Origin of the sequence: Bacillus sp. TH50 (assembly GCF_016650565.1) — a bacterium.
Lineage (GTDB): Bacteria > Bacillota > Bacilli > Bacillales > Bacillaceae_G > Bacillus_A > Bacillus_A mycoides.
In genome coordinates this window covers 57672-173014 of sequence record NZ_JAEKFM010000007.1, presented here as the reverse complement: position 1 = coordinate 173014, position 115343 = coordinate 57672, and the positions used below count along the sequence as shown (strand labels likewise).

General features: G+C 34.4%; 96 protein-coding genes, 4 pseudogenes, 4 riboswitches and 1 other annotated feature (2 of these 105 cut by a window edge). Of the genes and pseudogenes, 30 read left to right on the top strand and 70 right to left on the bottom strand.

Translation table 11 applies throughout. From position 1 onward, the window contains the following. Nucleotides 1-1559, top strand: the 3' portion of a protein-coding gene (locus JFU23_RS17985) for a tetratricopeptide repeat protein (RefSeq protein WP_201032405.1). The gene continues 1225 nt to the left of window position 1, outside the view; the window shows 1559 of its 2784 coding nt (coding positions 1226-2784); the start codon falls outside the window, past its left edge; the stop codon is at nt 1557-1559. Nucleotides 1560-1602: 43 nt separating this feature from the next. On the opposite strand, the gene lepB is transcribed toward JFU23_RS17985, so the two are convergent. The 3 genes from lepB to JFU23_RS17970 form a co-directional block, all read right to left on the bottom strand. Next, on the bottom strand, nt 1603-2139 hold the full coding sequence (lepB, locus tag JFU23_RS17980) for a signal peptidase I (protein WP_137059867.1): 537 nt from the start codon (nt 2137-2139) through the stop codon (nt 1603-1605). A gap of 287 nt (nt 2140-2426) precedes the next feature. Next, entirely contained in the window at nt 2427-3107 is a 681-nt protein-coding gene (locus JFU23_RS17975) for a lysoplasmalogenase (RefSeq protein WP_002029577.1), read from the bottom strand. A gap of 123 nt (nt 3108-3230) precedes the next feature. Further along, nucleotides 3231-4181, bottom strand: a complete 951-nt coding sequence (locus tag JFU23_RS17970) for a DMT family transporter (RefSeq protein ID WP_085308936.1) — start codon at nt 4179-4181, stop codon at nt 3231-3233. A 426-nt stretch (nt 4182-4607) separates the two neighbouring features. Here JFU23_RS17970 and JFU23_RS17965 point away from each other — a divergent pair, with 426 nt between their 5' ends. Next, nucleotides 4608-6533 carry a heavy metal translocating P-type ATPase gene (locus JFU23_RS17965; RefSeq protein ID WP_201032404.1) on the top strand — a complete coding sequence of 642 codons (1926 nt, stop codon included), beginning with the start codon at nt 4608-4610 and terminating at the stop codon, nt 6531-6533. Between the two features lie 184 nt (nt 6534-6717). Here the strand turns inward: JFU23_RS17965 and JFU23_RS17960 are convergent, their stop codons facing one another. The 3 genes from JFU23_RS17960 to JFU23_RS17950 are packed head-to-tail and all read right to left on the bottom strand — an operon-like array spanning nt 6718 to nt 8626. Next, entirely contained in the window at nt 6718-7587 is an 870-nt protein-coding gene (locus JFU23_RS17960; RefSeq protein ID WP_113770747.1) for a YihY/virulence factor BrkB family protein, read from the bottom strand. A gap of 5 nt (nt 7588-7592) precedes the next feature. Then, nucleotides 7593-8108: a DUF4075 domain-containing protein gene (locus JFU23_RS17955; protein ID WP_201032403.1), complete on the bottom strand. Its 516-nt coding sequence runs from the start codon at nt 8106-8108 to the stop codon at nt 7593-7595. A gap of 53 nt (nt 8109-8161) precedes the next feature. Next, the gene (locus JFU23_RS17950) at nt 8162-8626 is read right to left on the bottom strand and encodes a low molecular weight protein-tyrosine-phosphatase (RefSeq protein ID WP_085308933.1); all 465 of its coding nucleotides are present in this window, start codon (nt 8624-8626) and stop codon (nt 8162-8164) included. 175 nt (nt 8627-8801) lie between these two features. On the opposite strand from JFU23_RS17950, the gene JFU23_RS17945 reads away from it, so the two are divergent. Together JFU23_RS17945 and JFU23_RS17940 are read left to right on the top strand one after the other, a co-directional pair. Next, entirely contained in the window at nt 8802-9026 is a 225-nt protein-coding gene (locus tag JFU23_RS17945; protein WP_002010236.1) for a DUF1128 domain-containing protein, read from the top strand. A gap of 192 nt (nt 9027-9218) precedes the next feature. After that, on the top strand, nt 9219-11885 hold the full coding sequence (locus JFU23_RS17940; RefSeq protein ID WP_201032402.1) for a cation-translocating P-type ATPase: 2667 nt from the start codon (nt 9219-9221) through the stop codon (nt 11883-11885). A 138-nt stretch (nt 11886-12023) separates the two neighbouring features. Here JFU23_RS17940 and JFU23_RS17935 read toward each other — a convergent pair whose 3' ends face one another. From JFU23_RS17935 to JFU23_RS17905, 7 genes are all read right to left on the bottom strand, one after another. Then, nucleotides 12024-13106, bottom strand: coding sequence for a toxic anion resistance protein (locus JFU23_RS17935; RefSeq protein WP_201032401.1), 1083 nt, complete (start codon nt 13104-13106; stop codon nt 12024-12026). Nucleotides 13107-13124: 18 nt separating this feature from the next. After that, entirely contained in the window at nt 13125-14756 is a 1632-nt protein-coding gene (locus JFU23_RS17930) for a YceG family protein (protein ID WP_201032400.1), read from the bottom strand. A 110-nt stretch (nt 14757-14866) separates the two neighbouring features. Beyond that, nucleotides 14867-15658, bottom strand: coding sequence for a TerC family protein (locus JFU23_RS17925; RefSeq protein WP_002139507.1), 792 nt, complete (start codon nt 15656-15658; stop codon nt 14867-14869). Nucleotides 15659-15731: 73 nt separating this feature from the next. Then, nucleotides 15732-16310, bottom strand: coding sequence for a TerD family protein (locus tag JFU23_RS17920; RefSeq protein ID WP_002010227.1), 579 nt, complete (start codon nt 16308-16310; stop codon nt 15732-15734). Nucleotides 16311-16390: 80 nt separating this feature from the next. After that, nucleotides 16391-16975 carry a TerD family protein gene (locus tag JFU23_RS17915; protein ID WP_002124998.1) on the bottom strand — a complete coding sequence of 195 codons (585 nt, stop codon included), beginning with the start codon at nt 16973-16975 and terminating at the stop codon, nt 16391-16393. 23 nt (nt 16976-16998) lie between these two features. Beyond that, on the bottom strand, nt 16999-17595 hold the full coding sequence (locus JFU23_RS17910; RefSeq protein ID WP_002029589.1) for a TerD family protein: 597 nt from the start codon (nt 17593-17595) through the stop codon (nt 16999-17001). Nucleotides 17596-17723: 128 nt separating this feature from the next. Further along, nucleotides 17724-18602 (bottom strand): ROK family protein, encoded by an 879-nt coding sequence (locus JFU23_RS17905; RefSeq protein WP_201032399.1) that lies wholly within the window; start codon nt 18600-18602, stop codon nt 17724-17726. 207 nt (nt 18603-18809) lie between these two features. Between JFU23_RS17905 and JFU23_RS17900 the strand changes: the two genes are divergently transcribed. Further along, nucleotides 18810-19796 (top strand): LPXTG cell wall anchor domain-containing protein, encoded by a 987-nt coding sequence (locus JFU23_RS17900; RefSeq protein ID WP_201032398.1) that lies wholly within the window; start codon nt 18810-18812, stop codon nt 19794-19796. A gap of 116 nt (nt 19797-19912) precedes the next feature. On the opposite strand, the gene proS is transcribed toward JFU23_RS17900, so the two are convergent. Both proS and JFU23_RS17890 read right to left on the bottom strand, forming a co-directional pair. Next, nucleotides 19913-21343, bottom strand: a complete 1431-nt coding sequence (gene proS, locus JFU23_RS17895; RefSeq protein WP_201032397.1) for a proline--tRNA ligase — start codon at nt 21341-21343, stop codon at nt 19913-19915. Nucleotides 21344-21388: 45 nt separating this feature from the next. Next, nucleotides 21389-21596, bottom strand: a binding site (T-box leader). A gap of 93 nt (nt 21597-21689) precedes the next feature. Continuing rightward, the gene (locus JFU23_RS17890) at nt 21690-21983 is read right to left on the bottom strand and encodes a YesK-like family protein (RefSeq protein ID WP_002124993.1); all 294 of its coding nucleotides are present in this window, start codon (nt 21981-21983) and stop codon (nt 21690-21692) included. A 154-nt stretch (nt 21984-22137) separates the two neighbouring features. Between JFU23_RS17890 and JFU23_RS17885 the strand changes: the two genes are divergently transcribed. Together JFU23_RS17885 and JFU23_RS17880 are read left to right on the top strand one after the other, a co-directional pair. Further along, entirely contained in the window at nt 22138-23451 is a 1314-nt protein-coding gene (locus tag JFU23_RS17885; protein ID WP_201032396.1) for an alkaline phosphatase family protein, read from the top strand. Nucleotides 23452-23559: 108 nt separating this feature from the next. Further along, the gene (locus JFU23_RS17880; RefSeq protein WP_078204724.1) at nt 23560-24843 is read left to right on the top strand and encodes an MFS transporter; all 1284 of its coding nucleotides are present in this window, start codon (nt 23560-23562) and stop codon (nt 24841-24843) included. A gap of 75 nt (nt 24844-24918) precedes the next feature. Here the strand turns inward: JFU23_RS17880 and JFU23_RS17875 are convergent, their stop codons facing one another. The 7 genes and pseudogenes from JFU23_RS17875 to JFU23_RS17845 all read right to left on the bottom strand — a co-directional run bounded on the left by JFU23_RS17875 (nt 24919) and on the right by JFU23_RS17845 (nt 28505). Continuing rightward, entirely contained in the window at nt 24919-25170 is a 252-nt protein-coding gene (locus JFU23_RS17875; RefSeq protein WP_033715363.1) for a helix-turn-helix transcriptional regulator, read from the bottom strand. Nucleotides 25171-25241: 71 nt separating this feature from the next. Continuing rightward, complete coding sequence (locus JFU23_RS17870) at nt 25242-26459, bottom strand: MFS transporter (protein WP_201032395.1); 1218 nt, start codon at nt 26457-26459, stop codon at nt 25242-25244. Between the two features lie 66 nt (nt 26460-26525). Next, nucleotides 26526-27107 (bottom strand): TetR/AcrR family transcriptional regulator, encoded by a 582-nt coding sequence (locus JFU23_RS17865; RefSeq protein WP_002124986.1) that lies wholly within the window; start codon nt 27105-27107, stop codon nt 26526-26528. Nucleotides 27108-27187: 80 nt separating this feature from the next. Beyond that, a pseudogene (locus JFU23_RS17860) lies at nt 27188-27271 on the bottom strand (histidine kinase); the annotation flags it as partial. Between the two features lie 129 nt (nt 27272-27400). Next, nucleotides 27401-27649, bottom strand: a complete 249-nt coding sequence (locus JFU23_RS17855; RefSeq protein ID WP_201032394.1) for a hypothetical protein — start codon at nt 27647-27649, stop codon at nt 27401-27403. Between the two features lie 13 nt (nt 27650-27662). Then, the gene (locus tag JFU23_RS17850; protein WP_002063639.1) at nt 27663-27977 is read right to left on the bottom strand and encodes a thioredoxin family protein; all 315 of its coding nucleotides are present in this window, start codon (nt 27975-27977) and stop codon (nt 27663-27665) included. 165 nt (nt 27978-28142) lie between these two features. Next, nucleotides 28143-28505 carry a DnaJ family domain-containing protein gene (locus JFU23_RS17845; protein ID WP_075311927.1) on the bottom strand — a complete coding sequence of 121 codons (363 nt, stop codon included), beginning with the start codon at nt 28503-28505 and terminating at the stop codon, nt 28143-28145. A gap of 372 nt (nt 28506-28877) precedes the next feature. On the opposite strand from JFU23_RS17845, the gene JFU23_RS17840 reads away from it, so the two are divergent. Further along, nucleotides 28878-30902 carry a glycosyl hydrolase family 18 protein gene (locus JFU23_RS17840; protein WP_201032393.1) on the top strand — a complete coding sequence of 675 codons (2025 nt, stop codon included), beginning with the start codon at nt 28878-28880 and terminating at the stop codon, nt 30900-30902. A 434-nt stretch (nt 30903-31336) separates the two neighbouring features. Here the strand turns inward: JFU23_RS17840 and JFU23_RS17835 are convergent, their stop codons facing one another. The 7 genes from JFU23_RS17835 to JFU23_RS17805 form a co-directional block, all read right to left on the bottom strand. Next, nucleotides 31337-32869 (bottom strand): ABC-F family ATP-binding cassette domain-containing protein, encoded by a 1533-nt coding sequence (locus tag JFU23_RS17835; protein WP_201032392.1) that lies wholly within the window; start codon nt 32867-32869, stop codon nt 31337-31339. 445 nt (nt 32870-33314) lie between these two features. Continuing rightward, nucleotides 33315-34064 (bottom strand): ABC transporter ATP-binding protein, encoded by a 750-nt coding sequence (locus JFU23_RS17830; protein WP_002139487.1) that lies wholly within the window; start codon nt 34062-34064, stop codon nt 33315-33317. Continuing rightward, a complete protein-coding gene (locus JFU23_RS17825) occupies nt 34061-35059 on the bottom strand; it encodes an ABC transporter substrate-binding protein (RefSeq protein WP_201032391.1) in 999 nt (332 codons plus the stop codon). The genes JFU23_RS17830 and JFU23_RS17825 overlap by 4 nt, the downstream gene beginning before the upstream one ends. After that, nucleotides 35056-35829 carry an ABC transporter permease gene (locus JFU23_RS17820; RefSeq protein WP_201032390.1) on the bottom strand — a complete coding sequence of 258 codons (774 nt, stop codon included), beginning with the start codon at nt 35827-35829 and terminating at the stop codon, nt 35056-35058. Before JFU23_RS17820 ends, JFU23_RS17825 begins: the two co-directional genes overlap by 4 nt. Further along, nucleotides 35801-36121, bottom strand: a complete 321-nt coding sequence (locus JFU23_RS17815; protein WP_000082898.1) for an MTH1187 family thiamine-binding protein — start codon at nt 36119-36121, stop codon at nt 35801-35803. Before JFU23_RS17815 ends, JFU23_RS17820 begins: the two co-directional genes overlap by 29 nt. Before the next feature lie 101 nt (nt 36122-36222). After that, a riboswitch (TPP riboswitch) is annotated at nt 36223-36324 on the bottom strand. A 51-nt stretch (nt 36325-36375) separates the two neighbouring features. Continuing rightward, nucleotides 36376-39957: a non-ribosomal peptide synthetase family protein gene (locus JFU23_RS17810; RefSeq protein ID WP_201032389.1), complete on the bottom strand. Its 3582-nt coding sequence runs from the start codon at nt 39955-39957 to the stop codon at nt 36376-36378. Between the two features lie 141 nt (nt 39958-40098). Continuing rightward, a complete protein-coding gene (locus JFU23_RS17805) occupies nt 40099-41841 on the bottom strand; it encodes a methyl-accepting chemotaxis protein (RefSeq protein WP_061676165.1) in 1743 nt (580 codons plus the stop codon). A 140-nt stretch (nt 41842-41981) separates the two neighbouring features. Beyond that, nucleotides 41982-42066: riboswitch (cyclic di-GMP riboswitch) on the bottom strand. 282 nt (nt 42067-42348) lie between these two features. On the opposite strand from JFU23_RS17805, the gene JFU23_RS17800 reads away from it, so the two are divergent. Further along, complete coding sequence (locus JFU23_RS17800; RefSeq protein ID WP_002029556.1) at nt 42349-43662, top strand: anaerobic C4-dicarboxylate transporter family protein; 1314 nt, start codon at nt 42349-42351, stop codon at nt 43660-43662. Between the two features lie 117 nt (nt 43663-43779). Here the strand turns inward: JFU23_RS17800 and thiE are convergent, their stop codons facing one another. Both thiE and thiM read right to left on the bottom strand, forming a co-directional pair. Next, nucleotides 43780-44439 carry a thiamine phosphate synthase gene (gene thiE / locus JFU23_RS17795; RefSeq protein ID WP_201032388.1) on the bottom strand — a complete coding sequence of 220 codons (660 nt, stop codon included), beginning with the start codon at nt 44437-44439 and terminating at the stop codon, nt 43780-43782. 13 nt (nt 44440-44452) lie between these two features. After that, on the bottom strand, nt 44453-45262 hold the full coding sequence (gene thiM / locus JFU23_RS17790; protein ID WP_002140242.1) for a hydroxyethylthiazole kinase: 810 nt from the start codon (nt 45260-45262) through the stop codon (nt 44453-44455). 72 nt (nt 45263-45334) lie between these two features. Next, nucleotides 45335-45444, bottom strand: a riboswitch (TPP riboswitch). Between the two features lie 228 nt (nt 45445-45672). Between thiM and JFU23_RS17785 the strand changes: the two are divergent. Further along, nucleotides 45673-45990: pseudogene (locus JFU23_RS17785) on the top strand (toprim domain-containing protein); the annotation flags it as partial. A 350-nt stretch (nt 45991-46340) separates the two neighbouring features. On the opposite strand, the gene JFU23_RS17780 reads toward JFU23_RS17785, so the two are convergent. Continuing rightward, nucleotides 46341-50024: a restriction endonuclease gene (locus JFU23_RS17780; RefSeq protein WP_201062871.1), complete on the bottom strand. Its 3684-nt coding sequence runs from the start codon at nt 50022-50024 to the stop codon at nt 46341-46343. A 520-nt stretch (nt 50025-50544) separates the two neighbouring features. Here JFU23_RS17780 and JFU23_RS17775 point away from each other — a divergent pair. Next, nucleotides 50545-51183: a hypothetical protein gene (locus JFU23_RS17775; RefSeq protein WP_201032386.1), complete on the top strand. Its 639-nt coding sequence runs from the start codon at nt 50545-50547 to the stop codon at nt 51181-51183. Between the two features lie 36 nt (nt 51184-51219). Beyond that, complete coding sequence (locus tag JFU23_RS17770; RefSeq protein ID WP_128856041.1) at nt 51220-51537, top strand: hypothetical protein; 318 nt, start codon at nt 51220-51222, stop codon at nt 51535-51537. A 244-nt stretch (nt 51538-51781) separates the two neighbouring features. Here the strand turns inward: JFU23_RS17770 and topB are convergent, their stop codons facing one another. Next, nucleotides 51782-53971 carry a DNA topoisomerase III gene (gene topB / locus JFU23_RS17765; protein WP_201032385.1) on the bottom strand — a complete coding sequence of 730 codons (2190 nt, stop codon included), beginning with the start codon at nt 53969-53971 and terminating at the stop codon, nt 51782-51784. 78 nt (nt 53972-54049) lie between these two features. Continuing rightward, nucleotides 54050-54304: a transposase gene (locus JFU23_RS17760; protein WP_128856043.1), complete on the bottom strand. Its 255-nt coding sequence runs from the start codon at nt 54302-54304 to the stop codon at nt 54050-54052. Between the two features lie 133 nt (nt 54305-54437). On the opposite strand from JFU23_RS17760, the gene JFU23_RS17755 reads away from it, so the two are divergent. Further along, nucleotides 54438-54668: a helix-turn-helix domain-containing protein gene (locus tag JFU23_RS17755; RefSeq protein WP_128856044.1), complete on the top strand. Its 231-nt coding sequence runs from the start codon at nt 54438-54440 to the stop codon at nt 54666-54668. A 407-nt stretch (nt 54669-55075) separates the two neighbouring features. Here JFU23_RS17755 and JFU23_RS17750 read toward each other — a convergent pair whose 3' ends face one another. The 7 genes from JFU23_RS17750 to JFU23_RS17720 form a co-directional block, all read right to left on the bottom strand. Then, complete coding sequence (locus JFU23_RS17750; RefSeq protein WP_201032384.1) at nt 55076-56119, bottom strand: retron St85 family RNA-directed DNA polymerase; 1044 nt, start codon at nt 56117-56119, stop codon at nt 55076-55078. A gap of 298 nt (nt 56120-56417) precedes the next feature. Further along, nucleotides 56418-56720, bottom strand: coding sequence for a hypothetical protein (locus JFU23_RS17745; RefSeq protein WP_128856046.1), 303 nt, complete (start codon nt 56718-56720; stop codon nt 56418-56420). Further along, nucleotides 56721-57590 (bottom strand): phosphoribosyltransferase, encoded by an 870-nt coding sequence (locus tag JFU23_RS17740; RefSeq protein WP_128856047.1) that lies wholly within the window; start codon nt 57588-57590, stop codon nt 56721-56723. A gap of 378 nt (nt 57591-57968) precedes the next feature. Next, nucleotides 57969-58649 (bottom strand): hypothetical protein, encoded by a 681-nt coding sequence (locus tag JFU23_RS17735; protein WP_242483523.1) that lies wholly within the window; start codon nt 58647-58649, stop codon nt 57969-57971. Continuing rightward, nucleotides 58636-60273: a site-specific integrase gene (locus tag JFU23_RS17730; protein ID WP_242483522.1), complete on the bottom strand. Its 1638-nt coding sequence runs from the start codon at nt 60271-60273 to the stop codon at nt 58636-58638. Before JFU23_RS17730 ends, JFU23_RS17735 begins: the two co-directional genes overlap by 14 nt. After that, on the bottom strand, nt 60263-62206 hold the full coding sequence (locus JFU23_RS17725) for a helix-turn-helix domain-containing protein (protein WP_201032383.1): 1944 nt from the start codon (nt 62204-62206) through the stop codon (nt 60263-60265). Before JFU23_RS17725 ends, JFU23_RS17730 begins: the two co-directional genes overlap by 11 nt. Then, nucleotides 62190-63437: a tyrosine-type recombinase/integrase gene (locus tag JFU23_RS17720; protein WP_201032382.1), complete on the bottom strand. Its 1248-nt coding sequence runs from the start codon at nt 63435-63437 to the stop codon at nt 62190-62192. Before JFU23_RS17720 ends, JFU23_RS17725 begins: the two co-directional genes overlap by 17 nt. Nucleotides 63438-63576: 139 nt before the next feature. Here JFU23_RS17720 and JFU23_RS17715 point away from each other — a divergent pair. Next, nucleotides 63577-65451 (top strand): annotated as a pseudogene (locus JFU23_RS17715) (DNA topoisomerase III); the annotation flags it as partial. Nucleotides 65452-65489: 38 nt separating this feature from the next. Here the strand turns inward: JFU23_RS17715 and JFU23_RS17710 are convergent. The 4 genes from JFU23_RS17710 to JFU23_RS17695 all read right to left on the bottom strand — a co-directional run bounded on the left by JFU23_RS17710 (nt 65490) and on the right by JFU23_RS17695 (nt 72921). Next, the gene (locus tag JFU23_RS17710; RefSeq protein WP_085308903.1) at nt 65490-68315 is read right to left on the bottom strand and encodes a YhgE/Pip domain-containing protein; all 2826 of its coding nucleotides are present in this window, start codon (nt 68313-68315) and stop codon (nt 65490-65492) included. Between the two features lie 305 nt (nt 68316-68620). Next, nucleotides 68621-69412: an endonuclease/exonuclease/phosphatase family protein gene (locus tag JFU23_RS17705; RefSeq protein WP_085308901.1), complete on the bottom strand. Its 792-nt coding sequence runs from the start codon at nt 69410-69412 to the stop codon at nt 68621-68623. A 4-nt stretch (nt 69413-69416) separates the two neighbouring features. After that, the gene (locus JFU23_RS17700; RefSeq protein ID WP_002016687.1) at nt 69417-71054 is read right to left on the bottom strand and encodes a PTS transporter subunit IIBC; all 1638 of its coding nucleotides are present in this window, start codon (nt 71052-71054) and stop codon (nt 69417-69419) included. A 202-nt stretch (nt 71055-71256) separates the two neighbouring features. After that, nucleotides 71257-72921 carry a glycoside hydrolase family 13 protein gene (locus JFU23_RS17695; protein WP_201032381.1) on the bottom strand — a complete coding sequence of 555 codons (1665 nt, stop codon included), beginning with the start codon at nt 72919-72921 and terminating at the stop codon, nt 71257-71259. Between the two features lie 371 nt (nt 72922-73292). Here JFU23_RS17695 and JFU23_RS17690 point away from each other — a divergent pair, with 371 nt between their 5' ends. After that, complete coding sequence (locus JFU23_RS17690; RefSeq protein ID WP_201032380.1) at nt 73293-74627, top strand: FAD-binding oxidoreductase; 1335 nt, start codon at nt 73293-73295, stop codon at nt 74625-74627. A gap of 122 nt (nt 74628-74749) precedes the next feature. Here the strand turns inward: JFU23_RS17690 and JFU23_RS17685 are convergent, their stop codons facing one another. The 7 genes from JFU23_RS17685 to argR all read right to left on the bottom strand — a co-directional run bounded on the left by JFU23_RS17685 (nt 74750) and on the right by argR (nt 81977). Then, nucleotides 74750-75433 carry an ABC transporter permease gene (locus JFU23_RS17685; RefSeq protein ID WP_201032379.1) on the bottom strand — a complete coding sequence of 228 codons (684 nt, stop codon included), beginning with the start codon at nt 75431-75433 and terminating at the stop codon, nt 74750-74752. Between the two features lie 157 nt (nt 75434-75590). Next, a complete protein-coding gene (locus JFU23_RS17680; protein ID WP_001081909.1) occupies nt 75591-76280 on the bottom strand; it encodes a Crp/Fnr family transcriptional regulator in 690 nt (229 codons plus the stop codon). Between the two features lie 201 nt (nt 76281-76481). Then, nucleotides 76482-77444 carry a carbamate kinase gene (gene arcC / locus JFU23_RS17675; protein ID WP_002139469.1) on the bottom strand — a complete coding sequence of 321 codons (963 nt, stop codon included), beginning with the start codon at nt 77442-77444 and terminating at the stop codon, nt 76482-76484. A 37-nt stretch (nt 77445-77481) separates the two neighbouring features. Further along, nucleotides 77482-78897 (bottom strand): arginine-ornithine antiporter, encoded by a 1416-nt coding sequence (arcD, locus tag JFU23_RS17670; protein WP_137057420.1) that lies wholly within the window; start codon nt 78895-78897, stop codon nt 77482-77484. Nucleotides 78898-78996: 99 nt separating this feature from the next. Continuing rightward, a complete protein-coding gene (argF, locus tag JFU23_RS17665; protein ID WP_000930304.1) occupies nt 78997-79995 on the bottom strand; it encodes an ornithine carbamoyltransferase in 999 nt (332 codons plus the stop codon). A gap of 30 nt (nt 79996-80025) precedes the next feature. Beyond that, entirely contained in the window at nt 80026-81258 is a 1233-nt protein-coding gene (gene arcA, locus JFU23_RS17660) for an arginine deiminase (protein ID WP_002139467.1), read from the bottom strand. Nucleotides 81259-81527: 269 nt separating this feature from the next. After that, nucleotides 81528-81977 (bottom strand): arginine repressor, encoded by a 450-nt coding sequence (gene argR, locus JFU23_RS17655; RefSeq protein ID WP_000711835.1) that lies wholly within the window; start codon nt 81975-81977, stop codon nt 81528-81530. Nucleotides 81978-82190: 213 nt separating this feature from the next. On the opposite strand from argR, the gene JFU23_RS17650 reads away from it, so the two are divergent. Continuing rightward, a complete protein-coding gene (locus tag JFU23_RS17650; protein WP_002170592.1) occupies nt 82191-82487 on the top strand; it encodes a transposase in 297 nt (98 codons plus the stop codon). 8 nt (nt 82488-82495) lie between these two features. Then, nucleotides 82496-83377 (top strand): IS3 family transposase, encoded by an 882-nt coding sequence (locus tag JFU23_RS17645; RefSeq protein WP_201031428.1) that lies wholly within the window; start codon nt 82496-82498, stop codon nt 83375-83377. 57 nt (nt 83378-83434) lie between these two features. Here the strand turns inward: JFU23_RS17645 and JFU23_RS17640 are convergent, their stop codons facing one another. Both JFU23_RS17640 and JFU23_RS31345 read right to left on the bottom strand, forming a co-directional pair. Further along, nucleotides 83435-84361: a methyl-accepting chemotaxis protein gene (locus JFU23_RS17640; RefSeq protein ID WP_429705361.1), complete on the bottom strand. Its 927-nt coding sequence runs from the start codon at nt 84359-84361 to the stop codon at nt 83435-83437. Between the two features lie 15 nt (nt 84362-84376). Continuing rightward, nucleotides 84377-84562 (bottom strand): annotated as a pseudogene (locus JFU23_RS31345) (HAMP domain-containing protein); the annotation flags it as partial. Nucleotides 84563-84937: 375 nt separating this feature from the next. Here JFU23_RS31345 and JFU23_RS17635 point away from each other — a divergent pair. From JFU23_RS17635 to JFU23_RS17625, 3 genes are all read left to right on the top strand, one after another. Beyond that, nucleotides 84938-85660: an amino acid ABC transporter ATP-binding protein gene (locus tag JFU23_RS17635; RefSeq protein WP_002029539.1), complete on the top strand. Its 723-nt coding sequence runs from the start codon at nt 84938-84940 to the stop codon at nt 85658-85660. A 121-nt stretch (nt 85661-85781) separates the two neighbouring features. Further along, nucleotides 85782-86576, top strand: coding sequence for an ABC transporter substrate-binding protein (locus tag JFU23_RS17630; RefSeq protein ID WP_002016697.1), 795 nt, complete (start codon nt 85782-85784; stop codon nt 86574-86576). A gap of 93 nt (nt 86577-86669) precedes the next feature. Continuing rightward, a complete protein-coding gene (locus JFU23_RS17625) occupies nt 86670-87362 on the top strand; it encodes an amino acid ABC transporter permease (RefSeq protein ID WP_002113621.1) in 693 nt (230 codons plus the stop codon). A gap of 50 nt (nt 87363-87412) precedes the next feature. On the opposite strand, the gene desB is transcribed toward JFU23_RS17625, so the two are convergent. Then, nucleotides 87413-88498 carry a Delta(10) desaturase DesB gene (desB, locus tag JFU23_RS17620; RefSeq protein ID WP_002091268.1) on the bottom strand — a complete coding sequence of 362 codons (1086 nt, stop codon included), beginning with the start codon at nt 88496-88498 and terminating at the stop codon, nt 87413-87415. 578 nt (nt 88499-89076) lie between these two features. On the opposite strand from desB, the gene JFU23_RS17615 reads away from it, so the two are divergent. Then, nucleotides 89077-90603, top strand: a complete 1527-nt coding sequence (locus JFU23_RS17615) for an FAD-dependent oxidoreductase (RefSeq protein WP_201032378.1) — start codon at nt 89077-89079, stop codon at nt 90601-90603. 129 nt (nt 90604-90732) lie between these two features. Then, nucleotides 90733-92034 carry an MFS transporter gene (locus JFU23_RS17610; RefSeq protein WP_201032377.1) on the top strand — a complete coding sequence of 434 codons (1302 nt, stop codon included), beginning with the start codon at nt 90733-90735 and terminating at the stop codon, nt 92032-92034. Nucleotides 92035-92168: 134 nt separating this feature from the next. On the opposite strand, the gene JFU23_RS17605 is transcribed toward JFU23_RS17610, so the two are convergent. Together JFU23_RS17605 and JFU23_RS17600 are read right to left on the bottom strand one after the other, a co-directional pair. Next, complete coding sequence (locus JFU23_RS17605) at nt 92169-92951, bottom strand: nucleotidyltransferase domain-containing protein (protein ID WP_201032376.1); 783 nt, start codon at nt 92949-92951, stop codon at nt 92169-92171. A gap of 113 nt (nt 92952-93064) precedes the next feature. Then, on the bottom strand, nt 93065-94174 hold the full coding sequence (locus tag JFU23_RS17600; RefSeq protein WP_002186823.1) for a PRK06851 family protein: 1110 nt from the start codon (nt 94172-94174) through the stop codon (nt 93065-93067). A 149-nt stretch (nt 94175-94323) separates the two neighbouring features. Continuing rightward, nucleotides 94324-94436, top strand: a riboswitch (SAM riboswitch). An 85-nt stretch (nt 94437-94521) separates the two neighbouring features. Here JFU23_RS17600 and JFU23_RS17595 point away from each other — a divergent pair. Beyond that, nucleotides 94522-95154, top strand: coding sequence for a cyclase family protein (locus JFU23_RS17595; protein WP_002091277.1), 633 nt, complete (start codon nt 94522-94524; stop codon nt 95152-95154). A 25-nt stretch (nt 95155-95179) separates the two neighbouring features. On the opposite strand, the gene JFU23_RS17590 is transcribed toward JFU23_RS17595, so the two are convergent. The 7 genes from JFU23_RS17590 to JFU23_RS17560 form a co-directional block, all read right to left on the bottom strand. Next, a complete protein-coding gene (locus JFU23_RS17590; protein ID WP_033708170.1) occupies nt 95180-95563 on the bottom strand; it encodes a hypothetical protein in 384 nt (127 codons plus the stop codon). Nucleotides 95564-95791: 228 nt separating this feature from the next. Further along, a complete protein-coding gene (locus JFU23_RS17585) occupies nt 95792-97018 on the bottom strand; it encodes an ATP-binding protein (protein ID WP_201032375.1) in 1227 nt (408 codons plus the stop codon). 143 nt (nt 97019-97161) lie between these two features. Continuing rightward, the gene (locus tag JFU23_RS17580) at nt 97162-98427 is read right to left on the bottom strand and encodes an S-adenosylmethionine decarboxylase related protein (protein WP_085308883.1); all 1266 of its coding nucleotides are present in this window, start codon (nt 98425-98427) and stop codon (nt 97162-97164) included. Nucleotides 98428-98659: 232 nt separating this feature from the next. Beyond that, on the bottom strand, nt 98660-99328 hold the full coding sequence (locus JFU23_RS17575) for an LSm family protein (protein ID WP_085308881.1): 669 nt from the start codon (nt 99326-99328) through the stop codon (nt 98660-98662). A gap of 177 nt (nt 99329-99505) precedes the next feature. Further along, entirely contained in the window at nt 99506-99949 is a 444-nt protein-coding gene (locus JFU23_RS17570; RefSeq protein WP_016103225.1) for a hypothetical protein, read from the bottom strand. A 20-nt stretch (nt 99950-99969) separates the two neighbouring features. After that, nucleotides 99970-100494, bottom strand: coding sequence for a hypothetical protein (locus tag JFU23_RS17565; protein WP_002029525.1), 525 nt, complete (start codon nt 100492-100494; stop codon nt 99970-99972). Between the two features lie 248 nt (nt 100495-100742). Beyond that, a complete protein-coding gene (locus JFU23_RS17560; protein WP_002029523.1) occupies nt 100743-100982 on the bottom strand; it encodes a helix-turn-helix domain-containing protein in 240 nt (79 codons plus the stop codon). Between the two features lie 174 nt (nt 100983-101156). On the opposite strand from JFU23_RS17560, the gene JFU23_RS17555 reads away from it, so the two are divergent. Beyond that, nucleotides 101157-101525, top strand: a complete 369-nt coding sequence (locus tag JFU23_RS17555; RefSeq protein ID WP_060751286.1) for a hypothetical protein — start codon at nt 101157-101159, stop codon at nt 101523-101525. Nucleotides 101526-101756: 231 nt separating this feature from the next. Here JFU23_RS17555 and JFU23_RS17550 read toward each other — a convergent pair whose 3' ends face one another. Then, nucleotides 101757-102806: an NAD(P)/FAD-dependent oxidoreductase gene (locus JFU23_RS17550; RefSeq protein ID WP_201032374.1), complete on the bottom strand. Its 1050-nt coding sequence runs from the start codon at nt 102804-102806 to the stop codon at nt 101757-101759. Between the two features lie 330 nt (nt 102807-103136). Between JFU23_RS17550 and JFU23_RS17545 the strand changes: the two genes are divergently transcribed. From JFU23_RS17545 to JFU23_RS17535, 3 genes are read left to right on the top strand one after another with little or no spacing between them, the layout of a single operon-like run. Further along, entirely contained in the window at nt 103137-104054 is a 918-nt protein-coding gene (locus tag JFU23_RS17545; RefSeq protein ID WP_000732562.1) for an iron-hydroxamate ABC transporter substrate-binding protein, read from the top strand. Between the two features lie 48 nt (nt 104055-104102). After that, nucleotides 104103-105143 carry a FecCD family ABC transporter permease gene (locus JFU23_RS17540; protein WP_133059760.1) on the top strand — a complete coding sequence of 347 codons (1041 nt, stop codon included), beginning with the start codon at nt 104103-104105 and terminating at the stop codon, nt 105141-105143. Then, entirely contained in the window at nt 105140-106147 is a 1008-nt protein-coding gene (locus JFU23_RS17535; RefSeq protein ID WP_002191791.1) for a FecCD family ABC transporter permease, read from the top strand. The genes JFU23_RS17540 and JFU23_RS17535 overlap by 4 nt, the downstream gene beginning before the upstream one ends. Nucleotides 106148-106191: 44 nt before the next feature. Here JFU23_RS17535 and JFU23_RS17530 read toward each other — a convergent pair whose 3' ends face one another. Genes JFU23_RS17530 through mtnK form a run of 3 tightly spaced genes read right to left on the bottom strand, consistent with a single transcriptional unit; the run spans nt 106192 to nt 109173 of the window. Next, nucleotides 106192-106833, bottom strand: a complete 642-nt coding sequence (locus tag JFU23_RS17530) for an L-fuculose-phosphate aldolase (protein ID WP_002010177.1) — start codon at nt 106831-106833, stop codon at nt 106192-106194. A 54-nt stretch (nt 106834-106887) separates the two neighbouring features. After that, nucleotides 106888-107931: an S-methyl-5-thioribose-1-phosphate isomerase gene (mtnA, locus tag JFU23_RS17525; RefSeq protein ID WP_002124936.1), complete on the bottom strand. Its 1044-nt coding sequence runs from the start codon at nt 107929-107931 to the stop codon at nt 106888-106890. Nucleotides 107932-107943: 12 nt separating this feature from the next. After that, a complete protein-coding gene (gene mtnK, locus JFU23_RS17520; protein ID WP_098167872.1) occupies nt 107944-109173 on the bottom strand; it encodes an S-methyl-5-thioribose kinase in 1230 nt (409 codons plus the stop codon). A gap of 589 nt (nt 109174-109762) precedes the next feature. On the opposite strand from mtnK, the gene ahpC reads away from it, so the two are divergent. Together ahpC and ahpF are read left to right on the top strand one after the other, a co-directional pair. Further along, nucleotides 109763-110326 carry an alkyl hydroperoxide reductase subunit C gene (gene ahpC / locus JFU23_RS17515; protein ID WP_000924420.1) on the top strand — a complete coding sequence of 188 codons (564 nt, stop codon included), beginning with the start codon at nt 109763-109765 and terminating at the stop codon, nt 110324-110326. A 14-nt stretch (nt 110327-110340) separates the two neighbouring features. After that, nucleotides 110341-111867 (top strand): alkyl hydroperoxide reductase subunit F, encoded by a 1527-nt coding sequence (ahpF, locus tag JFU23_RS17510; protein WP_201032373.1) that lies wholly within the window; start codon nt 110341-110343, stop codon nt 111865-111867. 50 nt (nt 111868-111917) lie between these two features. Here ahpF and JFU23_RS17505 read toward each other — a convergent pair whose 3' ends face one another. Both JFU23_RS17505 and JFU23_RS17500 read right to left on the bottom strand, forming a co-directional pair. After that, nucleotides 111918-112526 carry an SAM-dependent methyltransferase gene (locus JFU23_RS17505; protein WP_201032372.1) on the bottom strand — a complete coding sequence of 203 codons (609 nt, stop codon included), beginning with the start codon at nt 112524-112526 and terminating at the stop codon, nt 111918-111920. Nucleotides 112527-112677: 151 nt separating this feature from the next. Beyond that, entirely contained in the window at nt 112678-113793 is a 1116-nt protein-coding gene (locus tag JFU23_RS17500) for a M20 peptidase aminoacylase family protein (RefSeq protein ID WP_002124929.1), read from the bottom strand. A 289-nt stretch (nt 113794-114082) separates the two neighbouring features. Here JFU23_RS17500 and nhaC point away from each other — a divergent pair, with 289 nt between their 5' ends. Continuing rightward, nucleotides 114083-115343: the 5' portion of a Na+/H+ antiporter NhaC gene (nhaC, locus tag JFU23_RS17495; RefSeq protein WP_002010164.1), read on the top strand. Its footprint extends 161 nt past the window's final position; 1261 of the gene's 1422 nt are visible here — the first part of the coding sequence; its start codon is at nt 114083-114085; its stop codon lies off the right edge, out of view.

Sequence of the window (115343 nt, the reverse complement as noted above, 5' to 3'; positions counted from 1 at the left end):
CAACTTCAATTACATTTAAAGATGATAGTCAAACTGAAATAACTGAGCTTACAGAACTAGATATACGAAATATACCAAACTTTGACGAACTTCATAACATACTAGCGGTACCTTCTCAGTCAAAACTAGAAAGAAAATGTATTGAAGTTAAATTACCAAGTAGATTTTTACGAAAAAATAAGTTTTCATTCCTTGTCACACCTACTGTGCATGGACAACTTGACAAAAACAGCTCTCACTTTGAATACTTACAGGCAGCAGATAGTCTCATCTATGTCCTAAATTCAGCTTCACCATTACATGATGAAGAGCTCGATACATTATTATATATTCGTGAGCAAGTACCAAATTTACAAATTAAATTCGTCTTACAAACAATTGATACGAATACTAGTGAAAATATCACGAACAGCATTAAAAAGAAAATACTCGTACATTTCCCAGAAGCACACTTTTTCCCTTACTCTCCTTCACAAGAGAGTAGTGAACAGCTAGGTAACGTAACAGACTCTATTCTTTCTAACCTTACTCAGCGTAACGTGGAAAAAGAACGCATTGAAAAATTATTATGGTTTATCCAAAAAACAATTGCATACCTTGTAAATGAACGTGTGGAATTAGAAAATACGTTAGTGAAATCCGTTCGCTGGAATAAACATATTTTAGTAAAACTTGATGGTTTTATTAATAATCTTACTGCCATTCAAAAAGATAAAATTCGTTCTATTACAGAATCTTATCTCTTAACGAAAGAAGAGATTACGCAGGATATACATTCTCAAATTCCTGAATTGTTGCAGAGTTGCTCTGACCTCGTTCAAGAAGATAGTGATTTCAAACTGGTCCATGAAGAACTAAATGTAGCAATGAATGCAAGAATTCAAAAACATGTACAGCAAGTGCTTCTTCCTAAATTTACTGGATCTATTCAAGCATGGATTGAAACTGCTCATAATGAATTCATTCAAGCTCAGGCTTATTTAGATGAAATGAGCGATACCTTTAATAAGCTCTATGAGGAAGAGCGTATTAAACTTCCTTGTGATTTCAAATTACTAGATGACTGGGATAGAGATGTTGCAAGAATGACGAATAGAATTACAGTAGCTAACATCAATATTTTATTACGCTTTACACCGACACAATTTTTCTTAAAGAGTGCAGGGAAATTATTCGGTAATATGCAAAAAAATCAATCTATGCTATCAAATAAATATAAACAATATATTGAAACAGAAGATTATACAGAAGTTGCTCAGATGATTTCAAAACAATTCTTCCTTCAATTTGAAGTATTTGAAGGTGCGCTAGAACGGGATATCATGATGTTCTTTAAAGACCCTCTTAGCATATTGAAACAAACCGTAGAAGCGGCCCAACTTGAAATACAAGAAGATGAGCAAACATTAACAAAGCTAAGAACAAACCCAGAAACTTATCATGATCCTTTAACACTCTTTAAGTTGCAATTGTTACAACGAAAATTCATGTTAAATATCGACCAAAATAATGAACATATTGCTTCACAAGAAACAATAAATAAAACACCAACTGTTTAAATAAGAAAAACCAAGCAACTAATTCGCTTGGTTTTTCTTATTTTTAATCTACAATTTTCACATGTTCAAATGGATAATATATCGCCATGAACTTTCCTAATACTTCTGTTCTATCAATGAGCCCTAAGCCGTTCCTACTATCCCTACTAACTAAACGATTATCTCCCATCACAAAAATTTTATTTTTAGGAATTGTAATCGGTCCAAAATCTTCAGTTAAATTGATAAGTAATTTTTCTGCCTGTTTTTTATTATTCTTTAAATACTCTTCATTTTTCATTTGATGATTAACATATAATTGATCATTCTTCATCTCAATTACATCTCCTGGTAATCCAATAACTCTCTTCACGTAGAAATTATCTGTCTTCACGACAATAATATCCTCTCTCTCATAACTTTCAAATCTCTTTGCAAGTTTATTAATAATCACTTTATCTCCATCTTGTAACGTCGGTCTCATCGATGCTCCTTTTACAGTCGTAGGGAAAAACAAAAAGATTTTTGCCAAAAACACTAATAAACATGCAATTGCAATTATTTCAAAGAATTCACGCAAACGTTTTTTCTTTTGCATCATTCCACCATCTCATCATCTTTTTATTTTTATTATAAGTACTCCGACTAGTTAATTTCCACAAAATTCTGAATTATAACATTAGAATATTACAAATATAAAAATAATAATTCCTATAAATTCACTATTTTTATATACTATGTTTTCCATCTATCAAACAGGACTTTTCCTATGAAATTTATGCTTAGAAAGTATAAAATACTGCACGAATTAAACAAACAAATATAATAGCATAGCAATAAAAAAGATACTCTCAAAATAGTCTATCAACTATTTTTGAGAGTATCTTTTTATAATCCTACATATACAATACACATCTGCGCTGCGACATATGTAAACCAAATCCAAAGCGGTTCATACTTCAGTTTGCGCCCTCCGATATCTGTCACGCCGATAATAAAATCAGAAATCACAAACAGTAAACCACCAAGTGCTGGTATCCACCATATTCCTATATTCTCGTAATATAAGGCAAATGCAAAACATGCCATTCCTCCAACCCACAAACCGTAAATTAGAGCGCCTATTGTAAAAAGTTTGTCTTGTTTTTCATTTCGAATAAAGAAAAACCACCCTATAATTAGAAAGAGTCCGTATACGAATAAACCGATCCAAAAACCATTCCATGAAATACCTGTTTGTAAAAATGCTTTCACATAGAAACAATGTGCAAGAGCGAAAGTAACCATTCCTCCAATTAATCGATGACCAATTGGAATTAATCCTGCCATAAATAAATCCCCTACAGTTGATAAAGTCATACCGAGTGCAACCCACGTACTGTACTCAGCCGATGGATCTTGTAACCATATCCAAATTGCACTTCCTGTTAAAGAAAAACTAAGAATAAGACGAACTGCTAAAGGTAACGGCATATTATTTCTCGTTCTCTTCGTCTGTCCTATTGCATAAATTGCTCCCATTAAAAAAAGAATAATTTGCCCGACTAACACAATGTAAAGTACATTCATAATATGTTCTCCTCAATAAATGCATTATTCTATCTTTTTTCGTTACATATATCACATTCTCCTTTTTCTATGTAAAAAAAGAAGAACAATACTGTTCTTCCATTTTAATAGTTTTTCTGTTCTCTATGCTACTTGTTTTTCTTGCTCAACTTTCTTTTTAACCGGGTTACGATTTACTACAATAATTCCCGCTGCGACACATGCTAAACCAAATAGTACAAAGGAATGGATTGCTTCCCCTAAAATTAGACTTGATAGTAGCACACCAAACACTGGTATAAAGAACATATACATCGAGACTTTCCCTACTTTGTTATACTTCATAATTGTATTCCATATACAGAATCCGGCTGCTGATAAGAACGATAAATATATGAGCATAAGTATTGCATGTAGATTAAATGTGAATGGCATCATTCCAACTTGAAATGCACCTATACATAGCAACCCCATTGATCCGAAAATCATCTGATATGCTGTCATATACCCAATATCTAATGTTTTACTACCTTCTTTCGCTAATATGTTTCCATACGAATACATCATGGCTGCCCCAAGAAGTAATAAGCTACCTATTCCAAAATGAAATGATAAACTTCCATCACTCGGTACATTCACTAAAATCACACCGCAAAAACCGATAGCTACTCCAATTACTTTTCGCCTATTTAGAGCATCATCTTTATATAAAAAGTGTGCGAGTAAAATTTGAAAGAATGATGATGTTCCTGAAATAATCGCTCCTTCAATTCCTGAGCTGTAACTCATTCCAATATAAAAACATATATATTGAAGAAAAGTTTGAAACAAGCCAATTTGAACTAACTGCTTTCCTGTTCCTTTTTTGAACTTCATATCTTTTCCTAAAGCTTTAAAAAATAATAAGAGCATTACACCAGATAAGAAAAAGCGATAGCCAGCAAATAATATTTGTTCCCCGACTTCTTGTGGCCGAATTCCAAGTTCAGCATAGCTTAATTTAATAAAGGGAAATGCGCTTCCCCATAAAAATGTTGCTACTATTGCAGCAATAAACACACCAATCGGATGGGTGAAAAATTTCTCTGTCTTCAACTTGATGTCTTCCTTTCCGACCTTTTTATGAACAATATTCATATATACCAAAGGAAATGCGAAAACACAAGTTTTCAGTTTATCCCGCTATTCGCCGGGCAGTAAAACTCCCACCTCCAAATTCGGCTGGGGCAAAGAAGTTAGGTGGGAGCCCTGCTGCCCGTAAAAGCCCGATTGGCGAGGGCTAATAATCAGCGTGGGATGAACAAAACCCCCACTAATTAAAGTTTCACTTTATACTAAAACAAAAACATATCATCTAAGAAAAACATATGCTATACTATAGAATAATTACAACATAATAACTATTAAAATCAGATTCAACAGAAATGCTGCTATCCATTATGGATGGCAGCTTTCGTCGTTTTATAGGGGTTTCGATTTTGATTCTTTTTCTCAATAAGAATTCGGAAGGAGCGAGTATTAATGAACGCAGAAGTAAAAACATTACAAGCACAAAAAGATATTTCTAATCCCTCTTTATGGGATACATTAAAGAAACATTATGAACTTATATTTGCAATCGCATCTGGTATTTTTATTTTAGCTGGTTGGTTATTCACAAAAAATGATGCAATAAGTGCAGGTATTACTTTATATATCCTTGCTTATGTAATTGGAGGATTTGCAAAAGCGAAAGAAGGTATTGAAGACACAATTGAAGAGAAAGAGCTAAATGTTGAAATGCTCATGATTTTTGCAGCTATCGGTGCCGCAGTTATTGGTTACTGGGCAGAGGGTGCTATTTTAATCTTCATCTTTGCATTAAGCGGAGCAATGGAATCTTATACATTAAGTAAAAGCCAAAAAGAAATTTCAGCGCTTCTTGATCTACAACCTGAAGAAGCATTACGTATTTCAAACGGAACTCCGGAACGTGTTCCAGTTGAACAATTACAAATTAACGATATTATTTTAATTAAGCCAGGTGAGCGTGTTCCTGCTGATGGCACAATTCATACTGGTGAAACAAATATTGATGAAGCTGCTATTACAGGAGAACCCATTCCGAATGAGAAAAAATTCGGCGATGAAGTATTTGCCGGCACTGTAAATTTACGTGGTGCTATTGAAGTTAAAATTACGAAGCCGAGCGATCAAACATTATTCCAAAAGATTATTCGTCTCGTTCAAAGTGCACAAAGCGAAAAATCCCCATCACAACTATTCATCGAAAAATTTGAAGGAACATACGTAAAAGGTGTACTACTTGTTGTTGCGCTTATGATGTTTGTTCCTCATTTCTTACTTGATTGGAGTTGGAATGAAACGTTTTATCGCGCGATGATTTTACTTGTAGTCGCTTCTCCTTGTGCGCTAGTTGCAGCCATTACACCGGCAACTTTATCAGCAATTTCAAACGGAGCGAGAAACGGTATTCTCTTTAAAGGTGGTATTCATTTAGAACGTCTAGCTTCAGTAAAGGCGATTGCCTTTGATAAAACAGGAACATTAACACAAGGAAAACCTACTGTAACAGATGTATATGTTCGAGAAGGCATAGCAGAAAGTGAAGTACTTTCTATTACAGCAGCGATTGAAAGTCACTCTACACATCCTTTAGCAGAAGCGATTGTTAAATATGCAAAACATGCTTACGACATTACGATAAAAAAACCAGAAAACGTTGAAGATGTAACTGGTTTTGGATTAAAAGGAATATTAGAAAACAAATCTTATAAAATTGGTAAAGCTGATTTTATTGGAGAAGAAGCAAAGACATTTCATAATGGCATTTCTGCTTCACTTGAAAAAGAGGGGAAAACTGTCGTTTATATTAGTGATGAGGATGGTATTCTTGGACTGATCGCTTTAAAAGATACCCTGCGCCAAGAAACGATAGCGGCTATTCGTGATTTGCAAAGCATTGGTGTCGAAGCAATCATGATTACTGGTGATAATGAAGAAACAGCAAAAGCAATTGCCAATGAAAGTAATATAAAAGAATATTACGCATCATGTTTACCGGAAACAAAAGTTGAAACGATAAAGCAGTTAAAAGAAAAGTACGGCATAGTCGCCATGGTTGGAGATGGTATAAACGATGCACCGGCCCTCGCTACTGCTAGTATTGGTGTTGCAATGGGTGAAGGAACAGACGTGGCATTAGAGACTGCAGACGTTGTTCTTATGAAAAACGAATTATCTCGTCTCTCTCAAGCAATCCGTTTATCAAAACGAATGAACCGTATTGTGAAGCAAAACGTTATCTTCTCTTTAGCTGTCATTGCAATGCTGATTTGTTCAAATTTTTTACAGTTTTTAGCTCTTCCCTTCGGTGTTATTGGACATGAAGGAAGTACCATTCTTGTCATTTTGAATGGTTTACGATTATTAAAAGGAAATAATTAAAACGGGTCCTGATAAAGGACCCGCTTTTTTTTAATGGTAGCTATTGTGACCGTTCGCACTGCTGCTCGTTTTATGCTTTGGATGCGAACTGCTCTTTTGCTTATTATTGCTTTTATTATTGTGATTCTTTTTATTATTACTCATGAAATATCCCCCCTGTTCCCTTTTATTATGGAACAAGAGCTCATTTTTCATTACGGGAATTATTGTCACCCGTTCTATAATGATGGAGTAAACCATTAATTTCACCGCCAAGTAAAATTACCCATCCAGTTAAGTAAAACCATAACATTAAAATAATAATACCACCGAGACCACCATATGTATTAGCGTAATTTGCAAATTTATCTACATAATAGGCAAATGAGTATGATACCACAATCCATCCTACAGTAGCAAATATTGCTCCCGATATGACTTCTCTTCGCTTTAATTTCCGATCGGGCGCAAATGTATATAAAAAGCTAAACAAAGCGATTAAGACAAAGAAACTTGCTACTAAACGCGTAATACTCCAAACATAAGAAAAACTATCCGATAAACCAATTGCTTTAAACACGGCTGCCCCAATCACTTGTCCAAATACTGGGACGATTAGTGCAAACACAATCATAAAAATTATCGCTAACGTGAACACGATAGATAAAGCTCTTGTTTTAATAAAGGAACGGGTTTCTGTTACATCATAAGCGCGGTTAAAAGCGTTCATAACCGCATTCACCCCGTTTGAAGCAAACCATAACATCGATAGTAAACCGAATGATAATAAACCACCATTTTGTTCGTTTACAACTTTATCTACGTTTACTTCAATTAAGTTCATCGCATCTTCTGGTACGTACGGTTCTAATAAATTGAGCACACTTTCTGTTTGAAGGTCAATAAAGCCAAGAAGCGTAATTAAGAAAACAAGCCCAGGGAAAATCGCAAGCAAGAAGAAATAAGCGAGCTGTGCTGCTAAGCCCGCTACATCATCGCGCATCGTCCGGTCATATAAATCTTTCCCAAACGAAAAAGTGCGATTTCTTTTTGCTTTTTCTAGAAATTTCCTCATATTTTTTAGACGCTTTTCTTCTCTTCTTTATTTTGCTTTAGCTCAATGTATGCTTCAGTTTTTTTTTCCTCTGCATTTGAGTCTTTCATAAATAATTCACGCGCTTCTTTCATACCACCATCTTCAGCTACCACTGGCTCTTCTTCTGCTTTAAGCTCATCTACCTTTGGAGATACAGCTTGAATTTCAATCGTTTCCGGCTTTTCTACTGGCACAATCTTTTTCTTACTAAACATTTCTTTCGTTTCTTTTAACGTTTCTACAACAGACGGCGTCAATTTTTTAATTTCTGCTACTTTCGCTTTCACTACATTGAAATCAGCAAGTTCGCGTCCTTTATCTGTAACAGTTTGCACTTTTTCTTTTATCTTCGCATTTTCACCAATTTCAATCATCTTTGTTTTTGCTTTTTCAGCAGTGTTTTTTACTTTTTCACGGTTTTCTTTCTTCAACATAGATACAGCTACACCTGCAGCTACACCAAGCGCAATGTTTCGAGCAATATTATTTTTCTTTGCCATATTCCTTCACCCTTTCATTTCTTATATTAGAAAGTATTACTTTCTAAGCTTCCTCATATTCCTTGTTCATTTCGAATGAAAGCTAATAGCTTTACACACCCTTCTGTTACAAGGTCATACACTTCTTGGAAGTTCCCTGTAAAGTAAGGGTCAGGAACGTCTGTCCAGCCACCGTCTGGAACAAAATCGGACAGTCTACCAATATAGCCTCCAGTTTTACCAAAACTTTTTAAATCTGCTATATTCTTGTTATCCATGGCAATAATATAATCAAACTTTGTTAAGTCTTCTTTTTCTACTTGCCGTGCTTTAATTCCTTCAAAAGAGACTTCATTTTCTTTTAAAATTTTTTTTGTTCCTTTATGTGGTGGATGACCAATATGCCAATCTCCAGTTCCTGCAGAATCAATGACAATTTTCTCTTCGAGTCCCTCTTTTACGACAAAATCTCGAAAAATTGCTTCTGCCATTGGAGAACGACAAATATTCCCAAGACAAACAAACAATACTCGGACCATATTTTTGTCTCTTCCCTTCTTGGTGCATTTCTTAACATATACTTATAGTATAAACAACCAATTATTAATTATAAAGGAAATCCCTACTAATTTAATAGGATTGAAAAGTTTCATTAACGAAAATGATAAAAAAATGTTAAGATAACCTTATGTTATTTTAAAGGGGGACACTTCGGTGGATTTATCCGTAAAATCAGAAGCAAACGTTGAATATATGGTAGAAGCTATTAAAGAAAAATTACGCATGGTTAATGCTGGAGCAATGAGAGCTGCTAGTTTTAACGAAGAAATGTACGAGGACTTACGTGACATTTATGAGCACGTTATGAAACGTGAAACATTCAGTATTAGTGAAATGCAAGCTATTACTGAGGAATTAGGTACATTAATTAAAAAATAACAAAGAGCCTCACGTATTCGAGGCTCTTTTAATTTCAACAAATTCATGACAACTCTTCTCTTTTCCTCCTCACATTCTAAATTACTGTACAATGAAAGTAGAACCTCACCTTAGATTTTTTCTCCATACATACTACTCTAAAAAAATTGCCACACTACCATTGCTAACTGTTTTTACTGGAGGTGCTTACTTATGAGCAATTGGTACAGTAAGACGAAAAATCAAACATTAATCGACCTAGAAACAAATGAACAACACGGTTTAACAGATAAAATCGTAAATGAACGTTTAAAGCAGTATGGTTATAATGAATTAGCTACCAAACAAAAACGTACTTTATGGCAGCGCGTTTTCGCCCAAATTAATGACGTCCTCGTATATGTCCTTATTATCGCGTCCCTTATTTCCGCCTTTGTAGGTGAATGGGCTGATGCAAGTATTATCGCGCTCGTTGTAGTTTTAAATGCTGTTATCGGTGTAATCCAAGAATCGAAAGCGGAACAGGCTTTAGAAGCATTGAAAAAGATGGCAACACCTAAAGCTATCGTAAAGCGAGATGGTGAACTAAAAGAGATTCCATCTGAGCACGTCGTTCCAGGTGATATCGTCATGCTTGATGCCGGGCGGTATATCCCCTGCGATTTACGACTTATCGAAACTGCGAATTTAAAAATTGAAGAATCTGCTCTAACTGGTGAATCTGTCCCTGTCGATAAAGATGCAGTCTACCACCCTTCCATGCAAAATGATGAGCAAGTACCATTAGGTGATCAAAAAAACATGGCCTTTATGTCGACGTTAGTAACATACGGACGTGGCGTCGGTGTTGCTGTTGAAACTGGGATGAACTCACAAATTGGCAAGATCGCTACCCTTTTACATGAAGCAGACGATGATATGACACCACTTCAAAAAAGCTTAGCACAAGTAGGAAAGTATTTAGGATTTGTCGCTGTAGCTATTTGCACTACTATGTTTCTCATCGGTTTTTTACAGGGCCGGGATACGTTAGAAATGTTTATGACCGCAATTAGTTTAGCTGTTGCAGCCATTCCAGAAGGCTTACCAGCTATCGTTTCCATCGTTCTTGCAATTGGTGTTCAGCGTATGATTAAACAAAACGTTATCATTCGTAAACTACCAGCTGTTGAAGCTCTCGGTTCTGTCACAATTATTTGTTCAGATAAAACAGGTACATTAACTCAAAATAAAATGACCGTTACTCATTTTTATAGTGATCGCACATACGACCAGCTAGAAAATTTGAATGTAAATAATGATGCACACCGTCTATTATTAGAAAATATGGTTTTATGCAACGATGCCTCTTACGGTGCCGACTCACAAACAGGGGATCCTACAGAAATTGCCCTTCTTGTTGCCGGAAGCTCTTTTAACATTCAAAAAGATCATTTAGAAAATAAACATGAACGTGTTAACGAATTGCCTTTCGATTCTGATCGTAAAATGATGTCAACTGTACATACGTACGATGAAGGCTACTATAGCATGACGAAAGGTGCTATTGATAAACTTTTACCTCACTGTACCCATATCTTTATAAATAATAAACTTGAGGTCCTAAAAGATTCTGATAAAAATCAAATATTAGAAGCTGCCGGGTCAATGTCGCAAGAAGCCTTAAGAGTACTTTCATTCGCATATAAACGATACGATTTAAACGATATGGATATAAATCATCTCGAAGAAAATCTCATCTTTATCGGTCTTGTCGGTATGATTGATCCACCACGTACAGAAGTAAAAGATTCAATTACAGAATGTAAAAAGGCTGGTATTCGCACAGTTATGATTACGGGTGATCATAAGGATACCGCCTTTGCAATTGCCAAAGAACTTGGCATTGCTGAAGAAATATCTGAAATCATGATTGGAACTGAATTAGATAACATTCCAGATACAGAACTAGCAAGTAAAATTAATCACTTAAATGTATTCGCTAGGGTCTCTCCAGAACATAAAGTGAAGATTATAAAAGCATTACGTGCTAAAGGAAATATCGTTTCCATGACTGGTGACGGTGTAAATGATGCTCCATCTTTAAAACAAGCAGATGTTGGAGTAGCAATGGGAATTACAGGAACAGATGTCGCAAAAGGCGCAGCAGATGTAGTTTTAACAGACGATAACTTCTCATCTATTGTGAAAGCTGTTGAAGAAGGAAGAAATATTTATCGTAATATTAAAAAGTCTATTCTCTTCCTACTCTCTTGTAACTTCGGCGAAATTATAGCTCTCTTTTTAGCTATTTTACTCGGCTGGGCAACACCACTACGCCCTATTCACATTTTGTGGGTAAATTTAATTACAGATACACTGCCTGCATTATCACTCGGTGTTGATCCTGAAGATCCAGATGTGATGAAGGAAAAACCACGACATGCGAAAGAAAGCTTATTTAGCGGCAGCGTTCCTTTTCTTATTTTCAATGGGGTTGTAATTGGACTTCTTACTTTAACAGCCTTTATCGTTGGGGCAAAGCTCTATACAGGAGATACAAATTTATTTCCTCTCTTCCCAGATCAAATTGATGAAGACGCTCTATTACACGCCCAAACGATGGCATTTGTCGTTCTTAGTTTTTCTCAACTCGTTCATTCATTTAACTTACGTTCAAGAACGAAATCAATTTTTTCAATTGGGATATTTACAAATAAATATTTAGTCTTCTCACTTCTAATCGGTGTTCTTATGCAAGTGTGTATTATCTCCATCCCACCTCTTGCCAATATATTTGGTGTGCATGCATTAACAATGCGAGATTGGGGATTTGTTCTCTTGTTAAGTATCATTCCGCTTGTTGTGAATGAAATTATTAAATTATTTAAGAGAAAATAAAAGGCAATGAGGAATATTCCTCATTGCCTTTTCGTTTATCCCGCTATTTGCCGTGCAGTAAGACTCCCACCTCAAAATTCGGCTGGAGCAAAGAAGTTAGGCGGGAGATGAACATCTCCCACTGATTAAAGTTTCACTTTATCCTTGTAATTCTTTTTTGATATTCTCTGTTAATGTAGCCATACGCTTGCGACTTTCTTCACGCTCACGTTTATTTTGCTCTTCAATTTGTTGTGTTTCTTGCATACCTCTTGAAATAATGTTCCAAGTTTCCTCAAGTGTTTCCATCTTAATACTAGAAGAACCTGATAATCTCGCTACTTCCACACTCTGAGTTGCGATATTTTGTGCATTTTTCTTAAGTAATTCATTTGTACGGCGATCAAGTTCAGCCATAGAGTCCGCAACAAGCTTTTGACGTTTCGCATTTACCGCTTGAATGATACCATTTTTAAAGATAGGAATCGTTGTAATAAATGCTGTATTGATTTTACCGATTAATTTATTGTTACCGCGTTGAATCATACGAATTTGTGGTGCCGTTAATAGAGCAACCATACGTGCTTTTTCTAAATCATCAATACGTTGTTCTAAAATTTCAACAGAGTTTTTAAGCGATTCTAATTCAATACCCGCTAACTGATCATTATTACGTATGCGCTCTTCGTACATCGGAACTAACTCTGTATTTAAACGCTCTAATAACATTTCCCCTGCTACTACGTATTTTTCTAAGTCTAAATAATACTTTAAGTTTTGCTCATATAAACCATCTAACGTACCAATTGATTTTTTCATTTCATCTTGATACTTCGTAATTTCTACGTATACTTTATCCATTTCGCGACCCATCGTCTGATACTTACTAAAGATTTGTTCAATCATTTTATCTGCTTTTTTGAACATACGTGAGAAGAAACCACTTTTCTCTTCCACAAAGTCTTTACTATCAAATCTGTCCATAATTTTACCAAGCTGTTTTAATAATTCACCAGAGTCTTCTACTTTCGATAAAGACATTGTATGTAAAATTTGATCAGCGAAACGTGAAATTTCCATAGAAGGTTCTTTTCCGAGTTCTATTAATTCTAATTGATCTTTAATATCTACTGCGTTATAAATACGTTGCACTTCTGCATCTTGTCTAAGTTGCAAGCGAACATCTTGTGCGGTTTGCTCATTCAATTCTGTTTTCGAATCTAGTACGACTGGGTTATTCATATGGTATTCTCCCTTTCCTTATAAAAATGGACGAAATAGTCCTTTTATTGTTTGTGATAAATTTTTATAGGCTGATGAACCATGAAATTCAAGATCGAAATTAACTTCTTCAAGCCAATGTGAATCAAATGCTCCTGATTCAATATACGGTTCAATATCGTTTCTCCCCGTTGGATTAAAGTGAAATACATCTACTCCAATTTGATTTAAAAATAGTAATAACACAGCATCAGAACGACTTAATTCTCCGCTCTTCTCATTATTAAATATAACAATTTTCGGTACTTCTTGCGAATAATCAAATTTCTCAAGCTGCTCTAAAATGTTCGGTGGTATTTGAGAGAGTTGTGCGAAAACATAAAGTGCTACATCTTGTTTCGTCTCTTTCGCAATTGGTTTACACATTTCACTTTCACACGTATGGATGATTGCTTCTGCAATACCATGTTGTAATCCTTCTGGTAAACGCTTATGTGGCCACCAATGGCTGTTCATAATTAAATCCGGATGTAACTTCCCTGCGCGGTCCAATGCATCTCGATAATGATATTGGAAATTCGCTTTTTGTTCTTTCGTAAACGGGAATGTATTAATTAATAAACTGTTATCAAACGATGTAACAGCCTTTAATCGCTGAAAATATTCTTTATCATTCTTTGAAACACCTGATATTTTTGCAAATAAAGAAGGAATATAAATATGCTTATTTTCAACAAAGAATGTTGGACGTACAAATGCCTTTTCTTTCGTAATTAAAAAGAGTTCATCGTACGTCGTTTTGAGCGTACGGGCTACAGGTGTATACGAACGGAATTGCCACGGTTTGTATAATAATGAATTATCGTGGTGAAGTACTTGCTCGATTTCTTTTGAAGCTTGATAAGCTACCGTTGCGACGCGTTCACGACGCCGATCAGGAAATGGTTCCAAGGAAATACGGCCTGAATGAGATACGACAAAGGTCTTTCCTTCCTCATCTACACTCTCAAATCCATCTTTTCCTTCTGGGTGATAATAAAGCACATCGCAGCCGAGCATAATAAGAAAGTATAAGAAATATATACGACTCTCCGTCGCATCACCGTACCAAACGATACGCGGCATTTGTTTCTTATAATTAATCGTAGAGAACCACTTCGCTACGTAATTTTCACTTAATTTAATCATATCGATTAAGAAACGCCGGAATCCTTCTGTTTTTAAAGATTGATTATGTTGTTTCTCGTACAATTTCAATACAGAAATAAACGTCGTATGTATATAATGCTGTAAATCAGGATTGTCTACTTGCGGTAATAGTTGTTTTCCGGACAAATGTGCTACAAGCCTATTTACTGTAAGTCCATTCGGCGCTTCTTGATGTAATGCAAAAACTTCTTGAATATGGCGCAGTTTTTCGGGATCAATCACCTTATTTAAATTTTGTTCATGCAAAACCTCGATCCCTTTTGCTTCATTATAATCAAATAGTTCATTGAAATATTCATCTACATCATTCGGAACACCAAGAATGCGACTTGCTATATAACTAAATTTCATCTCATTCTCTGTCAGTTCATATTGTGGGCGTTTTTCTAAAAGCGCTTCAAATTGCTTTAAATCTGATTCATCTTTTAATGCATATGGTTGAAGTGTAAAACGTGAAAACACAACAGTTCACCTCCAAAAACATTTACGTTTTTTATAAAGTCTCTCTTCTATTATAAACTATTTTTAGTTATAAAAAATGGGCGCTCGCATAACGAGCAAACCCATTTCAATTATTTATGTTCATTTTTAGTAGCTGCAACTTCTTCTTTAGCTTGTCCAGAATTCTTCATGTAGTGAAGTATAAATGTTGCTCCAAACGCTATAACTAAAATAATAAAGAACAGCATATGACTTACTTCAATATGAACGACAGACAGTAGCATTTTTGCTGCAATAATTAAGATTAAAATATATGCTGTCGTTTCAAGTTCTGGAATACGCTCTAACAATTTTAAGAATACGCCAGCGATACCGCGCATCATTAAAATACCGAGCATTCCACCTAATAGTAAAATCCAAACTTCATTCGATACACCAAATGCAGCAAGTACACTATCTACAGAGAACGCAATATCCATTAACTCAACCATCGCAACCGTTCCCCAGAAGACACCAAACATTCTGAAGAGAATACTATTTTGGTTCATACCATGAGCTTCCTCTTCTTCTGCATTACCTTTTCGTTTATCAATGAAGTATTTAATTGATAGCCAAGCTAAGTAAAGTGCACCTAACACTTTTACCCATGCTAATTTAATTAAGAACATTCCGATTCCAATTGCAATAAAACGGAATACATAAGCTCCAATCAGTCCATAGAATAATGCTTTTTTTCGTTTTTCTTCTGGAAGATGTTTTACCATTACCGCTAACACAAGTGCATTGTCAGCAGATAATAATCCTTCAAGTACAACAAGTGTACCTATTAACCCCCAAGATACTGGATCTTGTAACACTTTAATCCACATGTCCAAGTCGAAAAACTGAGCATACGTATCAAGGATTCCTTGCAAAATACTCATCTTACCTTTATCCCCTATTCTTTGCTAGATTTATAGAAAGGTCAAAAAAAGGAAACGAATACCGTTTCCCTTCTTATGCATCCAAGCCATACGCTCTTACAAGCGCACCTAATCCACCTTGGAATCCACTTCCTACTGCACTAAACTTCCACTGTCCATTATGACGATATAATTCACAAAAGACAACTGCTGTTTCAATGGAGAAATCTTCCCCTAAATCAAAACGAAGAACTTCTTCGTTTGTTTCTTCATTTGCTAAACGAACGAATGCATTTGCAACCTGTCCAAAGTTTTGATTACGGCCTTCTCCATCATAAATTGTAACTGTAATAGCAATTTTATGAACATCTGCTGGAACCTTTTTCAAATCGACAACAAGTTGCTCATCATCACCGTCACCTGCACCTGTACGGTTATCTCCTGTATGTAAAACTGATTCACAAGGAGACTGTAAATTATTATAGAAAATAAAATCAGTTTCCTTCGTACATTTCCCGTTCGCATCTAATAAAAAGGCAGATGCATCTAAATCGAAATCAGATCCACCATCATAAGATTTAATATCCCATCCTAGACCAATTACTGCTCTTGATAAACCTGGGCTTGTTTTAGCTAAATCTATTTTCTGTCCTTTTTGCAATTGAATAACCATATATATTCACCTCTATATTTTAATTTCAAAAAATATATCCATCAGTAAATACGCGTTTCACCGATGGATATATAAATCTATTACTCTACATCTAAACCAAAGTTATTACATAGAGAACCTAATCCACCTTGGAATCCACTTCCGATTGCATTGAATTTCCATTCACCTGCGTGACGGTATAATTCACTTACTACTACTGCAGTTTCAATAGAGAAATCTTCTCCTAAATCGTAACGAATTAATTCTGCATTCTTTTCTTCATCCATAATGCGTACGAATGAGTTAGAAACTTGTCCGAAGTTTTGGCTACGGCCTTCTCCATCATAAATCGTGATTGTGAAGCAAATACGTTCGATATGTGCAGGAACATTTTTTAAGTCTATTTTAATTGTTTCATCGTCGCCTTCACCTGCACCTGTACGGTTATCTCCTAAATGCTCTACAGCACCATTCGCACCTTTTGGATTATTATAGAAAACGAAATCCTCTGCTCCTGAAACTTTACCGTTAGCACCTACTAAGAAGATACTAACATCTAAATCGAAATCGCTTTGTCCGTCATAACGATTCGTATCCCAACCAAGTCCTACAAGAACTTTCGAAAGACCTGGATTTGTTTTTGTTAAGTCTACCTTTTGTCCTTTTTTCAATGAAATTGATGCCATATACAATTCCTCCTTGGTTTATCTTATTGATAACGTGATACAATCTCACTTAAGTTTTTATCTTGTGTTCCTTCTCCAACTGCTGAAAACTTCCATTCGTTTCCGTCTCGATACATTTCCCCTGCAATTAAAGTCATTTTGCCAGCGTAATTATCTGACAAGTTATAACGTGCTAATTCTTCACCTGTTTGTGGGTTTTGAATACGAATATATGCATTGCGAATCATCCCAAAATCTTGACGACGATTTACACAGTCATAAATATTTACAACGAATACTAAACGATTAATACGGCTCGGAACTTTATGTAATTCTACGAAAATTGTTTCGTCGTCACCAGCGCCTTCACCTGTTAAATTATCTCCTGAATGAATAATACTACCACAAGTAGAAAGTTTGTTGCCGAAGTAAACTAGATCATTTTTGTTTAAAAAACGATCCCCTTCTAACATAACAACAGATGCATCACAATCTACACTTGGTTTACTTCCAAATAAAGAAGACAGAAACCCACCTGATTGCCCAATTGGATCCCAGCCTAAGCCAACCTGAAGTTTCGCTACTCTCGGTTGTCCTTTCGTTAAATCAATCTTTTGTCCTTTTTCTAAAATAATAGGCATGAAGTTTCTTCCTTTCTACAAAGCATTTTCCAAATCGGAAAACATTGTATTCTCCTCTTATATTGTAGCATTATTTATCTAATGAGAAAAAGGATAAATTCTCAATTATATGAAAACAGATACTATATTTATTTATACTGATGTAATAAGTGGTAAATAGAACCAATCATTCCTGCACAATTGCCGCTTTGCGCAAGTTTAATCTCACAATTACTATAAATATCTTGATTTAAGTATGTTCCTATCTCTTCCTTCACTTCATTTAAGAAATCATCTCCTCTTTCAGTAATTCCCCCACCAATAATAATCATTTTCGGATTAAAAATATAAGCAAGATTGCTAATACCAATCGCCAAATGTTTAAAGAAAATCTTCACGGCTTGAGTAACACCGCTATCACCCTTATCATATAATTCGAAAATTGTTTTACCATCCCACTCCTTTTTACCTTTATATCTTCGGACGAGATGAATTAATCCCGAAATTGAGGCAACCTCCTCAAAAGTTTTCCCTTCTATTAACATGTTCCCCCATTCCCCAGCGCCAAACGAATGTCCACGGTATAACTCTCCATTTATAACAATTGCTCCACCAATGCCCGTTCCAAGCGTAAGCATAATAAAATCGCTTTCTCCCCTCCCTGTACCTTTCCATTTCTCGCCTAAGGCTGCACAATTAACATCATTTTCAATAGATACAGGAACTTTTAATACTTCTTGCAATCTCTCAACAATAGAAATATTAGCATAACGCGGAATATGATCCACACCTCCCGTTATAACTCCTTTATCAATATCAACAATTCCCGCTGTACTAATACCAATTCCGGAAATAGTATGTTCAGTCATTAACTTTTTTGATAAACATATAAGTTTTTGAACAATTTGTTCCCCGCCCAAGTGAATTTCTGTTGGGACCTTTTTATGTATTAGTACTACCCCTATTTCTGAAACAATTCCATATTTAATTTGCGTACCACCAATATCAAATGCAATATATTCTTTCATCCGTTGCCACTTCCTCTACTGTTATGAGTGTAAATTCTCCATCACTCTACTATTTGCAAGGAATTTACATTAACTCTTTTCTCCCTTTAGAAATACACCACCTTTTTCTATATATAGTTTTTTTTGCATAAAACTCTTTTTCCTATGAAATATTACAAAGGGGTGTATTTTAGATGGAACAATAATTTTTTCTTCAGGAGGAAAACAATGACAAAAATATTCATTTTAGCATCAACACTTTCTTTATCCTTTTTTAGTGGCTTAAATATTGGTAATGCTGCAACTGAAAACTTCAATCCAATAACAAACGCTATTGTACAAAATAACGATAATTTAGCAGAAGGTAATTCAAAAGATAATAATAAACCTCCAGGAAACAATGGTTCTCAGGACGATAGTGGTTCTGACGGCAATGGTTCTGGTGGCAACGGTTCTGGTGGCAATGGCTCTGGTGGCAGTGATTCTGGTGGCAACGGTTCTGACGGCAATGGCTCTGGTGGCAATGGTTCTGGTGGCAACGGTTCTGGTGGCAGTGGTTCTGGTGGCAACGGTTCTGACGGCAATGGTTCTGGTGGTAACGGTTCTGGTGGCAGTGGTTCTGGTGGTAACGGTTCTGGTGGCAGTGGTTCTGGTGGCAACGGTTCTGACGGCAATGGCTCTGGTGGCAGTGGTTCTGGTGGTAACGGTTCTGGTGGCAGTGGTTCTGGTGGCAACGGCTCTGGTGACAATGGCTCTGGTGGCAACGGTTCTGGCGGCAACGGCTCTGGCGGCAACGGTTCTGGTGACAATGGCTCTGGTGGCAACGGTTCTGGCGGCAATGGCTCTGGTGGCAACGGTTCTGGTGGCAGTGGTTCTGGTGGCAGTGGCTCTGGTGGCAGTGGCTCTCAGGGCGGCAACGGTTCTGGTGACAATGGCTCTGGTGGCAACGGTTCTGGCGGCAACGGCTCTGGTGGCAGTGGCTCTGGTGGCAGTGGCTCTGGTGGCAATGGCTCTCAGGGCGGCAACCGTGTTAAAGGCGACAGCAGTTCTCAAGGTGATAATGGCTCTCAAAATGGCAAAGCAAAAGATAATTCAGTAAAACAAGGCGATAAGTTACCTAATACTGCAACACATTATCCTGCATCTATTTTAATGGGACTTTCAACATTCCTAATTGGTATGTTACTATTTATTCGCCGTAAAAACGCAAAATAAAAAACAACATCCTTCCATCTAAAAAATACATGAAACAAATTGTAAAACTAAAAAGGGCTTTGGATTGCATTTTATTATGCAGCCCAAAGTCCTTTTCATCATCTATCAAAAAAGCATTAATACGCTTTTCCCCAATACACCATTTGCTTAGCTTCTTTACCACAGCAAATACATTCGTCAGCTAAATGCTCTTGCTCAAAAGGCATACAACGTGAAGATACTCCAACTTCTTCTTTTAATTTTTCTTCACAAGCTAGTTCTCCACACCACATCGCTTTAATAAATCCTTGCTTTTCATCAGCCGCTTTTTTCATCTCTTCGAAATTCGTCACACTATACGTATTCTCATCGCGAAATACTTTTGCTTTGCTAAATAAAGAATGGTGAATTTCCTCAAGTAGTACTGGAATGCGTTCTTCTAATTGATCCATTGATATAAACTCTTTTTCTTTCGTATCTCGCCTTACAAGTACAACTTGATTCTTTTCAATATCCTTTGGACCAACTTCTAATCTAATTGGAACACCCTTCATTTCATACTCATTAAATTTCCAGCCAGGTGTTTTATTGCTAGCATCTATTTTTACACGTGCAACCTTCTGAATACGTCCTTGCAACTCTGTTGCTTTTTCTAACACACCTTCTTTGTGCTGAGCAATAGGAACGATAACAACTTGTACTGGAGCGACTTTTGGCGGCATTACAAGTCCGTTATTATCGCTATGAACCATAATAAGTCCACCTATCATTCTTGTTGATACACCCCAAGATGTTTGATGTACGTATTGCCATTTACCGTTACGGTCTAAAAACTTAATATCAAATGCTTCAGAGAAATTCGTTCCAAAGTTATGAGATGTTCCTGTTTGAAGTGCTTTTCCATCATGCATTAAACTTTCAATCGTATAAGTTGCCTTCGCTCCTGCAAACTTTTCTTTTTCTGTTTTTTGCCCTTTAATAACCGGAATCGCTAAATACTCTTCACAAAAAGCAGCATATAGATTTAAAATATTTAATGTTTCAATTTGAGATTCTTCTGCCGTTTCATGAATCGTATGACCTTCTTGCCATAAAAATTCAGTTGTACGAAGGAATGGTCTCGTCGTCTTCTCCCAACGAACTACTGAACACCACTGGTTATATAACTTTGGTAAATCATTATATGATTGAACAATTTTTGAAAAATGCTCACAAAATAAAGTTTCAGATGTAGGGCGTATACAAAGTCTTTCCGCCAATTTCTCATCCCCGCCATGAGTAACCCATGCTACTTCAGGAGCAAATCCTTCAACATGATCTTTCTCTTTTTGTAATAAACTCTCTGGAATAAACATTGGCATGTACACATTTTCATGACCAGATTCTTTTAATTTTTCATCCATTACTTTCTGCATATTTTCCCATAATGCATAACCGTATGGACGTAAAATCATACAACCTTTCACACTTGAATAATCAACAAGCTCCGCTTTTTTTACAATATCGGTATACCACTGAGCAAAGTCTTCTTCCATCTTCGTAATGGCTTGTACTTGTTCTTTTACCATAGTTATTCTTCCTCCTTTAGAAAATAGAAAAAGCCCGCGTCCCCAAATAGGGACCGAGCTTTGTCGGCGTTACCACCCTGATTCATACACAAAAAAATTGAGTATGCTCTCTTTTTGATAACGGGAATTTCCCGCTGCATATGCAGAACTCAAAGGTAGGTTCCATATCACCTCTTTAAGAATCTTCCAGCCAAAAGGATTCTCTCTCTGCAAAAAGGTAAGACATGTACTATTCCTTTTTCATCGTTATAACAAAATAAATTTGTTGAATATCATAATATAAATTTTATTTCAAAACAAGAGCCAATTTTCTTATTTTTATACATTATTTTCAATTATCACTGTTTTATACGTAACTTTTCCGAACTATTTTTACAAGTTGATGAGCAACCATACCAATTAGTGTACCAATTAAAACGAAGAAACAAATAAATCCGTATCCCATTCCTTCCCAACCACCAATAGCGATCATTGTTACAGGAAAGAAAGCTAAACAAAGAAGTACTAAACTAAGTGCAAATATAATATCAAACTGTTTGTCTGGAAAACGTTTCTTTAGTAAATATGACATAAAAAATACAAGGAGAACGGTGACTCCGCCAATGATGTAAAAGATACCAAATCCATCTAGCCAATCCATAGTATTCCCTCCTTCCATTCATTCCCTTATACTTATTATATGTTTAATTTTTCTGAAAATAAATAACGAAATTTTATTCAAAAATATATTTTTATTACCAGGTATTAATAGTAATATATAAGAATAGGTTTTATATAATCAGGAGGGAAACTTTATGGATAAAGCATTAACAAATCGCGTCATTATTTTATCTTTCGACTGCTTATCAGCTTTAGATTTTCCTATATTACAAAAACTACCTAATTTCCAAACTTTAATAAAAAAAGGCGCGATTGCGAAAAAAGTGGAGCCAATTTATCCTTCTGTAACATATCCAAGCCACTCAACAATCGTAACCGGTAATTATCCTAATAAGCATGGCGTTGTCAGCAATACATTACTTCAACCAGGACGTGATTCACCAGATTGGCATTGGTACCGAAAGTCCATTAAAGGAACAACTTTATATGATGAAGCACGCAAAGCAAATTTAACGACAGCAGCCCTTCTATGGCCTGTTACTGGAAGAGCAAATATCGATTACAATTTACCAGAAATTTTTCCAAATAGACCGTGGCAAAATCAAATTTTAGTTTCATTATTTAGCGGTAGCCCGCTATATCAATTAGATTTAAATCATCGTTTCGGCCATATACGAAATGGATTGTCACAACCTGAGCTTGATAATTTCGTCCTTGCTTCTGCCCTACATACAATTCAGACAAAAAAGCCTAATGTTATGTTTGTACATTTTACTGATTTAGATACTCAAAGACATTACCATGGCTTCGAGTCTGAGGAAACAGTAGCTGCAATCCACAGACACGACGAACGCCTAGGAAAAATTATCCATACATTAAAAGAAAGTGGTATATACGAAGAAAGTACAATTATTGCACTTGGTGACCATAGCGCTTTAAGTGAAAACAAAGCAATCCAATTAAATGTCCTATTCTGTCAAAAAGGGCTTATATCCGTAAATAAACGTGGAAAAATACACGATTGGAAAGCTTATTGCCAAAGCTGTGATGGATCTGCCTACGTACATGTAAAGGATAAAAATGATAATGAAACGATTAAAGAGATTCAACTTCTTCTTGAAGAGCTTCTTCAGGATAAACAAAATGGAATTGAATTTATTCTGCACGATGAAGATGCAAAAGAACGTGGCGCTGATGGTAATTGCTTATTTATGCTAGAGGCCATGGAAGGTTATTACTTCATTGAAAATTATACAGGTGATTTCATAAAAGAAATTAATAAAGAAGATGTTAATTCTAGTAAGAAATATACATTTGGAACACATGGATATTCCCCAACAAAACCTAACTATGAAACAATTTTTATGGCTGCTGGGAAAGGCATTCAAAGCGGCGTTACAATTCCGTATATGAGACTGATTGATGAAGGTCCGACTATCGCTAGGTTACTCGGTTTGCACTTAGGTGAAACAGACGGCGCAATTGTAGAGGATTTACTTCAATTGTAAAGAACTGTGTATATATGTAAAAGTTATGTAAAAATCATCACTGTTTCTCTTTTTATAATTTTTATTTTTGTACACTGTTAGTAGAACAAATTTAAGGGGGAACATTATATGAAAAAAATGTCCAGACAAGAAAAAAGCTGGATATTGTACGATTGGGCGAACTCGGTATATTCGCTCGTCATTACAACTGCATTATTTCCAATTTACTTTAAAGCAGCTGCAAAAGAAGCTGGACTATCTGGTGCAACTTCAACAGCCTATTGGGGATATGCAAACTCGTTCGCTACACTTTTAATTTCTATACTCGCTCCTATTCTCGGGACGGTTGCTGATTATAAGGGATTTAAAAAACGATTTTTCACATTCTTCTTTGGACTCGGTATCGTATTTACAAGTATGCTAGCAGTTGTTCCAACATCTCAGTGGTACTTATTACTAGGATGCTATATGCTCGCATTAGTTGGCTTTGCTGGAGCAAATATTTTTTATGATGCATTTCTAGTAGATGTTACCTCTGGAGATAGAATGGACCGAATTTCTACGCGAGGTTTTGCATTAGGTTACATTGGGAGCACAATTCCTTTTATCGGTTGTATTGCTCTTATTATTCTTGCTCAAAAAGGAACTATCCCCTTATCAGTCGGAATTGCTAGTCAAATTTCCTTTGCAATAACAGCTCTTTGGTGGGGACTATTTACGATACCAATGCTAAAAAATGTAGAGCAAACACACTATATTGAACGTCATCCAAGACCAATTGCAATGAGCTTCAAGCGCCTTGCTAATACGTTTAAAAATATTAAAGAATATAAAACTGTATTTATGTTCCTAATAGCTTACTTTTTCTACATTGATGGGGTAGATACAATTATCACTATGTCTACTGCTTACGGAACAGATCTCGGTATTAGTGCAACCAATCTATTAATCATCTTATTTGTAACACAAATTGTCGCTTGTCCATTTGCTTTATTATATGGAAAACTATCGGAAACATTTACCGGTAAAAAAATGCTATATGTCGGCATTATCATTTATATCATTATTTGCACATATGCTTATTTCTTAAAAACGACGTTTGATTTCTGGATTTTAGCAATGTTAGTTGCTACTTCTCAGGGCGGAATTCAAGCACTTAGCCGTTCTTATTTCGCAAAACTAGTACCGAAAGAATCTGCAAATGAATTCTTCGGATTTTATAATATCTTTGGTAAATTCGCGGCAATTATGGGTCCGGTATTAGTTGGTGTCACAACCCAATTAACAGGAAAAACAAACGCTGGTGTCCTTAGTATTATTGTCTTATTTATTATCGGTGGATTCTTATTAACTAGAGTACCCGAAAATAATACGTCCGTTACACCACCTAATCCGAAAACTAAAACAATATAAGAGAAAGATCCCCTTCACACAAGAAGGGGATCTTTCTCTTATATTTTTAACGATAACGCCCTACAATTAAAAACTCTAAAGCTTGTACAAAAATAGTTTATCGACAGTTGTTCCTAATACTTCTGCTAACCGGAATGCTAGTGCTAAGCTTGGATCATATTTATTATTCTCAATTGCATTTATCGTCTGTCTTGATACGTTACACTTATCCGCTAATGCACCTTGTGAAATACTATTTGCAGTGCGCAATTCATAGATTTGATTTTTCACACCGTTTCTCCTAACCTGTAAAATCGTTTTTACATCATCAGTATATAGTTGGGGCATGTCATTGTCAAAAGATTGCCACAAGAAAAGGGAGCAATTCTGCTCCCTTACAATAGCTATTTCGAAACTAATCAATTCGTCATTTCCTCTCTATTCACAATATCTTCTTTCTTTATTTGCATACGTAAAACCGGACCTATTGCTAATAAAATAAGTGACATCGCTATACAAAACACAATAACTAGTGACGTCATTTCCTTCAATCCTCCAGCTAGTGAAGTTCCAATTAGCATTGCACCCATAAACAGTGGTAAAATTGTCCCATTTACCCTTCCAATCATATTTTCTGGTACAAGTTGAATCATAAGCGTACCGACAACGATATTGACACAGGCTAAACAAATACCTGTTCCAAATCGCATCAAACTAGTAACCCAAAATGATGTAGACAACCCTTCAACTAAAAATGAGATTGCTAATATACTCATACCAAATACAAACATCTTTTTCGGATTTACTTTTGCAGCGAAAACAGCAGCAACAATACCACCAATTAACATACCGATTCCATCAGCTGCGGCTAAATATTGAACGGCTTCCTTTTCCATTCCAAGCCGTTCTATTACAAGAAACACTTCTAATGGATTCGTTAGTCCAACAGCTAAGCCCATAATGGTGAAAGTGATCGTAATCATACGTAAATTTTTCGTATGAAGAACGTATTTCCAACCTTCTTTTATATCATTTTTTAATGAACCTCTCGCCACTTGCTCTTGTTCCACCCATTTTGGTAAAAATGAAAGAGCGATAGCAGATAACAAAAATAAAATAATTAAGCTATATAGTGACGTAAATAAACCAAGTTGTGTGTACACAAGCGATCCTACCACTGGTCCAAAAATCATAAATAGCGACTGTAATGTTTGATTAAATGCAATCGCATTTGTTACCTGTTCTTCTTTTACATAGCGTTTAAATATACGCGAAGATGATGGCTGAGAAAACTGACCTACAATCGCGGAAATGAGTGTTGCAAAAAATATAGCCTGCCAATAATCCAGCTTTAACAACAAGACAATTCCTACAATAGACAGTACACTTAATACATCTCCAGCGACCATCGTTCTTTTTGGATTCCAGCGATCAGCTAGCGCCCCACCGATAAACGAGAAAATAAAAATAGGTGCATATTCCATAACCGATAATAAAGAAACTGAAACTGGATCATTATTCGTTCGCTCCATTATGAAATACAAAAGAGCCATATTTCTGATCCAAATTGCAAATTGTTGTAAAATATCAGATGCCATAACGAGCATAAATGCTCGGTTTTTAAATAAAGCGTTCATTTTCATTCCCCTTTCATAAACCGACCGTTCGGTCTAATTTATTTTGTAAGAAAAGCAACTGACCTATTATTCAGCTGCCATTCCTTTTAACAATACATCTATTGCCTTTTTATAAATACGTTTCAGCTCTTTATAATCTAACTCATAGTAAAGTACTCCAAGCCCCGATAATAATCCATTCACAATATACATAAGATCACGCGTATCATCTTCTTGAAACTCTCCAGACTGTATACCTGCTTCAATTAATTTCTCAACCATAACATATGATTCTCTAGTTAAAGCTAACAGTTCATCCAGAATTTCTTTACTTACAACTTGGCTCATAGAGAATTCCTCTATTGCATTTGAAATGGGTTGCTGTATGTCCTCTACATAATATTCCGCGAGACCATATAGTTTTTCAGTACTAGTACTATACAACTTCTCTTTTTCATTCCATTTTTCAAGCCAATCATACGTATGCTGTTTCACTACAAATAAAAATAATTCTTCTTTACTTTTAAAGTGATAATAAATGCTTCCTTTACTTCTCTCTGTAATTTCACAAATCTCTTCCATAGATGTAGCTGCATAGCCCTTCTGTGAAAACAGACTTTCTGCTTTATAGGCAATTTCTTTCTTTATCTCTTCTGCGCTTCTTCTCATATTCACACCTCTTTAAACCGACCGTTCAGTCTAATAATAACAAATAAAAAACCTCTATCGCAAGAGGCTATACTCCTTATTTAAGAAAACGTACTTTCAAACCACATTCGAATCATATGTATTATTCCAAATTTAAATCCTAATTTAGTAAGAAATACGGTTCCCTTTTCATTTCCCCTAGCATGTTAAAAATATTTAATCAAACGTTTGTTTAACTGTTTTTATGCATATGTAAGCCAACTAATCAAACGTTTATTTAAAAAGAAATACGCCCCCTATAAGGCGTATTCTCATCAATCACCGCCGCCTCCACCGCAGCTACCTCCACTATCTCCACCAAAAGAACCTCCGCAATCATGTGAACCTCCATCGTGCGAGCTATCATTATCCGATCCAGCAAAGAAAAATAATGGTGATGAGCTGTTGGATGAATTATGAATGTTATTTTGTTTTGTAAGATTTACCTTCTTTTTGTTTGATTGAACTGCTGTTACGATCGTTCCAACTACAACAAATAATAGTATGACAATAATAAATTCCATATAAAAGCCTCCCTTAATCTTCGAATAATTGAATGGTTCTCTCTAAATTTTCAAGTGAAATGAAGCGCGATTCACGAAGGATCTCTTTTCCATTATAAAATAATAAAACTGTTGGCCCTGTAAATACTGCATATCGCCCCGCAATCTCTTGCATGTCTTGTAGTAATATTTCTACTTTCTCTACGTAATCATAATTCTCTAATACGCAATTTACTTTTCTTAACATAACATCACAAACACCACAATTTTCCGTTTTAATAAACAGCAGTACTAATTGTTGTCCTTCAATATATGTCGCTAATTCTTCTATCGTTTCAAATGTATTCATCTTATCCCTCTTAGCGTAATTTACGAAATACTTTACCCCGCATTAACGAGCAGTAAGACTCCCACCTCAAAATTCAGTTGGAGCGAAGAAGTTAGGTGGGAGTCGGGCTGCTCGTAAATGCCCGATTGGTGAAGGCTAATAATCAGTGGGGGATGCCCCCACTGATTAAAGTTTCACTTTATCCTGATACATACGAAAAGCTGAACTATCTTTAATCTTTCTCTTTTCCATTACCTGCTGAAAACGCAGCGTTTTTGCTGTTAACTCTTCTTGTAATTCTTTTCTCTCTACTTCATCATAACAGCACGCAATTAAGTCTTCTATTTTTAATATATCTTTTTGTAGTTCCATTTCTGGTGGAATCATACCTGCATTTTTCAAGATTTTATAACTCATTCTAAGTTCTGGAGGTACCATTGAAAGGTCTTCTAATTGTAGTGGTTTTCCTTTCCCCGGAATATGATCGAGATCACCATTCCGTATTGCTTGTCGAATTTTTTCTTCAGCAATGTTCAAAAAGACATCCACACCATTCGCTCCTTTACATATTTTTACTATTATTTTACATGATATTTTCTCATCTTGCTACGCTATTACAAATTGACTTTATACAATTTTTTCTCAAATTTAATTACAAGGAGCCTTTTCCTCCCTAATCAATATTTTATTTTCATGTGTAGTCTGTATTAGAGCCATTTAATATTGAGAAAATCTTTGTGAATCAAATAAAGCGTTTACACCAAATCTTGCATTTGCTACGATTTAATCACCCCCAGCTCCCTTGTATAGACTTCGTGATGTCTGATCATTTTTATCTAGACGTTTCATACGGCTAGATTCACTTTGGTTTATTGGCGCATGCCTTTAAATATATCTTTTATTTTGAAAGGAGAAATGACTATGAAATCAAAAAAATTCACGCTGCTATTACTATCCCTACTACTTTTCTTACCTCTTTTTCTCACAAACTTTATTACTCCAAATTTCGCATTAGCAGATTCACCAAAGCAAGGTCAAAAAATTGTTGGGTATTTTCCTTCATGGGGCGTTTACGGACGTAATTATCAAGTTGCAGACATTGATGCATCAAAGCTAACTCATTTAAACTATGCTTTCGCTGATATTTGCTGGAATGGAAAACATGGAAACCCTTCTACTCACCCCGATAATCCAAATAAACAAACGTGGAACTGTAAAGAATCTGGTGTACCACTGCAAAATAAAGAGGTCCCTAATGGCACTCTCGTACTCGGTGAACCATGGGCTGATGTCACAAAATCTTATCCGGGATCGGGTACAACTTGGGAAGATTGTGATAAATATGCCCGCTGTGGAAATTTCGGAGAACTGAAACGATTAAAAGCTAAGTATCCTCACTTAAAAACAATTATTTCAGTTGGTGGCTGGACTTGGTCTAACCGCTTTTCTGATATGGCCGCTGATGAAAAAACAAGAAAAGTATTCGCTGAATCTACAGTAGCTTTTCTTCGTGAATATGGATTTGACGGCGTTGATTTAGACTGGGAATACCCGGGTGTTGAAACGATTCCTGGTGGTAGTTATCGTCCTGAAGATAAACAAAACTTCACCCTTCTCCTTCAAGATGTTCGAAATGCATTAACGAAAGCTGGTGCAGAAGATGGTAAACAATATTTACTAACAATCGCGTCAGGTGCAAGCCAACGTTATGCGGATCATACAGAGCTAAAGAAGATTTCTCAAATACTGGATTGGATTAATATTATGACATACGATTTCCACGGTGGATGGGAAGCTACTTCTAACCATAATGCTGCACTATACAAAGATCCAAATGCCCCCGCAGCGGATACGAAATTTTACGTAGATGGTGCGATAGACATTTATACAAATGAAGGGGTTCCAGCGGATAAACTCGTATTAGGTGTACCTTTTTACGGACGTGGATGGAAAAGTTGCGGAAAAGAAAATAATGGGCAATACCAACCTTGTAAACCAGGTAGTGACGGAAAGCTCGCTTCTAAAGGTACTTGGGATGATTATTCTACCGGTGACACAGGTGTGTACGATTATGGTGATTTAGCAGCTAATTATGTGAATAAAAATGGTTTTGTTCGCGGATGGAACGATGTAGCGAAAGTACCTTATTTATATAATGCGACTACAGGCACGTTTATTAGCTATGATGACAACGAATCTATGAAATATAAAACAGACTATATAAAGACAAAAGGTTTAAGTGGCGCAATGTTTTGGGAACTAAGCGGGGATTGCCGTACAAGTCCAAAATATAGTTGTAGTGGACCAAAATTACTTGATACGTTAGTAAAAGAATTACTTGGTGGACCTATTACTCAAAAAGATACTGAATCACCAACAAACGTAAAAAATATTTCTGTTACAAATAAAAATTCAAACTCAGTTCAATTAAACTGGACTGCATCTACTGATAACGTAGGAGTTACGGAATATGAAATTACTGCCGGAGAAGAGAAATGGAGTACAACAACAAATAGCATTACAATTAAAAACTTGAAACCTAATACAGAATACACATTTTCAGTATTAGCAAAAGATGCTGCTGGTAACAAATCACAACCTACTTCTATTCTTATAAAAACAGATGATGCTAACACAACACCTCCTGGTGGAAATGGCAATGCTACCTTTTCAGTCACTTCAAATTGGGGAAGTGGTTACAACTTCTCGATTGTAATTAAAAATAGCGGAACGACCCCTATTAAAAACTGGAAATTAGAATTTGATTATAACGGCAATTTAACACAAGTTTGGGATTCTAAAATTAGTAGTAAAATAAATAATCATTACGTAATTACGAATGCAGGATGGAATGGTGAAATTCCTCCTGGTGGATCAGTTACAATCGGAGGGGCAGGAACAGGCAATCCCGCCGAACTTGTAAATGCATCCATTAGCGAAAACTAAACGTAACCTCCATTAATTATTTCACTAAAGTTTGAATTTAGGTTTGAGTGCTCTATCCTAAATTCAAACTTTTAATTTTATGAAAAATCACAAATTTATATTATAATAACCTATTATAATTATATTTAGTTTATAATATGAAGTTCATGTGAAGTTCATCTGAATTTTACATGAATTTCCTTTAAGTTCTATTGTCTTCCTATACTAATCACATTATCCTTTACATATAGGAATTATTTTCATTCCATTTCTAACTATCTATATATACAAAGAAAGATAGTCGCCTATTAGGGAAAGGCATCTAGTATTATTATAAATATAACATAAGAGTTCTTTTTCTTACAATTCTCATTTGAGAGTTCTCGAAAATCATGTTAATCACAAAGAAAAGGCATTAGCTCATAAAAGCTAATGCCTTTTCTTTGTGATTATTTTTAAACGTTCCATTCTTCAATATTCCATATTTTCGTTATCCATGCTTCATAGAAAGAGGGCTCATGTGAAACAATTAAAACTGTACCTTTATATTGTTTTAACGCTTCCTTTAAATCCGTCTTAGTCTCTGTATCCAAATGGTTAGTTGGTTCATCTAAAATTAAAACATTGCTTTTAGTTACGATAAGTTCGCATAATCGTACTTTTGTTTGTTCTCCTCCACTTAATAACTGGATAGGTTTTAATACATGTTCTTCTTTCAATCCGCACTTTGCTAATGCTTGTCGGATTTCTTTTCTTGTCATATCTGGTCTCCCTGCCCATACTCTTTCTAGTGCAGTTATTTCTGAGGAAAATTCCTCTTGTGCAAAATAAGCGGGTTTTACTCGTTCCCCAACAGAAACTGAGCCGCCTAACGGTTTTATTTGTCCTAGTAATGTTTTTAACATTGTTGTTTTTCCAATCCCATTATGACCAATAATCGCAATCTTTTCCCCTTTTTTCACTTGAAAATCCAATTCCGGAAATAACGGTTCACCATAACCAATTTTCAGTTTCTCTACCTGTAATATACGACTCACTGGCTCAGTATAAACATTAAAATCAAAACGGGCGCGAGGTACATCGTTAACCTTTTCAACCTTTTTCATTTTCTCTAATACTTTTTCACGACTTTTCGCTTGTTTCGCTTTACGAATTTTATTTTTTTGAATAAAACCCTCTAAATGTGCAATTTCTTTTTGTTGTTTCGCATACGCCGCTTGTAATTGTTTCCTTTGTAATTGATAACTTTGCAAAAAGGTTTCATAATCTCCCGCATAGCGCTTAACCTTTCGTTCTTCTAGATGATAAATAACATTCGTAATATTGTTCAAAAATATTTCATCATGCGAAATGATAATATAAGCTTTTTCATACATTTGTAAATATGATTGCAACCATTCTATATGTGCTGTATCTAAATAGTTAGTTGGCTCATCTAATAATAAAACATCCGCTTTTTCTAAAAGGAGTTTCCCAAGTAACAACTTTGTCCGCTGACCACCACTTAACTTTGAAACATCCTTTTCCAATCCTATTTCAAACAAGCCTAAGCCTGTTGCTACTTCCTCAATTTCTGTATGAATTTGATAAAAATTAGAATTCTCCAATATAGTTTGTAACTCTCCATACCTTACTAACAATTTCGCTACTTCTCCTGCTCCAGCCATCTCTTCTGTAAGTTTTAACATGTCACGTTCCAACTCATACAGGTTAGAAAACGCACTTTGCAAGTATTCTTCAATTGTTATGCCTTCTTGTAAATCTATATGCTGTTGCAAAAAGCCAATCTTCACATGTGGAAACCATTCAATTTTTCCATCATCATGTATAAGTTCTCCTGTTAACAAGCGTAATAATGTTGATTTTCCAATTCCATTTTTCCCTACTAGCCCAACATGTTCGCCCTTTAATAATCGAAAGCACGTATTATATAAAATGGTTTTCTCACCATATGAATGACTTACATTTTCTACTGTTAATATACTCATCTTTTCTCTCTCCTTTTCTTATGATCCATAAGCTAAATAGAGAGAACAACAGTATAAAGCCTTATTTAGTTATACATATAAAAATGGGTAAGGTGAATACACCTTACCCATTACATATTATCGTAAGAAAGGATTAAGGTTCTTTACCTGCTGTCTTCAATTTAGCTTCATCTTTAAAAATGGGCAGACTTCTCCCGTATCAAGCTAAAACCATTTGAAGAACAGTTGATAAAGTCATTTTATCCTTTCACTCCTTTAACGTTTGTTATATTAAGAGTATAAATCACTCTGTTATATTCTATTCTCTACTTTTTCTTTTGTTCCTTCTTCCAATTTATCCGATGTTAATGAACCCACTATTTCCCCTATAGATTTCATCTTTTTCCTTCAATAGAAAAAAGCCTCTTAACAGCAATTATACAAAAAACTGTTAAAAGACTTTTTTCTATTTTTTCATGTAAGGAGCCAATACTCTTAAAATTTCTTCCTTATCCTTCTTTAACTCAAGAGATGTTAACATATCCATCGTTCGCGGCCTAGGTAATTCCACTTGTACCTCGCCAACTATTGATGCTGGTCTTTGAGATAAAATAAATACGCGATCAGAAAGTAAAATTGCCTCATCTAAGTCATGTGTAACCATAACAATTGTTTGCTTTTCTTGATGCCAAGAATTTAAAAGCCAACTGTGTACTTCCATTTTTGTAAATGCATCTAATTTTCCAAAAGGCTCATCCAGCAGCATAATTGGCTTTTCACATAAATACGTACGAAGGAAACTAATCCTTTGACGCATTCCACCTGATAACTCATCTGGATAATGATCTGCATATTCATCTAGCTCAAATTGCTTTAATGCTTCCATTCCTTCTGTCAGCCTTTGTTTTTTAGGCTTCCCTTCGATTTCCAATGGAAGAACGATATTTTGCAAAGCCGATCGCCACGGTAGTAATAAATCTTGTTGCGGCATATAACTAACAACATCTTGTTTTTTTACATACTCCTCGTTATAAAACACTTCTCCGCTCGTTGGCTCTTCAACACTTGCAATCATATTTAATAATGTACTTTTTCCACAACCACTCGGACCTACAAAAGAGACAAACTCTCCCTCTTGTATAGAAGCACTAATATTTGCTAATACATTCTTTCCATCGAAAGCTTTTACAATATCTTTTATTTGTAATCCACTCATTTTTCACTTGGAAGGAATTCATTTGTAAAGGCATCTTTTACATCGATTTTCTTTTTAATAACTTTGTTGTCATATAAGAAATTCATGTAATTCGTCCAAATCTCTTCCTTCTGTACTCCCCACGCTTTTGCATCATCTTGATACTTTGTACTTAACCACTTTTGGCTTTCTTGTACTAATTCTTTATTCACATCTGGAACAGCTTTAATTAAAATATCCGCAGCTTCTTTCGGTTCTTTAATCGCAAAATCATAACCTTCTGTCGTTGCCGTCATAAATTTTTTCACAAAATCTTTATCTTGCTTCGTATGTTTTTCACTTGTAATAATAACAGGACTATAGAAATCAAGCGCTGGATCTAAGTCTTTTACCATAATTGTATTTAACTCTTTTCCTTGACGCTTCGCTTCAATTCCATCCCATCCATAATAAATCCATTCAAAGTCTGCATCACGACCGATTGATTTAAAGAAATCTGTTTGTCCAAGAATAATTTTTTCAACTTTATTAAAATCAGCTTGATGTTTCTCCATAATCGTCTTTAACGTCGCTTCTTCTGCTGGTCCCCCCCAGCCGCCATAACGTTTACCTTCAAAATCTTTCGGTGACGTCATATTATCTTTTTTTAGAGATGCAAAAGCAGAGGTATTATGCTGAATAATTGCACCAACAGAAACAACTGGGATTCCTTCAACACGAGCTAATGTTACATTTTCTTGTGCGCTTATCGCAAAGTCTGCTTTCCCAGAAGCAATCATCTGCTCTGCCGTTACATTATCACCAGGCTGGATAATTTCTACATCAAGCCCTTGCTTTTTGTAATAATCTTTCGTTTGCGCTACATATAAGCCAGTATGATTCGTATTTGGAAACCAATCTAAAATGACTTTTACTTTTTTATCTTTACTTGAATTTTCTTCTTTCTTCGCCGGATTACATCCGGCAACAGTTACTGCTAATAATGCAGCTAACATAATTTTTAAACCTTTTTTCATTTTCTGCCGCCCTTTCTGTATATCCATGGTGCTGTTATTCTTGCCATAAATTCAACAATAAAGTACAGACATAATGTCACCATGACGATAATCGCTGCAACACCAAATACTCGAGCCGTTAAAAAGGATTTTGTTGCTCTTGTAAGCATAACTCCTAATCCTTCGCTGGCACCAAGCCATTCCCCAATAATCGCCCCCATCACACTATATGTAACAGCAATTTTTAAACCTGAGAAAAAGTATGGGAGTACTGCTGGAAACTTTACTTTCTGGTAAACTTGCCATTTCGTTGCCTTCATTGTTTGTAACAGTTTCAGCATATTTTTATCTACCGTTTGGAAACCTTCTAAAATGCTAAGCGCAATTGGGAAGAAACAAACAAGAATAACAATCATTACTTTTGGCAACATTCCGTATCCAAACCAAATAATAAATAATGGTGCGAGCACAACGATTGGAATTGTTTGCGAAATAACGAGCAATGGATTCATTAAAATCCGAAATAAAGGGATGACATCCATAATGATAGCAATACTCGTCCCAAGTAAAATTGCAAAAAACAACCCAATTATTACTTCCTGTAACGTTTGCACTGTATTCGGTAATAGTAAATCTTTCATTCCAATTAACTCTTGCACAATTGCAGACGGCTTCGGTAAAATCCACGGCTCAATTTTAAATAATGAAACAGATCCTTCCCATATAGCAATGAGAAGGATAAGCCAAATTGTTGTGATTATTTTAGATCGCTTCTGGTTTTGCATATTCATCACGGTACTTCCAAACTTTTTCGTCAATCGTTACGCCTGTACTTGGACGATAGTGAATTTTAATAGAAGTGATTACTTCTTCTGCTCCAGCATCGACGCAAGCTTGTTGCGCGCGTTTAATGACGTCAAGAAGTACATCTAATTCTCCTTCCAACGTTGTTTCCATTGCCCCTACTTCATAACGAACTCCCGACTGTTGTACAACTTCAATTGCTTTATCAACAACGGAATACACATCTTTGTTCTTCGCTTGTGGTACTACTGAAAATGAAATTGTAACTTGTTGTGACATAATAAAATCCCCCTTACAAAATATGGTTTCAAAAAAAGAAAAGGCTTTCCTACCATGTAGGAAAGCCTTGTATACAAGTTATTCTATAATAACTTATGCTACATCACTTTAAAGTAACTCCCTACGCTGGCATTATCCAGATCAGGTTGAGGGTCGATGTATACTTACATCCTCTCAGCCAATTGGCTCCCCGGTTCTTAATTCGTTTTCATTGTAGCATGATTTATTTTATTGAACAAACAAAAGCGTACATATCATTTCATTATTTTTGGAAAATATCCAACTTCTTCACCATGAGCTAATAATTGCTGAATAAATTCTTTATTAATCGCTGGCACTACCAGTTCTTTTTTCTTAATCCATTCATTCGTTCTACGAGTACCCATTACAATTTCAGATTGCTGTGCTCCATCTCCTGCAACTTGAGAAGCAATTAGCTCTGCTATTACTTCATCTTCCTTCGCTAATATAAGCCCCATATTTATATATTGTGAGAGTGGAACCATTTCAAGATTGTATCCACATTCCTCAATTAGCTTTATAAAATGTTCAAATTCAATTTGATATGGGTGACAGATGTGTAACGTCTCTCCTACAATTTTTTGATCTTGTAAATACGATACAATCGACTTACTGGCAAAGTCAATTGGTGTAAAATCAACCTTCCACTTCACATTTGGTGCCTTTCCAATTAGAAGCATCGTTTTAATAAGACGATAAAATGCATTTCCTTCAATGTTTTGTTGGAACGAACCCGTTTCTGAATGACATGCTAGGTTACCTGCACGATAAATATTCCCTTGTATGCCGCTCTTCAAAGCTTCACGAACAAGATTTTCCGCCTGTAGTTTACTATCGGAATACACATTCTCTAACTCTACATTATAATTGAAATCACCTGTTTCCATATATGTATCCCATTGCTCTACCGCTAAATCTATTGGAATACCAATTGTAGAAATAAAGTGGAATGTAGCACCATTCTCAGCTAATGCTAGCATACGGCCCGTGCCTTGGACATTCACATTTTCAAATTGTTTTACATCTCCAAAATGTCTTACATCTGCACCACAATGAATTACCGTATCAATCTTAGAACTAATTAAAGTGAATTCCTCTTCGCTCATCCCAAGATACTCTTCTCCGAGATCACCAGGTACAGCCTGTATACGCTGTAACCACTCTTCACATATATCATTAAAGTAACTTGCTAATGTATCGATAATTCTTTGCTGCACATCTTTTGTCGGCCTTACTAAACAATAAATAGTAGCAGATGTATCTCTCAGTAATTCATATAATATGTGCGACCCCAAATAACCAGTAGCTCCTGTTAAAAAGACATTTGAAATGTGGATGTCTTCCAAAGCATTTGAATAAGTAATGGTATCCGGTTCATGAATCACCTTATATTCACGGAACACTTCTTCTGTCTCTACTTTTACTTCTCTCTCAATTCTAGCTAATCCATATATCGTTCTTTCTTTAAAGAAATCCTGAATTGTTAAGTGTGAAAAATCTTCTTTTAACAATGTTAAGACTCGTAATACCTTCAATGAATGTCCACCAATTGTAAAGAAATCATCATGCACTCCAATTTTTGAAACCCCTAATACCTCCGCCCAAGCGTTCGCTATCTGTTTTTCTGCTTTAGTAGAAGGCGCAACATATTTTTGTAGACGGATCGGCTCGTACTTTTCTTCTAACTGGGCTAACTTCTTAACATCAATCTTTTTATTTGGTGTAAGTGGTAGTTCATTAATATAAATTAGTTTAGATGGCACCATATAATCCGGTAACTGCTCTTGTAGCTGATAAACTAATTCTGGTATTTCCTTTTTGTTTAAAGTTGTATAGAATGCAATTAAATATTGGCTACCTTCCTTACTCTTCTTAGCAAAAACAGCATTTTCTTTTATATTATGATCTTGAGAAATTTTACTTTGAATTTCTCCTAATTCAATACGATGTCCTCTAATCTTTACTTGATCATCTTTCCGATGTAAAAACTCTATATTTCCATCTTCTAATAGTTTAACTATATCACCTGTTTTGTATATATTGACTTTAGGATTAAAAGGGTTTGGAATAAAAGCTTCAACTGTTTTTTCAGGCTTATTAAAATACCCCTTTGCTAATCCTACTGAATCTATATACAATTCACCAGGTACACCAATTGGACAAAGATTCATATTCTCATCCAAAATTATAACTTGATAATTAGCACATGGCTTACCAATTGGGATACTCGCATCATCCTCATTCAACTGACTAGGTATTTGATAGGTTGTTGTCACTACAGTACATTCTGTTGGTCCGTATACATTATGAATTTCAACATTTGTACCTATTCTTTCTCTCCACAATTTAATAACCTCTACAGGCAACATTTCACCGCCAATAGCAATTCTTTTTAAGGAAGCTAGCTTATATACATCTTCTTTTGCTAAATAAGTTGCTACTTGTCGAACAAAAATTGTCGGCAACGCCAAGATTGAAGTCGCTTTTACTTTATGGATTGCAGTTGCAAATGCTTCTACAGACAATCGCTGTTCCTCTAATAATACATACAAGTTTCCTCCGCAAAATAAAGAAGCGAATGACTCCCATACAGAAGCATCAAAGCTAAAGGAAGGAAATTGTGCAAATACATCTTCTTCTTTCAATTCATATTGCCTTTGCATCCAAGTGTACAGGTTAATAACACCTCTATGTGCTAACATCGTTCCCTTTGGATTTCCTGTTGAACCAGATGTATAGATCATATATGCTACATCATCACAATGAATAGACAACTTTACATCTGTAGCCTCACAAGTTTCACTATCATAAATTGAGACAGTTTGAACCTCATCACATGTTATAGGTGTTTCTTTCATTAAAATAACTTTCGCTTGGCTATCTTGAATAATGTACTGAATTCTACCTTCTGGATAATCTGGATCAATTGGAACATACGCTGCACCAGCTTTCAATATGGCCACCATACTTACTACTGTGTCTATGCTACGTTTCATAAATATTCCAACATAGTCGCCTAACTGCACACCGTTCTTAATTAACAGATGGGCTATTTGATTACTTTTTTTATTTAGTTCCTCATATGTTAAAGTACCCTCTTTTGAAGATAAAGCTGTACGATTCGGAAATTGAGTAACAGTTTTGTAGAACATATCGACAATACTTTTCTCAGGGTATACTGCTGTCGTGTCATTCACTAGATTATAAAGTGCCATCTCAGCCTCTGTAATAATATTAAAATGCTTTATATACTTACTTGTATTTTGTAATGCATCAATTAAAACACCATTTATTTGTTGTGCATAACGAATAATTGTTGTCTCTTTCCAATTAACACTATTAAATATCATTTCTACACTTTGCATATTTTTATTCAATACAAATTGTAACGTATTCTTGTCTTGTAAATCATAATACGTTTCACCAATAATAATAGGTGAAATTTCAGATGAATTATTACTGTTTTGAAACTCTCCTATTTCTTCCTCATTCATTTCTTGGATTTGTTCCACTTGCTCTACAATCTGCAAATTCAAACTTTCATAGGAGAGATAATTAGAAACTTCAATAGTAATAGGAAATAAACTTCCTCTTGTATGATAGAGCACGATAATGTGCTTTTCTTTAGAAATATGATATAACCACGTTGCAGTTGCTCCTATTAAATCTACAATATGAGTCAGTTTTGGAAATGGTATAGTTTTTCCTTTTATTCTAAACTCCATCTCCTGCGCATCTTTAGGTATCTTAATACTTCCTTCTACTTTTCCTAAAAATTCTTTTACCATCTCATTATAAGAAATCGTTAATTTCATATTTATGTAAATTCCTTTCCTAAATATAATAAAGGTGTGAAAATCCACACCTTTTTTCATCCCGTATTTACAGGCAGATTGGTTCAATTCATAATCAGAGAGCTGGATAAACCAACCCCTGATTAGAATTTCACTTTCTCCTTATTCGCTTTTAAACTCACCAATTAGCTCTTGTAATTCCTGAGAAAGCCAACTTAAAGAAGTCGCCAATTCTGCAATATCTTGTACTGATATTTCTTGCTCCTTCATACTTTCTTCAACATTACTACTGCTATTCGCATAAGTATTCGCAATATGTGATAATTCATTTACGACTTGAACGATATTCTGGCTATTTTGTAAAATATCACCTGAGTTGCTAGAAACAGCCCTAACTTGATCTGTAACAGACTGTGCTGACTTTGAAATTTTCTCGAAGAACGCACCACTACTTTGAACAAGAGTAATTCCAGATTCTACTTCTTTTGAACCTTTCTGCATTGAAACTACAGCCTCTTCTGTTTCAGCCTGCGTTTCACTAATTAATGTCGCTATATCTTTCGCTGACGTTTCAGTTTGTTCTGCTAATTTGCGCACTTCATCAGCAACAACTGCAAACCCTCTTCCAGCTGCTCCAGCACGTGAAGCTTCAATAGAAGCATTTAAGGCTAATAAATTTGTTTGATTTGAAATACCTGTAATTACAGTTACAATATCACTAATTTCTTTTGACCTTGTTTCTAACGAATAGATGATAGAAGATAAATCTTGTACTGCATTTTGGATTAAACTCATTTGATTAATAATTTGTCCAATGACTTCATTACCTTCAATTGAATGTTGCTCCATACCTTCTGAAGCAACTGCAACTTGTTTCGCAGCCCCAGTTATCTCTTCTACCTTATTTTCCATTCCATGTACAATTCCTAGGCATTGTTGTACTGAAGTTTCTTGAGATTGCGCTCCTACTCTTAAACCTTCAATAGAACTTGCAATCTCTTGAACTGCCATACTGTTTTCCTCTGTACTTGCCGACAATTCTTGTGAAGAAGAAGAAACTTGCTCAGCAGTCTGTCTTACTTTATCTATAATCCCTTTAAATTTATCAATCGTATTATTGAAATATACATTAATAATTCCAATATCATCTGGTCTTTCTTTTAATTTAATACTTAAATCACCTTCACCAATCTTACGTAATCCCTCTCGTAAATCTTTTAATGGAGCTAACGAGTGACGTACGATAAAGAATTGAGTAATAGTTGCCATTGCTAATGAAATAATAATAAAGAGTATACCCTGTATCACAAAATTCTTCTTTGTACTAGGAACGATAGAAGCATCTAAGTCAGCCGCAACAATTGCAACAATATTGTTTTCTCCATCTGTAATTGGCTCTAATATTGTCACCCACGAACCTAATTCATCTTCATATACTTCTGTCATCTGAGCCTTTTTCGTATCCATCACTTTATCGTATGTATTCATCCAATGAGCGGGTTGTTCATAATAATCTCCCGGCTTTACAGGGACTGCATTTGTTAACTCTGTAGTCAAACCAACGAGTTGTAACTCTCGCTTTTCATTCGCTTTTGCTCCTGTAACATACGTTTGTCCAACACTTTTCAATTCTTTTGATACTTCATCTAATTGCCCTGTTAACTTTTCTTTTTTCACTCTTTCGGCTGTAGGATCTTTCGTCATGTCTCTAACTAATTCTACATCCAGTTTTTTTAGCACTATCTCTCCCGTTTCAATAGACTGTCTTTCAAATAAAGACATCATACTATTTTGAAACATGTTAAAGCTTAATGCACCCATACTTCCAACAAGCGTCAAAATAACTAAGACAGTCAATAAGACGTTCTTTTGAAGAAATGATAACTTATGCCAATACTTTTTCACTAATATTCACCTTCCTTAATTATCAAAAATAAAAACAAAAAAACAAAATATACGAATATTTTGTTTGAAAATGATTCTCAATATGTTCGAGAATAAAAAAAGACCAATGTAAAAGCATTGGCCAAGACCAACCCTATCCGTCCGGCAACTGGCTAGCGTAGCCTTTCGACCTTAGCTCCTGTAGTTTTGCGTCCTCATGTTTCCATAAGTTTGCCTTTCTCGCTGAACGAGTTGAACGATATGGGAGTTCTATGAGAATTACAATATTCTCTTTCAAAGATTACAACATAAAAATTAAAATGTCCACCCATTTGTACATATAAATATAAAGTTTTAACGGATTATTTTTTCGAAATAATTTAACAAAGTACGTGAATGTTACATTTCTTGTGTTATATAATAAAAAACGTATATAAAATAAGGATTATCACGGATATTTATTTAATTTTCATTCAAATTAAATTATTCGAATATATCTTAACTTACGAATTTCGGAGGTAGTTTATCATGTTTTGGCTACAATTTCTTACGTTACTACTCTGCATTTTTATTGGTGCACGCCTGGGCGGAGTTGGTCTAGGAGTAATGGGTGGCGTTGGTATGGCAATACTTGTTTTCGTCTTCCACTTACAACCTACAGCTCCTCCTATTGATGTAATGCTTATGATTTTAGCAGTAATTACAGCTGCCGGTGCTTTGCAAGCTGCTGGAGGAATGGATTACCTTGTCTACCTTGCTGAGAAAGCATTACGAAAAAATCCAAAGCGCATTACATTTTTTGCTCCTATTGTTACTTATTTATTCACGCTATGCGCGGGAACTGGTCATGTCGCTTATTCTGTACTTCCCGTTATCGCCGAAGTATCTCGCGAATCAGGAATTAGACCTGAACGACCAATGTCAATTGCCGTTATCGCCTCCCAGCAGGCAATTACAGCTAGTCCAATATCGGCTGCAACAGTTGCACTTTTAGCAATGTTAGCCGACTATAAAATCACCTTGTTAGATATTTTAAAAGTCAGTATCCCTTCTACTTTTATTGCTTGTATGGTAGCTGCATTCGTTGCTAGTAAAATGGGAAAAGAATTAAATGAAGACCCTGAATACTTGAAGCGATTAAAAGAGGGAATGATCCCTAAACTTGAAGAGAAAAAAGAATTTGCGGGTGTAAAAGGCGCTAAATTATCAGTTATCCTTTTCCTAGTAGGAACTTTCCTTGTCGTACTTCTTGGTTCATTTGAAGCCCTTCGTCCGGGATGGATGGTTGACGGGAAGTTAGCTCGTCTTTCCATGCCAAACACAATTGAAATGGTCATGTTAACCATTGCTGCTCTTATTATTATTTTCTGTAAACCAAATGTGGAAAGCATTGTAACTGGTAACGTCTTTAAAGCAGGCGCAACAGCAGTTGTTGCTATTTTTGGTATCGCTTGGATGGGAGATACTTTCTTCAACGGAAACTTAAATATAATTCAAGGATCAATTCAACACTTAGTGACAAGTGCACCATGGCTATTTGCTATTGCACTATTCATTCTATCTATTTTACTGTATAGCCAAGCAGCAACAGTTCGTGCTTTAGTGCCACTCGGACTATCACTTGGTATTCCGCCGGCATTACTTATTGCGATGTTCCCTGCAGTAAATGGATATTTCTTCATTCCAAACTACGGGACAATCGTTGCTGCAATTAACTTTGACCGTACTGGTACAACAGGAATTGGTAAATATGTTTTAAATCATAGCTTTATGATTCCGGGCCTGATCGCAACCTTTACTTCTATCGGAATTGGAATGCTCTTAATTTCCATTATGTTTTAAAGAAAAAGCACAAACCTTTATTTAAAAAGGTTTGTGCTTTTTTAATCAAACGTTTGTTTAAACTTTTTTGGCAGTCTATTCCTCCATATAGCATTTAAAATATTACATGGGCTTTTTCTACAAACTTTTATTTACTTCTTCAGCTAATTCCCTCGTACTTTCATAAGCAGATTCCGCTAAACTAATTGCTGAAATAACTGAAACACCGTCCGCACCCGCTTCTATAACCGCAGCTGTATTTTCAATTGTAATCCCACCAATACCAACAATCGGCATTGTAATTCCTTGTTCTCTAAAATGAGCTAAACCTTTCGTTCCTTGCACAGCTTTCGTATCTTTTTTTGTACTCGTTGGGAAAATAGGGCCAATTCCTAAATAATCAGCCCCGTTTTCAATTGCAAAGCGTGCTTCTTCAATTGTATGGGCAGATACACCGATAATTTTATCTCCCATCTTTTCACGAACAGATGTAATTCCTTCATCATCTTGTCCAACATGCACGCCATCTGCATCTAACTCGAGGGCTAGTTCCACATCATCGTTTACGAGGAATGGTACACCGTACTCCTTGCAAAGCGCTTGTAGTTCTTTCGCAAAATCAATACGTTTCTCTCCCGTTAAAGCCCCTTCTCCCTTTTCACGAAGTTGAAAAATTGTTATACCACCTTCTAGTGCATCTCTCAATACTTGTAGTGGCTCCTTCGTACAATTGTTACTTCCCATAATAAAATATACTGGTAATAACCTAGACATTTCATCCTTTGTAATGCGCGACATCTAGTTCCTCTCCTTACTGTATGACCTCAATCTTTCCATACTTCTCAATATCATCTGAAGTTGTATTCGCTAACTGATTTAAAAATTCAATTTGAAAGCTTCCTGGTCCATTCTCTACTGTTTTCGAAGCCGCTATTTCTGCTGCTACTCCATAGAATGTTAATGCGGCTACTGCTGCCTTTACATAATCCTTTTCTACCGCTACAAATGCTCCTATTACAGAAGTTAGTAAACAACCTGTTCCAGTAACTTTCGTTAAAATAGGATGTCCATTTCGAATAAGAATAGTTCGCTCTCCATCTGTAACAACATCTTCTTGTCCAGTAATTACCGCAACTGTATTTAATTCATCTGCTGCCTGTTTTGCAATATTTACAACATTACCGTTGCCAGTACCAGCGTCTACACCTTTAATTTCCCATTTCTCATTAATAACGTTAGCTATTTCAGCTGCATTTCCGCGGATAACAGCTAAATCGATTTCAGCTGGAATATATCTCGCAACTTCTGTTCGATAAGAAGTTGCTCCTGCCCCAACTGGATCAAACAATACTGGTACATCATTCTTATTTGCTGATTTACCAGCAAGTAACATCGCTTCTACCTCTTCAGGACGAAGTGTACCCATATTTAAAACAAGGGCTCCCGCAATGCTAGCCATTTCTGCTACTTCTTCTTTTGCATACGCCATTACAGGTGATGCTCCTAATGCTAACAAACCGTTTGCTGTAAAATTTGTTACAACAACATTTGTAATATTATGCACGAGTGGATTAGACTCTCTCACCAAATCCACTACTTTACTAATTTCTTTCATATTCATCCTTTTCATCTCCTAACTATAGTGATGGGAGATACACAAAAAGGCACTTTGCGCGTACGCAAAGTGCCTGAACATGTGCTTTTACACTCTCCCTACGCTGGCATTATCCAACAGGTTCAAATGGTCAATGACGGACTAGTCATACTCTCAGTTTGCATCCACAAACTCCCATGTGTTTATTATTCATCTACTTCAAAGTCTACTCTTATTCTAGTAAAATAACAAGTTCTTTACTTTTATAAAATGATAGAGATCAGAACTCTCCGGGTTCAACCATTCTTCGCCTTTATATAAGTAAAACTCTCACACGTATATTTCACCACAAATAACTCAAACCGTCAGCAAGACTGAATAGAACAAAGATGTATGCTATATTTAACGTATGGAAATTTGAAAGGATGTTTTTAAATATGGCAAAAAGTATTGTAATTGCTGAAAAACCTTCTGTTGCACGTGATATCGCACGTGTACTGAAATGTGATAAAAAAGGGAACGGCTATCTTGAAGGTAGTAAATATATTGTTACTTGGGCTTTAGGTCATCTCGTTACATTAGCTGATCCAGAAAGCTATGATGTGAAATATAAACAGTGGAATTTAGAAGATTTACCAATGCTACCGGAGCGTTTAAAACTAACCGTTATTAAACAAACAGGGAAACAGTTTAACGCTGTAAAAAGTCAGCTTCTTAGAAAAGATGTAAATGAAATCATTATAGCTACTGACGCAGATTTATCTCTATAAAATATAATTGCACGTAAATCCTAAAACACCTTTCATCCCCGATTTAAAAATAATATCTGGTATTTTCCTTTAATGTACATAAATAATATTTTGCACACAAATATATATATTTTTTCTTGGATATAGATAAAGAAGAACAAGGGGTTATTATATCTCATGGTTAGAATTATATATTTAATATGGAAAAGATAGTTGAACTGTCTGAAATAACTATCTTAACAAAGAATTAATTAGCCTTGCTTTAATATAAGCAAAAGGAAATGTGCTAATAAACTCGAAAAGAAAAAAATAACACGCACTTAGCGTGTTATTCTAGATAACTACACTTTAAATTTTTACTCATTAAATATCGCACCATTTTTATGTAGATATTCTTTTATTTTCAAATTAACACCAGAAGAATTTACAAAATTACTTCCTTGAAAATCACCAAAATGATAATAACTATTTATTATTTCCTTTTTTGATATATCCACTGCAATTAGATACTCTCTAGTAATAAAATACAAAATATAACCATTACTATCCAATTTTATTTCTTCAAATTCTTTATAAAAATCAAAAGTTTCTTCCGGTAAAAATTCACTTATATCCAATACATTTATTATCTCAAAATCATTAAAGTTTATTATTTGTACTTGCTTACGGTTTGCTACACAGAGAATTTCCCCATCTTTTGAAAAAGAAATTGAAGAAGCCTTGTCAATTTGCATTTCTTTAATAAAACGCCCTGAATCAATTTCAAAAACTCTTAACTTATTATCATCTGTCAATACAAATACATCTTTAAAAGGATGGAATAAAGCATTGTAATGATTTAAATTTGAAGGATCTTTCTTTTCATAAATCACTTTTTTATTTTTTTCCAAATCCCAGAGTATGAATGCATGAAAACCTGAACTAACTAGAAACTTTTCACTCGGACTTAAAGTAAGATTAGATACTCCGTAGAAGCATTGAAGTGTCTTAACTTCTTTTTTTTGTAATAAATCGTAAACATAAATAAATGAGTTATTACAACTGGTATACAATACATCAGAATTATTTGAAAAGACAAAATCACTCGTCCAAAGATTTCCGGAATCTTCGATATTTAAATTTGTTTGTTTTGAAAAAGTATGTTGAACTACAATTTCAAGATTTTTACTATCCCGAATACTTAATTTTCCCCATTTAGAATGAGCAATTAATTTCCCATCTGGTGATAATCGAACATTCCAAGCGGTATCGCTAATTCTCTTAACAACGTTAAAGTTCTTTTTATTTACTAAAAGCAACTCTGCAGGAGAACCTACTACGATATTTTCATTTTTTTCATGTATATCAAGGGCATCTGTCTGAACAAAATTGAATTTTAAACCTTTTATTTTAGCATTTTTAAAAGAAGTGTTTTTATACTGGTCTACATCGTCATAAGGTACTCCTCCAAAATTAGCATTTTGTAAGTCTGAATTATCAAACAAAGTTCCAGCAAAATTACCAAATTCATTTTCTATATAGACCTCAGCTTGCTTAGGAAATGAAAAATTTCTTAATGATAAATTGGAAAGATCTTTATTTACAAAAAAGTCTTGCTGATTAGATAGTAATAATAAAATAATATTGTTAGTTAAGTAATTAACTTCTTCAAATGGTTTTCCTTTACACAATTCTAATAAAGATAATAATTTTACTTGTACCGCTTCCTCTTTTAAGGGGATTATATTTAAAATTAAATCTAATATTGCTCTTGAGAAAGGCATTTTACCAACAGTCTCAAAGAGCGATGAAACTTCTTCATGATTAAAATCCTTTAAAGGGGCTATTTCAATAAGGTTACCCTGTTCATCCGTAGTTGCGTTAAAGTAATTCTTCCAAGTATATGCTTTAGGTGTTTGATTAAAATCGACATTTGATTGACTTTGTGCGACCTCTAAGAAATCAAGAGAGAGCACTCCCATTTCTGCTGCAAATTTGTATGCAACAAAGAATTCTAAAAATGACTTATGAGCAGGTTTATAATTTCCATCCTCCTCATCAATTATAAGAATAGTCTGAGCTTGTAAATCATATCGCCAATAATCTATCTCAGCATCTTCTATTTTATGTCCAAATAAATGCCCTACCACCTTCGGAAATTCTTTATAATTAATTTTCAATTTATCATTTTTTAGCATTTCCCATGAAAGTTCACATAGAAAATATAGTTTATCAGCTAAAGAAGTAAATGTTCTTGTTTCTTTTATATCTCTTTGCATTTTTCTTTGGGTTGCATATAGATAAATTCTTGCCATATCGATTGGCTTATTTTGTTCAATTTCTTTTAACGCATCAAGAATTAATTCAACCATAATAGGACGACTTAAAAGGTCAACAATCTCTTTATTTTCCATTAAATTTAAAATGGTTTTTTCATCCGTAAAGAAAGATAGCAGTTTTTGTATTTGTTCTTTATCAAATTTTAATAATTCTAAGACTTCAAATTGCGGAGTTTTTCCAGTTAAATATTTTGTTGATTCTTTAAGCTCTGCATTTAAAAGTGAACGACCTTCTTTTATTTGAGGAAAGTGCTCATTCCTACAAGTAATAATAACTTTAGAATTTCCTTTAATTACAGTTGCAAGTTCCCAAAAATTATCAATCATTTTTTGTTTATTTACCTTATCTGCCATCTCATCGAATCCATCAAAAATAAGTAAAAGTTTCCCCATTTTATTTAATTGCATAAAAGCAGAGAAAACCCCTTTCATTTCTATCTTATGTACTCGAAAAAAGAAGTCAGAAATTAGCGTATCAACTTTAAGTGCCTTGGAATATTCCCTTAAAAAAATTAGAATTGGTATCCTTGGTCGAGGATGGTTTTTTGCCTTTGCTTCTTGATATCGCTTAATCATTTCCCAAGTATATTTCAAACAAAACCAAGATTTACCCGTACCAAACTCTCCTAAAATAGAAATATGTTCTTTTTGATGATCCTCTTGCCAGAAATCTATATATCCTTCTAGCCATCCATCTTCACCATTATAAATGTTTTTAGCTTCATATCTCTTCGTTTTAGGATGCAATTCCACTTTTTCACAAGCCAAGGAAATGTACCTTTTATCAATCCCTCTAGTATAGATTTCATTTTCAACCCAATCAAAATAGCTTGATAGATCAATAGTTTCTTCTATTAATTCGTCAAAGTTATAGCAAAAAACATTCATGCCACTTTTACTTTCTGTAAGTGCCTTTGCCGCCTTACTAACTTTTGAATTCGTAACAATCCAGCCTTCTTCACAATCGTGATATTGTACTAACTCTTCCATTTCCTTTACGTGGTTCACTTTAACTTCAGATACTAATCCATAAATTAATACATTTACGGTTCTTCTTCTTTCAGTAATTCTTATTATAAAATTAAAATAATCGTTATACTCCATATCCAATTTATCAAAGCTATACTCCAAAGCCTCGAACCATTCTTTTAAGTCATATTTAAATTTTCCTAAAAGACTAATTGGTGAAGATTCTAACATACTTGCTGGTGCAATTGATAAATAAGGTTTAATGTAGTTATGTAATTTATCAGGCACCTGTTCATTCATATAATCTTCAAAGTACCACTTTAGTAAGTTAACAAGTGCAACCTTTGTGATATTAACGTGCAAAGGTTCAATTATATCACTGTTACTATTTGGATCATGAGAAGCAGGATTTCCATGTGTTCTTATAGTCTCAAGGTATGATTTTACTTTTTCCCTTGCTCTTTTATCAGCTATAATTACTAACCCAGTTTTTGATGTTACAATTACATTTGATAAAGAGAACAAATTTAATTCTCTATTACTTCCTGGGTTTCCAAAACAATCTAATTTCCCTAAAATAATATTTTCACCCAGATTCTCCCCATAATGATTTAGAATAACAGCTTTACAAACTGCCTCAGCTGCTTTCCTTGAATTATTACATATATCTTCTAAAACAGTATCAGAAAATACTTGTACTACTTGCTTATTTAAATCAGAAACTTTTTGACAAAATTTTGGCTTTGTTAGCACCATTATTTCCTCCTTTTTTCAAAACGATTAACTATACCCATTAGCCAAAAGATAAAATTAAAGTCCTTATTTCTTAATGCTACCTAAATGTAATAGCAGTTAAACGTTAGCAAAGTTTTGCTATTTAGTTTAAGCAGAGTTACAGTGGACAGTTTATCCTTCCTAACAATGGTATTATATTCCTTTATAAAAGAGAATGATATTCTTTAAAAATTTTACTAGCTACAGTATTAATATTTTTTCCTTTTCATTCCCAATTAAAAAGTTGTTCATCCACTGTTTTTCTTTCTGTCACAAAAATTAAATTTATATTAGAAATTAAGAAATTTAACCAAACTTCGTACATTTACTATAACCTTACTTTTTTCAGTTTTAATAACTTATTTGACGCATATTTATCTCCTTATCTACAAAGATTAAAGAAAAATTTAACCACTATAAACAAAAACCTATTGACTTTGTAAATAGAACTGAAGTACCCTGTGTATATAGTAAATAGATTTTCGAAGGAGATACTATAATGAATTTAATTAATGTAGTTAGAAAAGCCGCCAAAGAATGTAAATTAACGGAAAAGGAGTTTATCAATGAAATTATAAACTACTACTTAATAAACTCTAAAGATACAATTGAATACTTAGATATCAGTAAGCAAAGGCTTTCTAATATGAAAAAACAAGGAAAATTATTAGAAGTTGAAAAAGGATTATATTTTAGAAGCGAAGTGGAAGAATTTAAATTAATTCAAAATGAAGTTAGAGAGAAGTACCATCACCAAAAAGTATATGATCTTTTTCCAGCTTATAAGGAAATTGGCGACACCTTAATAATAAATTTTTTAAGATTTTTTGATTGCGTTACAATGGTAAAACATAACTGTACAAATTCAATGTACAATAACCATTTAGAAAATGCCCTTACTGCAATTTTAAAATACGTTACATCGAATCAAGATGTCTTTATGTTAGAGCATGAAGGATTTGACTATGTAGAGGACAAGTTAGATATCCAGGAAAGTCAAATTAAAAAAAAATTTGATACGGAATTCTTCAAAGAATATCTTGAATCAAAAACCGCTTATATTTTGGGTGTTAATAAAATAGGGAATTTCAATGAAATTCTAAGTGCATTAAATGAAACAAGCTCTTCTAATAAATAATAAACAGCCAACTATATATAAAAGGAGAAATAAATAATGGATAAATTAAGTGAAAAATTAAAAAAGGATTTCGATGTAACCTTATTTGATACTAATTTAATGGCAGGTAAAATTTCAACTAAATTAGCCTTTAAAGATACCCATACAAATAATATAAAAAGAAATTTAAAATTGTTAGGTTTAAATGGTATTAAAACTAGCGCTGAAATTTTCGCTAAACAAAATAATTATGTATTACCTTTTATACAGATTGAAGAGGTTCAAATACTAGATGATAATCCGTACGGGTTTAAAATTATAGCACCTACTAGTCTTGTTTACTTTTTTGTATACAAACTACTTTATACCAATTAATACTTAAACTTAAAAGATATAGTGCACTTTTTAAAGCTATAAATCTATTTAACATATACATTAACTATTCTTATACTGCACCATCGATAAATTTAAAAAAACTAGAATACATTACTTCATAAACTGGATTTATTCCTATTTATAAAAATTATTAGTAGAGAAAGTTCTCAGATACATATCTAAAATAAATTTCTCAAAAAAATGATACAGCTACCTATGCTGTATCATTTTTTCTAAATAAATCTTACTTAAACTTCAGGTTTTTTAATGCTTCTGCGAACGGATTATTTAACGGTTCTTCCTCTTTTTTCTGTTGTTTCATATATTTTTGAACGTCGCGTTTATCAGCTTTGTTTCCAGATTCTTTTTTACGTCGCTCTTGGAATGTTGATAACTTTTCACGGTAACCACATTTACACGCAAAGATTTGTCCTGCACCTTCACCACGTAATTCTAATTTTTTCTTACACTGAGGACAACGAGCGTTTGTTGTACGAGATACATTTTTACGATGACCACATTCACGGTCTTGGCAAACAAGCATCTTTCCTTTTTTACCGTTTACCTCTAACATTGGTTTACCGCAATCTGGACAAGACTTCGTTGAAATGTTGTCATGTTTATATTTTTTATCGCTCGATTTAATTTCAGAAACGATTTCTTTCGTATAGTTCTTCATTTCAGAAATGAATACTTCTTTTTTCAGTTTACCTTTTGCAATTGCTTCTAGCTTTTGTTCCCACTCACCAGTTAGTGTAGGTGATTTTAATTCTTCTGGCACTAAATCAAGTAATTGGCGGCCTTTTGAAGTAATGTGAATATCTTTACCACGTTTTTCAATTAAGAATGAATTGAATAGCTTGTCGATAATATCAGCTCGTGTTGCTACAGTACCTAATCCACCAGTTGATTTTAACGTATCAGCAAGTTGTTTATTTTGCGTATCCATATATTTTGTAGGGTTTTCCATTGCTGAAAGTAAAGTCGCCTCGTTAAAACGTGCAGGTGCTTTCGTTTGACCTGATGTTTGCATAATTAACTTTACAGTTAATGTATCGCCTTTTTCAATGCGAGGTAAAAGTTGCTCTTTTACGTCATCAGTTACATCATCATCTTCAAAGCGATTTTCATATACTTCCTTCCAACCGGCATGTAAAATTGTTTTTCCGCGTGCAATGAACGTTTCATTGCCGACTTTTGTGCGTAACGTTAGTTGTTCGTATTCGAATGCCGGGAATAAAACAGCTAAGAAACGTTTTACAACTAAATCATAAATTTTACGTTCTTTATCTGTGAAAGCGGAGAAGTTAACGTATCCTTCTGTCGGAATAATTGCGTGATGATCACTTACTTTACTATCATCCACAAATGATTTATTAGCCTTGATAGGCTTTTGTAATACTTTATGTGCGAAGGGACGGTACTCTCCAACACCACATGCTTTTAGACGTTCTGGAAGCGTTCCAACGATATCAGATGAAATGTAACGTGAATCTGTACGAGGATACGTTAGCACTTTATGTTGTTCATATAACTTCTGCATAATGTTTAATGTTTCTTTAGCAGAGTAACCGAACTTTTTATTTGCATCACGTTGCAGTTCAGTTAAATCGTAAAGACCAGGAGAGAATGACTTCTTCTGTTTCTTATCAATTTCCACAACAGTAGCATTTTGTTTATCTAGGTTCTTTACGATGCCATCAATTTTCTCTTTATTAAAGCTACGGCTATTACCGTTTGCATCTTGCCACGTAAGTTTTAACTTATTCATTGTTTGTGCTTCGATGCCGTAGTAAGTTTGTGCTTTGAAATTCTTTATTTCATCTTCACGACTAGCAATCATAGCGACAGTAGGCGTTTGTACACGGCCACAATTTAACTGGGCATTAAAGCGCGTTGTTAAAGCTCGAGTAGCATTAAGACCGATATACCAGTCAGCTTCTGAACGTGCAACCGCCGAAGCGTATAAATTGTCATATGCTTTGCCTGGTTTTAAATTTGCAAAACCATCTTTAATGGCTTTATCAGTAACAGATGAAATCCATAAACGCTTAATTGGTTTATTCACCTTTGCTTTTTCAATTATCCAGCGTGCAACTAACTCTCCTTCTCTTCCAGCATCTGTAGCCACAACCACCTCATTAACATCATTTCGAGTGAGTTGATGTTTCACAGCATTAAACTGTTTTCCCGTTTGTTTTATAACAACTAATTTCATACGTTCTGGAAGCATTGGAAGATCTTCAAGGTTCCATGTTTTATATTTATTGTCATAAACCTCAGGGTCTGCCAGTGTCACTAAATGCCCAAGAGCCCAAGTTACTATGTATTTGTCACCTTCTAAAAATCCATTTCCTTTTTTGGTACACTTTAATACTTTTGCTATATCACGTGCAACTGATGGTTTCTCAGCAATTACTACACTCTTTACCATTTTTTATTCAAACTCCTTTACTAACTATATACCGTTTAATATACCACAGTTTTCAAGAAGAACAGTAAGAACCACCTTCTATTTGGCACTCATAATTGACATAGCTTGTTTAAGGATCTCTACTTCTTGTCTTAATTTCTTATTCTCTCTATAAACCTCATTAAACTGCTTTGGAGTAACTATCACTTGCTGTTTTGAATAAAACTTAATCCATTTATAAATAGAGGTAGGAGATATTTTATATTCAATGCTTAAATCCGTAACAGATTTCCCTTCAACATGTTGCTTTACAATTTCTTTTTTAAGGCTTTCATCATATTTTTTATTTGTCATTACCTAATAACCCTTTCTAGTAAAAATTTTATCACTTAGATAGTTTATTATTGTATCACTACCGCCTTTTGATGACTATAGTCGGTCGATTAAAATGCCATTTTTCTTAGTTAATTAACTAAGAGGTGATGTCATGGAAATCCCAAAAGCTTTCGGTAAAGTGTTAAGAAAACATAGAAAAAAGGCTAATTTTTCACAAGAACAATTAGCCCTTCAATGTAATTTAGACAGAACTTATATCGGACTACTTGAACGTGCTCAAAGACAACCAAGCATATCTACCATATTCGTCATATGTAAGGTATTAAATATTGCTCCACATGAATTAATTAAAGAAATGGAAGAACTTATACTTACCCGATAATGAATGGGGATAAAGAGGCGATCTGACAAATGAAGATGTTCTAGGTAAATGTCTTAGTATCTTGAATAATAAGTAATTGATTAAATAAATATAACCCCTATCCTACAAATAAAAAGAGCAACATTATTTAGTTCCTTTTATTTGTATTTTTCCGGTTCAACTAATTAATTAAACTTAAACCCTGTATCTGATTAAAAGTGGATAATCCCCCTCCAATATAGAGAACTTATTATAAAAGACTATCATTAAGGTTCAATTGAAATTCATGTCGAATCATTAATAAAAAATAATGATTCGACATGAATTTTTAATGGACAGCACAATTTTATTTTTAATGTCAAAAACATTTTAATAATTAACTTTAAAATAAAAAAACTTCCTCAAGCAAAGACCCGAGAAAGTAATACTTAATCTTCAGATGTAATTTTTTCAACCTGCCATAATTCTTTCAAATAATTTAAATATTCATATACCCTACTATCAGTAGGATTAATAAAGTATATATGATTAGCAATTCCTAAAAGATGCTTTAGATATTGATATTTATCTTTTTTTATAAATTCTAAGTGAGAATTTAATCCATATTTTTTGATAAAATAAATATTTTTTCTTAACTCTTTTCTCATTTCACAAGGTGCTTGTATTTTTTGATTAACAATAATACCTGTTACCTCTTGACGTTGATGTGGAAAACGGACTCTTGTTTTTTTATCATTAATACTAAATCCTTTAGACCTCAATACAGTAGTTACAAATTTGATAATCTCTCCTACTTGAAAATCTCCAGAAAAAGTTAAATCATCTGCATATCTTGTATAACGAATTTTTTTCTTTTTTGAAAAAGCTGATATACGCTTATCAATATCCTTCATTAATAAGTTGGACAAAGCAGGACTAGTAATAGCCCCCTGAGGCAATGCCCCTTTTAAAGTACATAAATTGGTTAACAATGTCGCAACATCTTGGGAATATCCCAAGGAACTAAAGAAATTATAAACATCTATATGTCTAATAGATCCAAAGAAATCTTTAATATCTATAGTTAATACCATTTTTTGTCCTCTATGAAACCTTGCATTGTCTTTTAAAGAGACATTCTTTTTATAAGCTTTAGCAAATTCACTCGTCTTGCAAGAATATAACATTTCTTCCAATATCCATTTTTGTATAGATTTTAAATTGGGTAATGGCTCTGCAATATTCCTAAAACCACCATTTTTTTTAGGGATTTTAAAATACCTATAAAACCCTTTTTGAGAGTTAGATACTTTCAATAGATATTCAATATCATAACCTACAAGATACGAGAGGTGCATTTGATCATATATAATTGGAATTCCCTGTAAATGAAGCGAATGTGCTTTCTTGAGATTCTCCTCAATATACATGCTGTCATAACCTGCTTTAAGAGCAGATTCTGTAAAATTCCGCTTATATTTTTCCCAAATCATATTTATATCCCTCTCCAATTAAATTACAGGCTCTTACATCCATACACTTACCACTATCACGTCTCTATCCTCTACAATGAACATTTTGATACTCTTTTCGTCAAAATGTTCATTGTACACCGTGGCGCAAGCCTAAGGTTGTGTAATACATTTATATAGCGTCTCCCGACGCGTTAAATGTATTACACAGGGCTTGAAATTAAGTTCTTCTTAGTATGGTGACTCACCATACCTGGTTTTTTTAAAAAAAAACCATAAGTCTAGTAGGTATTGATGTAAAAGACCTGAAATTGTTATACTACGGTAAGTATACCTTAAATTTATCCCATTTTTCAATCATATATTCATATTGAGGACTAATCCATTCTTCGGAATGCTTACGTTTTAATTCCTTGTTTAATTCATTTATTTTTGTTTCACCTAAATCCGTTAACTTGAGATCCCCATATATATCTGTAACTAAACCATTCCTTTTGATATGACTTATATAGCCATAAACCATTGAAAAGCTTACCTCTGCATTGATAATTTCCTGAATATTCCCGTTGTTTTTTATCAACTGCAAAATTACAAGGATTAATCCTTTATCATTGTATTTCAACTAATTTCCTCCTCGCGGAAAAGGGGCCCTATTTCCTTTTTTGTCTAACCAATAAACAGGAAACGTATTATTCGGTGTTCTTACTAATGTAATCAAAGCTTCTGAACCTTTATAACCGAATTTATAATCATCATGAGGTGCCACAATTTCTTCAATGGATTTCATAATAGTCATTTTTGTTGCTAATTCATTCTCATGATAATAATCTGATAACGCCCTTTTTAATACTTTCCCTGAAAAAATATTGATTCCTTCTTTTCTAATTAAATCATAGCCACTAAATAAGGAAACCAGTGATACAATAATAATTTCCTGACTCTTTATACCTAAGCTTTGATAAAATTCATATGCAGATAAAGCTGTTTCACCCGTACCAATAAAATCATCAACTAAAAGTAATTTAACTTTGGGAGATTCATTTATTTTGTTAAGTTCCTTGGCAGTCAATTCATTCCTTACTTTAAAATCTATTTTCGAAACATCTTGATTGTATTTTATCTGGGGAGACTGGAATAAATATGCTACTAACGTTGAGCTCTTTATTTTATTTCTGTCTTCCTCAGGTACCAAAGGCATCACATATACAGTATTCAATTCTTTAAAGTCTTTTATTTTGGCTACAATTTGATTCAATGTTTGATTTATTAATTTAGTGTATTCATCAAAACTAACCTTTTGATATTTATATGTTAAATCAATTATAAATTCTTGTTGTTCTAAACTTAAACAATTTAACAATTCGCAAAAGCGATTAAATAAACTTGATTCATTGTGTTCTTCATCAATTTCCCAACCTTTTTCTTCAAACAGAGTACCTAACTTATTAAGTATGTTCACATTTATCTTTTTATATTTAAAGTTTTTTCTCATAATAAACACCTATCGATTTATATTATTAGCAAAATGAGGACATTAAAAAATGATTAGTTATGATTCTATAAAATTATATCACGTAAATCCCATAAAAAATAATAGGATTATCTCTTAATTAAAGAAGACCATAGTATCGCAATTATAGTCTTTATTCCCTCTCTTAAAACCTTAATCTCTTAGCAAAATAAATATTTCAATAAACTATTAAGGAAACAAAGAGAAGGCTCTCATCTCTAGTGTAAATACATGTTTTTAATAGTTTAAAATTGCTAGGAAGCATAAACCTATATTTTATGCAAAGCTATGCCTCATTTTTTAGTTTTATATCATCAACTGGCGTCCTCTAATATTATCTATAGACTTAATTTAGCTACCTTACCAATCTAAATTAAATAATTCATTAAGCTTTTCTATTTTTTTATCGTTGACATCAATAGTATTTGAAATTGCTGATTCATTTTGGAAAACCTTATTAGGGTTATTTAATTCTAAAACTTGTGAAGTTTGATTTGGTAAAGTAATAACTTCCGCCTTCACATTAGCTTGTTTTAACTTATCTGATTGTCCGTATAGATGAGGAAAATAACTTTCAGCAACAATTTGATTATAAAGTGTCTCATAGTGAGTCTTTTGAACTGTCACTTTAGATAGTTGTTCTTTTAATTGCTCTATTTCTGACTTCATTTTTTGTGTAGCTTCTTCAAGTGTTACTAATTTTTTAGTATCTGTGTAAAGGTCACTAATAATGTTTAATAACTTCGCAATCTCATTTTTTAATTCTATTGTATTAGCACCATATTTTAAAAAAAGTTCTTCAACACTAGGAATCGTTATAATACCGCTTTCGTCCAATTTAGGAATATGGACAGGTGAATTTAAATGATTTATATATTCTTTCATTCGCCTACTCCATGTATTCCTTCCAATTCCAGTTTCTTTTTCTAATAATAACGACGTTAATTTTCGATTAGGCTGCTTATATTTAACCTCTAGAGCAATGTTCTTTAAATTCTCATCAGACCATTGTTGTGGTTTACCTCTTTTAGTTTTTACCATTCTTATCACCCGCAATATTAGCATCTATTTTCGATTTCAATTCTATATAGTATAGTAACTTTTTGGCCGCTGACTTTCTTTCAGTTATATTTAAGTCATGACCGTATCTTTGTGGTAATCCAAATAAGCTTTCTAAAAGAGAAATAGACTCTTCAATTCGTTGTTTTAAATCTACAGAATGATTAGACAGCCATTTAATAGCTTCGTCTTTTTCATTTATACTAGGTGAAAAAATATATTTTGGACAAAACTCACAGAACTCAATACAAGTATTCGGAAAATTCTCTTTTAGTTCTGAACATAAACCATATTGAACTCTACCTATGTGTTTTTCGGTTATCTTCTCTTTCTCAACGTTAGATTTATGAACAATATATTTTTTCCACCCTATGATAGAATTGTCCATTCTATAACCAATCTCTGTTTCAAGCTTTAGTTGAGCTAGCCTATAGACATACGATTGTGCAAAATGCTTAACATGACTAAAGTAACCTTGCGTAATTTTTAGTTCACTATGTCCAGCTAGTGTAGCAATATTATGCATACTAAAACCTTGCAAGCACATATTGATGATAGCAAAGTGTCGAGTATCTCCCGCTTTCACGCGTTCTAAATTGTATCGTCCATATTTCTCTTCTACGATTATTTTATAGAATCTATCTTTTAAATCATTAAAATTTCGTAAGTTCATTATTGGATTCTGCTTTTTCCTTCTAACTTTATAATTTATGCTAAACATTTCTGATGGAAAAAAATATTCTGAGTAAGGAAAATACATATTTACCTTGTCCCTTACTTCTATTAACAGTTGATATGTTTTTTGATCAATCACAACTGAATCATATTTTATAGAAAAATCAATGGTAGCAGACTTATTTTTTATTCGTGGAACCGAAATTGTATAGGGCTCATTTTTACTTTCATCATAAGATAGACAATTTTTTTTAAGTTTCAGAAGTTCACTTGGACGCATAGGCAATGTATTAGTGAGTAGCCACCAAACTAAGATTGGTATGTAACTTATAATTTCTTCTACAGAATTATTTTTAAAATAATGGTTGATAACGTCATCTAACTCAAGTACATCTTGAAAATCAGGTAAATCTCTGGAAGCTTTTGAATGTTTAGGCATACTAGAGCATATATTAAGAATTTCTTGATAATTATCATTTCTATAAAAATCAATAAAATTAGACGTAACACTAACCATGTGATAACCAAGATATTTATATTTTTCAATACTTTCAGCTAATATCCCCTTTAATTGAACTAAACTTTCGAAACCTTGAGATCCAAGTATAACTTTTCGTAATGTAGATAACTCATCATAAGTAGTTTTGGGTGTTTTTCCAGATATAATTCTAAGTAAAATAAAATATTTTAGATGTTCATTGATTTTTGGATAGCTAATTAAATCAAATTTCATTTGCAAATTTAATTGTGATAAAGGATCATAAACAAACCACAGGTTGTCTTCAAAAGATTTATTTTTTATAACCGTATTTTCGACTAAACCATCAAATATCTGTTTATAATCTTTTAATAACAAGTCATCTTTAGAAATTTGTTGAATGGACTCTATTTTATAAAAATGTGATTCATTTAAAATTTTTCTAATCTCCATAGTTAGCTCCTGGTAAATAGATTTTGTAAGCATATTGTTTTAACAAATCATTGACTTGATTCACATCTACATAAGCTTTTACATAACTTTTGCCGAAAGTGTTATTAGCTTCACTCAGTACCAATAAACATTGCAGTAGAAAGCGACTTTTCCTTTTTAAAAGATTTTCATTGTCACTTTCCTGTATTGAAGTTAAAAGTCTTAAAAGTTCCTGATTTAATTGAATTAGAATCAAATTTTGCGGAAGAACATATTCACAATACATACAATTCATTAAAGCTGGATAAGCACAATTTGGGAATACTAAACACTGTGCATGTTCAATTTTAGACGGCATAGAATGGGTTGATAATTCCGAAAATAAGTCATGTAATTGCTGTTTATTTAAGCGCATAACTTGATGTATAACTTTTAACCTCTTTTCATAGATTGCATTCATTACTTTCACAACCGAATCATTATCAGTCTCCTCTATACTGGCAGGGGTTAAATAATTAGAAACATAAGCAGCTATTGATTCAGTTTCTTTAAGAGAGATGTGTTCTTTTATTTCTTCAATAATAGTGGTTCTATCTTCTAGATTTAGGATTTTATAGTTATCGGTATACGTAAATCTTAATAATTGATCATATAGCCATCCAAAATTTCCTCTTCGAAAAATATTTATGGCAACTCTTCCAATAGAGCCATCTTTATTCATAAGCTGTATATAAGTTTTTGTGGTATCTTCATTTTTATGTGATCTTGCATTTTGAGCTAAAGTCAGTGCTAACTCAGAATCAAAAGCATCCCCTTCAGTTACAGATCCATATAAATATGTTGCTAAAGAGCGATTCATTATTAAACTACTAAATCTAAAGCCCTCAAATTTTTTATAATCGTTAAAAAATTTTAATTGAGTCATACCACCTTGAGTTTTAATTTTGCGATACTTCCCCTCAATAAAGGTTTCTAACTGACATGTTTTATTTTCTCTTAATCGCTCGGATAAAACTAACGCGTAAGCTAGTGGCATCTCTAGGTTCGAGGGCACTAAGAAAGTAAGTAGCTCACCTGTTTTAGATGCACGCTTATTTCTAAAGGAAAGATACAAAGTCTTAATTACTATTTGAACTTGATACTCATTCAATTTAAAGTTATTACTGTGAAAATCTGCTTCCTGAATATCAAGTTCTTTTAAATTTAAGCTAGGTGTGTTGAGAACCAAATCACTTCCTCGTATAAAATCACAGCATAGTAAAGTAACATATACCCACATATTTGCATACGATCTGCTATTAAGGCTTTTTTCGATATGAAGTTCTATATTTTGTACATGCTTATATATTTGATTAAAAGTTGAAGCCGAATAAATTTCCTGTTCTTTACGTTTAGACTTTTGAACAGCTAACAATTTATTCTTTAAAGGCATATTTTTTTGATCAAATACGTATGATAGAAACCGAGTAAATAGTAATTTTTCCTTCGAAGTAAGCAAACCTTCTTTTAAAAACAATTGATTTAATTCCTCTATATCAACTTTGAAGATTTCCCTAGATAAGTTCCTTTGGAGTTTGTTATGAAAATTAATAAATTGACCAATAGTAGCTTGTTTATAAACTGTAGAGCCTGTACATTTATTAAAATAAACTTGTGAATATGTTATAAAAAGCATTCGAGTATCCATAAACAAAGTATTTTGTTCTGTTTCGTTAGATATTTTTTTTATCGCATATTCACAGTCAATCTCAACAAAATTATCACGTTCTTGGAGAAACTGTTTGTATTTTATCAACTCTTCCTTGGATATAAAAACTTGCCCATTTATTTTTTCCACATTCACTTCATGCCTGGATTGTTTTGAATAAATGCTATTTTGAATAGAAGGCATACTCCTACCAAGAATCTCCGAAGCTTCTTTAATTGAATAATAATCTTTATTCAATTGAACCATACCCCTTCAACTTCCTTTCAATAAGATTAGGAATGTATTCCTCATGCATATTATCTAATTTCCCTTCAATTTTTTTATGCATTCGTGGTGTTGAGACCATATAAGAAAGGGCAGATTCTAAACTAGAATCACCTCGTAAATGTGCAATTTCATAAGGGTTTTGTGCTTCATTTGCAATGAGGTTTGTAAATGTTCCCCGTCCTATATGCGTAGACCATTTAATACTTTTTAAATGCTGAGCTACTAAGCGGTGTTCAATTTCATTTGAGGTTTCTAAGGTGGTTATTAATTTAATTTTGCATTTGTCGAAGTACTGTCTATAACTTCTACCTGACATCGGCTGCTCATTGGTGTTTAAAAACAAAGCATTAGTTTGTTTAGAAGAGTATAGCTTTAAATGCTGTCGAATCAACGTAGTTCCCCAACCATTCACATCTAATGCTACCTGGGATCGTGTCTTTTTTACTGAGGCGTGCTCTTTTAAATCTGTTCTGAAATTTTGATTTTCTATTTTTAATATAATTTCTTTATTTGCTAGAGATTTTGATATTTGTGTACGTTTTAAATTAACTACTTCTGAAACTCGTAGCCCTCCAAATATTTGTAGATATATTCCTAAAGCGATTCTGGGAGTATGTGTAGAGGCAATCTCTAAGAATAATGGTATATATTCAAAAGGTAAAATGTGTTCAATTTCTTTGATTTTCTTTTGTGGATAAACCACTGTAAAAGGAGATTTATAATATAACGTATTGTATTCGTTTTTTTCTTGTTTAAAATCAGTTAAACTAAATTTTGAAAATAGTAATTTATTTATTCCCCAAGTATAGAAGTGCACTAAGGTCCTTTCAGCGTCTTTAACAGTATCTTGAGAAACCTTATTGGTACCCAACCAATTTAAGTATGCAGAGCCATGTGAGATAGTCAATTCTGCTAAATTTTTGATTTTCAAACTTGGATAATATTTTATTAAGTAGTTTAAAAACTTCACTATATTTGTAGCATGCTTTTTCTGAGTATTAAATGACTTATAACCCCATTTTTCAATAATAAAATTGCTAAGGTGATGAATTACATATGTGTCCTTTTTGATGTTTTTAAGAGCAATTAATGAAATATGTTTTTTCTCTTTAACTGTTTGGCTTTCTTCAATTACATAATCAATCCAAACTGGTTGTGTTATAAATTTTAAATTTTCATTTACACTTTTTACTGAGATTAATTCCCCCACTAACTCTCCCCCTTTTTTAATTATGTGCAATGAATTTTAAAGTTTATCCTCCCCTATACCCTTATGAAATTAATAATGAAGCACCTTTTATGTTCTTGAATATTGAGTATATTATTATTGTACATCATTATGGAGATAAGCCGGTCGTGAGGGAGAGTTGGTCGCACGCTGGATTATCGATAAAGTAAAAATGCAGAAACCGATTAAACGTCTATGGATTTCATCTGTTACCGATAAAGCAATTAAAGATGGCTTCGCAAATTTAAAACCAGGAAAAGCATATGACAATCTATACGCTTCGGCTGTCGCACGTTCAGAGGCTGACTGGTATATCGGGCTTAATGCGACTCGAGCATTAACTACTCGCTTTAATGCCCAACTAAATTGTGGTCGTGTTCAAACACCTACTGTAGCCATGATTGCAAGCCGTGAAGATGAAATCAAACATTTCAAAGCTCAAACTTACTATGGTATCGAAGCTCAAACAGCTGAGAGATTAAAGCTAACTTGGCAAGATACAAAAGGAAATAGCCGTAGCTTTAATAAAGAAAAAACTGATACAATCGTGAACAAAATTAGTAAACAAAATGCTACTGTTGTAGACATTGATAAAAAACAAAAGAAATCGTTCGCTCCTGGTCTTTACGATTTAACTGAGCTACAACGTGATGCGAATAAAATATTTGGTTACTCTGCGAAAGAAACATTAAACATTATGCAAAAATTATATGAACAGCATAAAGTTTTAACGTACCCTCGTACAGATTCACGCTATATTTCATCTGATATTGTCGGAACACTTCCAGAGCGTCTGAAGGCTTGCGGAGTTGGAGAATACCGTCCTTTAGCACATAAAGTATTGCAGAAACCTGTAAAATCTAATAAATCATTTGTTGATGATAGTAAAGTAAGTGATCATCACGCAATTATTCCAACAGAGAGCTATGTAAACTTCTCAGCTTTCACAGATAAAGAACGTAAAATTTATGACTTAGTTGTAAAACGTTTCTTAGCTGTTTTATTCCCGGCCTTTGAATATGAACAACTAACATTGCGCACGGAAATTGGTGACGAAACGTTCATCGCACGCGGAAAAACGATTTTACATGCTGGTTGGAAAGAGGTTTATGAAAATCGATTTGAAGATGATGATGCAAGCGATGATGTAAAAGAACAAATCTTACCTCGCATCGAAAAAGGCGATACATTAAACATAAAACTAATTGTCCAAACATCAGGTCAAACGAAAGCACCTGCACGTTTTAATGAAGCAACATTACTTTCAGCGATGGAAAACCCAACAAAATACATGGATACGCAAAACAAACAACTTGCTGACACGTTAAAGTCAACTGGTGGATTAGGTACTGTAGCTACACGAGCTGATATTATCGACAAGTTATTCAATTCGTTCTTGCTTGAAAAACGTGGTAAAGATATTCACATTACTTCAAAAGGCCGTCAGTTACTTGATTTAGTGCCAGAAGAACTGAAATCTCCTACACTAACTGGTGAATGGGAGCAAAAGTTAGAAGCTATCGCTAAAGGAAAATTAAAGAAAGAAGTATTCATTTCAGAAATGAAGAACTATACGAAAGAAATTGTTGCTGAAATTAAATCGAGTGATAAGAAATATAAACACGACAACATTTCAACGAAGTCTTGTCCAGACTGTGGTAAACCAATGCTAGAGGTAAACGGTAAAAAAGGTAAAATGCTTGTATGCCAAGATCGCGAATGTGGTCACCGTAAAAATGTATCCCGCACTACAAATGCACGCTGTCCTCAGTGTAAAAAGAAACTAGAACTTCGTGGTGAAGGAGCAGCCCAAATTTTCGCATGTAAATGTGGCTATCGTGAGAAACTTTCTACATTCCAAGAGAGACGTAAAAAAGAATCCGGCAGCAAAGCTGATAAACGCGACGTTCAAAAATATATGAAACAGCAGAACAAAGAAGAAGAACCATTAAACAATCCATTCGCAGAAGCATTAAAGAAATTAAAATTTGATTAAACAAAAAGGTTCCTACCACTATCGGTAGGAACCTTTTTTTAATGAATAATTTTACTTCCTTTTGCGTTCTCAACAAACTTTTCACTTGATTTGTTAATTGGTGTTTTCAGTAATAATGCAGCCACAACCATTATTACTACGAAAGCACTTAACACAAGTAAATCTCTAGTTACTATATCCCAAAGCATTCCACCTACTGTTTCACGAATTGCACTAATAGCATATGTGAATGGCAAGAACGGATAAATCGCTTGGAAGAATGGTGGTGTCATTTGAATTGGGAACGTACCGCCCGATCCTGCTACTTGTAGTACAAGTAAAATAATCGCCATCGATTTCCCAACGTTTCCGAAAATAGAAACGAGTGAGTACACGATACAAACAAATACTCCCCCAATAAATAAACTAAATAACACAAACCAAAACTTATCGACTACGTACGTACCAAGTAAGAATATATCTCCCATTGATACGATAAACGCTTGTGAAAGACCTATCGTTAAGAATGTTAATAAACGTCCGAAGTAAACTTCATGGCTCTTATAATTCGCGCCCTCTTCGTGTACTTCCACTGTTAATAATGAAACCATTAATAATGCGCCTACCCATAATGCAAGCACTGTATAGAATGGTGACATTGCTGAACCGTAGTTCGGCATTGCAAATAATTTATTCTCTTTTAAATTTACTGGATTTGCAAAGTAGTCACTTTGCTTTTCAACATCATTCTTTAATAAGCGTATGATGTCTTTTATATCCTCTTCAGATTCAAAATCACGAATTTTATCTGCTAATTCTTTAATCTTTTTCTCAGTCTCCGGCATTTCAGCTTTAATGTCTGCTAATTTCTTTCTACCGTCTACTAAGCCTTTTGATGAATCTTCTAGTAATTTTTTAACATCTGGAAGCTTTTTGTCTGCTTCGCTTAAAATTTGAGTTGTGTTTTTAGACATACGTTTCGTACGCTCAATTGCTGTGTTAAAGTTTGGAACGATTTCTGAATCATATGTTGCTAAGAAATCTCCTAATTGAGCTGAAGCATTTTTAGTTGCTTCATTAATACTTTCTACAACCTCTTTTGTAGGCTTCTGTCCATTGTTAATTAGTGTAGTTGCCTTATTCGTTGCATCTATACCTTTTTGAACAGTATTTTGTGCTTTATTCAATTTTGCAATTCCATTATTAAGGTTTTTGTCACTATTTACATCTGCTAATACCTTATTTGTGCTTTCTAGAACCGGAATCGCATCACCAATTAGATTCTTAGTAGCTTGTAATTGACCATTTAAATCGTTTAAAGCTACTTTTGTGCTATCTAATCCATTAACACCTCTATTATTTACGTCTGCTATAACACCTTCAAAAGTATTTTTTGCCTTATCATATTCATTTTTCACAGTGTCGTATGCTTCATTTGCATCAGCTTTCGCTTGATCAACTGTGCTAACTGCTTTTTTATAATCTGCTACAAATGTTTCATTATAATCTTTTTCAGCTTGATCAATTAATCCATTTGCTGCATCTAATTTTTGATTTGCTGCATCTGTTACATCTTTCTTTACTTCTTGTCCTGTGCCAATAACATTTACAATATCTTTAATACCGTTATTTGCATTTTCCATACCGCTTTTCAGCTTAGTTAAGCGATCCACTCGCCCTTGGAAAAAGCTTTGACCAAAATCAGTCGTAGCCGATTTTTGAAGTTCAGTAAATACATTGATAAGGTACGCAACACTATCTGTACGACCTTGAAGATTCTCAGAAACCGCATTAAGATCTTGCTTTGCCTTTTCCGGATCAAACTGGCCATTTTGTAATCCGTTTACAACACTTTTCCCGTATGATGTTCCTGCACGCGCCGAGTTTAAAACATTATTCACTGTTTGATTAAGATTTCTTGCAATATTTTTATAACCTTCATCATTCAACTTTGAAAGATCCGGACGCGCTGGAAACTCAGGTAATCCCTTCATACCAGAAAGGTCTACACCTGGGTTCATTAAAAAGTTCGTAACAGCATTTGCTTTATCCATTACATCTTTTGCTACAGTTAAATTATTTCTCATTGTCCCAGGAGCATTTTGCAATGTTTGATCGTTGTTCGCAAAGAACTTATCTAAATTCCCTAACGCTTCTTGACCATCATTCATAACACTTTCTACAACTGGCAGCTCTTTTTGCGCTACTTTCACAACATCTTCTGCTCGAGTTGCATCATCTAACGCCTTATCCATAAGTGTATTCATTTCTGGGAACTGCGCTTCTAACTTAAATACAAGATCTTTTACTTTCTCGATACTCGGTAAGTTTGTTTCTAAATCGATTCCAAGGTCATTGAAGATTTTAAAAATCTCACCGTTTGCTGTTTTAACAAAGTTTTTACTAACCTCTTCTGTAAGACCCGATGCACCTTTAGCTGTAATTTTCGGTGCAATCGCATTTACTTTTTCATTTACATAGTAATCAAGTTCTGGTTTCTGTGGGTTTTCATTCAAGACTGTTGCAATCTTTTCAGAAAAATCTTTTGGAATAGTAATACTTGCGGAATAATCTCCACGCTCTACTCCATAAATTGCTTGCTTTTCATCAACAAACTTCCACCCGAAATTTTTGTCCTTCTTAAGTGAATCTACAATTTCTTTCCCGATGTTAATATCTTTCCCTCTTAAATTTGATCCAACATCTTGGTTAGAAACTGCAATCTGGATTCCTTTCGTATTTCCGTAAGGATCCCAAGAAGCTTTAATGTTAAACCATGCATATAACGATGGTAAAATCATTAACCCTAAAACAATAACAATTGCAGCCCAATGTTTGGCTACATTCCGTAAATCTGTCTTATAAATACGCCAAATCTGTTTCATATAAGCAATCACCTAATTATATATTTTTCCTTCTTTAGAAAATGATACATACATTTTGCAATTATATCACTTTCTACATCGTGGATTAAACGAAAACATACTATTTTTCCCATTAAATATTTCACTTACTTCATTATATAACGAAATAAAAAAAGTATGCATACAAAATGACCAAATTAGTTTTACATTCAATAATAACAAATATATAGGAAATGTCATAAAAAATACAAGTATTTTCTCTTGGGAATACTTGTATTTATCAAAAAACCCTCACAGCTTTTCATTATCTGTGAGGATTTCTTCTATTATATATCTAATTGTACTTCTACACCGAAATGGTCAGAAATTACATTTCGATTTGTTCCATTAAAAATGACTTTTGAAGAATTAACTGTTTTACTTTGATTGCTTAATATTAGGTCGATTCGTAAGTTTTGTTTATTTTCATCCCAACCAGCAATCTCTCCTTGGACAGTTGTTCCTTCATCCTTCTCTATCGCTAATTCATATGTGTCATATAAACCTTTTTGCATCATATACTCATAACCCTCTCCTTCCAAACGAGCATTGTTATTAAAATCACCCATTAAGAAGGAAAGTTCATTGCTATTTACACGCTCCATTAAACGATCAACTTGGTCTTTGAATGATTCTTCTTCATCATTCCACCAACCGAGATGGCAAGAATAAAACGTTATATTCTTATTATTATAAGCAATTGTTGCACTTACAATTTTGCGTGTTTTCCAATACGTTGTATCCTTATTTTCTGAGACAAAGAACGTATCTTCCTTTACAATGTTGTGCTTTGTTATAATTGCTAATCCTTCTTCGTACACATCATATCCAATATGAGAGAAATCCCAAATAATATTGTATTCTTTTACATTTAATGCTCTTAACTCTTCTAGCAGTAAAAGCCCAAAATTATCTTTTTTCTTGTTACCGCATACATTTTCAGCTTGTATAGACTGACTTACTTCTTGCAATGCGATCACATCATAATCTTCTTCTTGAATTGCTTTAGCAAGATACTTTATTTTTTCAATTTGATTCTCTTCTTGCCAAGAGTGACAATTTAAAGTTAGCAATTTCATATTATTACGCACCTAACATATCTTGAATATCTGACTTTAATACGTCAGCTTTCGGGCCATATACTGCTTGTACACCTTTATCTTTTACAATAAGTCCTAAAGCACCATTTTGTTTCCATTTTGCTTCTGGTGCAACGGCATCTAAATCTTTTACTGTTACACGTAAACGTGTCATACAAGCATCTACGTCAGCAATATTATCTTTTCCGCCCAATAAATCAATAACTTTTGTTGCTAATGAACCATCTTGTACATTTCCTGTTCCTTCTGTTGACTCATCTTCATTATCAATATAGTTTCCTGCACGCCCTGGCGTTGGTAAATTGAATTTTTTAATTAAGAAGTTGAATAACGTAAAGTTAAGGCCGAAGAACACTAATGAAACAATGACAAAGTTGATTAAATCTCTCGTTAAACCTGCATTGATCATCATTGGTGTACGTGTAATTAACTCAATAAATCCAAATGCATGAACACGTAAATTAATTAAATCCGCTAATGCGAATGCAAGTCCTGTTGTAATTGCATACACAACATATAATACTGGTGCAATAAACATGAACATGAATTCAATTGGTTCTGTTACACCTGTTAAAAATACTGCTAATGCAGCTGATAAGAACATTGGTTTATATTTTGCACGTTTTTCTTTATCAACATTACGGAACATCGCAAACGCAATCCCCATTAACGCTGCCGTTGAGCCGATAACTTGTCCAGCTTTGAAACGAGCTGGTACAACGTTATTTAATAAATCGTTATATGCTTTCGTATCTCCATTTGCTAATAAGTTATTTAAATCTGTAATCCATGCAAGCCATAACGGATCTTGTCCCGCTACAATTTGTCCAACCTTTGAGCCAGTTAACATCGTATATGTTCCGCCTAGCTCTGTGTAGTTCATCGGAATCGTTAACATATGATGTAATCCAAATGGTAATAATAAACGTTCTAACGTTCCATATACAAACGGTGCAATAACTGGTGCACTATCTTTAGATGCTGCAATCCAGCGACCAAATTCATTTAATCCACTTTGGATAAATGGCCATACAAGTGATAATACAATCGCAGTGACTGTAGACCAAACAATTACAACGAATGGTACGAATCGTTTTCCATTAAAGAATGCTAATGCCTGTGGCAGTTTATTATAATTGTAGTATTTGTTATATAAAGTAGCTCCTAAGAAACCTGTGATAATCCCTACGAAAACTCCCATGTTTAATGCTGGTGCACCAAGTACAGAAGTAAAGTAATCTTTTACAAGTAAATCTCCTGCTAAAAATGAAGAAACTGTCGCTTTTGAATCCGTTAACATTTGAGCGTTTACGCCAAATATAGCTCCTGTAATTCTGTTTGTTAAGACGAATGCTAATAGTGCTGCAAATGCACCACCTGCTCGATCCTTCGCCCAAGATCCCCCAATTGCTACTGCGAATAAGATGTGTAGATTTGTAATAATTGCCCAACCGATGTCTTCCATTACTCGAGCAATGGTATGAACTGCGTTAACATCCCCAGCAGACATCCCAATTAACTTACCGATGGAAATCATTAAACCAGCTGCTGGCATTACAGCCACAACAACTAGTAACGCTTTCCCGAACTTTTGCCAAAAATCAAAAGACGTAATTTTCATCTGTTTTTCCTCCCCTTTATTTATAACAACATAATGATTTAAATTATAATTTCTGTTTCTCTTATGAAAACGATTCCTTATGTTTCTTTTTTCTCTTTACGCAACCGTTTTCATAAATCTATTTTAATAAAAGCGTTTTCACATTGCAATAGAAATTTATTTTTTTTCATAAAAAAAGATGCTCAAGGAGCATCCTTTTTCATTATGAAATACGATAAACCCTTGTTTCATAAGGTTTCAACGTGATTGTAATTATTTGTTCATGTTCCGCAACTTCATAGTTATTTAAAAGCAAACGTTTGCGTTCTAATGCGAATAAACTCTCATTATACACAGCTTCCTCTTTTGAGATATTACTAATTACAATGACTTTTTCATCCTGTAGCGTACGTGTATATGCATAAATTTGTGGATCGTCTTCTAATAGTAAATCGTACGTACCGTAGTTCAGTACATCGTGCTCTTTTTTCAAGGCAATCATTTTCTTATAGAAATTGAAAATAGACTTTTCTTCATTTTTTTGCTTTTCAACATTAATTTCTTTGTAATTTGGATTCATGCTAAACCAAGGTGTACTTGTTGTGAAGCCAGCATTCATTTCATCGTTCCACTGCATAGGTGTACGTGAATTATCGCGGCAAGAAGCCCATATAATTTCCATCATATCTTGATGTGATACGCCCTCTGCAATTTTCTCACGATATAAATTTTTAATTGCTACATCATCGTAATCTTCAATATTTGGGAACTGAACATTTGTCATACCAATTTCTTGTCCTTGATAAATAAACGGTGTGCCGTGCATAAAGAAATACATCGCTCCTAAAGCCGTTGCACTTTCACGCCAATATTCTTTATCATTTCCCCAAGTAGACACAATACGTGGCTTATCATGATTTTCAATATATAAAGCATTCCATCCCTTATTTTCTAAACCTTTTTGCCACTTTGTTAATACTTTTTTCAACTCAACAACATCAAGATCTTTCTTCTTTTCTGCATCCCATAAGCTTAAATGCTCAAATTGGAATACCATATTGAATTTACCATTCTCTTCTCCAACCCAAAGATCAGCATCTTCAACTTTCACACCATTTGCTTCTCCAACAGTCATAATATCGTATTTAGCAAATGTGTTTTCTTTTAATTCTTCTAGTAATGGCTGAATACCATTTACATTCATATGTTTGTCAAAAGAAGGCACATACTTTAACCCTTTTGGGTTTGGCATATCCTTCAGACCATCTTCTTTTTTTATATGACTAATCGCATCGACGCGGAAACCATCAATACCTTTATCAAGCCACCAATTAACAGTATCATATAAAACTTCACGAACTTCTTTATTCTCCCAGTTCAAATCTGGTTGTTTACGCGAGAATAAATGTAAATAATATTGCTCTGTCACTTCATCATATTCCCATGCAGAACCATTAAAGATACTTTCCCAATTGTTTGGTTCCGCGCCGTCTTTACCATCCTGCCAAATATACCAATCACGCTTCGGATTGTCTTTAGAAGAACTTGATTCAATAAACCATGGATGTTCATCACTTGTATGATTAATAACTAAATCAATAATAAGCTTCATGTCACGCTTATGAACTTCATCTAGTAGCATATCAAAATCTTCCATCGTACCAAATTCATCCATAATATCTTGATAGTCACTAATATCATAACCATTATCGTCATTAGGTGATTTATACATTGGACAAATCCAAATTACATCTATACCTAAATCTTTTAAATAATCCAGCTTTGCAATAATCCCCTGTAAATCTCCAATACCATCACCATTTGAATCCATAAAGCTACGTGGATAAATTTGATAAGCAACTGCTTCTTTCCACCATGTTTTCTTCATAATAACTCTCTCCTTTTGCATCTCGATTTTTTATGCAAACGTTTTCGTAACACTATCATAACAAAATATGGAGAGTTTGCAACTGTTTTCATTGAACTCTATGTAGTTTCCTTATTCTTATGCCTTATTTATTTCTCACAAAGATAAAGTGAAACTTTAATCGTTAAGGAGGTGTCCATTCCCCGCTGATTATTAGCCCTTACCAATCGAGCTTTTACGAGCAGCCCTATCTTCTTTGTTTCAGCCGGATTGTCTTACTGCTCGCAAATAACGGGATAAATCTAACCCTTCTCTTCTTCTCGTCCATGCGTGTTAAATACACTCTTCATATACTAATACAAGCTCATATTATTTCAGAAAGGAGATATAAATTGAAACAAACAAAATTAACTGGTCGTATCGTCGTTCCCTCGGATCCTGGGTATGACATAGCCCGAATAAATTTAAATTTAAGCATTCCAAAATTCCCTTGTATTATTGTTTTTTGTCAAAATAAAAATGATGTGTGTAACGCCTTAAAATGGGCACGTGAGCGTCATATACCATTTCGCTTAAGAAGTGGACGACATAGCTACGAAAATTTCTCTCTTTTAAATGGCGGGCTTATTATTGATGTGAGTGAAATGAAGCAAATTACGGTTAGTACAGGAAAATTAACAGCAACAATTGAAGCGGGTGCAAATCTTGGCACTGTTTATAAAGAACTTTGGAAACACGGTGTTACAATACCAGCTGGTACAAGTGCAAGTGTTGGTATCGTTGGATTAACACTTGGCGGTGGCATTGGCATGCTTTCACGCTTATTTGGACTAACATGTGATCAATTATTAGAAGTCGAAATGGTACAAGCGTGCGGAAAATTTGGTGCAAAACTCATTCGTGCAAATGAACAAGAAAACCCTAACCTTTTTTGGGCATGCCGCGGCGGTGGGGGTGGGAATTTCGGGATTGTTACTTCCTTAACTTTTCGTGTCCATCCTATAAAAAACGTCTCAATTTTCTCGATTACATGGGAATGGGAAGACTTTGTTGTTGCCTTTCAAGCTTGGCAAAACTGGGCACCTTATATAGATGAACGTCTCACTTCATCAATTGAATTATTCTCTAAACAACGAAATAAAATCGAGGTGAAAGGTGAATTTGTCGGCTCTCCTTCTGAACTCTATCATCTATTATCTCCTCTTCTTGAAACTGGTAATCCTTCTCTCTTTATAGATGAAGTCCCGTATATAAAGGCTGTTCAATTCTTTAGTAGCGGCAATATTCCTGAAAAATTCAAACGCTCTGGTTCCTACGTATATAAACCTATCCCTCTTAAAGGTATTCAAATCTTACAATATTTTCTTTCTCATGCACCAAATAAAGATGCGAGTATTTGGCACCAATCACTCGTAGGTGCTGTAGAAAACATTTCCCCTAATGAAACAGCTTATTTCCACCGCAAGGCAATTATTGCTCAAGAATATATTACTTCTTGGAAATGCAACGATGAAGAAAACCGAAATATACGCTGGGTTAAAGATTTACGGGAAAGCTTAGATCCTTACACACTGGGAGACTATGTCAATTGGCCCGATATCGACATAAAAAATTGGCAAACTAGTTATTATGGCTCTAATTTTCAAAGGTTGCGTAAAGTGAAGACAGCATATGATCCTTGTAATGTTTTTCGTTTTCAACAAAGTATCCCACCCTTTCATACGTAAAAAAGAGGATAAAATAAAAAATCATCCAATATGCCGTTACCTCACAGCATGTTGGATGATTCAAGTTGATTTTCTATATCGTTTCAAATTATTGCTCCTACTCATAAACTTTCAATTACGGATTAATTGTATTTCTCATCATTTTTATGCAATGAATATAATTTAATGTTTGGTACTTTATCTTTTTCAATACCGCTATTATAAGCAACAGGAATTTGAAATTCGAATTGCTTTGTCTCATGTTTTTGTAAATAGACTGGTTTCGGTACTGGATAACCTTTTGAATTCTCGTTTACATTATCATATAAAACAACTTTTAATGCCTGTGAATGATTACGATAATTTTTTAAAGTCACAATGCACTTTTGTTCGATATCCTCTCCATTTTTCTCCATTCTACACTGACTATCTTCTTTTTTATATTCTATCGCCTCTACTCCTGTTTTTCCTGCGTAGTACCATGTTTTATTCAATGTATGGAGGATGTTATTTAGAATAAACGGCATCATTAAAATCAAAATACTAATGCCTACTACTTTTATCTTATTCATTGTTCTAAATGTACTAGATTTCTTTTTTACTAGCCATTTTACAAATAATATAAATGCGATTACATGTAGTACGAAAGAAACAATTAATATATTTGAAACTTTATAATCCATATAAATATATGTATATACCGGAATATTATAGAAATTGAATAGTTTTTCCCCAATTAATTCATTATCGTTTGGAATTTTTAATAATAACAAAACCCCTATACTGTAACAAATAGCTACTAATCGATCATACTCAATTCGAACCATGCCTTCTCCCCTTCCCTTTGCTTTTTTATTATCGATTTTAGCTATTATTACCATACTATACAATCATTTTATAGAGGATAACGTAAAAAAGTTCCTTATAAATATATAAAGAACCTTATTAATATACAATATGAATTAGAAAATCAATATGCAATTTTCACATAGAGATCTCCTCAAAATATGTTGGGTTATGTATTGTAATTTTTTTATCCAGAATTGTAACAATACTATCATTTTTTAATTGTTTTAATACGCCGCTAACCGTCTCTCGAGACGTACCAGATATTTTCGATATTTCAATTGTTGTAAGTGGGCATGAAATTACAATTGTTTCGCCACTCTGTTCTCCTAAATCCTGCATTAAATAATTTAATGTTTGAATGACCCGATCTTGTGCATTAGGAATTGTAATATTTTGCACTCGATTTTCGTTTAGTTTTAATATCGATGATAGTTGCTGAACAACGTACATTAATTGCGTCCTACTAGATTTCACCATATCTTCGAAAATTACTGTCGGAATATAATATACTTCTACATCTGTCATCGCTTCTGCCGTATAGTTATATCCTCTGTCTGTAAACATACCACCATAAGGAAAAATAGAATACCGCTTTACATAGTCATCATATAATAAATTTCCACTTTGATTTACCCGCTCTAACTTTACAAAACCATCTAACATGAAGTAAATTCTTTCTCTTGAATCCCCTTCTAAAAATAAAAATTGACCCTTTTTATAAGTTCGCCAATAGACAAACTCCGTCAAACCTTTCAATTTCTTTTCTGTTAAATGAGCAAATAATTCAAATTGCTTTAAATCTTTAACTACGTTCCGTCTATTCATAAAATTCCCTCTCTCTTGCTGTATGTTGGAGCGAAAAATCAAGAAAGCGTATTCAAATTAAATTTTATCATAATTAACTTGTATATTCGGATTTCATCATGAAAACTTTATGAACAATGAGTACAAAAAATATTAATAAATAAAAAGAATGAAGTTACTAACTCCATTCTTTTTTTACTAATAAATAGCGTACATAATTATTTAAACATACATGCATACATTCTGTTTAGAAATAATAGTACCAGCTTTTTCTTCTAGTGCTTCATATACTTTTTCTAAAGACGTAATAATTGTTTTTCTTTTTGGATTTGTATTAACAAAATTAATAGCAGCTTCAATTTTTGGAAGCATACTTCCCGCAGCAAATTGTTTTTCTTCAATGTATTCTTCTAATTGATTCACTGTGACATGCTCTAATTTCTTTTGATTCAGTTGATTATAATTTACATACACATGATCAACTGCAGTTAAAATTACGAGCGTATCGGCATCTACTAATTCAGCTAATTTCTGCGCAGCGAAATCTTTATCGATAACCGCTTCAGTTCCTTTTAACCCTTCTTCGGAATCAATTACTGGAATTCCACCACCACCAACAGCTATCACTATATTTCCATCCTCAACTAAAGAATTAATTACTTTATGCTCATGAATACTTACAGGCTTCGGTGATGGAACAACACGTCTCCACCCTCTGCCAGCATCCTCTTTAAACACTGCTTTTGTTTCTTCCATTAATCTTCTTGCTTCTTCTTCCGTATAAAAAGGACCAATTGGTTTAGTTGGATTTTTAAATGCCTCATCTTTTTCATCCACGACAACGCGTGTTATAACCGTTGCTACGTCTTTTTTTATATTCCGTTTTTTCAATGCCTTTTCAATCGCATTTTCCATCCAATATCCAATCATCCCTTGGCTCATTGCACCACAAGTATCTAATGGCATTGCAGGTGTCTTTTCCGTTTCTGCAGCTTTTTGCTGTAATAAAATATTCCCCACTTGTGGGCCATTTCCATGCGCAATTACTATATCTACATCATTTTCCATTATTTTCACAAGTTGTTCCGCTGTTTTTTCTAACGCTTCTTGCTGTGCCCCTGCAGTAGCTTTTCCAGACTGTATCGCATTTCCCCCTAGTGCAACTACAATTTTTCTTCGTGCCATATTTCAGCCCTCCAGTTAATTTCGCTTTCACAGCGCTTTATAAAGTAATACTGCCTGTAATTAATCCATAAATCGCAAAGAATGCTAAAGCACCAATTGCTACCGATGATGCTAATTCCACTCGAGTAAATATTTGCTTCGAACTCTTTTGCTTTTGAACATTGTAAAAAATAAAAATACCTGGCGCATATAAAGTCATTGTTAATAATAAATACTCTAAACCAGCTGCATAAACTAACCACACACCATAAATACTTGCTATCAAACCAATTATTATATTTTTATTTCGATCCACTTCTTCAGACTTTAAGCTATGCTTCAGTTGATAAAATGCTGAAAAAGCATATGGGATTAAAATAGCTGAAGATGCTAACGAGAATACAAAGTTATACGCCTGATTGGAAACAACGAATGTTAATAAGAACATTTGAATTAAGCCATTTGTTATCCATAATGAATTTATTGGAGCCTTATTTTTATTTTCTTTTGCAAACCATTTTGGAAATACTCCGTCTTTAGCCGCCAAATACGGAATTTCAGATGCGAGTAAAGTCCAACCTAACCAAGCACCTAATACAGAGATAACTAAACCTAAATTAATAAAGATAGCACCCCATTTTCCAACAACACTTTCAAATAAATAAGCCATAGACGGATTTTTTAAATTAGCAATATCTGCTTGCTGCATAAGTCCAAGAGACAGTAATGTAATTAAAATGTAAATGATGAGTGTACCAACTAAGCCAATAACCGTTGCTTTCCCTACATCACTTCTATTTTTTGCTCGACTAGATAAAACAACAGCCCCTTCTACCCCAATGAACACCCATAAAGTTACAAGCATTGTACTTTTAACTTGGCTGCCAACCGCTCCCCATGAAAACGAACCAGTTTGTCCCCAAAACCCATCTAGGAACGTATCAATATGAAACGCGAAGATTCCTATAACAATAAATACAAATACAGGTACTAATTTTGCGATTGTAGTTACTAAATTCACAAGTGCTGCTGATTGAACTCCACGTAAAATTAACATGTGAACACACCATAATAATACGCTTGCACCAATAATGGATGCTACATTTTGACCGCCTTCAAAGATTGGGAAGAAATACCCTAATGAAGAAAACAATAATGTGCCGTAAGCTACATTACCAAGCCAGGCAGATAGCCAATATCCCCACGCACTATTAAATCCTATAAAATTACCAAATCCTGCTTTTGCATAGCTAAAAATACCACCATCTAAATCTGGCCGTTTTACAGTTAGATTTTGAAAAGATAATCCAAGCGCAATCATCCCAATTCCTGTTATAACCCAACCAATAATAATGGCTCCAGCACCAGCACCTTTTGCCATATCACTTGCTAAATTAAATGCTCCACCGCCAATCATAGACCCCACTACAAGTGCCGTTAATGTAAACAACCCTAATTTCTTATCTTCACCCATTCCACTCACCTCTCTTTAATTGCAATAACAATACGAAAGCAATAGTGAATGATAGTGTCTAAAGGAGGAGAAAGAAGAAAGGAAGACTCCCTTTCTTCTTTACTCCATGTTTCCTAAAGTAGCTGCCATAACCGCTTTAATTGTATGCATTCTATTTTCAGCCTGATCAAATACTTTTGAATGTTTACTGCGGAATACTTCGTCAGTTACCTCCATTTCCCTCAACCCATATTTTTCATAAACTTCCTCACCATACATCGTTTCAACATCATGAAATGCAGGTAAACAATGTAAGAAAATCACATTTTCATTTCCTGTTTCTTTAATCATTTTCATATTTACTTGATAAGGTTTCAATAACTCGACACGTTCAGCAAATTTTTCTTCTTCCCCCATAGACACCCATACATCTGTATAAATTACATCTGCATTCGCAACAGCTTCTTCCACATTACTTGTTATCATTACTTGTTCATTATATTTTTTTGCTAAATCAATTACTTCTTGCTCTGGCCATAAAGATTCCGGTGTACAAATACGTACGTCCATTCCAACGATCGCTCCACCAACTAGTAAGCTATTAGCAACATTATTTCGTCCATCTCCAACGTAAACGAGCTTCACATTTTTTAATTTCCCTACATGTTCTCTAATTGTTAATAAATCTGCAAGTGTTTGTGTTGGATGCCACATATCTGTTAATCCATTCCAAACCGGCACACCAGAATTTTGTGCTAAAGATTCTACAGTTTCATGATTAAATCCACGAAACTCAATTCCGTCAAACATGCGTCCTAACACTTTTGCTGTATCCTCTACGGATTCTTTTTTCCCAAGCTGAATATCACCTTTCCCTAAATATTCAGGGTTCGCTCCCAAATCTGTACATGCTACTGTAAATGCACATCGCGTACGAGTAGAGGTTTTTTCAAATAATAGCGCTACATTTTTACCTTCTAAATAATGATGTGGGACACCGTTTTTCTTTTTCTCTTTTAATTCTGCTGCTAAATCTAGAAAATATAATAATTCTTCTTGTGTAAAATCTTTTTCAGCTAGAAAGCTTCTTCCTTTTAAATTTGGTCTAGTCATTAACATACTTCATCCCTACTTTCTCCGTTATTTATACTAAATATCTTTACGAACAATTGGCATACTCATGCAACGTGGACCCCCACGACCACGAGATAATTCCGAACTTAGCACCTCAATGACCTCTATACCATGTTCCCGTAATAACGTATTGGATACATAGTTGCGATCATATGTAACAACTACACCTGGCGCAATTGCTAATGTATTAGAACCGTCATTCCATTGTTCACGAGCGGAAGCAATTGCATCTCCTCCTCCACAAGGAATAAGAACTAATTCACTTAAACCTAATACCTCTTTTAATGCTTCCGTTAAAGAAGTACGATGTGTAATTTTAAGAGTTTCCACATCTGGGCCTTTTTCTAAAATATAAATATTCATATTTCCTTTTGGCCCTTGAATGGCTGGGTGAATTGTAAACTTGTCATAATCAACCATTGTAAACACTGTATCTAAATGCATAAATGCTCGGCATTTTGGAATTTCTATTGCTAACACTTTCTTAATTTTATTTTGTCGGCTAAAAAGATTTTTAGCTAAACGTTCAATTGCTTTAGCTGACGTACGGGCAGATACTCCAATTGCAATTGTTTCTTCATTTAAAATTAGCTCATCGCCACCTTCAATCGGAAACTTATAATCACGATCTAGCCAAATTGGCACATTGTGATTTGCAAATCTTGGATGATATTTAATGATGTACTCCATGAATAATGATTCACGTCTACGCGCCGGTTCTCTCATCTTATTTATCGTTAAACCATCGCCCACGCTAGCTGCTGGATCACGAGTAAAATATAAATTAGGCATTGGGTCTAAGTAAAACGGATAATGATCTTCCATTAATTCGTATAAATGTGTCTTCTTACTTGTTTCAATTTCGTTTTTCCGTACACCACCCATAATTTTTTGAACTAATTCTTCATTTGAAAAGGAAAGTAAATATTCTTTTAAAGTTTGATGTGCAACATTTACGTCAGCCTGTCCTTCTTCTAAAATACGATCAACAAATTCTTCTCGAAGTTTTTTATTTACTAATGCCTCAGCAGCTAGTTTTTCTAAATAAAGAACTTCAACACCTCGATTGCGTAATGTTTGTGCAAAATAATCATGCTCTTTTTGAATAATTGGTAAGTATGGAATATCGTCAAATAATAATTGTTGCAAATAATCTGGCGTTAAGTTTTCCACTTCTTTACCAGGTCGTTTTAATAAAACTGTTTGTAATTCCCCAATTTCTGAAGTAACATGTATCGGATGCTTCATTTGTTGTACCTCCTTTTAAATATGTTTGATGTCTTACAAGTACATAATAAATGCTACGCGCTTTCATCTTTGTGAAAACATCTACATTATCATTGTGAAATATTAAACAAGTTATTTTTTAAAAATCATATAAATTTGTATTTTTATAACATTCCATCCCGCTTTTTCAATAAAAAAATACATATATTACGCATATATGCTGAATATTTAACTTCCGTATTTTTAAAAAAATCCTGTTTTTAATTTTTATTAAAAACAGGATTTTGCATCTAAATAATTAAATTTAACCTTTCTTCTAAAATCTCCCTATCTGATTTCGACTGAGAAATTATAAGGCATGTATCATTTCCACATATACATCCTATTTTTTCTTTCCAATCTAACTCATCAAACAAAACACCAATAACATGTGCATTACCGGGTAATGTTTTAATAACCATTAATTGATCTACACAATCAATTTTTACAACAACCTCTCGTAATTTTTTCTTTAACTTTATATCAGTTTGTAAATGCTCTTCTGAGAAAAATTTATATATCATTAATCCTTCTTGAGAAGGTACCTTCGTTAAGTTTAACTCACGAATATCTCGAGAAACTGTAGCTTGTGTTACTAATACATCTTTTTTTGCTAACAATTCTACTAATCTTTCTTGCTTCTCTATTTCATACTCCTTTACAAATTGTTTAATTAATCGTTGTCTTTTTTCTTTTTTCATAAAAGACACCCCTTTTAATATTATAGCTCGCTATAATTTTCATCCGAAAGGGACAGAAAAGAATGTTGCGGAAACGTTCATAGTTTATACTTTTTAACTGTAGATATTAAATCTAGCTAAAAAAAGAGAAGAACAGCATTCTGATATGATCCCCTTATAGTAGACAGGAAAAAGAAAGCACATTAACCTGTTTACTATGGAGGGGATTTTTTTATGGGAAAAATTAGAGTCACTTACGATGTAGAATTTAAGAAAAAAGCTATAGATTTATACTTAAAAGAAGGCATGAGCTATAAAACCATTGCGAAAGAATTGGGTATTCATCACTCGGTTGTAAGTCGTTGGGTGAAATACTTTGAAGCTGAAGGAATCAAAGGACTAGAAGAAAAACGCGGTAAAGCGAAAGGACCAGGTTTAGGTAGACCAAGGGTTAGACCCGAAGATCCTGAAGCTAAGATCCGACGATTAGAAGCGGAAAATGAAATGTTAAAAAAGCTCTTAGGAATGTAAAAGGAGGAATGAAAGTCGTATCCAAAACGAAAAAATTCGAAGTCATCCATGAAATGACAAAAACAGGTTATACAGTGACCATTCTATGCGATATTGCTGGTGTAACCAGAAGTGGGTACTACAAATGGATAAAACGGCATACGACGCCTTCAAAAAAACAATCAGAGGATATCGAAATTAAGAAAAAGATATTGGAGTGTCATAAAAAATTAAGAGGAATTTATGGATATAGAAGAATACAAGTGTGGCTGAAAGCCACATATAACCTTCATTTGAATCATAAACGCATCCAAAGATTGATGAGTGAACTAGGTATCAAAGCCGTAATTAGGAAAAAACGACCTTATTACGGAAAAAAAGAAGCTTATGTGATTTCAGAGAACCATCTAAATAGGGAGTTTCAAGCTTCAAAACCGAATGAGAAATGGGTAACCGATATTACCTATTTGATTTTCAATGGACAGCGCTTGTACTTATCCGCTATTAAGGATTTATACAATAATGAGATTGTTGCCTATGAAACCAGTCGTAGAAACGACTTAAAACTTGTGTTAGATACACTTAAAAAGGCAAAGAAAAAACGAAATATGAAGGGAATCCTCTTACATAGTGATCAAGGGTCCCAGTATACATCTCGTCAATATAATCAATTACTTAAAAAATATCAGATGAAGGCAAGTATGTCTCGAAGAGGCAACTGTTGGGATAATGCTTGTATGGAAAACTTCTTCAGTCACTTTAAGGCAGAGTGTTTTCATTTACACTCCTTCCATAAAGCGAATGAGGTCAAACTTGCCGTGCGTAAATATATGCACTTTTATAATCATCAAAGATTTCAAAAGAAATTAAATAACCTGAGTCCATATAAATATAGAACTCAGGTTGCTTAGTTGCGCTTTTTTAATACTGTCTACTTGACAGGGGGCACTGCATTCTGTTCTTCTCTTTTACATTGAAAACCGTTCAATTGTTTGTTTTAAATCCGCTGATTGCTTCTCTAAGTCTTTTAATAATTGATCGATTGCTATCATATTTTTAGACTGTTGTAATGTCACACGTGCCACTTCTTGTGAACCAGCTGACGTTTCTTCCGCAATTGCTGCTACAGCCTTTGTTTGTGCTCCTGTTTGATGAATGTGACTCGCTTGTTCATTCATATAACTACTAATTTGCTTGGTTGCATCGGCTACTTCCATAACACTTGATGACATTTCTTTTAAAATTAATTCTGTAGCTTCTCCGCGTTTCGCCTCTTCTTTAGCTGTCTTCACCTGCTCTGTCATTTTCAATGCGACTTGCTGTACTTCATCTTGCATATCCCGTAATAACTGCGATATATTTCTTGCGGAATGATCACTTTCATCAGCAAGTTTACGTACTTCTTCTGCTACAACTGCAAAGCCCCTTCCATGCTCTCCTGCACGAGCTGCCTCAATAGAAGCGTTGAGTGCTAATAAATTCGTTTGACTAGCAATCTCACTCACAACAGAAACAATATGTTCAACTTGTTTCATTCGCTCTTCTAATTTCTGTACATTTTCCATCGAATCTTCATTTTCTCTCGCCAATGTTTGAATACCTTGAATTAAAGAAGTAAAGACACGTGTACTTTGTCCTAAAGCTTGAACCATTTCTGAAGACAACTCGTCAGACTGTTTTGCTTTTCCTTCTACTTCATTTGCAATAGAAGTCGTTGTATCAACAGTAGAAACGATCGCTTGAATCGATGCTGCTGATTGCTCGGCACCGGAAGAAATCTCCGCAAGAGTTTCAGACACACCTTGTGCTTGCTTTGTCGCTTCACCTGTTTGTTTTCTAATTTGCTGAACTTGATTATTTGTATACGAAAATGTAGTATCGATATTTTTTACCATGCCCCTTAAGTTCCCTAGCATCATATTAAATGCAACACTTAAAGATTTAATCTCATCATCGGTCTTTGGCAATGGGACATCTTCACGAATATCACCTTCAGCCGCTTTCCTTGCTGCTTCTTCCAACTTTCGAAGTGGTTTAATTAAAAATATTGCTGCCCCATACGCTAAAATTCCAGACCATACTACACCTAATAACATAACGATAATATTATAAACAGTTTGACTTACATAACTTTGAAAATAATCATATATAACGTAAATGAAAATTAAACTTGTTGAATATGTAATTAAAGCTAAAACTGTAGTGAATAGCATAAGTTGTGTACGTAAGCCAAAAGAAAATGTTTTTCTTTCTTTTCCCATCTCTTCTTTCCCCCTTCTTATAAGCAATATAAGTACTACCTATATATTATTATCCATATTTTCGTTATAGAAAGATATAAGGATTTTAAAAATCATTATTTCTTTGAATATTAAATCCCCCTGAAAAAAATAAAGGATTCTGACAATTTATGACTAATAACAGAAATACGGGGCAACATTTGTAAATATATTTTTGACTGGGGGTTTTGTATGATTCAAGTTCGAAATCTAGTAAAATCATTCGGCTCACTTGATGTTTTAAAAGGAATTGATTTAGAAGTAAAAGAAAAAGAAGTTGTTGTTTTAATCGGTGCCAGTGGTTCCGGCAAAAGTACATTACTTCGCTGTCTTAACTTTTTAGAAATGTACGATGAAGGTGAAATTCACTTACAAGGTGAACGAATTGATCCAAAGCATTCAAATTTAAACAAAGTCCGTGAAAATGTCGGTATGGTTTTTCAACACTTTAACCTCTTTCCTCATATGACCTCACTAGAAAACATCATAGAAGCTCCTATTCACGTAAAAAAATTGGAGACAGCAGACGCGAAGGATGTTGGGAATCAACTCCTACAAAAAGTCGGCCTACAAGATAAGGCGGATGTAACTCCTCACCTACTTTCAGGTGGTCAAAAGCAACGCGTTGCGATTGCACGAGCTCTTGCTATGAACCCTAAAATTATGCTATTTGATGAACCTACCTCAGCCTTAGACCCTGAACTTGTTGGAGAAGTATTGCAAGTTATGAAAGAACTTGCTGAAGAAGGAATGACCATGATTATTGTTACTCATGAAATGAATTTCGCAAGAGATGTAGCTGATCGCGTCATATTTATGGATGACGGAAAGATTGTAGAGGACGCTCCGCCAGCACAATTCTTTTCAGCTCCATCACATGAACGAGCAAAACAATTTTTACGCAACGTTTTATAATGTAACTTCTGTTTCAAATGAAAAGAAATACATTCATACGGTGCACAACTAATTGTCCAAATAAAATATCTCAGTAACATACTTAAAACCATCCGTATGATCAATATATAGGAGGGGTTTTATGAAAAGAAAACTATTAACCATTGTTGCGAGTATTACATTATGTACATCCTTCATACTAGGAGCCTGTAGTAAGGAAAGTGCTACTACTTCTTCAAATGGTGAAAAAGAATTTCGTTATGCGATGAGTGGCTTATATAAACCTTTTAACTATAAAGAAAATGACGGAAAGCTTGCCGGTTTTGATGTGGAAATTGGTGAGGCACTTGCGAAAAAAATGAATATGAAACCCACTCCTATTACAAATCCATGGGAAACGCTAATTCAAGGTCTACAATCGAAAAAATATGATGCTATATTGGGCAGTATGGCAATTACAGAAGAACGCTTAAAAGCTGTTAGTTTCTCCAATCCTTATTATCGTTCTGGTGCCCAAATTTTTGTGGCTAAAAAGAATACATCTATCTCTTCTCCAGAAGATTTGAAAGGTAAGAAAATTGGTGTTGTAAAAGCTAGTACCTTTAAAGACCTTGTTGCAAAACATACAGATCAAATCACAGAATATGATAGCGATATTACGGCACTTATGGACTTAGAGCCTGGACGTATTGATGCAGTAATCACTGATCAAATGGTCGGTTTACGTATGATCAAAGAAGGTAAATCAAATATAAAAGAAGCTGGAAAACCATTAAATCTTGATGAAATGGGAATTGCTATTCGTAAAGATGATAAAGAAATGGTTGAGAAAGTAAATAAAGCTTTAGATGAAATCATTAAAGATGGTACGTATGAAAAGATCAGTAAAAAATGGTTTGGGCGTAATATTCTCGGTGAAGAGGAAAAAACGAAGTAAATTAGCTAGTCAAATGTTTCATACATTATGCCCCACTTTTTATGTGGGGTATTTCATTCCCTACTAAAATCCATACAATATGAGGTGACACATATGTTTGAAATTTTTATCTCTACCTATCCCACACTCTTAAAGGCTACTATTGTCACATTACAATTAACATTAACATCCCTATTACTCGGTTCACTAATTGGATTACTAGTCGCTTTCTTTCGAATCTCTAACAATAAGGTTTTAAATAGTATTGCTCATGTATACATCGCCATTATTCGTGGTACACCTTTAATTGTTCAAATCGCGATTCTCTATTTTGGGATTACATCCGTTGTTGTTTTTACCCCTTTTTGGGCAGGAGCAATTGCTTTAGCAATTCATAACGGTGCATATATTACTGAAATTTTCCGCGGATCTATTCAGTCCGTTGACCGGGGACAATTGGAAGCTGCTCGCTCTTTAGGGATGCCTTACCCTTTAGCGATGCGCCGGATTATATTACCACAAGCATTTCGTCTGTCTCTTCCCCCTCTAGGGAACCAATTTATTATTGGATTAAAAGATTCTTCACTTGTTGCTTACGTAGGAATGTCCGAATTATGGGGATCCGGTTTATCAATTGCCGCAGGTAACTTCCAGCAATTAGATACATATATCATTGTTGGTGTATACTATCTCGCACTAGTTCTTCTATTTACTTATCTTGTTAGTCTTCTAGAAAAACGACTTCAACGAAAAGAAAATAACTCTGTCCAGGTCAAGACGAAGAACAAGAAAGAAGTCTCTTTATAACAAAAAGCAAGCTCTAAGAGAGCTTGCTTTTTCATCGTAAAATATGTCTATTATTGATTTACTTTTTTTATAGTCTCTTTTTCCTCTATATGTTCCTCACGATATGAAATATTATGAGGATCCAATCCATTTCCTAAAGAACCATAGAAATGCTCCCTATGCGGATCAACTAATTCACTTCCGTGATAATACACACGTGGTGTATTCCAAAGTGCTGCCAAAGCTTTTGTCATCGGCATTTCGTGATAGCGTTCCGGCCACATTTCTTTAATTTTATCTTTTACTAATGGATAGTATTTAGAACTCATAGCAGGAAACAGATGATGTTCTGTATGGTATGAGAAATTGAAATGTAAAACGTCTACCCAGCGCGGTACTGTTACTGATAAACAGTTTGCTAAAGGATCATTTACTGGAACAATAGGATTTAAGCGGTGATTTGTTGCAATATACGCCATTACAATAAAGTTAGCAATTAACAACGGAATCACGTATGCAAAGAACCACTTTGTAGGTCCCATAATAAACAATAAACTAATCCAAACTGTCCAGGGCAAAAGAAGTTGAAGCCATACAGATTTTTGATTGGATGACTTAAATTCTTTTATAAAATGAAAGAACATTCGAGTCGAATGTAACGTAAATTGAATTGTTAGTGACAGGAAACTAAAGAATGAACGTACATGAAGAGGCATGCGATATACCCAACTCAAAAACTTACTCTTTTTCAGTTTCTCAAATGTCGGCCATGCATCTGGATCATTCTCTTCATGCTGTGTGTGAACATGATGCGTTGCATTATGCCACTTTCTCCAAAGTTTTGGGCCAGTTGATAATGGCATAAATGCTATCGCACCTAAAAAATCACGAAGCCATGCCTTTCTTACAACTGTTCCATGTAAAATTTCATGTCCTAAAAATCCAAGTGAAGCAAAACATAATCCAAGAACAATTGCAATTCCTAGATTTGCCCACACATTCAATTCAAATACACCGATCGTTATTAAACCAGCCAATGCCACAAGTAAATAAGCCAGTCCACCAAATAATCGATTAGGAACTGGTTTAAATGCTTTTTTCGGCAAATGTGGTGCTACACGTGCTGCATACCACCCAAACGTATGAAGCTCCTTCATCCTTTTGCCCCTTTCTTATGCCGCGCCCCGCGCAACTTGCATATATCAATTCTTGCTTCCAGATTGATTTTACTACGTGATCCAAAAAGCATTTATCATAAGGAAAATATACTCACTCTATCGTCACTTAATTTTCGCTTTTATTATCAATGAAAAACATTTCTCTTTTTACTCTCTATCAACCTTTCCACATGATGAATCATAACAATAGAATTTCTATATTGTCAACAACTTTTATGACCTAGTAATAAAAGTTGGTTATATTTTTATAATTATACTTTATTTCACTAAAGAAAAAGCATAGATTTCATAAGGCTTTATCAGGTATATATACATATCCACTTAAACAATATAGACTCTATCTTATTCAAGAACTATCTATGTAATCAACAAATGGAATCACTTGAATTTAGCTTTATATAAATCCTACTTCTTCATACTGCCCCAATAAAATAATTATATTAAAATATTTTTTCTTTCGTTTAGTAAAAATAAAACGCTACGAAAACAACATACATGAATTCCATATAATATGGAAATATTAAAAGGAAAATTGTTCTAATTTGGAGGTTTTCAAAATGACAGATGACACATTTCCGCAGTTACCATCATCCTATTGGATTGAATCTACTCAATTTCCTACTTTTCCTCATTTATCCGAAAATATAAAGACAGAAGTTGCTGTTATCGGAGCTGGTATTACAGGCATTACCACCGCCTATTTACTCGCTAAAGAAGGAATGAAAGTCGTTTTAATTGATTCTGGTTCTGTTTTAAATGGAACAACTGGGCATACAACCGCAAAAGTAACAGCTCAACATGATCTTATTTATGATGAATTAATAAACAATTTTGGTGTTGAAAAAGCCAGGCTTTACTACGAATCAAATAGTAAAGCTCTACAATTCATAAACGAGACTGTACAAACATATAAAATCGACTGTAATTTCACAAATGAAGATTCGTATTTATATACAACTACCAATAATGGCCTGCGAAATTTAACGAAAGAATATGAAGCCTATCAAAAATTAAATATTCCTTGTGACTATGTTCAATCCCTGTCGATTCCTATTCCCGTACAATCTGCACTTGTGATGAAAAATCAAGCGCAATTCCATCCCCTCCTTTATTTAAAAACACTTTTAGAAAAGTTTGTGGAAATGGGCGGAAAAGTTTATGAGCAAACAACAGCCATTGATGTGGAAAAAGGAGATTATCCACAAGTTATTACAAAGGGTGACCATCGCATCACTTGTAAATATATTGTCTCTTGTTCACATTTTCCTTTTTATGATGCTAATAGCTTTTTCTTTACGCGAATGTACGCAGAACGCTCCTATGCCCTCGCAATAAAAGCAAAAACGGATTATCCAGGGGGCATGTATTTAAGTATCGATGATCCAAAACGCTCCATACGTTATACGACAAGCAATGGAGAAAATTTGATATTGATTGGCGGAGAGAGCCATAAAACAGGCCAAGGAATTAATACGATGCTTCATTATGATGCACTATATTCCTTTGCTGAATCTACTTTTGGAGTAGATGAAATTCCTTATAGATGGTCAGCGCAAGATTTAATCACGCTAGATAAACTCCCTTATATCGGACATATTAACGAAAGGAATCCAAATATATTTGTGGCAACTGGATATCGTAAATGGGGAATGACGACTGGAACTGCAGCAGCTCATTTACTGAAGGACTCCATTCTAAAAGTCCACAGCCCATATAAAGAACTGTTTGCACCATCACGCTTTCATGCAAATCCGGATATAAAAACTTTCCTCTCTCAGAACATTGATGTTGCTAAACACTTAATTGAAGGAAAAATTGAAACCGCATTACGTAAGCCAGAAAATCTTGAAGTTGGCGAAGGTTCTGTTGTACATGTCAACGGTAAACGAGCAGGTGCTTATAAAGATAAAGAAGGAAAATTACATATCGTCGATACAACTTGCACACACCTCGGCTGTGAAGTTGAATGGAATAGCGGTGATTGTACTTGGGATTGCCCTTGTCACGGTTCCCGTTTTTCAATTGATGGGGATGTTATGGAAGGTCCAGCAGATCAACCATTAAAGCGAGTTGATAACGAATAAAAAAACAAAGAAGTTCAACGGGAATCCTGTTGAACTTTTTTATTTTTCATATAAATTTCGACATACGCAGGGAAATATTAACATTAAATAAAATAATATATTCATCTACAAATAAAAGGAGTGAATACTATGCAACCTTCTGCTCCACCTCATCTAGAATCTACAGAAACTATCTTTTCAAGTTCTATTACAAAACTTGTTGTTTTTATTTGTTGGCTAGCCATTCTAGCTGACGGATATGATTTAGGTATTTACGGCGCCGTTCTGCCAAAGCTCCTAGAAGACAAAAGCTGGGCACTATCACCAGCCCACGCTGGAACAATTGCCAGCTATGCTTTATTTGGGATGTTTATTGGTGCTATTCTAGTTGGAACCATTACAGATCTAATTGGACGAAAATGGACACTTATATGCTGTTTAGCCCTTTTTTCTATCACAATGGGCTTAGCTGCAATTGCTCCTTCTCCTGAATTATTTGGGTTATCTCGATTTATCGGAGGAATCGGATTAGGCGGTGTTATCCCAACGGCTTCAGCACTTACTGTTGAATATTCACCAAAAAAACGGCAATCTTTTATTTATGCTCTTATGTTTACCGGCTATCCTTTAGGTATCGTGTTAGGCGCTATTTTATCCATGTTTATGCTAGAAGATTTCGGATGGAGAATTATGTTTGGCATCGGAATGATTCCGCTACTCCTCATTCCTTTCATTATTCGTTATTTACCTGAGTCCATTCAATTTTTATTATCGCGAAATCGACAAGAAGAAGTAAATAAAATTCTTAATCGCTTTCAAATTGTATTCCATGTAAAAGATGAAATTCCTGAAACACCATCTAATATACAAAAGAAAAATGGATTTCTTACGTTATTCTCAAAAGATTACATAAAAGCAACACTACTTTTTTGGCTCACTTATATAATGGGAATGTTTTTAATATACGGTTTAAATACTTGGCTACCACAGATGATGCGCCAGGCAGGATACCCTCTTGGATCTAGTTTATCATTTCTACTTATACTAAATATTACTGCAGCTATCGGTGCATTATTTGCTGGGGCGATTGCCGATCGTATAGGAGCAAAAATTGTTATTAGTATCTCCTATCTTATGGCAGCCATATGTATTGGACTATTAACAATTAAACCATCTGTTACAATCATTTATCTTTTAATTGGTCTTGCTGGAATTGGATCAGTCGGTATTACTCAAATATTAAATGCTTATGTAACACAATACTTCCCATCACATATACGAGCTACCTCCTTAGGCTGGGGACTTGGACTTGGCCGAGTTGGTGCGATTGCTGGCCCTATTCTTGTCGGTATTATTATGACAATGCAATATGACTTGGCGTGGAATTTTTACTTATTCTCCTTTGCAGGTCTTATCGCAGCTATATCTGTTTTCTTTATTCCTACAAAATAAAGTGAAACTTTAATCAGCCCTCACCAATCGGGCGTTTACGGGCAGTTGACCTCCCACCTAACTTCTTCGCTCCAGCCGAATCTTGAGGTGGGAGTCTTACTGCCCGTTAATGCGGGATAAAAAAGAGCACAAACTCACTTGTGCTCTTTTTCATATACTTCAAACAACATATCTCGAAATAATGTATTCAAACTCTCAATATCAATCCCTAATCCCTTTTCAATCCCTTTCACGTATTGCTGATAATAATCAATTTGTTCTTCTAAAAATTGATTTAACGCCTGAACTTTCAATCCAACATCTAATTCCGTACCCGCTTTTTTCTTTACTAACAACTTCTCAATCTCATTCAATACACTACGTTCTATAGATAGTTCTATAAGTAATTGGTCAAATTCTACTGGAGGTAATGTCCCTTTCTCTTCTAGCCACTGACAGGCTAAAATAGGACGTAATACATAAAAGTACTTTTTCAACTTTACATTTTCACCTTGCAAAAATTCACGATAATTTTTTGAAGCCATATGTAAGTAATGATATATCGTTGCTTTTGGATCAAAATTCTTTTCACTCTTTTGCTGAAGCTGCTCTGGAAAGTTAGAGTTTTTCGAATAAAAAATTGGTGATCGAATCCACTCAAGTAAAGCTGGATTTGACTTCGCGAATAGTTGCAATGCCTTTTTAATATCCCAACCACTTATGTCTAAATCATCACTAATTGGATATTCGATTACATCACGCTTATCATGGATTGATAAATACCATTCTACAGGGTGTATATAAACAAACCTAACATCATAATCACTATCTTTCGATGGAAACCCCCACGCCCGACTCCCTGATTCCACAGCGAATAAAATTTTCACACCATTCTCTTTTTCAATTCGCTCTAGTTCTAATTCAATTTTCTCTCTCATTTCATACCATCTCCATTTTTTGATTATTTCCCTGGGAATTCGACAAATATACGACTAATTTTACTATATACCAAAACAGCTGTCAGACAATTTCTGACAGCTCAATAAAGTACTTATTTTTTCTTTTCAATTACAGTAGCAGTAATTCGTTCAAACTCTTTTTGAATTTCCTCTTTATATGCATCCACTTTTGAAAAATCCATAGCAGCAATATAAATTCGTTCTAATTTATCACGAACTGATTTTGCTTTTGCTAAGAAAGACATTGCCTCATTCATTTTTGCTTTATATTGAATGGAAACGTCACGAATTTCTGTAGCATACTTCTCATCCGTCCCTGGTTTAACAATAAGAGTATACATATCTATAATCTCATCACCTTCGCGACTTGGAAAATATTCATGTGGTGCGGTACTATCAAAAATTGCAAATCCTAATTCTCTTACGATAACCATATCAAGACTATTCGGGTCAAATCCGCAATGATATACTTCAACGTCAAAACCTTTTTCTTCTGCTGCCTTCGATAACTTTTTAAGCATTGTTGATTTTCCAGAACCCGGGCGTCCTTTTATAAAATAACGATGTGGTAATCCTTCTGTTAAATTAGGAACAAAATCAACTGCTCCTTTCGGTGTAGCAGCTCCTAAAAAACGATGTTTCACAATCGATTGTTCTCCCTTTTTATCTGCAAATAATTTCTGAATTAGCTGTTCTGTTAGTTCATTTGCTTTATTAAAATCAATGTTATTAATATATATTTTCTCCCACTCATCATGTATAACTAACGCCTCTTTAAAACATCCGTAAGCAGATTTGAAAGCCTTGCCCGCTTCTAATACAAACCGTTCAATTTCTAACTTCTGCTTTCTTAATTTATCTGAGTCCCAAGCAACTCCTAAATTTATATACTCTTCAATAACTCCTGGCATTTTCGGCTCAATAACATGCGGTGATGTTCCATCAACAATTCCTACTTTTAATTTCGGAATAATCACCCCATCAACTGACTTATTATCAGAAGAACAATGCAAAAGTTCAATATCATATCCTTTTTCAACCCATTCACGCCCTATTGCCTTTATTAAAGAAGATTTTCCCGTTCCTGGGCCTCCCTTTAAAATAAACAACCTGTCTAGCCCCTTCAAATTCTCTTCGTATAAGCTGTGAAATCCTCTAGCTGTATTTCCACCGGCATAATAATTTAATACATTCCCTGTCACTGCACTCACTCCTTCGCAACAGTCTACTTACATAAGCTACAATATGCGAGCAACTTTATTTGGGTGAACACCTAATTTGTATTGCACGAAAAAAGGAAATGAATTACAATTTAAATATCACGAATATTCAGAATTTAAAATCGAATAAACCTTTATCAAGAGAGGCTGAGGAACCGGTCCTTTGAAGCCTAGCAACCTCAGTTTATGCAAACTGAATAGGTGCTAATTCCTGCAAAATGCATTGCATTTTGCAGGATAAAACTCAACTAGTATGTAAAGCTCATCTTTCTTGATTATGAAGGATGGGCTTTTTATTATTTGAAAAAAATATATTGGAGGTATGTAAAATGAAAGTAATTGATCTATCACAAACGTTTGAAAATAATATGTCTCAATTTCCTGGAACACCAAAAATCCAACTAGAAGCCATTACAAGCGTTGAAGAAACAGGTTATCAAGTTACGAATTTTCATTCTGTCGTTCATGTTGGTACGCATTGTGATGCGCCTGCTCATTTCATTTCAGGCGCAACCACTATTGATCAATTACCCCTAAATCAATTTGTAGGCGAAGCTGTTCTTATCGATGTGACTCATGTTCAAGAGCGAAAATTACCTAAGGAAGTATTACATACTGTCGACATAAAAGAAGGCGATATTGTCATTTTCCATTCCAATCTATCTAATAAATGGAATACCGAAGCTTATGAGAAAGAAGCGTTTTATCTTTCCGAAGAATTAGCTGAAGAACTAGTTCAATTAAAAGTAAAATCTGTCGGTTTAGATTTTATTTCTCCTGATGAGGTAACGACAGAAACATCACCGATTCATCACATACTGTTAGGAAATAATATTTACTTAATTGAAAACTTAACAAACTTAGATGCCATTAAAGCGAAACGATTCTTTTTCTCAGCAGCACCTTTAAAAATTAAAAATAGTGACGGTGCTTTCGCAAGGGCATTCGCTGTTATTTTTTAAACATGGTCTACAAAAAAAGCAAAGATCACTTTTGACCTTTGCTTTTATATTTTTTATTTAAGTTAAAAAAGAATTGCTCCACCCTCGGTCGTATCCAAGCTAAATAATCTTTATCTTTCTTCTTTGTACAAGCTATCTCTTCTCCATCTACCATTTCGACAAGTTCTAGCTCTAACAGTTGCCTCGTAAATGCTACCATATTTACTTCTTCTGCTGGATATTCTTCTTTTAATTTCTCCTCAATTTCTCCCAATAAAAAACCGTCACGCATCATTGCTAGTGCATCAATCCAAAGTGGCGGCATTTCATATGTCTCTCCTGTAATCGTATCTTTTACAATATAGTTCTTTTGCTCTTTTCGAAATTGAATCGTGTGTAAACATACAGTCGAATTTAATGTTAATTCCATCATACCACCCCTTTCATCATATCCGCATAGAAAAAAGGATGCGCGTGCACCCCTTCTTTTCTTTTCATAACACTACTGAACCGTTACATGAGCTAAAAGCTCTATGTCGATATTTTCCTCCATTATAAACGAAGTTTTTTATAAAAAAACCCTTCTTGAAACATTTTATAAAATGTTTATATTTACACAACAAGAACACTTTTCTGAAAAGTAATTTCGTCTAATGCACTACACTGTTGGTAAATAAATTTCCACTTTCGTTCCTATCCCCATACTACTTTCAATCGCGATACTCCCTTGATGTTCTTCAATAATTTTATATGTAATCATTAATCCAAGACCTGTACCATTCTCTTTTGTTGTATAAAAAGCTTTTCCGATCTTTTCTATTTTCTCATTTTCTATCCCAAGACCTTGATCTTCAACAGAAATACACAAGTTCTCTCCAGCTTTTTCATATGCCAGAATCCGAATATTCCCGCCTCCTGGCATCGATTCAATTCCATTTTTGATGATGTTTAACAACACTTGTTTTAATTGCTTATCATCACCATTTATAACGGGTAAATTTCCATCTACTTGCAAATTAAATTTCACTTTATATTGAGTCGCATAGCTTTCCATTAACTGTACAACATATAAAAGGATGTCCCCTATATTACACCATTCATAATTTGTTGGTTTCGGTTTTCCTAATAACATCAATTCACTAACAAACCCGTTAATCCTTTCAATTTCTTGTAACATAATGTCATAGCTCATCGTATCAGCAGGGTTTCTTTCTTTTTGCATTTGCGTAAACCCTTTTAAAGCTGTTAATGGATTTCGAATTTCGTGAGCAATTGTTGTAGACATTGTCCCAATAACAGCTAAATTTTCCGTCTCTTTCATATTGTTCATCATCTCAACAACCGTTCTTACATAAGACTGAAATCGTTTTAACAAAGAATGTGAAATAATGAAATAGAATATACATAAAACAAGTGGAATCACAACTTTTAAATCTTGTAATATCAATGTAAAAAATACGTACTTTCCAATTACACTAAAGGAAACTAAATAAAAATATTTTCTGTTCACGAAAACCGGTGCAAATAAAATTAATAACATTTCTACCATACTACCATGTTCAAAAGCCCTATCCGTTCGCAAATAAATCATTAAATTATTAATAAGGTTGATAAACATGTAACCAAATAAAAATAAATATTTTACAGAATATACATAGCCTCTTTTTTGAAGATATATTGAAATAGGAAATAATGATATTACAAATATATATACACCTATCCCAAGGCTACCTTTTGGCCATCCTACCGTTGTTCCATTAATATTCATAGCGGGATATACAAAATAATATATAGCGTCATATAAAAAGAATATAATATAGAATAATAATATAAATACTTTTAAAGCTTCTCTTTCTTCATAAATCAAGCTCTTGTATTTGTTCATATGAAAACTCCCCTTGATCGATACAAAAAAACATTTCCACTGTTATCTACTTAAATTATAAGTATGAAATTGCTTTCAGGGCAACATGTAACCTTCTAATACTAAAAGGAAGGAGATACAGCTCCTTCCTTTTCAGTTACAATTTATATCCATCTTACCCTATCATTTAGCAATCCATCTGTAAAATTATTATGTCCTACTACAAAATCCTTCATATATAAATTTAAATATTCCCCATACTTACTTTCAGTATTTAATAATAATTCTTCTACATAATAAGCGCCTTGTCCAAAAGTATCTAACAGTAAACTACATAAGCCAGCATAAATTCCACACCCTACTTGGAAGTACGTCGCATTTGTTTTATATTTTTGAAAAACTTGGCTACTATTCATTACATTATACATGTATGTCTCATTATGTTCATAAACGAGTAACACACCGACTAAATCTTCTCCTATAATATCATCTTCTGCTGGATTAAATACTTTACGATTCCAATTCCATAAATCTTCCACTTTGTCTAAGTTCTGTCTAATTAAGTTTGTTGTATACTCATTGATCCGATAAAGAAAACCCACTTCCATATTAAAAGATTTCCCTAAAATTAAAACTTCTTCATGTGGCATTAAGCAACCATAAAATTCTTTTTCACCTAACTTTACTTTATACTCTGAAGCATATACATCCTCATAAAAGTAAAGTGGACGATGATGACTCATATACATAGGATAACTCCATATCGCTTCATCAAGAAAACGCTCAACTGCCCATGATGCATAAAGTGTATGAGGTTTTATAAGCTCTTTATCATTCAAAAATGAATTATCATGTTCTACAATATAGCATGCTCGCGGCTTTTCATTTGGACGTTCTTTCATAAGCTCAACAACCATCCATTGAACAACACCAGGATTCATACCTGAGCCTATAATCGCTCTTGTATTTGTAAATGTTTCTTTCTCCTTCTCAAACCTCGTATACCTTTCCGTAAGCTGAAAACCAAGTAAACTATCGTCTTGATCTACTGCCTCATTTTCCAAAGCCGAATTAATATAACAAATGCCAAGGTCATTACAACAACTCAGTACCCTAATTGTATCTGCACCTGAAACATCAATAACAACCTTCGTTCTTTTTTCCTTTAAATGATGTTTAAATTTGACTACATCTTGAAGGTTTATTTCATATAAAAAAAATTGCTCTTTCAAATTTGGAAACAACTCATTATAATAACTTTTATCTTTTTGTTTTATATCCACCAAATGGAAGTTCACATTCTTTATCACTTCATAAATTGGATCTTTTTCATTTACTACCGCTTGATTCAAAATTGCTAACACTGCTTTTGCTGCTCCACCCGCACTGCCAAGTAATGTAATCGAAAACGAATCTGGAAACTGCTCCACAAACAAAACCCCTTTAATAAAGTAGTTGAGCAGCACTTCCTCAAAAGTGAGTTGAATACACAAAAAGGTAGCTCGTACACCTTTAGTACAAGATTGCCCCTTCAAAGATCACACTAACATACCTATATGATATTCAATTCATTTTCCCCCTCATATCCAAATCGAATTAAACAAATAGGCTCGACCTTTTCTTCCCTATATATAAAAGAAAAAGCCAGCCCTCTCAACTAGTCTACGGACAATGGACAGATTTTACATGTTGAATATTTACATACATTTTTGCATCACGTGCTTTTAATATTTCAATATGCCCTTCATCAATTTTCGCCATCTTTCCGATTTTGTTAGATTCTTCACCTAAATCAAACACCATAATTTTCCCAGACATTTTAATAAGCTGTTCTTCGAACGTTCTCGCTAAAGTAATATTTAATGGATTTACGGGGAGTTCATTTTTATTGAGGGAATAAGGGACCTGGTTCTCTTTATAAGGAATTAGCCATTTCAAATGCTTTAAAGATATATATACCGTTTTATAAACTGGACTATAAAAAACAATATAATCGTTCATTACACTTGTAACATAACCGTGTATCGGAACATTTCCTGCCACATAAATTTCTGTAAAAATCCCTTTAGATGTGATTAATACTTTTCTCAAAGAAATTGAAGGTGATTCCCTCTTAATTACAGAGTCCACACCAGGCTTTAATATTTCTTCATCATGCTCTCTTAAAAATTTATAATATTGGATATGGTATAAAGATATATATACATAGTCTTGTCCATTGTAAAGAACTACAATATCATTTCCTACATCAATTAATACACCTTTAAATCTTTTTTCACCGATTAATTTAACGTATATATTTTCTCCAATATTTTTGTTTAACTCATTCATCTATATCCTCCTTTCTATAAATACTACTTTTCCTGCCTTCCATTTCTAAAAAAATAATCAGGGCAATGTTCTGTCTTTTAATAGTAAGAGATCCTTTTCATATATCGTTCATAATTGTAGCGAAATATGAAATCGTTCTTCACTTTCAATCATAATGCCCCTTTTATTTATTAAACATTATTCTTCTTCATTCTTTTTGTTTTTAACTATTTGACTCACACTCTTAATATGAGAATTAATTATATAAATGACCTCATCACCGTTTACTAGTGTAATACTTCCATCATGTATATCACTTAATAAACCTTCCACACACTCTGGTCCACCACGATTAATCTTTATCCATTTATACTTCAAGTCATTTAATACATCTAAAAAAGTATCTTCATCCGCATAGAAACATGAACCATATTCTCCCGGTGCTTCTTTCACTTTCCTAACTAGACTCTTCACATGTTTCAACTGGTAATATACTAATTCTCCAAGAGGCAATTGTAGTGTAAGGTAATCTTTTCCTAATGATACGAGTACACCTACTCTACTTTCTGGTCCGCGAAGATTTACTTTTACATTTTCACCGACTAAACCTTTAATTTGATCACAGCATAATACACTCTCCAATTTTGTACCCTCCTTTCTTATTATCTTCCTCTACTTGATTGTCTTTGTGCACGAGCGCGACTTGAATTATTACTATTTTCATTACTTTTCTCATCGCTACTCTCATCACTATTCTCTCCACTTACTGGTGCATTATAATTAACACTCTTAATATGAGATAGTGCAATTAATACCACTTCTTCTTTTATAATTAACGTTACATAATCGCAAGAAACGTCTTGTAAAATACCTTCAACTTTCTCTGGACCACCACGATTAATTTTCACCCAGCGGTATTTGAAGCCTTGAAGTAGCGTTTCAAAGTCTTCTGCACTGTCTTCTTCCGACCATACAGAATCACCTATCCCACCATCTTTCGTATTTTTTGTAATGCTTTTCAGATGGCGAAGCTGGTAGTAATGGTACTCTCCTTTTTCATTCTGTAATACGACGTAGTCCGTACATACTGACACTATTATTCCTTTTTGAGATTCCGGTCCACCTCTGTTTACTCTTACATAAGATCCAATTAATTCTTTCAAAAAATCCCAATGAAATAAACTCACGAGAAAACCCCTTCCATTAATTTATAAGCTTTTGCACTGATAGTATATGTATCTGTACAGGTTATGTTCGCTATGTTTGTCCCCGCTATGAAAAAATATGCTTTTAACTAATAGTACTAATCCCTATAAAATCTTCTTTCCCTTAAAGTAACTCTAGGATTTCGGATGACTTTTTCATCCCTTAATATAAAAATCCCCCGTATTAAGATACATTTCTGCATATCTTAATACGGGGGATTTTTATAAATTTAATCTTCGTCTTTAACATCCATATCTTCTGGAATTGGTTCGTTTAATATTTCTTCCACTAACTGCTTATATTTCTCCATTTGTTCTAAATGTGTATTAAACTGTTCCTTGTTTATTAAATATTGCTCTCCATCAAACAGTGCACGAATTTTCTTTTGCTGAATTAAGTCTTCAACATACGATTTTGGTAATTTCAAATACTCCGCAGCCTCTTCTATCGTTATATACAATGTGTTCATTCCTTTATTATTTTTTCATATATATAATGTATCTTACTTTATTTTTGTAAACAAATAAAAAAGATTTTGTAAATACAAATTAAAAAGCAGGTAGATTCATTCCATATATTGTATAATAGTATAGTAAGTATTTTTTAAAATATAGAATGGTATTACACAAAGGAGAGTTAACATATGGCTACTCGTCACATCATTACAATGTTAGAAAAAACATTACAAGTTGAAACAGAAAACACAATTTCTCATCTATCTAATTCTTTATCCGATCGTATTCTTTCACAAAGTGCAGCAGTACATGAAAACAATTGCTATCATACAATTGGCGAATGGTACAAAAATCATTTCTTATTCCAACAAGATGATTTCCTTTGGGCTAAATACGTTTTCTATGACGCATATTGTGAGGCTATAAAAAAACAAGGTCATCTTACAAAACGCGTTCGCCAAATATTAGAATCATTAGCTCGAAAACACGGAAAACAATACATTACGTCTATACTAAATATGCCATTTCCTAATGAACAGGCAAAAGGAACCGCATAATTTTATAATGGACAGCGCAAACCAAATGTAGATTCATTATTTTCTAGACAGATTTACAAATAAAACGTTCAAGTCTTTGTATTCCCTTGTTAAAGAAATACATTCATATGACAAGAACTAATGAAACCGGTGTCATGATAATGATTGAAAATATAGTAAACAGGAAAAACCCCATTTGTATCTCTCGTCCATAGAAATAGAGATGTAAATGGGGGTATACTTGTTCCTTTATTATTTCATCATCTGCTTAATCAATTCTCGATTTCTCTTCTTAAATACTTCATTATGGGAAGAAACCATTCCGTACTCACTTGCATCAGGTTGAATAAATTGTTTCGCTTTATTCACAGCATTTCCAGCATCTTGGAATGCCCCTGCAATTAAATGTAATTTTCCGTCATGCTTTAAAATATCTCCAGCGGCATATAATCCGTCTACCGAGGACTCACTATTTGCATTCCCTGCAATATAATAATTATCAACAATAGCAACATCTAGCTCACTATTTTCTAATAATGTTATATCGCGTTCATATCCATGATTAATAATAACTTCATCGATAGATAAATGAGAAACTTCTCCAGTTTCATGATTTGTTAATTCTATATATTCAATCGCTTCATGGTTATCACCAGCAATTAATTTTGTAATCGATGTATTAAAGAAACATTCTGCTGAACTGTTCATAAGTTGTTTTACTTGTGCTTCATGACCAGATAATTCTTCTTTTCTATATGTTAAATAAACTTTTTTCGCGATTGGTTCTAATTCGTTCGCCCAATCAATTGCGGAGTTCCCTCCACCTGAAATAATTACCTTTTTATCTTTGAAACGTTTTAACGATTTAACTGTATAATTTAAATTTGAGACTTCGAATCTCTCAGCACCTTCAATTGATAACTTTTGTGGATTCAATATACCACTCCCAGTTGCGACGATCACTGTTTTTGAAAAATGTTCTTCCCCAGAGCTTGTTTTCAACGTAAAAATACCCTCTTCATTACGAATAATTGATTCTATTTTTGTATTCAATACAACTTCAGGCTGAAATGTTAATCCTTGTTGTACAAGTTGCTCAATTAATTTCTCACCAGTAACCGGTAACAATCCGCCAATATCCCAAATCATTTTTTCCGGATAAACATGTATTTTTCCACCTAACTGTGGTTGAAATTCTATTATTTTCGTTTTCATCTCTCTTAGTCCACTATAAAAAGCTGAATAAAGCCCTGCAGGTCCTCCGCCTATCACAGTTACATCAAACAATTCTTCTTGATTCATTCGTGTCACTCCTCAGCTACTAATAATTGATTATCATTCTCAATAAAATATAACTTGTTTTTATAAATTTTACAATCAAAATCACTATTGACAATACACCTATATAAAATTATAGTATTTAAAGAATCAATAGTGATAATCATTATCAATTTGTTAATTATTAGCAACTGTGAGATTACATCTTCTTCTATTACTATGGTGAATACTATATGGTAAAATCTCAAGTTCAAGATTGTTAATAAGACTTTTTTATTACCACTAACTTTTCAAAAGATCAAAGCTAAACAATTTATTGTATATCACATATCATCTATCAAAAGGAGAAAGACGATGAAAAAATTATTTATTTCACTAACAGTTCTGTTCGTCCTTGTTATGAGTGCTTGTAGCAACGGTTCAACAGACAAGAAGAACGACGCAAAAGGTAAGAAATCAGAAACAATTACATACCAATCTGAAAATGGTAAAGTAGAAGTTCCAGCAAATCCACAACGTGTTGTTGTCCTATCATCATTCGCTGGTAACGTAATGTCATTAGGTGTAAATCTTGTTGGGGTAGATTCATGGTCTAAACAAAACCCACGTTTCGATAGCAAACTGAAAAATGTCGCTGAAGTATCAGATGAAAATGTTGAAAAGATTGCAGAATTAAATCCAGATTTAATCATTGGTTTATCAAATATTAAAAATGTTGATAAGTTAAAGAAAATCGCTCCTACTGTAACATATACTTACGGAAAAGTTGATTACTTAACACAACACTTAGAAATCGGTAAATTATTAAATAAAGAAAAAGAAGCAAAAACTTGGGTTGATGATTTCAAGAAACGCGCACAAACAGCTGGAAAAGACATTAAAGCGAAGATCGGTGAAGATGCAACCGTTTCTGTTGTTGAAAACTTCAACAAACAGCTTTACGTATACGGCGAAAACTGGGGCCGCGGAACAGAAATTCTTTACCAAGAAATGAAATTAAAAATGCCTGAAAAAGTAAAAGAAAAAGCTTTAAAAGAAGGATACTACGCATTATCTACTGAGGTATTACCTGAGTTTGCTGGTGATTACTTAATCGTAAGTAAAAACAAAGATACTGATAACTCATTCCAAGAGACAGAATCATATAAAAACATTCCAGCAGTAAAAAATAATCGTGTATATGAAGCAAACATGATGGAATTCTATTTCAATGATCCACTTACATTAGATTTCCAACTAGACTTCTTCAAGAAGAGCTTTCTTGGTCAATAATACAAACATGAGGAATTCTTAATTTAAGAATTCCTCTTCCTTTATTCTATGAAAAGAAAAGATGTGAAACGAATGAAAAAAGAGCAAGACAACCTACGTTCCAACGCTTTTACATACAAATTAATTTTGAGTATCATTGCATTCTTTCTTATTTTTATGTTTGCAATGGTGTTAGGCGCTGCAGATACTTCTATAAAAGACGTATGGTTAGCACTTACTTCCTCTGCTAAAGGAGATAAGCTATCCATCCTTCGTGAAATACGTTTACCACGTGAAGTTGCTGCTATTTTTGTAGGAGCTGGACTCGCTGTTTCTGGTGCAATTATGCAAGGATTAACGCGAAACCCACTTGCCGATCCTGGATTACTTGGCCTAACTGGTGGCGCAAATGCTGCACTTGCACTAACACTTGCCTTCAATCCTTCTATAAGCTACCTTTACTTAACACTAGCTTGCTTTATCGGTGCTGCAATTGGCGCTATTATGGTATTTGGAATTGGCATGGTGAAAAAGGGCGGACTTTCCCCTCTTCGAATTGTATTAGCTGGTGCTGCTGTTTCAGCATTTCTACTTGCAATCTCAGAAGGTGTTGGCATTTACTTTAAAATTTCACAAGATGTATCAATGTGGACTGCCGGGGGAGTAATTGGAACGAGTTGGAGCCAATTAAAAATTATTATTCCGGTTATTTCAATAAGTATATTTCTCGCTATCTTACTTGCGAGAAAATTGACAGTCCTTAGTTTCAGTGAAGAAGTTGCTGTTGGACTCGGCCAAAAAATTATCGTCATTAAAACAATTTTATTTATCATTATTATCTTGCTTGCAGGTGCTTCTGTAGCGCTTGTCGGAAACATGGCATTTATCGGCTTAATGATACCTCATATGGTTCGTCCAATCGTTGGACCAGATTACCGTTTTGTTATACCGATGTCAGCGATCGCTGGTGCTTCCTTTATGCTGCTCGCAGATACAATCGGACGTACAATTAACGCTCCGTATGAAACACCAGTTGCTGCAATCGTCGCAATTGTAGGATTACCATTCTTCCTATTTATTGTACGTAAAGGAGGAAGAACTTTCTCATGATGCAATCTATTCTAAAGAAACAACGCCTTATCATACTTGCATTACTCATACTTACCATCACAACAATTGTAATTGGAATGGGACTCGGTTCTGCCGCTCTCTCCTATGACAGATTAATCCCAACACTTATGGGACAAGGTTCATTTAAAGAAGAATTCGTTTTATATTCTTTAAGGCTACCTAGAATCGTCATTACATTATTAGCTGGTATGGCACTCGCTTTATCCGGTGCTGTATTACAAGGTATTACCCGAAACGATTTAGCTGAACCTGGTATTCTCGGCATTAACGCTGGTGCTGGTGTTGCAGTTGCTTTTTTCTTTCTATACTTCCCGATAGACGTAGGTTCATTTCTTTACCTACTACCAGTCGTTGGATTTATCGGTGCGTTTCTAACAGCTGTTCTAATTTACGTATTTTCATATAGCAAATCCACAGGCCTTCAGCCAATAAGATTAACATTAACCGGCATCGGTTTTTCCTTTGCACTATCTGGCGCGATGATTGTACTTATTTCATCTGCAGATCGTATGAAAGTAGACTTTATCGCTAAATGGATTGCCGGAAACATTTGGGGAGATGACTGGACATTTGTTTTAGCAATGCTTCCTTGGCTAATCGTATTAATCCCATTTGTTTTCTATAAGGCAAATAGATTAAATATACTAGCATTAAACGAGCCAGTAGCAATCGGTGTTGGAATTGAAATTGAAAAAGAACGAAGATACTTATTAATCGCAGCCGTTGCACTTGCTGCCGCTGCTGTTTCCGTAACAGGAGGCATTAGCTTTATCGGACTTATGGCTCCTCACATCGCCAAATCTTTAGTAGGTCCAAGGCATCAAATATTCATCCCTATCGCCGTTTTAATCGGCGGATGGTTATTACTACTAGCGGATACAATTGGACGAAATATCGTCGAACCTAGCGGTATTCCAGCTGGTATTGTCGTTGCTTTAATTGGTGCACCTTACTTTATGTATTTGTTGCTTAAGAAAGTGTAAGAAACACCCTCAAGATTTTTTCTTGAGGGTGTTTTCATTTCATTTTACTGCTGTCCATACCCTTCAAACTTCTTCGACAAATTCTCCATCTCGTCTTCTGGCAATAATTTTGGTTCCCCAACACTTTTCGTTTGGTAATAGATTTGAGCACAAAACTCAATTTCTTCTGCAATAGTAAACGCCATTTTTATATTATTCGCTCCGGCCATTAAACCATGGTTCGCAAGTAAAACTGCACGGCGATCAATCATGCCCTCGAAAGCTGCCTCTGCTAATTGCTTCGTACCAAATGTTTCATATGGTGCACAGCGTACATTCGGGCCTGCGAAAGCAATTAAATATGATACTGCAGGAAGTTCCCATCCTAATGATGCGATTGTCTTCGCATAAGGAGAATGTGTATGTACAAGCGCATTTATATCTTCACGATTTCTATAATAGATAAGGTGCATATCTAATTCGCTTGATGGTTTTCTCTCTCCTTCTATCACTTCACCATCTAAATTCAATATAACTACATCTTCAGGCGTCGTTTCATAATAATCTAGACCACTTGGGCTAATTGCAACAAGACCTTGTTCACGATTGAAAATACTAATATTACCGCCAGTCCCCTTTGTTAAACCACTAGAAATCATTTTCTTTCCGTACGCTACAACTTCTTCTCTTTCTTTTTGCAGTAACATATACATCCCCCTAGTAAGAAACTTATGATGACTATTTTTCTAAAAACTATCTACTTATTGAAATAACTTTTTTAAATTCTCCATAAACGGTGCTCTCACAATTCCTTTTTCCGTAATAATCGCTGTTACATTTTCATATGGCGTGACATCAAATGCCGGATTGTATACTTTACTTTCTTGAGGAGCAGAGTATTGTCCGAAACGATTGATCACTTCAGAAGCATCCCTTTCTTCAATTGGAATTTCTTTTCCTGTCAGTGTTTTCAAATCAATTGTCGGCGTTGGTGCTGCTACATAAAACGGAATGTTATAATATTTAGCCAAAATCGAAACACCTAATGTTCCAATTTTATTTGCTACATCCCCGTTTGCTGCTACACGATCACATCCAACGATTACTGCATCGATTTTCCCTTGTGACATGACCATTGCCGCCATATTATCTGTAATGACCGTTACATCAATTCCCGCTCGCTGCAGTTCTAATGCCGTTAACGTTGAACCTTGTAATCTAGGGCGTGTTTCATCGGAATATATTTTTAAGTCCCATCCTTTTTCTTTCGCTAAGTACATTGGGGCTGTCGCAGTTCCATACTTAGTCGTTGCTAACGCACCTGCATTACAATGCGTTAATACCCCCATGCCATCATGGAATAATGTTAATGCATGTTCTCCAATTTGACGGTTAATTTCTTCATCTTCTCTATGAATCTCTTTTGCTTCTTCTAATAATCTATCTTTCAACTGCGCAATTGATAAGTGAGCATTCTCTTTCGCGACACTTTCCATTCTTTCAAGCGCCCAAAATAAATTTACTGCCGTCGGTCTTGATGTCGCTAAGTATGCACATACCTTTTTTACTTCCGCTATGAATTCTTCCGCCGAACTTTCCGCAACTTCCTTTACTCCTAAATACACACCGTAGGCTGCTGAAACACCTATTGCCGGCGCTCCTCGTACTTTCATTACTTGAATCGCATCCCACACACCCTCAGCCGTTTTAAAAGATTCATAGACTACTTCGTTCGGTAATACCGTTTGATCCAATAACACTAAAGCATCATCTTTCCACTGAATTGGTATTAATTGCTCTGCCATCATCTTCTCCCCTTATTTCGCACTATGCATTGACTGTTTTTTTAACGTTTCTACAAAGCTGCTACCTGTTTTATATTGATTCGCTTGTAAAATAAACTTCTTCGCTGTCTGAAGACAAATCCGCTCCGCTCTAGCACGCGCCTCTTCATTCTCAATACAAGTCATATCCTTTACCTTCGCTAGACCAACAATACGACGAATTAACTCAAGACCCGTCACTGCAGCTGTATCCTCTAATACAGATTGTAAATAAACTCGGTTAAAGCCTTCTTCCTTCGCCATAATCTCTGTCACATGAATATCCCAAGCATCTAAAAACTTCTTCTTAAATAAATCAATTACATCTATCATGGTAGATTCTATCCAGTTCATATATGTATCTTTCTCAATACCAGATTGCATCACTGCATCTGCATTCACCCATGCAAACATTAAATTCGCCATTATATTCCCAACGTCATATCCCATAGGTCCATAAAAAGCAAATTCAGGATCAATAACCTTTGTAGAATCACTTTTTACAAAAACAGAACCAGTATGTAAATCACCGTGAAGTAGCGCTTGTGCATTCGTCATAAACGAAAACTTAAGTTTTGCTACTTCCATACGAAGCTCTTTATCACTATAAATATGCTCCCTAATCCATCCTTCATTTAATTGAAACAATTCGTTGCGTTTATTATGGTTTGTGAATGGCTCTGAATATACGAGGTCCTCTGTAATCTCACATAACTCAGGATTTATATAATTCTTCACGAGTTCCTTCTTCTCTTTATGATTCATTACAACATCTGATGTTAATAGAAGGGTATTTACCATAAAAGTAGTTAAATCATCAGCAAGCCTCGGAAACATTTGATGATTTATGAGTGCTGTACGCAATATTGTGTGATCTGATAAATCTTCCATCACGCAACAATTCATCACACTATCAAACAAATATACATTTGGCACGAGTCCAGATGCTAACTCTCCTTCTAATCGCAAAACATCTGATTCTATACGGATTCGATTCGTCGACAACTTAAACTCATCTGAAATACGCGCTGTATCCCCAGCTTGCTTTACAATGACAGACATGTTCTTCTGTTCATCCCAAACGCGGAACACATAATTTAAATTACCATCACCTATTTCTTTACACTTTAGCCCCTTTGCATGCTCGAACTTAGGTAATTTCTCTTGCACATATGCAATCACATCTTTAGCTTCCATTAAAAAATACTTCGTGAACTTAGACATGGTTTCCCCTCCACACTAAATGTAAACGCTTTCTGAAAGCCGTAAAAAATAATAGACTGAAATTTTTTCAATCTATACTATATCTTCTCTATTGCAATACATATCTCGCTTTTATTATATCTTGTTAGAAATGAGCGTCAATGTTTCTATTTCTCATTGCAATATACTTCTTATTATATATATTTAAGATGACAATAATTGTTCACAAAGATTCCGATACATTTTGTTTTATTTATTGCACAATTCTTTGTAAAATAGAAGTAAGCAGTTCCTTTTCAAATCCACAACTTCTAAGAAATATTTCCTTCCTAAGAATTTATACTTACACCATGTCTCTAACATACACACTACTCTTTCAAACACTCATTGAAAATTTATGACTTGAAAATTACCTTTTAATTCCCTAGCAGCCTTAATTGAGAATAAATATTAATTAAATTGGTATAAAGTTGGTTTATTCTCTTGACAAAATAACCACTTTTATATGATAATTAATATCGAATTAGAATTATTATAGTTAATTAAAAATATATTTTATGAGCAAACTAATTTCCGATGCTCAAAACCAACCTTTAGGAGGAATTTTAATATGTTATTAATCGGCACAGAAGTAAAACCGTTTAAAGCTAATGCTTACCATAATGGAGAATTTATCCAAGTTACTGACGAAAGTTTAAAAGGAAAATGGAGCGTAGTTTGTTTCTATCCAGCAGACTTCACATTCGTTTGTCCAACTGAACTTGAAGACTTACAAAACCAATACGCAACTCTAAAAGACTTAGGCGTTGAAGTATACTCTGTATCTACAGACACTCACTTCACTCACAAAGCATGGCATGATAGCTCAGAAACTATCGGCAAAATCGAATACATTATGATTGGTGACCCAACTCGCACAATCACTACAAACTTCAACGTTTTAATGGAAGAAGAAGGTCTTGCTGCTCGTGGTACATTCATCATCGATCCAGACGGCGTTATCCAATCTATGGAAATCAATGCTGACGGTATCGGCCGTGACGCAAGCATCCTTGTTAACAAAATTAAAGCAGCTCAATACGTACGTAACAACCCAGGTGAAGTTTGTCCAGCTAAATGGCAAGAGGGTTCTGCAACACTTAAACCAAGCCTTGACCTTGTAGGCAAAATCTAAGGAGTTCGATCAAAATGATACTAGATGCAGATATAAAAACACAACTATCCCAATACCTTCAGTTAATGGAGAACGATATTTTACTTAAAGTAAGCGCAGGAGACGATAACGTATCTAAAGATATGTTATCTCTAGTAGATGAATTAGCTACTATGTCATCTAAGATTACAGTAGAAAAAGTTGAACTAGAGAGAACACCAAGCTTTAGCGTAAATCGCCCTGGTGAAGACACTGGTGTCGTATTCGCTGGTATTCCATTAGGACACGAATTTACTTCATTAGTGTTAGCTTTACTACAAGTTAGTGGACGTGCTCCAAAAGTTGAACAAAAATTAATCGATCAAATCAAAAACATTCAAGGCGAATATCATTTTGAATCTTATATCAGCCTAAGTTGTCATAACTGTCCTGATGTTGTACAAGCTCTTAACGTAATGAGCGTTCTAAACTCTGGTATTACACATACTATGATTGATGGCGCTGCATTTAAAGAGGAAGTAGAAAGTAAAGACATCATGGCAGTACCAACTGTTTACCTAAACGGCGAATCTTTCGGAAGCGGTCGTATGACACTTGAAGAAATTTTAGCTAAAATGGGTAACGGTCCAGATGCATCAGAGCTTTCTGATAAAGATCCATACGATGTTCTTGTTGTTGGTGGCGGCCCAGCTGGTGCAAGTGCAGCAATTTATGCAGCACGTAAAGGCATCCGCACTGGTATCGTTGCTGAGCGCTTCGGTGGTCAAGTAATGGATACTATGGGTATTGAGAACTTCATCAGCGTAAAACACACTGAAGGTCCTAAGCTAGTAGCAAGTCTTGAAGAGCACGTAAAAGAATACAACATCGATGTAATGAATCTACAACGTGCGAAACGTTTAGAGAAAAAAGAACTTATTGAAGTGGAACTTGAAAACGGCGCTATTCTGAAAAGTAAGAGCGTAATCGTTTCAACAGGTGCTCGCTGGCGTAATGTTGGTGTACCGGGTGAAGCTGAGTTCAAAAACAAAGGTGTAGCATACTGCCCACACTGTGACGGTCCATTATTCATCGGAAAAGATGTAGCGGTTATCGGCGGTGGTAACTCTGGTATTGAAGCAGCTATTGACTTAGCAGGTATTGTTAAGCACGTAACTGTTCTTGAATTCATGCCAGAATTAAAAGCTGATGCTGTATTACAAGAACGTCTTAACAGCTTACCTAACGTAACTGTTCTGAAAAACGTTCAAACGAAAGAAATTACTGGTACTGACAAAGTAAACGGTATTTCTTACATCGATCGTGAAACTGAAGAAGTACACCATGTTGAATTACAAGGTGTATTCGTTCAAATCGGTCTTGTGCCAAACACAGACTGGTTAGGCGAAACAGTTGAACGCGTTCGCGGTGAAATCGTAACAGACAAGCACGGCGCTACAAACGTACCAGGAGTGTTTGGTGCAGGTGACTGTACAAATAATCCGTACAAACAAATCATCATCTCTATGGGTTCAGGTGCGAATGCAGCTTTAGGTGCATTTGATTACTTAATCCGTAACTAATTATATAAACGTGAGTTTTAAAAAAGCAGGTGCCAAGGCACCTGCTTTTTTTATAATCCTAATGTATAAACTAAAAATCTCTCATTCCCATTCTTCTCATAAGCACCCGGCAATCTAACCTCTCTCTTCAATTCAAACGCAGTCTGTTTCTCTAAGAAGAAAATATAATCTTCAGAAGGATAGTATAAAATAATATCCACTTCCCTCTCTATTTCCTCTACCGAAAGCAAAATGTTATTCACTACATTCATAAACACTTGTACAGAAAATGGATTGAAGAAATAAAACCGATTATCACGTGGATCAATCTCATATTCCTGCGCTAAACAACATTCAAACCGAATTTTATCTTTACTGTTTCTCACTTTTCGCGCATAACGATCACGATTATCCATTGCTTCTTTATAAAACTCTTCATTCATTTCAATTCCAACCGCTAATGCATCGCACTTATGGTGCATGTAAAAATTCAATCTCCCTTTTCCGCACCCAAAGTCTACAATTCGATCGCTACTTGTTATTTCATATTGATTCAATAACTCATCTAATCCGCTATATGGCGTCGGTTCATAACGGTGATAATGCATAGACTTATTAAATCCTTTTTGCTCGCCGACAGTTTTTATATTTAATACAGCATCGTAATATTGTTCGTTCATTCGTTTGCTCCTATTAAGAAATATTACTATTATTATACACCACGTACTGAATGCTCATTTTTATCAAATTAATTGGTACGTGAAATTATATTATCGCGAAATCGAATATATCGACTTAACAACAAATTCCTACCAAAAAAACAGGAGCTTTCTAGCCCCTGTCTTCTAATACTTTCAATACAGTTTGTTTCAATATTTCTACTCCATCCATTATACAGCTATGATCAAACTTCATATACGGATGGTGTAATCCAGGTTGTAAGTTCGCCCCTAGTCCAAGCATGACAGCTTTTAAATGGGGTCTTTTCACTGTATAGTAATGGAAATCATCGCTTCCTGTCGTATACAGTGGTCCAGTACATCCCTCTTCCCCGTACACTTCAAGAATGCCTTTCCGCATGAAACGCTCAGCTTCTTCTGACACTTCAGCTCCTGGTGCGAGATCAATCCACTCATAAGAAAGTTTAGATCCCATTGATTCAGCTGACTGAATTACTTGCTCTATTTTTCGCTTCAATTCATCTAGTAATATGTTATTTTCTGCTCTTACATCTAAACTAAAGTGCCCGTTACCTGGAATAATATTTAAATTATCACCACCAGCTTGGCATCTCGTCATCTTAACAGAATAAGACGTCTGCGGCGGTAACCATATATTTTTCAATCCAATATTGATCATCGAAATGACATCAATTGCATTTATACCTTGATGTGGGCGTGCCCCGTGTGCATCATCTCCATGAATCATCCCTTCTAAAAATGCTGCAGCTCCGTGACGAATAGATGGGGCTGCTTGTTTCAAAGGCAGTTCTTCAATCGGCCTTAAATGAACACCAAATAAGAAATCAGCATCATCCACGGCGCCCTTCTCTACCATCTTTAAGGAACCATTTCCTTTTTCCTCTGCCGGCTGAAAAATAAATCTAACAGTACCACTATCCCACCTCATATTTTTCAATTGTAAAATAAGGCCCATCACAATTGTCATATGAGCATCGTGGCCGCACGAGTGATTCGCTTTAAATTCTCCGTCTACTTCTTGCCATAGTGCATCCATATCAGCACGAATCGCGATAACTGGATTCCCTCTTCCGATTTCAGCAATCACGCCAGGGCAATCATCAAATATTTTATATGAAATTCCTTCTTCTTTTAGAAAGTTAGTAATATAAGCTGTCGTTTCATATTCCTTCCAGCTTACTTCAGGGTTTTCATGTAAATGCTGAAAAATTTCAGTTAAACGCTCTTGTAGTTCTAATGTTTTCAAAGCTTCATTCTCCTTCCCCTAATTACAAACCATTCAGATTAATTATACTTATGAAAAACAGATGTTTTTATGAACATATTGAATTTTAAGAAAAAAGTCAATTGTTTATTTTTCAATACCGCTAATACCCGATTTCAACTCATCTTATAAAGATATCCATACAAATAGAAGATTCGATATTTTCTGTTTTTATATTGACGCTTACATCTATTTTTAGTTATTATAACTTAATAACGTCTATTTTGCGACAATTCTAAAAATACAAACATACATAATGAGGAGGCAGTTTATGAAAAGAGAAATACCTTTTGGCATAGCAATAATCCCTATTATCATTACAGTTGCAGTTATGATGGTTACAATTGTTGTATTAGAACAAAGCCCTCACGTCCCACTTATTATCGGTACAACCGTTGCTTCGATCGTCGCTTGGCGGTACGGTTACAAATGGAATGACATTGAAGAATCGATGTATAAAGGAATTCGCCTTGCATTACCCGCTATCGTTATCATTATTCTTGTAGGTTTAACGATCGGTGCTTGGATTGGCGGCGGAATCGTCGCTACTATGATTTATTACGGCTTAAAACTTTTAACTCCATCACTATTTTTAGTTTCAATTACAATTATTTGTTCTATCGTTGCATTAGCAATCGGTAGCTCTTGGTCTACAATGGGAACAATCGGTGTTGCTGGAATGGGAATTGGCCTAAGTATGGGAATCCCAGCTCCAATGGTTGCTGGCGCTATAATTTCCGGTTCTTATTTTGGCGATAAAATGTCACCGCTTTCAGACACGACAAACTTAGCAGCGGGATTAACAAATACAGATTTATTCACACATATTCGTCATATGTTATTTACTACAATTCCAGGTTTAATTATTACTCTTATCGTCTATGCTTTCTTAGGAAGAAGCTTCGGCGATAACAATATCGATGCAAAAAGCATCGATCAAACGTTACAAGTATTGCAACAAAACTTTGTTATTTCGCCTTTCCTATTAATTATACCCGTAGTCGTTATGGTATTGGTCGCTAAAAAAGTCCCTGCTATACCAGCTATTCTCGTAGGTGTTATTTTAGGATTCTTATCACAAGTCTTTATTCAAGGTGGCTCTGTCTCATCAGCTGTCGGTGCACTCCAAAGTGGATTTGTCATAGACACTGGAAACAAGTTAGTAGATGAACTATTTAACCGTGGTGGCTTAAGCTCTATGATGAATACAGTTTCTATGACAATTGTCGCTATGACTTTCGGCGGAGTACTAGAACATACTGGCATTCTTCGCTCAATTGTAAATCAAATTTTAAAATTAGCGACATCATCAAAAGGACTTATCGCTTCTACCATCGCATCTTGCTTTGCAACGAATCTTACTTGCTCTGAACAATATATTTCGATTGTTGTTCCTTCAAGAATGTATGCAAATGCGTACACAGAAAAAGGACTACATTCTAAAAATTTATCCAGAGCATTAGAAGATGGTGGAACATTAACTTCTGTTTTCGTACCTTGGAATACATGTGGTGTATTTATACTCGCAACAC

What these genes read in the sequence shown, in the direction of transcription:
- JFU23_RS17605 (WP_201032376.1), bottom strand. Translation starts at nt 92,951, where the DNA reads ATGAGAGAGAAAATTGAATTAGAACTAGAGCGAATTGAAAAAGAGAAT.
- JFU23_RS17885 (WP_201032396.1), top strand. Translation starts at nt 22,138, where the DNA reads ATGGATAAAGCATTAACAAATCGCGTCATTATTTTATCTTTCGACTGC.
- JFU23_RS17965 (WP_201032404.1), top strand. Translation starts at nt 4,608, where the DNA reads ATGAACGCAGAAGTAAAAACATTACAAGCACAAAAAGATATTTCTAAT.
- JFU23_RS17900 (WP_201032398.1), top strand. Translation starts at nt 18,810, where the DNA reads ATGACAAAAATATTCATTTTAGCATCAACACTTTCTTTATCCTTTTTT.
- JFU23_RS17595 (WP_002091277.1), top strand. Translation starts at nt 94,522, where the DNA reads ATGAAAGTAATTGATCTATCACAAACGTTTGAAAATAATATGTCTCAA.
- JFU23_RS17870 (WP_201032395.1), bottom strand. Translation starts at nt 26,459, where the DNA reads ATGAACGCTTTATTTAAAAACCGAGCATTTATGCTCGTTATGGCATCT.
- JFU23_RS17955 (WP_201032403.1), bottom strand. Translation starts at nt 8,108, where the DNA reads ATGGCAAAGAAAAATAATATTGCTCGAAACATTGCGCTTGGTGTAGCT.
- JFU23_RS17935 (WP_201032401.1), bottom strand. Translation starts at nt 13,106, where the DNA reads ATGAATAACCCAGTCGTACTAGATTCGAAAACAGAATTGAATGAGCAA.
- JFU23_RS17540 (WP_133059760.1), top strand. Translation starts at nt 104,103, where the DNA reads ATGAAAAGAAAAGATGTGAAACGAATGAAAAAAGAGCAAGACAACCTA.
- JFU23_RS17915 (WP_002124998.1), bottom strand. Translation starts at nt 16,975, where the DNA reads ATGGCATCAATTTCATTGAAAAAAGGACAAAAGGTAGACTTAACAAAA.
- JFU23_RS17730 (WP_242483522.1), bottom strand. Translation starts at nt 60,273, where the DNA reads ATGGAGATTAGAAAAATTTTAAATGAATCACATTTTTATAAAATAGAG.
- JFU23_RS17880 (WP_078204724.1), top strand. Translation starts at nt 23,560, where the DNA reads ATGAAAAAAATGTCCAGACAAGAAAAAAGCTGGATATTGTACGATTGG.
- JFU23_RS17650 (WP_002170592.1), top strand. Translation starts at nt 82,191, where the DNA reads ATGGGAAAAATTAGAGTCACTTACGATGTAGAATTTAAGAAAAAAGCT.
- arcA (WP_002139467.1), bottom strand. Translation starts at nt 81,258, where the DNA reads ATGAAGCATCCGATACATGTTACTTCAGAAATTGGGGAATTACAAACA.
- JFU23_RS17830 (WP_002139487.1), bottom strand. Translation starts at nt 34,064, where the DNA reads ATGAGTGGATTACAAATAAAAGATATTGTAAAAGCTTTCGATGGAAAG.
- JFU23_RS17545 (WP_000732562.1), top strand. Translation starts at nt 103,137, where the DNA reads ATGAAAAAATTATTTATTTCACTAACAGTTCTGTTCGTCCTTGTTATG.
- arcC (WP_002139469.1), bottom strand. Translation starts at nt 77,444, where the DNA reads ATGGCACGAAGAAAAATTGTAGTTGCACTAGGGGGAAATGCGATACAG.
- ahpF (WP_201032373.1), top strand. Translation starts at nt 110,341, where the DNA reads ATGATACTAGATGCAGATATAAAAACACAACTATCCCAATACCTTCAG.
- argR (WP_000711835.1), bottom strand. Translation starts at nt 81,977, where the DNA reads ATGAAAAAAGAAAAAAGACAACGATTAATTAAACAATTTGTAAAGGAG.
- proS (WP_201032397.1), bottom strand. Translation starts at nt 21,343, where the DNA reads ATGGTAAAAGAACAAGTACAAGCCATTACGAAGATGGAAGAAGACTTT.
- JFU23_RS17865 (WP_002124986.1), bottom strand. Translation starts at nt 27,107, where the DNA reads ATGAGAAGAAGCGCAGAAGAGATAAAGAAAGAAATTGCCTATAAAGCA.
- JFU23_RS17820 (WP_201032390.1), bottom strand. Translation starts at nt 35,829, where the DNA reads ATGAATATGCAAAACCAGAAGCGATCTAAAATAATCACAACAATTTGG.
- JFU23_RS17770 (WP_128856041.1), top strand. Translation starts at nt 51,220, where the DNA reads ATGGATAAATTAAGTGAAAAATTAAAAAAGGATTTCGATGTAACCTTA.
- JFU23_RS17615 (WP_201032378.1), top strand. Translation starts at nt 89,077, where the DNA reads ATGACAGATGACACATTTCCGCAGTTACCATCATCCTATTGGATTGAA.
- JFU23_RS17815 (WP_000082898.1), bottom strand. Translation starts at nt 36,121, where the DNA reads ATGTCACAACAAGTTACAATTTCATTTTCAGTAGTACCACAAGCGAAG.
- JFU23_RS17810 (WP_201032389.1), bottom strand. Translation starts at nt 39,957, where the DNA reads ATGAAATTAACGATTTCTTATAATGAGATGGTAAAAGAATTTTTAGGA.
- JFU23_RS17975 (WP_002029577.1), bottom strand. Translation starts at nt 3,107, where the DNA reads ATGAATGTACTTTACATTGTGTTAGTCGGGCAAATTATTCTTTTTTTA.
- JFU23_RS17535 (WP_002191791.1), top strand. Translation starts at nt 105,140, where the DNA reads ATGATGCAATCTATTCTAAAGAAACAACGCCTTATCATACTTGCATTA.
- lepB (WP_137059867.1), bottom strand. Translation starts at nt 2,139, where the DNA reads ATGATGCAAAAGAAAAAACGTTTGCGTGAATTCTTTGAAATAATTGCA.
- JFU23_RS17530 (WP_002010177.1), bottom strand. Translation starts at nt 106,833, where the DNA reads ATGTTACTGCAAAAAGAAAGAGAAGAAGTTGTAGCGTACGGAAAGAAA.
- JFU23_RS17680 (WP_001081909.1), bottom strand. Translation starts at nt 76,280, where the DNA reads ATGAATAGACGGAACGTAGTTAAAGATTTAAAGCAATTTGAATTATTT.
- JFU23_RS17855 (WP_201032394.1), bottom strand. Translation starts at nt 27,649, where the DNA reads ATGGAATTTATTATTGTCATACTATTATTTGTTGTAGTTGGAACGATC.
- JFU23_RS17505 (WP_201032372.1), bottom strand. Translation starts at nt 112,526, where the DNA reads ATGAACGAACAATATTACGATGCTGTATTAAATATAAAAACTGTCGGC.
- JFU23_RS17695 (WP_201032381.1), bottom strand. Translation starts at nt 72,921, where the DNA reads ATGAAGAAAACATGGTGGAAAGAAGCAGTTGCTTATCAAATTTATCCA.
- JFU23_RS17735 (WP_242483523.1), bottom strand. Translation starts at nt 58,649, where the DNA reads ATGGTAAAAACTAAAAGAGGTAAACCACAACAATGGTCTGATGAGAAT.
- JFU23_RS17890 (WP_002124993.1), bottom strand. Translation starts at nt 21,983, where the DNA reads ATGGATTGGCTAGATGGATTTGGTATCTTTTACATCATTGGCGGAGTC.
- JFU23_RS17800 (WP_002029556.1), top strand. Translation starts at nt 42,349, where the DNA reads ATGTTTTGGCTACAATTTCTTACGTTACTACTCTGCATTTTTATTGGT.
- JFU23_RS17910 (WP_002029589.1), bottom strand. Translation starts at nt 17,595, where the DNA reads ATGCCTATTATTTTAGAAAAAGGACAAAAGATTGATTTAACGAAAGGA.
- JFU23_RS17700 (WP_002016687.1), bottom strand. Translation starts at nt 71,054, where the DNA reads ATGAAAATTACGTCTTTTGATTTTTGGCAAAAGTTCGGGAAAGCGTTA.
- JFU23_RS17835 (WP_201032392.1), bottom strand. Translation starts at nt 32,869, where the DNA reads ATGAGTATATTAACAGTAGAAAATGTAAGTCATTCATATGGTGAGAAA.
- JFU23_RS17555 (WP_060751286.1), top strand. Translation starts at nt 101,157, where the DNA reads ATGGCTACTCGTCACATCATTACAATGTTAGAAAAAACATTACAAGTT.
- JFU23_RS17685 (WP_201032379.1), bottom strand. Translation starts at nt 75,433, where the DNA reads ATGGTTCGAATTGAGTATGATCGATTAGTAGCTATTTGTTACAGTATA.
- JFU23_RS17725 (WP_201032383.1), bottom strand. Translation starts at nt 62,206, where the DNA reads ATGGTTCAATTGAATAAAGATTATTATTCAATTAAAGAAGCTTCGGAG.
- JFU23_RS17920 (WP_002010227.1), bottom strand. Translation starts at nt 16,310, where the DNA reads ATGGTTATTCAATTGCAAAAAGGACAGAAAATAGATTTAGCTAAAACA.
- JFU23_RS17645 (WP_201031428.1), top strand. Translation starts at nt 82,496, where the DNA reads ATGAAAGTCGTATCCAAAACGAAAAAATTCGAAGTCATCCATGAAATG.
- JFU23_RS17740 (WP_128856047.1), bottom strand. Translation starts at nt 57,590, where the DNA reads ATGAGAAAAAACTTTAAATATAAAAAGATAAATGTGAACATACTTAAT.
- JFU23_RS17590 (WP_033708170.1), bottom strand. Translation starts at nt 95,563, where the DNA reads ATGGAATTAACATTAAATTCGACTGTATGTTTACACACGATTCAATTT.
- JFU23_RS17905 (WP_201032399.1), bottom strand. Translation starts at nt 18,602, where the DNA reads ATGAAAGAATATATTGCATTTGATATTGGTGGTACGCAAATTAAATAT.
- mtnA (WP_002124936.1), bottom strand. Translation starts at nt 107,931, where the DNA reads ATGGCAGAGCAATTAATACCAATTCAGTGGAAAGATGATGCTTTAGTG.
- JFU23_RS17705 (WP_085308901.1), bottom strand. Translation starts at nt 69,412, where the DNA reads ATGAAATTGCTAACTTTAAATTGTCACTCTTGGCAAGAAGAGAATCAA.
- JFU23_RS17610 (WP_201032377.1), top strand. Translation starts at nt 90,733, where the DNA reads ATGCAACCTTCTGCTCCACCTCATCTAGAATCTACAGAAACTATCTTT.
- JFU23_RS17950 (WP_085308933.1), bottom strand. Translation starts at nt 8,626, where the DNA reads ATGGTCCGAGTATTGTTTGTTTGTCTTGGGAATATTTGTCGTTCTCCA.
- JFU23_RS17760 (WP_128856043.1), bottom strand. Translation starts at nt 54,304, where the DNA reads ATGACAAATAAAAAATATGATGAAAGCCTTAAAAAAGAAATTGTAAAG.
- JFU23_RS17775 (WP_201032386.1), top strand. Translation starts at nt 50,545, where the DNA reads ATGAATTTAATTAATGTAGTTAGAAAAGCCGCCAAAGAATGTAAATTA.
- desB (WP_002091268.1), bottom strand. Translation starts at nt 88,498, where the DNA reads ATGAAGGAGCTTCATACGTTTGGGTGGTATGCAGCACGTGTAGCACCA.
- arcD (WP_137057420.1), bottom strand. Translation starts at nt 78,897, where the DNA reads ATGGGTGAAGATAAGAAATTAGGGTTGTTTACATTAACGGCACTTGTA.
- JFU23_RS17825 (WP_201032391.1), bottom strand. Translation starts at nt 35,059, where the DNA reads ATGAAAAAAGGTTTAAAAATTATGTTAGCTGCATTATTAGCAGTAACT.
- argF (WP_000930304.1), bottom strand. Translation starts at nt 79,995, where the DNA reads ATGTTAATGACTAGACCAAATTTAAAAGGAAGAAGCTTTCTAGCTGAA.
- ahpC (WP_000924420.1), top strand. Translation starts at nt 109,763, where the DNA reads ATGTTATTAATCGGCACAGAAGTAAAACCGTTTAAAGCTAATGCTTAC.
- JFU23_RS17710 (WP_085308903.1), bottom strand. Translation starts at nt 68,315, where the DNA reads ATGAAACAGATTTGGCGTATTTATAAGACAGATTTACGGAATGTAGCC.
- mtnK (WP_098167872.1), bottom strand. Translation starts at nt 109,173, where the DNA reads ATGTCTAAGTTCACGAAGTATTTTTTAATGGAAGCTAAAGATGTGATT.
- JFU23_RS17575 (WP_085308881.1), bottom strand. Translation starts at nt 99,328, where the DNA reads ATGAATGAGTTAAACAAAAATATTGGAGAAAATATATACGTTAAATTA.
- JFU23_RS17635 (WP_002029539.1), top strand. Translation starts at nt 84,938, where the DNA reads ATGATTCAAGTTCGAAATCTAGTAAAATCATTCGGCTCACTTGATGTT.
- thiE (WP_201032388.1), bottom strand. Translation starts at nt 44,439, where the DNA reads ATGTCGCGCATTACAAAGGATGAAATGTCTAGGTTATTACCAGTATAT.
- JFU23_RS17750 (WP_201032384.1), bottom strand. Translation starts at nt 56,119, where the DNA reads ATGATTTGGGAAAAATATAAGCGGAATTTTACAGAATCTGCTCTTAAA.
- JFU23_RS17925 (WP_002139507.1), bottom strand. Translation starts at nt 15,658, where the DNA reads ATGAGTATTTTGCAAGGAATCCTTGATACGTATGCTCAGTTTTTCGAC.
- JFU23_RS17960 (WP_113770747.1), bottom strand. Translation starts at nt 7,587, where the DNA reads ATGAGGAAATTTCTAGAAAAAGCAAAAAGAAATCGCACTTTTTCGTTT.
- JFU23_RS17840 (WP_201032393.1), top strand. Translation starts at nt 28,878, where the DNA reads ATGAAATCAAAAAAATTCACGCTGCTATTACTATCCCTACTACTTTTC.
- JFU23_RS17585 (WP_201032375.1), bottom strand. Translation starts at nt 97,018, where the DNA reads ATGAACAAATACAAGAGCTTGATTTATGAAGAAAGAGAAGCTTTAAAA.
- JFU23_RS17625 (WP_002113621.1), top strand. Translation starts at nt 86,670, where the DNA reads ATGTTTGAAATTTTTATCTCTACCTATCCCACACTCTTAAAGGCTACT.
- topB (WP_201032385.1), bottom strand. Translation starts at nt 53,971, where the DNA reads ATGGTAAAGAGTGTAGTAATTGCTGAGAAACCATCAGTTGCACGTGAT.
- JFU23_RS17755 (WP_128856044.1), top strand. Translation starts at nt 54,438, where the DNA reads ATGGAAATCCCAAAAGCTTTCGGTAAAGTGTTAAGAAAACATAGAAAA.
- JFU23_RS17640 (WP_429705361.1), bottom strand. Translation starts at nt 84,361, where the DNA reads ATGGTAAAAAATATCGATACTACATTTTCGTATACAAATAATCAAGTT.
- thiM (WP_002140242.1), bottom strand. Translation starts at nt 45,262, where the DNA reads ATGAATATGAAAGAAATTAGTAAAGTAGTGGATTTGGTGAGAGAGTCT.
- JFU23_RS17850 (WP_002063639.1), bottom strand. Translation starts at nt 27,977, where the DNA reads ATGAATACATTTGAAACGATAGAAGAATTAGCGACATATATTGAAGGA.
- JFU23_RS17560 (WP_002029523.1), bottom strand. Translation starts at nt 100,982, where the DNA reads ATGAACACATTGTATATAACGATAGAAGAGGCTGCGGAGTATTTGAAA.
- JFU23_RS17940 (WP_201032402.1), top strand. Translation starts at nt 9,219, where the DNA reads ATGAGCAATTGGTACAGTAAGACGAAAAATCAAACATTAATCGACCTA.
- JFU23_RS17875 (WP_033715363.1), bottom strand. Translation starts at nt 25,170, where the DNA reads ATGCCCCAACTATATACTGATGATGTAAAAACGATTTTACAGGTTAGG.
- JFU23_RS17630 (WP_002016697.1), top strand. Translation starts at nt 85,782, where the DNA reads ATGAAAAGAAAACTATTAACCATTGTTGCGAGTATTACATTATGTACA.
- JFU23_RS17550 (WP_201032374.1), bottom strand. Translation starts at nt 102,806, where the DNA reads ATGAATCAAGAAGAATTGTTTGATGTAACTGTGATAGGCGGAGGACCT.